The following is a 115,343-nucleotide window of genomic DNA, read 5'->3' on the forward strand; positions in this document are numbered from 1 at the left end:
CGACACCGGACGGACCGGGGACGACGAACGGCGCCGACAGCTCACGCAGCACACCCACCCCGCACCCTCCCGTTCCGCGAGCCCGGCGGCAACACGCCCATCACCCACCCAACGACCACACCCGCGAAAAGGTCACGCTTTCGATCCGGGAACCCCCGTTCCCTCCCCTGGAATCGCGCAGTCCACAGCCCGGATACTCACTCGCACACGCTAGAACGCACTCATACACACTCAACCAACAACTGCTTGCCACCCCATCACTGCGTCGATCTCATCGAAGCAGCTCTGGGACGCGGGCTCGGTCATGTAGACGGCCAGACCGAGGCCCTGCTGCACATCACCCGCGCCCGCGCCTACGCCGCCGTCGGCCGCCAAGGCGCTCCTGGACGCCGAGAACGCCCTCACTCGCGGTGACGGTACCCAGCCCAGCTTCTCCCTGGTCAGCGGCCCAGCGGCAGGAACTGTCGCCAGCCACACCGCCCGCACACTCACCGACCTCGGCGACCACCCGGGAACCGAGCAGCAGCATCGCGCAGCCCTCCTCCGCTGGGATCCGAAGAAGTACAAGCGTGTCCACGTGCTCACATACGCCGACCTCGGCGACAGCCTTGCCGCCCAGGCCCGCGCCGATGAAGCCGTAGCCGCCTGGGGCCAAGCCCTCGATCTCATGGACGGCATGGCGTCCGACCGTACCCACAAGGCCATCACCTCCATTCGCCCCACACTCGCCGTGTACCGGCGACGCAAGGTCCCCGGGGCCACAGAACTTGCCCGCCGTGCTCGGGAGGTCCTGCTCTAGCATGCGAATCCACCCCGCCGACGAAGGGACCGCCGTGGCCGAACAGAGAACCGGTGACAAGCCCCGAGCGCTCAAGCCCGCCACCGAATCGATGACGCTCCTGGTAGCCGGTGTGATCGTCCACGACGAGGAGAAGGGCCGAGTCGTCCTTCTCCAGCGCGGCCCCAACGCCAAGTTCGGGCAGGGCATGTGGGATCTCCCGGTCGGCAAGTGCGACCCCGGCGAGCCCATCACGGATACCGCCGTCCGGGAGCTGCGCGAGGAAACCGGGCTGGTTGTGGACCCGGCGTCTCTGCGCGTCGCGCACGTCATTCATGGCGCGTGGGGGGTCGAGGCGCCAGGGGGCTTCCTTACCGTCGTCTTCGCCACCCACGAATGGGCCGGTGAGCCGGTCAATGCGGAGCCCGGAAAGCACGCGCAGGTGCGTTGGGTGGACACCGACGCGCTTCCGGACGCGTTCGTATCGACAACCGGCAGCGCCCTCGGCCAGTACCTCAGCGGTGGCGCGCAGGTGTCCCTCGACGGCTGGGGCTGAACGCCTTCAGTTGGTGGGGGCCGTCTCGTGGAGGAAGCGGGTCAGCAGATCGGTGACCGCGTTGGGGCGTTCCAGGCTGGGCAGGTGGCCTGCCCAGGGGAGTTCCAGGTGGCGGGCGGCGGGGATGCGGGCCGCCAGGTGGGCGGCGATCTCGCGGAAGTCCGGGAGGTCGTGGGCGCCGGATACGGCCAGGCAGGGTGCCGCGATCCGCGAGAGGTCGAACTTCCCCTCGGTGGGGTCGAATTCGGCCGTCAGCTGCGCTTCGAAGGCGTGCCGCTGCATCCGGCGGACCTGTTCCCTGGTCTCCTCACCGGCCTCCGGCCCCAGCCACGTCGCCACGTTCAGCTCGACGGCTGCCGCGAGGTCCCCGGCGTCGAACAGCGTGTCCTCCCGTTCGGCGAAGGACCGCAGCGCGGGGCCGGGTACGTGTCCGGGCAGGGCGGAGCAGAGCAGCGCCAGGGCCGTGACGGCGTCCGGGCGGGTGGCCGCCACTTCCAGGGCGACCTTGCCGCCGTACGAGGAGCCGACCAGCGCGGCCCGCTCGATGCCCAAGTGGTCCAGGAGGTCCAGGACATCCGCGGCATCGCCGTACGGGCGGTCGGCCACCGGGGAATCGCCGAACCCCCGGAAGTCGCACCGGACCACCCGGTATCCGGCGGCGACCAGCACCGGCCACTGCGGGGCCCACATGCGCCGGTCGCACACCGAGGAGTGCAGCAGCACCAGGGCCGGGCCGGGCCCCGATTCGTCGTGTGAGCCCGACACGTCGTGAGAGAGAGTCATCCGGCGGACGGTAGCGGACATCACGCCCCAAGGGCACACCTCACCCGGCCGCCTGATGCGCCAGGATGCGCAGCGCGTCGGCGGAAGCCGGGTCGTCCGGGGTGTAGATCTCCAGCCGGTGGTCGGGGCTGTCGGGCTGCAGCCAGACCTGGTACGACACGTCCAGGGCACCGACCGTGGAGTGGCGCAGCCGCATGGGGCCCGTGGTGCAGTCGGCGACGTCGCCGGTGGCCCACATCGTCGCGAAGTCGTCGCTGTGCATCGTGATCTCCCCGATCAGCTCGGCCAGGCGCGCGTCCGTGGGGTAGCGGCCCGCGGTGAGGCGCAGGTAGGCGACGTGGATGCGGGCGAGGTCGGGCCAGTTGCGGTACAGGTCGCGGGTGAGCGGGTCGAGGAAGAACATCCGGGGGATCGACGGACGCCGGGCCGGGTCCCGGGGCGCGTCGAAGGCGAGGTGCTCGGCTACGAGGGCGTTCCCGGTGCGGTTCCAGGCGAGGACGTCGCCGCGCCTGCCGAGGACGATCGCCGGGGTGGCCTCGCCGAGGGATTCCAGGAGGGCAAGGACGCGCGGATGGGGCTGCTCCGGCGGCGGTTCGCGGAGGCCGGACTTCCCGGGCTGCCGGGCGAGGTTGTGCAGGTGGAGGGTCTCGACCCGGTCGAGCCGAAGCACCCGGGCGAGGGCGCCGAGCACCTGCTCGGAGGCGGTGTCGGCCTGGCCCTGTTCCAGGCGGGTGTAGTAGCCCGCGCTCATCCCGGCGAGCTGGGCCAGCTCCTCACGCCGCAGACCGGGTACGCGGCGGGAGCTGCCGTAGGTGCGCAGGCCGATCTCGGCCGGGGTGATCCGGTCACGGCGGCGCTTGAGGAACGTACCCAGGTCTTCCACCCGGCCGAGCCTAGGCCCTTCATCCCGGCCGGTGGGTGTACCTGCTGGGGATACCCACGGCACGGGGATGGTTGCCGGGCCACGTCCGAAGGACCGTCGGCACCATGACTCAACAGTGCGCGCACCGCTCCCCCGGCCTGCGATCGTGGCTCGGGCTCGGGGCGATCCTCGGACCGGTGCTGCTCGTCTCCATGGACGGATCGATCCTGTTCCTGGCGATGCCCCGGATCAGCCAGGCCCTCACCCCGACCGCCGATCAGGCGCTCTGGATCCTGGACGTGTACGGCTTCGCCGTCGGCTCCCTGCTGATCGCCTTCGGCAACCTCGGCGACCGCTACGGCAGGCTGCGGCTGCTGCTGATCGGCGCGGCCGTGTTCGGCGCGGGGTCCGCCGGGGCGGCGTTCGCGCCGAGCCCGGAGCTTCTCATCGCGTGCCGGGCGCTCATGGGCGTGGCCGGGGCGACGTTGCTGCCCTCGGCGCTGGCCGTGCTGAGCGAGCTGTTCCCCGACCCGCGGCTCCGGGCGCGGGCCATCGGCGTCTTCGCCGCCGCGTTCGCCGCGGGGTTCGCGGTGGGTCCGATCGTCGGCGGCGCACTGCTGGAGCGGTTCTGGTGGGGGTCGGTGTTCCTGGTCAACCTCCCGGTCATCGCCGTGTTCCTCGCGGTCGCGCCGGTCCTGCTGGGCGAGGTGCGCGAGCGGCACCAGGGCCGTATCGACGCGCTCAGCCTGGTGGCCTCTGCCGGAGGTCTGCTGCTCACGGTCTACGGCCTCAAGCGGGTGGCCGCACAAGGGGTGTCCGTCCCGCCGGTCGCGGCGATGGCCCTCGGGGCCGCGTCGCTGATGTGGTTCGCGCGTCGGCAGCGGCATCTCGACCACCCGCTGATCGACTTCTCACTCTTCCGCGACCGCGTCTTCACGATCGCGATCATCACCGGTCTGCTGCCACTGGCGGCGTGGTCGGTGACGGCGTATCTGACCGGTGTCTACCTCCAGTCGGTCCTGGGCCTGACCGTGGTGCACGCGGCGCTCCTGGCGCTTCCCGGCGCGGTCGTCCTCACCGTCTCCTGCGTCGTCACGCCGATGGCCGTCGGCCGCTTCGGCAAGCGGGCCGCGCTCATCGTCTGCCACTTCTCCATCGCGGCCGGTGTGGTGCTGTTGCTGCCGACCACGGTCACCGGCGGGGTCGGCTGGTACGTCGCCTCGACGGCGCTCGCGGGCGTCGGCTACGGCATCTCCTTCAGCGTCGTCGCCGACACCGCGGTCGCGGCGGTCCCCGCGGAACGGGCGGGGGCGGCGGGCGCGATCGCCGAGACCAGCAACGAGATCGGCAACGCCCTCGGGATCGCGCTCCTCGGCTCGCTCGCCACGCTGGTCTTCCGGCTCCAGGGGCCGGATCTCGCCCCCGCGCTGGACGAAACCCTCCAGCTGCCCGGTCTCGCACCCGCCGCCGCCCACGACGCGAAGGCGGCGTTCGTGGCCGGGCTGCACACCGTCGCCGTGGTGGCCGGTCTGCTGCATGCCGGGCTCGGGGCCGTCGCCCTGCGGTGGCTGCGCGCACAGGGCGGCCGGTGACACCCCGGGAGGCACGGCGTGGGGCGGCCCAGGATGCCGCGGTCCTGGTCGGTTACGCGCGGAACAGTAACGCTGGCAGGATTGCGCGAACCACAACAGAAAGAGAGTGATGGGCATGATCGTGCTCCTCCTGGCCGCCGTCCTAGCGCTCGTCGTCGGAGGGTGTGTCTGCGTCGTGTGGGCGGCGCGGGGCGGGCCGCGCTGGGTGCGTGGGGTGTCCAGGGTGACCCTGGCGCTGGGCGAGGTGACGCGCGCCGCGTCGAAGTCCAGCAACCGGAGTTCGGGGCAGAACTCGGGGGACAGCTCGGACGGCTGACCCCCGCGCGGCACCCTCGGTCACTCCGCTGACGCGGCCCGCAGCATGCGGAGTTGGCCGATCTCGCTGGCGTTCTTCATGAGTTCGGCGTTCACCCATCCGACCATATGGGCCACGGTGTACTGCGGATCGTTCTGCCACGGGAACGAGGCGGTGGCGTCCAGCTCGGCGTCCGAGAGCCCGTCCAGCACCGCCAGCCATTCGTCGCGCAGGCCGCGCAGCCACGCGACGGTCGCCGCCCCGGCCCCCGGCCATACGATCTCGCTCCGCTCCCGGGGCGCCCGCCCGCGCGCGTGGTCGATGGTCACGCTCCACCACCAGCCGATGTGCCAGCTCACCCAGCCGACCGTGGGCACCGGGACGGGGTCGGGTTCGGTGTCGGCCCAATCCGGGACCCAGGTGCCGTCGGCGGCCTGGTGCATCGTCCAGCAGAGCGGCGCGGGCTCCCAGAGGAAGTCCTCGGGCTCGATCCGCTCCAGGTGGTACTCGAAGAGCGACCAGGTCAGGTCGAACTGCCAGCGCAGCAGGTCACATCGGGAAGCACGGGAAGCCCGGGAAGCACTCATCCGCCGACCCTGACACGCCCTCGCACACCCCGGGAAATGGTTATTCACTCCTTGACAACCTCCGATGTTTGGGCCTAGCTTCCTGACGCTACGTCAGGTCTGGACCTTTACCGGAGACACGGAGGGGACATGCGCAGACGAACGCTGCTCGGCGGCGCGGCCGCGACCGGATGGGGGCTGACCGGCCTCGGCCTGTCGGCGACCCCCGCACACGCCTCGCCCATCGGATCGGGGTGGACGGAGATCAACCCCGGGTACACCGTCCACCAGCCGCCGGGCGCGACACGCCACACGTACGACAGCTCCACCGGGGAGCACCACTTCTGGGTCTACGACTCCGACCCGAGCACCTTCCCCGGCCAGGACTCGGGGCCCCGCAGTGAGCTGCGGATCAAGAACGACTACACCTCCGGGCAGGCGCAGTTCGAGTGCGACATGACGGTGAAGTCGTCCGCCCACCGGGTCTGCGTCATGCAGGTCTTCGGCGCGGCCACGCAGTCGACCGCGTTCATGGCGCTCGCCATGAACAACAACAGCCTCACCTACTACGACAAGACGGACCAGGTCATCTACCGGCCGATCTACGACACCACGCTGCGACTGAACGTCGTGCACGACACCGCCGCGCGCTCGGTGCACATCTTCGTCAACCGGGAGTTCCAGGCCACCTTCAAGGACCATGGCGCGGGGACGCACTACTTCAAGTGCGGTCTCTACGGCCGGGCGGGGATGTCCGCGCGCTCCGACTGCTATCTGCGGAACATCCACGTTTACCGCAAGTAACCCCAAGCAGCAGCTGGCGGGCATGCTGATCGCCACCGAGCCGGAGAAGATCCGCGCGTTCGCCGACGCGGGATTCCCCGGCCCAGCCGCTTATGTGTGCGTGTCCGGGATATGGAATCCGGCCGGGACTTCTTGACCGGCCGGACTTTCCCCTGCTTGTATCGATGCCATGAAGCAACAGGACCTCACGCGGCGACGCCACGTCGACCTTGCGCGTGTCTCCAGCGCGTCCTGTTGCTGTCGGGCCTGAGCGAACGCCACGGATCAACGGATCCCCTCGCGTCTTCCGCGTCGCCCCCCTTCTCTCTCCCCCCTCTCTCCTCCCCTCACATGACGGCCTGACGGTCTGATCCGACCGTCGCGCGTCGGCCGTATTCCGTGTGCGCCTGAATTCCCCGCCAGGCGCTGATTCGCCATGCCCGTATGCACATTCCGGGAGTTCCCCATGCCCGCAGATTCGCCTACCGAATTCCCCAACGACCCGCTGCAGTTCGCCTATTGGGTGCCCAACGTCAGCGGCGGCCTGGTCACCAGCACCATCGAGCAGCGCACCGACTGGGGCTACGAGTACAACCGCGAGCTGGCCGTCCTCGCCGAGAACAACGGCTTCGACTACGCCCTCAGCCAGGTGCGGTACATGGCCAGCTACGGCGCCGAGTACCAGCACGAGTCGACCAGCTTCAGCCTCGCGCTGCTGCTCGCCACCCAGCGGCTGAAGGTCATCGCCGCCGTCCACCCCGGGCTGTGGCACCCCGGCGTCCTGGCCAAGCTCGGCGCCACCGCCGATCAGCTGTCCGGCGGGCGGTTCGCGGTGAACGTGGTCAGCGGCTGGTTCAAGGGCGAGTTCACCGCGCTCGGCGAGCCGTGGCTGGAGCACGACGAGCGCTACCGCCGCGCCGAGGAGTTCATCAGCGCGCTGCGCACGATCTGGACCGAGGACCACGCCGAGCTGGCCGGGGACTTCTACCGGATCCGTGACTTCTCGCTCAAGCCCAAGCCCCTGAACAGCGCGGAGCGCCCGCATCCGGAGATCTTCCAGGGCGGCAACTCCAGCGCCGCCCGCGCCATGGCGGGCCGGGTCTCCGACTGGTACTTCAGCAACGGCAAGGACTTCGACGGCGTCACCGAACAGCTCCGGGACGTCCGCGCCTCCGCCGCCACCGTGGGCCGCCGAGCCCCCCGCTTCGGCCTCAACGCGTTCCTCATCGCCCGCGACACCGAGGCCGAGGCCCGCGACACACTGCGCGAGATCGTCGCCAAGGCCAACGAGGACGCCGTGCACGGCTTCCGCGACGCGGTCCAGCAGGCGGGGCAGTCCACCGCCGACGGCAAGGGCATGTGGCAGGACTCCTCGTTCGAGGATCTGGTGCAGTACAACGACGGCTTCCGTACGGGGCTGATCGGCACCCCCGAGCAGATCGCCGAGCGCATCGTCGCCTACAAGCGGCTCGGCGTCGATCTGTTCCTCCTCGGCTTCCTCCACTACCACGAGGAGGTCGAGTACTTCGGCAAGCGCGTGCTGCCGCTGGTGCGCGAGCTGGAGGCCCAGCTGCCGGACACCGCGCCCGCGCCCGCCCTGACCTGATCCCCGTACGCACGCACCTCGTACGCACGCCCGGAAGGGAACACCCATGAGCACCGCCACCCGCCCCGACTGGACGACCCGCACCCGCCCCACCGACCCGGAGGGCTGGATCGGCCGCGCCGCCGAGGTGGCCGGGGTCCTGGCCACCGACGCGGCCGCCCGCGACCAGGCGGGCGCCACCCCGTACGCCGAGGTCCAGCTGCTGAAGGACGCGGGCCTGGTCACCCTCCTGGGCCCCGCCGCGCACGGAGGCGGCGGCCAGGACTGGACGACCGCTTACCGCGTGGTCCGGGAGATCTCCAAGGCCGACGGCTCCATCGGCCAGCTGCTCGGCTACCACTATCTGTGGAACTGGGCCGCCCGGCTGGTCGGCACCCGCGAGCAGTGGGAGCAGATCGAGGCCGACGCGGCCCGCAACCAGTGGTTCTTCGGCGGCGCCGTCAACCCGCGCGACCACGACGTGGTTGTCCGGGACGAGGGCGACACCATCGCCTTCACCGGCCACAAGTCCTTCTCCACCGGCAGCAAGGTCTCCGACGTCACCGTGCTGGAAGGTGTCTTCGAGGGCACCGACCGCCATGTGTTCGCCATCGTCCCGTCCGACAGCGAGGGACTGACCTTCCACGACGACTGGGACAACATCGGCCAGCGGCTCACCGAGAGCGGCAGCGTCACGCTCGACGGCGTACGGGTCCCCTGGGCGGCGGCCGCCGGATACGTGGACAAGGAGTTTCGGCCCCGCGTCTACAACACCCTCAACGTGCCGACGATCCAGCTGGTCTTCGTCAGCTTCTACCTGGGCATCGCGGCCGGTGCGCTGGAGACCGCCGCCGTCTACACCCGCGAGAAGGCCCGGTCCTGGCTGCACGGCGGGTTCGACACGGCGGTCGACGAGCCGCATGTCATCGACACCTACGGCGATCTCACCGCCAAGCTGTGGGCGGCCGAGGCGCTCGCGGACGCCGTGGCCGCCGAAGGGCAGCGGCTGCACGAGGACCCGGACGCGGTCACCGAGCAGGACCGCGGCGAGTTCGAGGTCAGGGTCGCGGCGGTGAAGGCGCGGGCCACCGATGTCGCGCTGGAGGTCACCAGCCGCATCTTCGAGGTCACCGGGGCCCGCTCGACCGCCTCCGCCGAGGGCCTGGACCGCTTCTGGCGCAACGTCCGCACCCACACCCTGCACGACCCGGTGGCCTACAAGCGCCGCGAGGTGGGCCGCCATGTGCTGACCGCCGAACTCCCGGAGCCCACCTGGTACTCCTGACCGCCCGCCACCCCCTCGCCACACCGCCAGCGACACGGCCGCTCGCCACACCGCCGCTCGCCACTTCCTCGAAAGGGGCCTCCATGGCCACCATCCTGTCCATCTCCGGCTCCCCCTCCGCCACCTCCCGCACCGGTCGGCTGCTGCGCCACCTCGACGCCCGCCTCGCCGAGCAGGGCCATGAGGTGGTCCCGCTCGACGTGCGCACCATCCCCGCCACCGCGCTGCTCGGCGCCGACTTCGCGCATCCGGACATCGTCCGCGCCAAGACGCTGGTCGAGCAGGCGGACGGGATCGTCGTCGGCACCCCCGTCTACAAGGCCGCCTACTCCGGGCTGCTGAAGTCCCTGCTGGACCTGCTGCCGCAGTACGCGCTGGCGGGCAAGACCGTGCTGCCGCTGGCCACCGGCGGCACCACGGCACACGTCCTGGCCATCGACTACGCGCTGCGGCCGGTGCTGTCCTCGATGGGCGCCGCGCACATCGTGCAGGGCTGGTTCACGCTCGACAAGGACATCACCGCCACCGCGGACGGCGGGGTGATCGTGACCCCCGGCGCGGCCGAGGCGCTGGAGCAGGTCGTCGACCAGTTCTCGGTGGCGCTCGGGTACAAGCCCCTGCTCGCGGCGGCGAGCTGACCGCCGCCATGACGTCCCCGACCCATGAGGCGCACCGCATCGCCGACGACGCGGAGGCGCTGGAGGCGGCCGCGAAGCTGGCCGAGGAGTTCCGTACGGGCGCGGCCGGGCGCGACGCCGAGCGCACCCTGCCGCGCGCGGAGCTGGACCGGCTGTCCGCGTCCGGGCTGCTGGCCATCACCGTCCCGGCCGGGCACGGTGGCGCGGACGTCTCGGCGGTCACCCTCGCCGAGGTGTTCCGGCTGCTGGCCGCCGCCGACGCCAGCCTCGCCCAGATCCCGCAGAGCCACTTCGTGTACGTCAATGTGCTGCGCCGCCAGGGCACTTCGGAGCAGCAGGGGTTCTTCTTCGGCGAGGTGCTGGCGGGGCGGCGGTTCGGCAACGCCCAGTCGGAGGCGGGGACGAAGCACATCCAGGACATCCGCACCCGCCTGGAACCCCGCCCCGACGGCTCGTACCTGCTGACGGGCGTCAAGCACTACTCCACCGGCGCGCTGTTCGCCGACTGGATCCCGGTGCTGGCGCGCGGCGACAACGGGGAGCTGTACGTGGCGTACGTGCCACGGGAGGCGCCGGGCGTGAGCGTGGTGGACGACTGGGACGGCATGGGGCAGCGTACGACCGCCAGCGGCACCGTACGGCTGGAGGGCGTGGACGTGCCCGCCGACCGTGTGGTGCCGCACCACCTCACCTTCCGAGGTCCCCAACTGCACGGCTCCGTCGCGCAGTTGCTGCACGCCGCCATCGACGTGGGAATCGCCTCGGGCGCGCTCGCGGAGGCGGTGGCGTTCGTCCGTACCAAGAGCCGTCCGTGGTTCGAGAGCGGATTCGAGACGGCCGCCGAGGATCCGCTGCTCATCCAGCGCTTCGGTGAACTGGCCATCCAGGTGCGGGCGGCCGAGGCGCTGCTGTCGGCCGCCGCGCGGGCGGTGGACACCGCCCGCGCGGATCTCACCGACGACACCGCGGCCGAGGCGTCGATCGCCGTGGCCACCGCGAAGGTGTCGGCGGCCACGGCGGCGGTGGAGGCGGGCAGCGCGCTCTTCGAGGTGTCCGGCACCCGCGCGGCGCTGGACTCCCTCAACCTCCACCGCCACTGGCGGGACGCCCGGACCCACACCCTGCACGACCCGCCGCGCTGGAAGGTCCAGCACATCGGCCGCTATGTGCTCAACGGCACCAGGCCGCCCCGGCACGGCCTTCTGTAACACCCCCTCAAGAAAACCCCTGATCGGAGCCGCATCCCATGTCCCTCACCTTCCACTGGTTCCTGCCCACCAACGGCGACAGCCGCCATGTCGTCGGCGGCGGCCATGGAACGCCCGTGACCGCGGCCGGTGGCGACCGTCCGCCGTCCGTCGGCTACCTCACCCAGATCGCCCGCGCCGCCGAGGACCTCGGCTTCGTCGGGGCGCTGACGCCGACCGGGGCCTGGTGCGAGGACGCGTGGCTGACGACCGCCATGGTCAGCCAGCACACCGAGCGGCTGAAGTTCCTGGTGGCGTTCCGGCCCGGGTTCGTCTCCCCCACGCTCGCCGCGCAGATGGCCTCGACGTACCAGCGGCAGACGGGCGGTCGGCTGCTGCTGAACGTGGTCACCGGGGGCGAGAGCCATGAGCAGCGGGCGTACGGCGACTTCCTCGACAAGGAGGCGCGCTACCGGCGCACCGGTGAGTTCCTGGAGATCGTGCGCGGGCTGTGGGACGGCAAGACGGTGGATGTGGCGGGCGACCACCTCCAGGTGGCGGACGCCTCCCTGGCCCGGCTGCCCGACCCGGTGCCGGAGGTGTACTTCGGCGGCTCCTCCCCCCTCGCCGGTGAGGTGGCGGCGCGCCATTCGGATGTGTACCTCACCTGGGGCGAGCCGCCCGCCCAGGTCGCGGAGAAGATCGCCTGGATCCGGGGGCTCGCGGCCAAGGAGGGCCGGAAGGTCCGTTTCGGCATCCGGCTGCACGTCATCACCCGGGACACCAGCGAGCAGGCGTGGGCGGAGGCGCAGCGGCTGCTGGACGGCTTCGACCCGGAGACGGTGAAGTCCGTACAGCAGGGGCTCGGGCGCAGCGAGTCCGAGGGCCAGCGGCGCATGCTGGCGCTGCACGGCGGTGGCCGGGACGGCCTGGAGATCCACCCCAACCTGTGGGCGGGCATCGGCCTGGTGCGCGGCGGCGCCGGTACGGCGCTGGTCGGCAGCCACGCGGAGGTGGCGGAGCGGATCGCCGAGTACCACCGGATCGGGATCGACGAGTTCGTGCTGTCCGGCTACCCGCACCTGGAGGAGGCGTACTGGTTCGGCGAGGGCGTGCTGCCGCGCCTGCGGCAGCAGGGCCTGTGGTCCCACCCGGCCGGTCCCGCCGCCGCTCCGCAGCCCGCCGCGCAGGTGCCGTTCGCGGCGTCCGGGAGCCGCTGACCGCCCCACGGTCACCGGCCGGGGCCGGTCCGCGCTGGAAGTCACCAACCGCGTCCAAGCCGCCCTCCGGGCCCGCGACGCGGGAGTGACCGGCTGAGATCATGTGGGGATGGGCGATCAGCTGGCGATCAGTACGTTGACCTTGCGGCACATCATTCCGGTGGACTGGGCGGCGGACCCCTGGGCCGAGGTGCGGCCTCTGATCGACGGTGTGGACGTCCTCAGAGAGGTGCACCCGGAAGGGGTGGCGCACAGTTGCCGCCACTGGACGGGCCCGGCCGGGAGCTGGCCGCTGGCGGCCACGGAGGAGCCCCGCCGGGTCATGGTCACCGAGCCGGTCTGCACCGCCGGGTGCTGCGGCGCGCTGTATGTCACCCTGCGGCGCGAGAACGATCAGGTGATCTGGGACGACTGGGAGAACACCAGCAACAGCGCCGCCCTGCCCCCGGATTTCCGCTTCGACGCCGCCCAGTACGAGACCGAGCTGGCGCGGGCCGCCGCGGACCGCGGCTGGGAGGAGCCGGTGGACACCGCCGCCCGGCTGCTCGGACAGGCCCTGGTGGAGAGCGGCTGGTTCGAGCGGTGGGGCTGTGTCCTCACCGATGTCTCGCCGCGACGCGCGGAGCCCGGCATGCCCGGGGAGCTGTCCAGTCCCGAGGGGGTCGATGTGGAGTTTCAGCGGGTCCTGGGGCCGGGCGAGCGTACGGAGAGGTACGGGTACGAGTTGTTCGTCAGCCGCGGCCAGCCCGTGGAGGAGCAGGTACGACGGCTCGCCGCGCGCATTCTGGCGGACGATCCGCGGAAGACCGCCGAGAAGCGCTGATGAAGAGCGGCCCTACCATTCAGGGCCGCTCTTCGTCCGGGTTAGAGGGAACCGCCCAACGGCCTTGCGGAGGCGAGGAGTTGGTGGGTGCGCTGGCGCACCGTCTCGGGGTAGTTCTCGGCGAAGGAGGCGATGTTCAGGTTGTCGTCGCGGAGGCAGTCGAACAGGACGGTCGGGCCCCGGCCGGTCTCCCGTTCCTCGTCGGTGTAGCACACCATCAGGTGCATGATGGCGGTGTCCGGGAGGACATGGATGCCGGTGCTGGGGTGCGAGCGGGTGGCGAAGCCCCACAGCACATCGCGGAGGTCGGTCGGGTCGATGTCGTGGTCGAGGACCATGATCCGGGTGACCCACCACCCCCCGTGCGGAAACGTGTCGCACGCCTCGCCGATGGCCCGGCACAGCTGCTCGGAGGAGGTGAAGCCGGTGCGCTCGCGCCAGTCGGCGTCCACGGTGACGGCCAGCACGTGGACCGCCGTTTCCGGGATCATCCAGGCCGCGGCGACCGGCAGCCCCGCCTCGCGCAGATAGTGGGTCCAGCGGGCGGAGTGGGTCAGCCCGATGAGGGTGTGGTCCTCGTCGACCGGCTTGCCCGCGCACACCACCGGCATGATCGGGTCGTTACGGTGGGTGATGGCGGTGACGGTGTACGCGGGCAGCTCCACCGCCCAGTCGGGGATGTAGCCCGCGAACTCGCCCATCGGGCCTTCCGGTACGAGGTCGTCGTGGTTGATGTACCCCTCGATGACGATCTCGGCGGTGGCGGGCACCTCCAGGTCGACGGTCCGGCAGCGGACCAGCTCCACCGGGCGTCCGTAGTACGCGCCGAGGTAGGCGGCCTCGTCCACCTCCTCCGGCAGCGACATGGTGGACACGAACGGGATGGCGGGCTCGGCGCCGAGGACCAGCGCGAAGGGGGTCCGCTCGCCGCGCTCGCGCCACATGTCGTCGATGAGGCCGATGTGCTGCGGCGAACCGGTGAAGGTGGCCATGCGGTGCGCGTCGTGCAGCATGGCCCGCGCGATACCCCAGTTGGTCCAGCGGCGGTCCGGGCTGCGCAGCACGAAGGTGCCGATCGTGTTCACGTACCGTCCGCCGTCGCCGTCGTGCAGCAGCGGGAACGGGAACCGGGTCAGGTCGGCGTCCGCGCCGAGCAGGACGTTCTCCTGGCAGGGCCCCGACTCCACCGTGACCGGCGCGATGGGCGTGGCCGACTGGGCGGCCACCAGCCCGTCCAGCAGCTCCAGCGGCCGGGTGTCCGGGTCGAGCCCGAGGGAGAGCGCGACCCGGGCGTACGGGCTGTCGGGGACGCTGCTGTACGCGGCGGGCGCCGTGAGGACCCGGAAGCCGGGCGTGAAGCCCCGGATGCGGGACAGCAGATGCGCCGGGGCCCGGTGTTCGGTGGCGTAGCGGGCGATCGCACCGATCTCCAGCTCGGCGTCCACCTCGTCATCGATGACCCGCAGATCGTCGAGCTTGGCCAGGGCGTCCAGGTAGTCGCGCAGACTGGACAGGTGATTCATGCGGTTTCGTCCTCACCTCGGTGTCGGGGTCGGGCGTGTTGCCGGGCGTCGCGCATCCCGTTCCATCGGCAGGCCTTGGGCGTGTCGATGCCGAACTGGTCGAGCACGCGGGTGACGGTGTGGTCGACGATGTCGTCGGCCGTCTCCGGGTGCTGGTAGAAGGCGGGCATCGGCGGCAGGATCACCGAGCCCATGCGGGACAGCGCGAGCATGTTCTCCAAGTGGATGTCGCTCAGCGGGGTTTCCCTGGGCACCAGCACCAGCTTGCGGCGCTCCTTCAGGGTGACGTCGGCGGCGCGGGCCACCAGGCCGTCGGCGAAGCCCACGCGGATCGCCGCGAGGGTCTTCATGCTGCACGGGACGATCACCATGCCGTCCGTGCGGAAGGAGCCCGAGGAGATGGCCGCGCCCTGGTCCTCCGGGTTGTGGGTGACATCGGCGAGGGCCGCGACCTCGCGCACGCTCATCGACGTCTCGTACTCGATGGTGGAGCGCGCCCAGCGGCTGACCACCAGATGCGTTTCCACCCCGCCGTGCTCGCGCAGCCGCTCCAGCAGCCGCACCCCCAGCACGGCCCCGGTGGCGCCGGTGATGCCCACCACGATCCTGGCGGGTCCCGGGTTGTCCAGCGGCAGCGCCATCAGGCCTCCTGGCCGCGTCGGAGCACGAGGGCGTCCACGCGGTCGCGGTAGGTGTCGAGGAAGTGGGCGGACAGCTCGTCCACCGATTCGGCGTCGAAGAGGACGGTGGGCGAGACGTCCTCGAAGTCCTCGCGCAGCGCGTTGGCGAGTTGCAGGACGAGGATCGAGTCCATGCCGTACTGGATGAGCGACACCGACGGATCGATCTTCTCCGCCGGGATCTTCAGCGTGGCCGCGGCCTTCTCCCGGAGGTAGGCCACCACGGTCTCGGCGCGGGACTCGGCGGAGGGACGCTCATGGGGTGTGTTGTCGGGGGCGGCGGGCTGGTTGGGTACGGGGGCGGGACGGGCGTCGGCCACGGGCCCGGACACCGGCCTGCGGGCGATGCCGTCGCTCTCGGCCGCGATGATCTGCTGCCCGAGCGCCCGGGCCTGCGGCAGCACCAGGACGACGGACGGGAAGCCCTCGCCGTGGAGTACGTCGCGCCAGCTCTCGGGCGACAGCGCGGGTGAGCCGGGGATGCGCAGCGACGCGTCCTCGAACAGCCACCAGCCCTCCAGCAGCCCGAAGGTGAGGTGGCTGAACACATCGAACGAGCACAGCTCGTTGAGCAGCAGCCAACCCCCGTCGCGCAGCGCCGACTTGGCGTTGCGCAGGGTGGTGCGGGTGTCTCGCGTGGCGTGCAGGACGTTGGCGGCGACGACGAGGTCGTAGCCGCCGACCTCGATGCCCTGCGCGGCGAGCGGCTGTTCGGCGTCGAGGCGCGTGGTGTCCAGGTACGGGACGTCGGGCCCGTACTCGCTCTGCGCGTGGTTCAGGAACGCCTTCGAGAGGTCGGTGTACGTGTAGGTCTCGATGTGCTCCTGGTAGGGGCGCAGCGCCGCGAACAGGCCCACGCTGGTGCCGCCGGTACCGGCGCCGATCTCCAGGATGCGCAGCCGTGCGCCGGGGTCGCGGCGCAGCCGCTCGGACACGACACCGACGGCGGCGTCCGCCATGGCGCGGTTGAAGGTGTCCGCCACGCGGTTGTTCTTGTAGCAGCCCTCGACGAGTTCGAGGGAGCCGCGCGGGAACATGATGTCGGTCGGCCGGGTGCGGCCGGTCAGGATGTCGGGCAGGGCGGCGAGGGTGGCGTCGACAAGCCGCAGCTCGGCCCGCTTGTCGGGGTCGGCGGACCACTCGGCGCAGCGCTCCTTCCACTCCTGGTTCAACGTGTCGAGCGGCGGGGCGGTGGCGGGCATCGTCCGCAGCGCGTGCTCCAGCCAGGTGGTGTAGCGGTCGAGGATGCCGCCGCGTTCGCGCAGTTCCGTGAGGTCGGTGGTGTCGTCGTACGTCTCGCCGTTCCGTACGACGCCCATGGCCTCCAAGTGGCCACGGGTCATGCGGCCGAGGAGGGCGTCTCGCTCAGTGCGCCAGTCGGCCACCGTACGCAGGATCTCCTGGCTGTCGGCGAGGCCGGAGTGGGCCATCAGGGCGTCAGCGGGGATGCGGGTGGCCGCGTCGCGTTCGTAGACGGTGAGGCGGGTGGCCGGGTCGATGGGCTGGAGCGCGGCCGGTTCGGTGAGCTTGACGAAGCTGAGCTGCTGCTGCGGGCCGCCGAGCAGGGTGCCGAGCGCGGCCATCCCCTCCGGCGGTTCGATGGAGAGCAGCCCCCAGCGGGCCATGCGCTCGCGGTGGAAGTCGGAGGCGACGCTGCCGATGCTGCCCCACCAGCCCCAGTTCATCACCTTCACCGGACCCGGCCACTGCCCGGACAGGGCGTGGGCGTACGCGTCGGCGAAGGTGCAGCCGGAGGCGTAGTTGCTCTGCCCGGCCGCCGTGGTGAACGACTGGATCGAGGAGAAGAAGAGGGCGAAGTCGAGGTCGTCGTCGGCGAACACCGCCGCCATGGCCGCGCTCGCGTCGACCTTGGCCGCCAGGCTCGCGCGGAACGTGTCCTCGTCCATGTTGGCCAGGCTCTGGTCGCGGAGCACCAGGGCCGCCTGGATGACGCCGTTGACGTGCCCGTACCGGTCGATGATCTCGGCGTGGGCGCGGGCGAGGGCGGCGGGGTCCGTGGCGTCGGCGGCGAGGTAGGTCACCTCGCCCCGGCCGCCGATGGCGCGCAGCTTGGCGTCGATGTCCGCGTCGCGCTCACGGCGTCCGATCCATACGACGCGCGCGCCGTAGCGCTCGACCACGTGCTCGGTCCAGGCCGCGCCGAGGCCGCCCGCGCCGCCGATCACGACGTACACGCCGTCCTCGCGGTAGCGGTCGGTGGCGGTGGTTTCCGTGGCGCAGGGGGCGAGCCTGCGGCCGAGCCACTGGCCCGCGCGGCGCACCCAGGTGTCGCCGTGCGAATGCGCGGGCAGCGCCGCGAGGTCTGCGGGCCACTCGGTGTCGCCGTCCAGGTCGAGGCGGCGCACGGTCCAGTTCGGGTACTCCTGCCCGAGCGATCCGAAGAGGCCGTGCAGCCCGGCGTGGACGGGCCGGACCTCGTCGGTGGCGTGGGTGGGGACGGCGCGCCGGGTGACCAGGGTCAGGCCGAGCGGCCGGGCGTCGTGCCGCGTCCGCAGCAGCGCCTTGACCATACGGAACGCCGCGAGGACACCGTCCTGCTGGGCGGTGACGAGACCGGCCGCGTCGGTGAGCGCCACGTCGGTGTCGGGCGCGATCCACACGAGGTGGCCGAGCGGACCGGCGTCTCGCAGCGCGTCGGCGACCTCGTCGATGGACGCGTCCGGCGCGAGGCTCCACACGGCGGTCTGCGGGCACTGCGCGGTGAGCGCCGCCCGCTGTTCGGCGGTGCCACCGACGACCAGGACACGGTCCGCCGTGGACGGTACGGGCGCGCCGAACGCGGCGGGCGCGAGCGGTTCCCACACGGGTGCGTACAGCGACGGCACGGGCTCGGGCACCCGGCGCGAGGTGTAGCCGGTCATGGCCACGCACACCGCGCCGGTGTCGTCCACGAGATCGATGTCGAGCCTGCTGAGCGCGGTCACCGCCGCCGCGCTGTCCGCGACGCGGACGACGGCCCACATCGCCGGGGTGCAGGGGGCGAAGAGTTCGAGCCGGTCGAGCGCGAAGGGGATGGCGGTGTCCTGAGGCCCGTCGGCCCCGTCGGCCAGGTGCAGCGCCATCGAGGCCTGGATGGCCGAGTCCATGAGGGCGGGGTGCAGGACGTACGCCCCGTCGGCGTGCTCCGCCGCGTCGGGGAGGGCGAGCCGGGCGACGACGCGCCCGGGGCCGGTGTACGCCTCCTCGATGGCGCGCAGCGACGCGCCGTGCACGATGCCCATGGCCCGCAGCGCGCCCGCGACACGCGCCGGGGACACCTCGTTCGGGCAGTCCGCGCGCAGCGCCGCGAGGTCGAGGGGCGCCGGGCGCGGGGTGTCCGACCGCGCGATGCGGCCTTCGCTGTGGACGGCGGACTCGGCGGTCCCGGAGGAGGCGATGTCGAAGGCGACACCGCCACCGTCCCGGAGCGGCTTCACCCGCACCTCGACGTCCACGGGCGCGCCCTCGACGGCGAGCGCCTGCACCCAGGTGACGTTGCGCATCCGCAGTGGCGTGGTGGCGTCGGCGCCGAGCGCGTGGGCCGCGGCCGCCCGCGCCATCTCCAGGTGCGCCACCCCGGGCAGGATCCGGCGGCCGTGGACCGTGTGGTCGCGCAGATAGGACTCGTCACCGGTCAGCGTGGCGGTGGCGCGGTGGCCGCCGTCCGCGTGGGGCGCGGGTCGCGGGACCATCGGGTGGCGTACGGCGGGCACTTCGCGGGTGGCGGGTGTGGGGGCTTCGGGGGTGGCGGGGGCTTCGGGGGCGACCGGCGCGGGGGCCGGTGCCGCCGCCGTCGGCCAGTGGCGTTCGCGGGCGAACGGGTACGTCGGCAGCGGCACCCGGCGCCGCGCCGTCTCCGGGAACACCTCGGCGTAGTCGAGCGCCACGCCCCGGACGAACAGCTCGGCGAGCAGTTCGAGGTCGGTGCGGTAGGCGAGCGGCGCGTCGGTGTGCGCCGTACCGCCGGAGCAGCGGCGCAGGGCCTCCTCGCCGAGCCGTGTGCTGTCCCCCGTACCGCTCGCCGCCACCGCCTCTCCGGTGAACGCGCGCGGTCCGTCGAACCCTTCGTCCAGGATTCGGACCAGCTCCTCGCGGTCGCGGACGACGCAGGCGAAGCGGTGCGCGAAGTGTTCGCGTCCGGCGATGAGCGTGTGCGCCACGTCGCCGCAGTCGAGCCCGGGTTCGCCACGGAGGTGGGTGGCCAGGCGGGTCAGCTGCTGGGTGAGCTGGTCGCGCGAGTGTGCCGAGAGGGCGACGAGATACGCGGGGCGCGGCGCCGGGACGCGCACGGGGGCGGGCCCTTCGTCGATGACCAGATGCGCGTTGGTGCCGCTCGCGCCGAACGAGCTGACCACGGCGCGCCTCGGGACGCCCGGGGCCGTCTCCCAGCGGTGGGTACGGGTGCTCACGTAGAACGGACTGCCGTCCAGCGCGACCGCCTCGTTGGCGGTCTCGAAGTGCAGCGACGCGGGGATCTGCCGGTGCTTCAGCGCCAGCAGCACCTTGACGACACCCGCGACACCCGCCGCGTGCTGGGTGTGGCCGAGGTTCGTCTTCACCGAACCCAGGGCGCAGTACTCGGACTTGTCGGTGTGCTTGCGGAACGCCCGGGTGAGCGCCTGGAACTCGATCGGATCGCCCAGCTTGGTGCCCGTGCCGTGCGCCTCGACCAGCTGGATGTGCTCCACGTCGATGCCGTACGCGTCGTACACCTCGCGCAGCAGGCTCTCCTGGGACGCGGAGCTGGGCGCGGTGATGCCGTTGGTCGCGCCGTCGTGGTTGACCCCGGACGCGCGGATCACACCGTAGACGTGGTCCCCGTCGGCGAGGGCGTCGTCGAGCCGCTTGAGCACCAGCGCGCCGACCGCCTCGCCGGGGACGAAGCCGTTCGCGCGGTGGTCGAAGGTGTGGCAGCGGCCGGTGGGCGAGAGCATCCCGGCGCGCCCGGCCAGGTCGTACAGGCGCGGTGTCGACTGGACGTACACACCGCCCGCGAGCGCCATCGAGGTCTCGCCCGCCGCCAGGTCCTTGCAGGCCAGGTCGATGGCGACGAGGGAGCTGGAGCAGGAGGTGTCCACCGCGATGGCGGGGCCCTTGAGGTTGAGGAAGTACGAGATCCGGCTGGGGATGAACGACGCGGTGTTGCCCCAGAAGGCCTGGGCGGGCGCGTCCTCGCCCAGCAGCTCCTGGTAGTCGCCGTCCCAGCAGCCGACGTAGACGCCGCAGCGCACGTCGCTCATCCGGTGGCCCGCGTATCCGGCGTCCTCCAGGGCCTTCCAGGACTCTTCGAGCAGCAGCCGCTGCTGCGGGTCCATGATGGCGGCCTCGACGCCGGAGATGTTGAAGAACAGCGGGTCGAACTGGTCGATGTGGTCGAGGAATCCGCCACGTGTGCAGCGCTTCGCGGCGCCGTTGTCCGTGCTGCTGTCGGCCGCCTTGAGGTCCCAGCGGGTGGCCTCGCCGACCAGGTCATGGCCCGCCGCGAGGTGTTCCCACAGCTCGTCCGGCGAGTCGGATCCGGCGAACCGGCCGCTGATGCCGACGATGGCGATCGGCGGCCGTGGCGTCGCGGGCGGTGTGGTGGGCGGTGTCTGTGTCGTGGCCGGTGCCGGTCGGGGCTCGGTGCGGGCGACGACGGGACGGTGGGCGCCCAGGATGTGGGCGGTGAGGCGGTCGGCCGTGCTGTGGTCGTAGATGACGCTCGTCGGGAGGTCGAGCGCCAGGGTTTCGTTGAGTTCATGGACGAGCCGGACACCGAGGATGGAGTCGAGCCCGTAGTCGGCGAAGGCGTGGCCGCCCTCGACCTCGTTCTCCCGCATCGCGAGCGCCTTGGCGAGCTTGTCGCGCACCACGCGGGCCACCTGGGCGTCGAGCGGTTCCTCCTGCGGGGCAGGTGCGGCGGGTGGTGCGGCCATGGCGGCTGGCGTGGTCTGACGTACGGCCACCTGTGCCACGTGTGCCGTGTCCGCCACCGGATCGAGGTCGCCGATCCAGTACCGGTCCTTGGCGAACGGATACGTGGGCAGCGCGATCCGGCGGGGCGTCGCCGGGGCGTGCAGCGCGTGCCAGTCGGGCGCCACGCCCTCGACCCACAGGGCCGCGAGCTTGGCCGCCTTCCCGGCCCGGGCCCAGCGCTGGACCAGCAGATCCCGGAGGTCGTCGTCGGCGGCGATCTCGGCGAGGGCGCCCTGCGCGTGGCCCGCGGTGGCCCGGTACACGCCCGGTGTCCCATCTCCACCATCCACGAACTCCCGCAGAGCGCCGCGCAGTTCGGGCACCGACGACGCGACCACCGCGAGCCGTTCCTTCATCGCCTCGCGCCCGACCTGGAGGGTGAAGGCGAGGTCGGCGAGCCGGACGTCCTCGGTGTCGAGGAACGTGGCGAGGCGCGCGGCCGAGGTGTGCAGCTGCTCCGGCGTACGGGCCGAGAGGACAACGATGTGCTCGGCGCCCTCGGCCACCCCGCCCGTGGGAGGCGGCTGCTCGGTGGCGTACTCCTCCAGAATCACATGCGCGTTGGAGCCGCCCGCGCCGAACGACGAGACGGACGCGATGCGGGGACGGCCGTCCGACTCCCACGCGCTCAGCTCGCGCTGGACGAAGAACGGGGTCCGCTCGAAGGTGATGTTCGGGTTCGGATCCTCGGCGTGCAGGCTCGGTACGAGCTGTCGGTGGCGGAGCTGGAGGACGGCCTTCGTCAGCCCGGCGACGCCCGCCGCGGCCTCCAGGTGGCCGATCCCCGACTTCACCGAGCCGAGCGCGCAGTACTGCGTGTCCGGCGTGTCCTGCCTGTCCTGCCTGTCCTGCCTGTCCTGCCTGTCCTGCTCGAAGGCGAGCGACAGGCCCTTGACCTCGATGGGGTCGCCCAGCTCCGTCCCGGTGCCGTGCGCCTCGACGTAGCTCACGTCGCGGGCGGAGACCCCGGCGCGGCTCATCGCGTCCCGGATCAGCTCGGCCTGGGCGCCGGGGTTCGGCACCGTATAGCCGTTGGAGCGGCCACCGTGGTTGATGCTCGTCCCCCGGATCACCGCGAGCACGCGGTCGCCGTCGGCGAGGGCGCGCGACAGCGGCTTCAGCAGGACACAGCCGACGCCCTCACCGGGTACGAAGCCGTCGCCACCGCTGCCGAAGCTCCGGCACCGGGCGTCGGCCGACAGCATGGTGGAGCCGCACAGTTCGATGTAGTCCTGCGGGTGCAGATAGAGGTTGACGCCACCCGCGATGGCCAGCTCGCACGCGCCCTGGTGCAGATGTTCACACGCCTCGTGGATGGCGGTGAGCGACGCGGAGCACATCGTGTCGAGCGTCAGGCTCGGCCCGCGCAGATCGAGAACATACGAGGTACGGGCGCTGAGCGAGGCGAACGAGACCACCGGGGCCGCCGTCTCCCCCGACGGCAGCCGCCGCACACCGTGGCGGGCGTGGCCCGTCTTGGTGACGCCCGCGAACACCCCGACCCGGCGCTGATGGCGGCGCGCCAGCTCCTCGCGTGCGTATCCGGCGTCCTCCAGCACCTCCCACGACGCCTGCAGGAACAGCCGCTCCTGCGGGTCCATGGCGTACGCGTCGCGCGGCGCGATCTGGAAGTGGAGCGGGTCGAACGCCGCGAAGTCCTCCAGGAAGCCGCCCCACTTGCTGTAGCTGCGGCCGGTGGCGACCGCGGTCGCGCGGTCCGGCTCGTAGAAACCGTCCAGCGACCAGCGGTCGGCGGGAATCTCGCCGACGCAGTCGCGGCCCGCCTTGAGGTTCTCCCAGAAGGCGGTCAGGTTCTCGGCCTGCGGGTAGCGGCCGCTCATGCCGATGATGGCGATGGGCTCACGCGCCCCGGGCGAGGGGGCGGGAGAAGGTTGCTGAGTGGGGTCGGGTGTCACGGTGGTCTCCACGGGGGCTGTGTCCACGGGGGCGGTGTCCTCGGGGGCCGGTGACGCGTGCTCCGTCGCGAGGTGTGCGGCGACCGCGCGCAGCGTCGGGTGTTCGTAGAAGAGGGTCTTCGAGACATCGCCGTACCTGGCGGACAGCTCCTTGTTCAGCTGCACGACCATGATCGAGTCGAGTCCCATCGCGCCGATCGGCTCATCGGCGTCCACGGCCTGGCGCGCCACCTTGGTGACGCGTGCGAAGAGGTCGAGGAGGTGGTGCAGCGCCTCGCGCCCGGCCCGCTGCTCAGAGGCGGCGCGGCTGGGCTTGTGCCGCGCGGCGGGCGTGGTGCCCTGTGTGTCGCGTGTCCGGTCCGGGGTGCCGGTGGCGTGCTCCGGCGTGCCGAACTGCGCCGTTTCCAGCGCCTTGTCCGGGTCGCCGTGGTGCACCCACACCCGGTCCGCGCCGAGCCGCCAGGCGCGGAGGAGGGCGGCGAGCCCGTCGACCGAGTCCATGGGGACGAGGCCACGGCTGTGCCAGAGGTACGCGCGCGTCGCCTCGTCCACCGCCATCCCGCCGTCCTTCCACAGCGGCCACGCGATCGACAGAGTGCGCCCGGAGCGCTCCCCGGCGGCGACGCGGGCGGTGCGGAGCGTGGCGAAGGCGTCCAGGAAGGCGTTGGCGGTGGCGTAGTCCGCCTGGCCGGGGTTTCCGGTGAGGGCGGAGCCGGAGGAGAAGGTGAGGAGGAAGTCGAGCGGTGTACTCGCGGTGGCCCGGTCGAGATGGACGAGGCCGTCGACCTTGGGCGCGAGGACATCGTCCCACTCCTCCGCCATCTTCTTCGCGAGCGTGGCGTCGCGGAGGACTCCGGCGGAGTGCACGATGCCGTGCAACTCGCCAATCTCTTCGCGTACTTGGGAGACCAGGTGGCGGACCTCTTCCCACCGCGAGATGTCGGCGCGCTCGTAGCGGGCCACGGCACCGGCGGCGCGCAGCTCGTCGAGGAGCGCGTCGATGTGGCTGTCCTTGGTCCGCCTGCCGACCAGGACGAGGGTCGGGCGGTCCACACCGTGGGCGATGTGGCGGGCGACGACGGCACCGATGCCGCTCGCGCCACCCGTGATGAGGTACGTACCGCCCGCGCGCCACGGGATGCCCGCCGCCGCGTTCGGGGCCGGGACGTCCCAGGTCTGGACGGTGCGTACGCCGTCGTCGTAGCGGATGACATCGCCGTCCGTGGCGCGTGCGTTGTCGGCGACGGCGGTGGCCACCACGGTGTCCTGCGTGGCCGCGCCGTCCACGCCGATCATCTGGCCCGTGAACCGGGGGCTTTCGAGCGCCGCCGTACGCAGCAGGCCCGCGAGGGCCAGCAGGGTCGCGTCGTCGCCGTCCGTCGGGACCACCACCTGTACGAGGGTGGCGCCGCCGCCTGCGGCGGGCTCGGCGGTCAGCTCGCGGACGGTCTCGAAGACCTGCCGTGAGAGGTCCGCGAAGCGGCTGTCGAGGCGCTGTTTGGCCGTGGTGACGGTGTGGCAGCGGACGCCGGGGACACGTCGCTCGACCGTGTCCCGCGCGGTGGCCGTCGCCCCGCACAGGATCACCAGGCGGCGGGCGTAGGGGTACGCGGTGCTGCCGCCGCCCGGGGGCACGGGCTGCGGGGCCCACCGGGGGACGAACAGGGTGGTGCCGATGACGGGCAGGAGGCTCTGCGCCGATGTGTCGTCGGTGGTGTCGGTGGTCGGCTCCGGGGTTTCGGTGCCGGGGATCCAGTAGCGCTCGCGGGCGAAGGGGTAGGTGGGCAGGTGGGCGCGGAGCGGGGTGTCCGTCCCGTAGAGCGTGCGCCACTCGACGTCGCCGCCCTCGGTCCAGCGGGTGAGCAACGCCCCGAGGTCTCCGCCGGGCGCGCTGCCGTGTTCGCCACGTTCCACGAACGCCCGTAGCCTGTCGGTGAGTTCGGCCCGCGAGGCCACCACCCAACCGGTGCGCCGTTCCATCGCCTCGCGCCCGGTTTGCAGGGTCCAGGCGATCGAGGGCAGTGTGTCCGACCGGCCGGGGTCAGGGTCGCCGAGGTGCGCGAGGAGGCGGCGCGCGACGTGCTGGAGCTGTTCGTCCGTACGGGCCGAGATCGGGACGATGACGCTCGCGCCGTCCGACGGCCCGCCATCGCCGCGTTCGCTGGCCTTGGGCACGTACTCCTCGACCACCACATGGCAGTTGGAGCCGCCGAAGCCGAAGCTGCTGACGCCTGCCCGGCGACCGCTGCCGCGTGGGCGTGGCCACGGTTCGTTCTGGCGCACGATGTGGAAGGGGCCCTCGTCCAGCTGGATGAACGGGTTGATCTCCGCGCAGTGTTGGGTCGCCGGGAGCACCCCGTGGCGCATCGCGAGGATCACCTTCAGCAGCCCGGCGATGCCCGCGGCGGCCTCCAGGTGGCCGATGTTGGACTTCACCGATCCGAGGCCGCAGGTGGCCGTGGAGCCGCCGCCCAGCCGCCGGAACGCCGACTGCAGCGCCCGTACCTCGACGGGGTCGCCGAGCGCGGTCCCGGTGCCGTGCGTCTCGATGTATCCGATGGTGTCCGGGTCGAGGCCGCCCAGCGCGGCCGTCACCAGCTCGGTCTGGGCGTCGGCGTTGGGCGCGGTCAGCGAGTTGGCCCGGCCGCCGTGGTTCTCGGCGCTGCCGCGCAGCACCGCGAGGATGGCGTCACCGTCCCGTTCGGCGGCCGCCAGGGGCTTGAGGACGACGGCGCCGACGCCCTCTCCGCGTACGTAGCCGTCCGCGTCCCGGGCGAACGTCTTGCACCGGCCGTCCGGGCTGAGCATGCCCGCGCGCTGCGCGCTCACGAACGTGTCGACGCTGAGCAGCAGATTCACCCCGCCCGCGACCGCCACCTCACACGCGCCGGAGCGCACGGCGTCGAGGGCGCGGTGGACGGCGATGAGCGAACTGGAGCAGGCGGTGTCGACCGGCTGGCTGGGACCACGGATGTCGAGCACGTACGACACGCGGTTGACGAGCATCGAGTGCGCGTTGCCGGTCGAGGTGAACGCGTCCGGCTCCACGCCGTACGTGGTGAGCAGCGTGGCGTAGTCCGTGCCCGACACGCCCAGGAAGAGCCCGGTGTTCCGGGGCAGGGCGGCGCGGGTGTACGCGCTGTCCTCCAGCGCGCCCCACACGGTTTCGAGGGCCAGCCGGTGCTGCGGGTCCATCAGCTCGGCCTCGCGCGGATAGATCCGGAAGAAGCCCGCGTCGAACGCGTCGATGTCGTCGAGGACACCCGCGTGGCGCGGGAAGTCGGCCTCGTCCACGACGCGTTGGTAGGCGGCGTCGTAGCGGTGGCGCGGGAACTCCGTGACCGAGTCCTTGCCCTCGACGAGATTCGCCCAGTACGTGTCGAGGTCGGGCGCGCCGGGGAAGCGTCCCGCCGCGCCGATGACGGCGATGGGCATGGGCGCGTCGCCTTCGCTGCTTTCGTGGTCCGGGGCGGTACGCGCCTCGGGCGCGGCGGCGGGCCGTTCCACCTCGCGGCGCGGCGGCTCTGGTACGACACGCGGTGTACCTGCCTCGTGCGCCGCGCGGACCGGCTCCTCGTACTCCGTGGCGAGGTGGCGGCCCAGCGCGTCGAAGGTACGGACGTCGAAGAAGACCGCCGGGGACACGTCGATGCCGAACCGCTCGTGGATGCGCTTCGAGAAGGTGACCAGCGAGATCGAGTCGAAGCCGAAGGAGTCGAAGCCCGTGTGGACGTCCAGCTCGTCCGCGTCGAACTTGAGGATGTCGGAGGCCATGCCGCGCAGTTCGTCCACGACGAAGGAGACGATGCCGCCGCCGCGCGGTACGTCACGCGGTGTGTCGTGCCGGGGTGCCTCGCTCCGGGGCACGTCATGCCCGGGCGTGTCGTGGTCCCCGTAGCGCACGCCCGTCAGCTCCACCGCGACCTCGCCGCCGGGCCCCAGCAGTGTGACGCTCCCGGCCAGGGCTCCGGATTCGGCTTGGGCGGCCAGGTCGAGCACGGCGTACGCCACGTCCGGGGCGCCGGTGTGGAGGCGGACGTCGGCGGTGTGCCGCCAGGTCTGCCGCTCCCAGTGCGGCAGGCCCGCGCTCTTCGCCGCGAGGTACGCGCCCTGGTCGAGGGCCGCGAGGACATGCGGGGCCAGGATGACGCCCGGCTTGGTGTGATCCCGCTGGAGTTCGGGGGCGCCGACCGTGAGCACCAGCCGTCCGTCCCGCAGCCAGGACGCCCTGTCGATCCCGCACAGCATGGGCTCGTAGTCGAGCCCGCCCTCGGCGAGTTCGGCCAGGAGCTGCGGCTGGTCGAGGGTGCGTACGGCGTCGAAGCGGACGGATTCCCGGGGTCGCGCCGGGCCGGGCGTACCGGGCGGGCCGTCCGGTACGAGGTCGAACTCCACGACACGCGCACCCGCACCCGACGCGTCCTCGGCGAACACCACACCTTGGGCCGCCTCGGGGCGCGCCGTGTCCAGGGTGATGGTCAGACGCTCGGTGGCGGTCCACTCGATGGGGCCGAGGACACGGAGGTCACGTACCCGCACGGTGGCCGGATCGGCGGCGAGGCCGGAGATCCGGGCGACTGCGAGCGCCACGTCCAGGGCGAACGCCGGGACGATGTCCCGTTCCCGGCCCCGCTGGTATCCGTAGTCGAGCAGGTCGTCGAGACGGACGTCGAGGGTGTAGCGCAGCCCGTCGACATCGGATTCGTTGCGGCCCAGGAACGGGTGGAGCTTGTCGCGGAGGGCGAGCGGCGCGAGCACGCTCGGCGCGCCGGGCTCCGGCGTCACCCAGCACGACACGCGGTCGAAGGGGTAGGCGGGGAGCGGGACACGCCGCAGTCGGCGCGGGTCGCCGAGCCGCGCCGCCCAGTCGACGCTCTTGCCGCCCGCCCAGGTCGTACCGAGGTCGCGCGCGGCCGCCGCGCGCGGGTCGGCGCTGTGCAGCGCGGTGGTGAGGTCGCGGTCGCCCGCCAGATAGCGGTCGATCGCCGCGATGGCGCCGCGCGTGTCGGACGCGAAGAAGGCCCACCGCCTCGGGAGTTCGTTCTTGCCCACGCGCAGCGTGAACGCGATCGACGGCAGATCGGACTCGTCCGCCCCGGTCAGATACGCGCGGAAACGGGCGAGGGAGGTGTCCAGCGCGGCATCGGTCATCGCCGAGAAGACGAACAACTCGTCGCGGCCGTCGCGGACATCGTGGCGGCCGGGCGCGCCCGGGTATTGCTCCAGGATGATGTGCGAGTTCATCCCGCCCGCGCCGATCGAGGTGATACCGGCGCGCCGGGGATGGGTGACGACACGCCCGTCGGCCCCCTTGACCGTCACCGGCTCCCAGGGGGCGAGGGCGCGCTGCACGCGGAAGGGCGTCCCGCTGAAGTCGATGTCCGGGTTGAGTTCGTCGCTGTGGAGCGAGGGCGCCAGCGTGCCCTTTTCCATCTGCAGGATCACCTTCGCGAAGCCGATCATTCCGGCCGCGTGCAGCAGGTGTCCCAGGTTCGACTTGACCGAGCCGAGGGCGCAGAACTGGGTGTCCCCGGTGTGTTTGCGGAACGCGTCGGTGAGCGCCTTGACCTCGATCGGGTCGCCGAGCGACGTACCCGAGCCGTGCCCCTCGACGTAGCTGATGGTGCGTGGGTCCACGCCCGCGTCGTCGATCGCCTTCTCGACCGCCCGCGCCTGCGCGCGGGGGCTGGGCACGGTGAAGCCGTTGCGTACGCCCGCGTTCGTGAGCGCGGTGCCCTTGATGACCGCGTACACATGGTCGCCGTCGCGCTCGGCCTCGACGAGCGGTTTGAGGACGACGGCGCCTACGCCCTCGCCCAGGATCGTCCCGTCCGCGCCGAGCCCGAAGCTGCGGATCACATCGGAGGTGGCGGTGGTGAAGTGCTCCTGCGAGGAGGAGATGAGGTTGTAGGGGTGGAGGAGGAGGTTCACTCCCCCGGCCACGACCATCTTGCACTCGCGGGCGCGCAGCATCTGCACGGCCTGGTGGACGCAGGCCGAGGAGCCCGAGCACATGGTGTCCAGGAAGATCGACGGCCCGGTGAGCCCGTAGAAGTACGAGAGCATGTTGGGCAGCGTGCCGGTGTAGCTGCCGCTCGCCGCCGAGCCCCGGGTCAGGCTGTTCTGGAAGCCGTAGAGGCCGTAGTGGTTGCTCATCGCCCCGACGAGCACGCCGACGTCGCCGCCGTACTGCCGCTGGATGGTCTCGCGTGAGTACCCCGCGTCCTCCAGCGCCTCGACGCCGGTCTGCAGGAACAGCCGGACCTCCGGCGACATCTGCTCGGCGTCGCGCTTGGAGACGCGGAAGTAGCGGGGGTCGAAGGCGTCGATGCCGCGCAGGAAGGTGCCCGTGCGGATGGAACTCTTGCCGAGGACGGCGCGGTCGCGGCTGTAGATCGCGTCGTGGTCCCAGCGGTCGCGCGGGACCTCTTCGAAGGTGTGGCGGCCCTCTTCGAGCAGGGACCACAGCTCGTCCATCGTGTCGGCGCCGGGGTAGGTGCCGGAGATGCCGATGACGGCGATGTCGTGGTAGTCGTCGCGCGAGGGCGCGGTGGGGCGATCGGTGACGGTGAGGGGCGCGGCTGCCACGATTTCGCCCTCCGGCGCGGCTGCTGTTTCTGCTTCTGCTTCTGCTTCTGTTTCTGCCGGGGCCTCACCACCGAGGATCGTCTCCAGCGTCGCGCGGTGCGAGGCGAGGAAGTAGCCCGCGACGTCCTCGATGGTGACGTACTCGAAGAACACCGTCTTCGGCAGCGGGCCGAAGTGTTCTTCGAGGCGCGCGGTGGTCTCCAGGATGGCGAGCGAGTCGATGCCGTACTCGACCAGGTTGACCGTGGTGTCGATCGCGTCGGGCTCGTGGTGCAGCACCTCGCCGAGGATCCGCTTCAGCAACTCCTCGGTCGGCTCCGTCAGATCACCGCCGCCTGCGGCGGGTGCGATGGCCGTGGTGGGCGTGGCGGGCCGCTGTTCATCGCGGCGCGCCAGCGCCAGCGTGGGGTCCGCGCCGTACGCCACGACGACATGCCCGGGCGCGTCGCCCAGCGCGCGGCCGAACACGCGCAGTCCGTCCTCGGTCGGCAGGGGTTCCCAGCCGCGCTGTTTGCGCATCGAGTCGCGGGTGACGGCGTCGACCGTCATCCCTCCGTCCGCCCACAGCGGCCAGCTGACGGCGACGGTCCGCCCGGTGCGCTCCCCGATGTCCACCAGCGCCTGCCGGTGGTGGGCGAAGGCGTCCAGGAAGGCGTTCGCCGCCGCGTAGTCGGCCTGTCCTGAGTTGCCGTACACCCCGGCGACGGACGAGAAGACGGCGAAGAAGTCGAGCCCGAGGTCGCGCGTGGCGGCGTCGAGGTGCAGCGTGCCGCGCACCTTCGGCTCCAGCACGGCGGGCAGTTCGGCCGCGTCCTTGGTGAGGAGATAGCCGTCGCGCAACACGCCCGCCGCGTGCACGATCCCGTCGAGCGAGCCGTGTTCGCGGGTGATGGCGCGGACGGCCTGCTCCACGTCCTCCCTGCGGCCGACGTCGACGGCCCGGTAGTGCGCGTCCACGCCCGCTGCCCGCAGCTCGCGCAGGGCCGCGTCGCTCGCGGCCCCGGGCTCTGAGCGGCCGCTCAGGACGACGGTGACCCGGCCGGAGCGCGCGAAGTACCGCGCGAAGTGCCGCCCGAGGCCGCCGAGTCCGCCCGTCAGCCAGTAGACCCCGCCGTCCTTCAGCGGCGGGACCTGCGGCCCCGCGCCCAGGCCGACGTCCACGGGCCGCCACTCCTGGCGGGTGCCGTCGTGGCCGTACCGGACCTCGCCGGGCCCTGCGGGGGCGGCCGCCTCGGCGGCCAGGACGGCGGCTACACGCTCGGGTGCGGCGGTGTCGAGCCCGGCGATACGGACGACACGCCCGGAGACGAGGGGGTTCTCGGTGGCGGCGGTCTGGAGGAGAGCGGCGAGCGGGGCGTGGAAGTGGCGCGGCACGCGGTCGTCGACGAGGACGAGGACACGCTGCGCGTCCTGCGGCCGCGACCGCATCAGCTCCTGAACGCGCGCGAAGACGACACCGAGCGCGGCGTCGACGCCGTCGGCGAGGCGGTCGCGGGTGATGTCGGGCAGCCGCGTGAACGAGCCGCCCGCCAAGCCGTCCCCGGCAATGAAACCGTGCACGGTCGGGGCATGCGCGCTCGGGGCATGCGCGGCGGGGGCGCCTTCACTCGGCCCCGACGCCGACCCGAGCGGTGCGTCCACCCACTGGCAGGTGGCGGTGACGACACGGCCCACACCACCGCCGGACGTATCGGCGCGCTGCGCCGCGTCTGCCGGTGCGCGGCGCTGGACCAGGCCGCGCAGGCGTACCGCCACGGCGCCTTGCGCGTCGCACAGGTCGATGTCGAACGTGTCCAGCGAGCCGCCACCGGCGCGGCGGCGGACCCAGGCCCAGGTGTCGTCCGGGCAGGGGCCGTGGACCTCCAAGGCGTCCAGGGCGAACGGCAGCGCCGGGCCCTGGGGCGGCGCGCCGCCGCCCGCCTCGTTCAGCAGCAGCACCGAGCCCTGCAGCGCCGCGTCCAGGACGCTCGGCGGCAGGACAGGGCTCATACCCGGGCCGGGGCGGGCGATCCGGGCGACGAGTTCGTCCGTGCCGACGTAGATCTCGGCCAGGCCGCGCATCGCGGCGCCGTACTCCAGACCCTGGTCATGGAACGCGGCGTAGGCGTCCGCGGGGGCGCGCCGCGTGGGGCACGCGGCGCGCCGCGCCGTCAGGTCGACCCGCTCCGGCGTGTCGAGCCCGCCGATCTCGGCGGTGCCACGGCTGTGGATCACCGACGCGCCGCCCGTGGAGAGCTGGTACGCGAAAGCAGGCCCCTCCCCAGGGGCAAGGCCCACCTGCACGTCGAGCGGCGAGGCGTCGGCCACCACGGGGCGCAGGAACGTGACATCGCGCAGCCGCAGGCCGGTCGACGCCCCGGAGCCCGCCGCGTCGTGCACCGCCGCTCGGGCCATCTCCAGGTGGGCGGCGGCGGGCAGCACCCGGGCGCCCCGCACCTGGTGGGCGGCGAGGAAGGGCTCGTCCCCGGTGAGCGTCGTGCTGTAGGGCTGCTCGCCCGCGTCGGAGGTGTTGCGCTGGACGAGCGAAGTGGCACCGCCCTCCACCGGCGCGTCGGGAATCCGGAACCAGTGGCGCTCCCGCGCGAACGGGTACGTGGGAAGCCGTACCCGCCGCCGTTCCCCGTAGCCGCCCCCGTGGAGCGCGGCCACGTCGACCGTGTCGGTCTCGCCCTCGGCCCAGCGGGTCGCCTCGCGCAGCAGCCCGGGCGTGTCGTACGCGTCCCCGTGCACCGCCGCCTCGCCGAGCGCGCCGTCCACGAACGAGGCGAGCGACGCGCCGAGTTCGGACAGGCTCGCGGCGACGAACGCGACACGCGCGGCCATCGGCTCGCGGCCGATCTGGAGCGTGTACGCGATGTCGGCGAGCCGCCGCGCCGCGCCGTCACCGGAGTGCGGGGTACGCAGATGGTCCAGCAGCTCCCGGGCGACCTCGCGCAGCTGCTCGGACGTCCGGGCGGACAGGGGCACGAGTTCCGGGCCCGCCGCCTCCTCCGCGCCCTCGTCGTCGTCCCGTACGCGTACGTACTCCTCCAGGACCACATGGGCGTTCGTACCGCCGAAGCCGAACGAGCTGACGCCCGCCCGAAGCGGCCCGTCCTGCCCGTCCGGAGCGCCCCACGGCTGGGTGTCGCGCACGATGAAGAAGGGGCTGCCGTCCAGCTTGATGAGCTTGTTCTGGGCCTCGAAACCGACGGTCGCGGGCAGGGTCCGGCCCGCGAGGGAGGCGATCACCTTGGCCATTCCGGCCACACCCGCCGCGCCTTCCAGGTGGCCGATGTTGGTCTTGACCGAGCCGACCCCGCAGGTCGCCGGGCGCGCCTCGGTACCCTGCGCCGCGTGCAGGTTCTGGAACGCCCGCTTGAGGGCGATGATCTCGATCGGGTCGCCGACCGGGGTGCCCGGCCCGTGCGCCTCGATGTAGCTGACGGTCTCCGGGCGGATTCCGGCGCGGGTGTACAGCCCCTCGATGAGCTGCGACTGGGCGGCCGGGTTGGTGACCGTCAGGGAGTTGGTCCGGCCGCCGTGGTTGGTGCCGATGCCCTTGATGACGGCGTGCACGGGGTCGCCGTCCTCGACGGCCTGGGCGAGCGGCTTCAGCAGCAGGACGGCGCCGCCCTCGCCGCGCACATAGCCGTCGGCGTTCTGGTCGAAGGCGCGGCTGCGGCCGGTGCGCGAGAGCATCCCGGCCTGGCTGAAGGCGATGAAGTGCTTGGGCGACCAGCACAGGTTGACGCCCCCGGCGAGCGCGAGCCCGCATTCGCCGCGCTGGAGGGCGGACACGGCCTCGTACACCGACACCAGCGAGCTGGAGCAGGCGGTGTCGTTGGTGATGCTCGGGCCCTGGAAGTCGAAGTGGTAGGAGACCCGGTTGGCGATGATGGAATAGGCGGTGCCGGTGGGGAAATAGGCGTCGGTTTTCGCGCGGTCGCGTTCCATCAGCTCCGCGTAGTCCGCGTGGCACACGCCCATGAACACACCGGTCGGGGTCCCGGCGATTTCACTCGCCCGGTATCCGGCGTCCTCGATGGCCTTCCAGGCGAGTTCGAGCGCGAATCGCTGCTGCGGGTCCATGCTCTCCGCCTCGCGCGGGGAGATGCGGAAGAACGCGGCGTCGAAGCAGTCGGCGTGGTCGATGAAGCCGCCCCAGACGCTGCTGGTTTTTTCGGCGCCGCGCCTCGGGTCGCCGAAGTAGCGCTCCTTCGACCACCGTTCCGACGGCACCTCGGAGATGAGCGAGCGGCCCGCGCTCAGATGCCCGGACAGTTCGTCGAGAGTGTCGGCACCGGGCAGCCGCAACGCGAGGCCGATCACGGCGATATCTTCAGCGGACGCAGACGCAGACGCAGACGGCATGGCGGCGGGATTCATCGCGTTCCTCCGACGGACAGCCGGGACAGACGGTGGTCGACAGCGGTCCGTATCTCCATGCGCGCCCCGGGCTCCGGCTCCCCGCCCACGCGATCCTCCCGGTTCGTCACATACTGGTGATTGAGGACGGCGGTGGAGAGCAGATAGACGAACGCCTGATCCTCTTTGGTGCTGATCTCGGGATCGGGCGTCGACATGATCTTGTTGACGAGCTTGCGCGCGAAGACCGGGTCGACGCAGTCGAGACGCCCGAGTTCGGCGTCGGAGAGCAGCAGTTCCATGTAGTCGGGGCGCTGCTCCTTGAACGCGGCGGCGCCCGGTGCGCGATACGGCTGCTTGGGCCGGGTAAGGCTGGATTGGGGCAGTTCGCCGTGGAACGCCTTCTTGAGGATGGCCTTCTCCTGGAATCCATCGTCGTACTTGAGGTTCACCGACGCGGCCGCCCGCACCACGGCCGGGTCGAGGAACGGGCAGCGGTTCTCGACGCTGTGCGCGAGGCTCATCCGCTCGCCCTGGGTGGACAGCAGATAGCCCGCGAGGAGCGTTTTGTATTCGAGCCACTGCGCCTTCTGGGTCGGCGACAGCGCGGCGTAATCGGGCGCGGACCCGACGAGGTCGAGGAGATCTCCGAACGGCTCGTCGCGCTCCTTGAGCAGCCGCGCCGCGAACCGGCCGTTCTGGTAGCGGAGTTCATGCGAGAAGAGCCCCGGCAGCCGCTCGGTGGAGAACTGACTGAAGAGCCCGGTGAGATGCTTCCGGTGGCCGGGCCCGAAATGGCCGAGTTCGGGGTAGAGGCTGCCGAGTTTGGCGACCTTCTCCTCGTCCGTCAGATCGTTCCACGCCGTACGCAGCAGGGTCTCGCGGAACAGCGAATAGCCGAGGAACGCCTCGTCGGCCCCCTCACCGCTCAGGATCACCTTGATTCCGGCATCCCGGACATGGCGCGACAGCAGATACATCGGAACGAACGCCGTACGGAACGCCGGGACTTCGGCGTGGTAGACCGCCGAGGGGAAGTTCTCCGCGATATCGGCGCTCGAAATGGCGAGCGACGAGTGGACCGTGCCGAGGTGTTCGGCGACGGCGCGCTGGCTGCTCGACTCGTCGAAGGTCTTGTCCTCGAACTCCACCGAGAACGTGCGCACCTGGTTCCGGGAGAGGTCGGTGGCCAGCTTGGTGACGATGGACGAGTCGAGCCCGCCGCTCAGGTAGACGCCGACCTCGACATCGCTGCGCAGCCGCACCTCGACGCTCTTGCGCAGCTCCTCGCGGACGAACGCCGCCGCGTCCTCCTCGCTCCCGCTGAACGGCGGCGCGTCGACGCGAAGCTCTTCGTACGTGCGCAGCGTGCGCCGCTCCCCGCGAATGGCGAGGAGGCCGCCCACCGGGATCTGGCGGATGCCCTGGAACGGGGTGCGGTCAGGCAGCGGCGTCCAGACAGCGAAGATCGACGCCAGCTCCCGGGGGTCCAGCTCGAAGCGGAATCCGGGAAACGCGCGGAAGGCCTTCATCTCGGAGGCGAAGAGGAACGCGCCGGGGCGGTCGGAGTAGAAGAGCGGGCGCTTGCCGTAACGGTCGCGGGCGAGGAAGAGTTCGCCCGTCGCCGCGTCCCGGATCGCCAGGCCGAAGGCGCCGTTGAAGCGGGTGAGGCAGGCCGGTCCCCACTGGATCCACGCCTGCAGCACGACCTCGGTGTCCGAGTGGGTGCGGAACGTCCGGCCGAGCCCGCGTAATTCGTCGCGCAGCTCGATGTGGTTGTACAGCTCGCCGTTGAAGCAGATCCAGTAGCGCCCCGAGGGGTCCGACATGGGCTGTGAGCCCGCCTCGATGTCGATGATCGACAGGCGGACGGCCCCCATCGCGATGCCGTCGTCGAGGTAGTACCCCGCCTCGTCCGGACCGCGGTGGTGAATCAGTGACAGCATCGAGGTGATGACCTGGGGGGCGGCATCACCCTGGAGATCAGGGGAAAGAAAACCGGCAAGTCCGCACATGAAAGTCCTCTTACTGGGTGTCGGGCCCGGCCTGTTACCGGCGGTTGGGCTCGGCGAGCTTGCGGGACACGAAGTCATCGATGGAGGAGAGGGAGACGAAGACATCGGTGAGAATGTCGGCCTCGTCCATGTGGAACGCGAACTCGTCCTCGAGGAAGTTCATCATCTGGATATAGCCGAAGGAGTCGATGACCCCTTCCTTGAAGAGGTCGGTGTCGGCGGTGATGTCGCCGCCGAACTCGACAAGAAAGCGCTCCTCTATGAACTGCTGGATCTTCTCTGTCCTGCTCATTTCAGACCCTAACTTCTCAGCTGGAGACGGGAACGGGCACGGGGACTTCTGACGTGCGGATCTTTTCGACCATGCGCAGGAGTGACTTTCCGCCCACCTCTTCGCAGGCGAACTGGGGGTCGCGGGCCAGCAGATGACGGACGCTGTCCGTCCAGCGCACCGGTTCCACGAGCTGCTGGCTCAGCGTCGATACGATCGCGCCCGTTTCGTAGGGGCGTCCGGTGACGTTGGCGACCACGTCGGCGGCGGGCTCGGCGAAGGTGAATTCCTTCAGGTACCGCTCGAACTCCGCGCGGGCCGGTTCCATGTACCGGGAGTGGAACGGTGCGCTGACGCGCAGCGGCGCGAACCGGATGCCGCGCTCCTTCAGCGCGGCGTGGGCGGCGCGCAGCGCACTGGCAGGTCCGGCGATGACGAGCTGGGTGTCGGTGTTGAAGCCCGCGACGTCCAGGCCTTCGATGCCGTCCTGCCCGAGGATGTCGAAGAGTCGCGACGCCGGGGTGTTCATCACGGCGGTCATTCCGCCGCCGGATGCCGCCGCCATCAGTTCGCCGCGCTTCTTGACGAGCCGGAGGCCGGTCTCGAAGTCGAACACCCCGGCGGCCAGCAGGGCGTTGTATTCGCCGAGACTGTGCCCGAGATAGCAGTCGGCGGGCCGGTCCTCGCGCCGTACGCGCTCGAACATCTGCAACGCGTTGACGGTGTAGAGGGCGGGCTGGGTGTATTCCGTACGGGCCAGCATGTCGTCGGGGTTGTCACGGCACAGGGCGACGAGATCGTAACCCAGCAGGTCACAGGCGAACTGGGTGAGCCCCGGGTAGCCCTGGAAGGCATCCTTGCCCATTCCCCGGAATTGGGAACCTTGCCCGGGAAAAAGAATTGCGAAAACCATGGCGCCTTTCAGGTGGACACCAGAAGAAGAGCCGAAGAAGAGCCGGTTAACGTGCTCGGCCCTAATTCAGCATCACGGAAGTGCGCCGACACGTGCAAGGGGCACTCATGTGGCGAAGGTTACATTGTCGCAATCTGCCAAACTAGTGATGTCCCTAGTACTTCCTGGAGAGGTCAGAAATCAGACTGCCCTGACTTATTCGCGTGCTTGACAGCATCAACAAACCCCGGGATTACTGAATTTCCCGCCCCGAGACACCGTTCCCGGAAGGTCACTCATGAGCGCCCCGATCACCGCCCCCTGGCTGCAGCCGCTGCGGCCCGCCGACCAGCCCGCCGCGGCGGCGGCTCCGGAGCACCGGGACCGGGTGGTGTGCTGGCCGCCCGCGGGCGGCTCCGCCACCTTCTTCCACCCGTTCGCCGCCGCACTCCCGGAGGCCGATGTCTGGGCGGTCCAGCCGCCGGGCCGGGCCAACCGCCGCCGCACCCCGGCCGTCACCGACCCGGCAGAGGCCGTGGACAGCGTCCTCGCCGCGCTCGGCACGCTCCCGCCCACCGACGGCCGCCTCATCGTCATGGGCCACAGCATGGGCGCGGCCATGGCCCACCTCCTGGCCACCCGCGCCCCCACCACCCCGGATCTCGTCGCCCTCTCCGCGTGGCCGGTTCCCGGCCCGTTCGTGCGGCACCCCCTCGGCAAGCCGACCGCCGAACTCGACACCGACGATCTCTTCGCCTTCCTGCGCTCCCTGGACACCCCGGGGATGGCCAATCTGGACGACGCCCTCGTGGCCGAATATCTCCTCCCGCCCCTGCGGGCCGACCTCCTCCTCGGTGACGGCCTCGCCGCCCTGACCGACCGCGCCTGGACCAAGTCCCCGGTCCTTCTCATCTCCGCCGACGACGACCAGGTCTTCTCCCCCGCCGAGGTCGCGGCCTGGCGCGATGTCGTGGACGTCCGCGACCATGTCCGTCTCACCGGCGGCCACTTCGCGCTCTCCGCCCACGTCGAAACGGTGGCCGAGGCCATCCGCCGCGCGCTCTAGCCCAGGGCCTGCCGACGGCCGAGATAGTACGCACCGCCCCCGGAGCCGGGCTGCCAAGATGAGCGAATGATCTACCCAGCCGATACACAACGGTTGACTGCGGATCAGACACGGCTGTTACTGGTCGAGGACGACCGGGAGACCGCAGACATGCTGGCCGATTTATTCGTCTCAGAGGGCTATGCCGTCGATGTGGCATTCGACGGCCACCGGGGGCTCCATCTCGGTCTCGGCCGACGTCATCAGGTGATGGTCATCGATCGCATGCTGCCCGGCATCGACGGCCTGGACCTGGTGAAACGATTACGGAGGGTCGGTGTCACCACCCGGGTCCTGGTGCTGACCGCGCTGGGCGAACTGGGCGATCGGGTCACCGGCCTCGACTCCGGCGCTGACGACTACCTCGTCAAGCCCTTCGAAGTGGACGAACTGCTGGCCCGGGTGCGGGCGCTGCACCGGCGCGACCGCGCGGACGCCGAAGTCCTGCCGCTCGGCGACGGGGACGGCGGGCAGCTGGACCTGCGGCGCCACGAGGTCCAGCTCGCCGACGGCAGCCGGGTCGAGCTGTCCCTGCGCGAGTTCGGCCTGCTGCACGCGCTCGCGGACGACCCCAAGTGGGTGCACGACCGCTCGCTCCTGCGCGAGCGCGTGTTCCCCGACACCTCGGCGGAGTCCATCGTCGACACGTACGTGTACTACCTGCGGCGGAAGCTGGGCCGCGAAGTCGTCCGTACCGTGCGGGGGCGCGGCTATCAGTTGGGCACGCTGTGATCTCCCTTCCGCTCCGCCTTCCGACCCGCCGTAGGGCCCGCCGTACGGCTCGGAGCCCCGAGCAGCGGCGGCTCGCCGCCGCCCAGTGGTCCATCACGCTGCGCATCTCGCTCGTGATGTCGGTGATCATGCTGCTGGTCGTGGCCATCGTCTACTCCGTCGTGCTGTTCGCCCAGCGCGCCGACGCGGAGCGCGAGACGCGGTGGGGCGTCCAGCACAACACCGTCGACAGCCCGCCGGTCTGCATGTGGATCACCGTGGAGCGGGACGGCGTGCTCCGCAGCACCCGCGGCATCCCGGACGGCCTGCCCGTGAAGTCCACCCTGGCGGCGGTCCGCGCGGGCGCGCCCCCGGTGCTGGAACGGGTGGAGCGCGGCGGCGAGCAGTTCACGGTACGCACCGGGCGGCGCGGCGACGAGGTCGTCCAGGCCGCGTACGGCGAACGGTTCCAGCGCGTCGACCGCCAGCATCTGCTGCTCGCCTTCGCGACGGCCGAGTCGATCGGGCTGCTGCTCGTCGCCGCCGCGAGCGGCATGCTCGCGCGGCGCGCGATGACGCCGCTGTCCGAGGCGCTGGACCGGCAGCGGCGGTTCGTCGCGGACGCCAGCCACGAACTGCGCACCCCGCTCACCCAGTTGCACACCCGCGCCCAGCTGCTGGCCCGGCGCTCCGGCACGGAACGCCCACAGCAGCTGACCGCCGACCTCCAGCGCTTGGTGACCGGCACCCGCCAGCTCGGCGACATCATCGACGACCTGCTGCTGTCCGCGCGGCTGTCCCAGTCGCCGGGTTCCTGCGATCCGGTCGACGTCGCCGCGCTCGCCGAGGAGGCGGTGGCCGCCGAGGACGCCCGCGCCCAGTCGCTGGGACTGGACGTACGGCTGCGGCACGGGCCGGGACGGCACGTGGTCATGGGCACCGCCCCGGCCCTGCGCCGGGTGATCGCCGCGCTGGTCGACAACGCGATGGGACACACCCCGGCGGGCGGCGAGGTCGTGGTGTCCGTGGACGCCCCGCGTACGGGGGTGGTGTCGCTGTCCGTACGCGACACGGGGACGGGGTTCGCGCCCGAGGAGGCCGACCGCCTCTTCGAACGGTTCGCCCGGGGGACATCGGGGCGGGGCAGACGGTTCGGGCTCGGCCTGGCGCTGGCCCGGGAGGTGGTCGAAAGCCACCGGGGCCGGATCACCGCCGGGGGACGCCCGGGCCACGGCGCGCTGTTCACGGTCGAACTCCCAGCGGCACGACCGGCGGCCGAGGCGGCCGAGGCGGGCGAGGCGGGCGAGGCGATCCCGCGCCAACGGTCGATCGCGGCGTGCCTGTCCGCAGTGCCCCGCCAGCCGAACGGCCCCGGCCGCTGACCCACGGCCGAGCGGGCCGCCGGGCACCTGGCCCAGCTCACGGCCGGACGCACCGGCACGGTACGGGGCTGCACACGCCGCACCGCACACGAGCCCAGCGCGGGCGCGCCACCACCGGACCCGCAACCCGGTACGCCCGGTCCCCGCCGAACGCCCCGCCGGGCACACCAACGCGTACCCGCCGAGCGCACCAGCCCGGTACGGCTGCACGCGGCCGCACCGCACACGAGCGCAGTGCGGGCGCGCCGCACCCGGCGGCGAACCGAGGCCGGTGGCCCGGCAACCCGAACGGGCCGGGGAGCTGAACCACGACCGGGCGCACCGCCGAATCCCCCTACCGGATGGGCAGCCCAGTGCGCCGCACGCGTGCGCGGTTCGGCTGCGCCGCACGCGGGCGCAGCGCGGGCCAGGCCGCGCCCGACAGCGCCGCGCCCGCAGGCGCGAACCGCCCCCGCCGAGGCACGTGCCGCCCCGGCGCAGGCGCACGCCGGAGCGGCGCGTGCGGCGGGGTCTTGGGGCGGAGCCCCAAGTTCCGGGAAGGGGCGGGGCGGGGGAAAGCCCCTCGCCCACCGCAGGCGCGCCCGCCGCTCACGGCACTCGGGGGCGGCGGCCGTCCAGGGCGGTGCTGTCCATGTCCTCCGCCAGCGCGGCCAGGGGCGAGTCTGGGGGCCATACCAGTCGGGTTCGGCGCCATAGGCGGCCGTTGGTCAGGCGTTTCAGGGTGATGCCCGGACAGCGGTCGGCCGGGGTTGCGAAGACGCCGACCGCGTTTCCGGCGCTGACGATGGCCGCCGCGGTGGTCTGGTCGGCGCCGAAGTACCGGAATCGCGGGGTGAACCCGGCGCGCTCGCAGGCGATCCGCAGGCTCAGGCCAAGGCCGTCGGAGCGGTCGCCGGGGGCGACCCAGATCTCGTCGGCCAGCTCTTCGAGGGTGATCGTCTGCCGGTGGGCCAGCCGGTGGCCCGGGGCCAGTCCGATCAGCACCGGTTCGGTGCCGAGGTCGCGCACGGCGAACTCGCGGACCGCGGGCGGCCCGACGTCCGGAAACTCGCTGACGACCGCGAGCGCGATCTTCTCGGTGCGCAGCAGCTCCAGCACGGCCTGGGAGGAGGGTTCCAGATAGGTCAGCTGCTCATGGTGCGGCAGCCGTTCCCGGATGAGGGCGGCGATCAGCGGCACCCACGGGTTGTCCACGCCGCCCAGCGCGACGGCCTGCGGCGGTTCGGCGGGCTGGGCGAGCGTACGGGCCGTGGCGAGCAGATCGCCGAACGCGTCCAGCAACTCCCGTGCCCGGCCCACCACATGCACGCCCAGCTCGGTCGGTACGACACCTTGCGGGCGGCGGCGGAACAGCGGGCCGCCCAATTCCCCCTCGATGCGCCGGAGTTGCGTAGAGAGGCCGGATTGCGCGATGTTCAGCGTGGCGGCCGCGCGGCTGATACTGCCGGATTCAGCCACGGTGAGCACGATCCGCAGGTGGCGCAGACCCATATCCACTTCCTGCCTCCGTCGGTGATGGTCGTGGCCGGAAAGAGACGATGACGAGGACGGCACCGGCCACGGACAGCAGTGCCGTCCAGGTGGCGGTCACATACAGGGCGTGCAGATAGGCCCGGTCGGCGGCGGCGAGGAGATCGGACCGGCCCAGCGACGCGGCCACCGCCCGGGTGGCCTCCGCCGAGTCCAGCGCCCGGTCCCGGGCCCCGGGGCCCAGCCCGTCGAGCGCGGGCCGGACCTCCCCCCGGTAGGAAGTGGCGAGCACCGAGCCGAGGACCGCGACCCCGAGGGTGCTGCCCACGGGCCGGGTGGCGGCGCTGATGGCCGCGCCCGCGCCGGTGTACCGCGCGGGCAGGACGGCCATCATCTCCGCCGTCATCGGCGCCACCACCAGCCCGATACCCACGCCCTGCGCGCACAGCACCACGGCGATGGCGCCCACCGGGGTGTCCGCGTCGAAGAACACGTACGCGCCGAACGTGGCGCCCGCGAGGAGGACTCCGGCCACCGCACACCAGCGGACGGTCAGCCGCCGGGCCAGCGCCGGGGAGACCTGGTTGCCGAGGACGATGCCACCCGCGGCGGACGCCATGACCAGCCCGGCGGCCAGCGCCGACAGGCCGTGCACCCCCTGCAGATAGAAGGCGCAGTAGAAGAGCTGCCCGGCCAGTCCGAAGAAGAGCAGCAACAAGGTCACGCTGCCGCCCGCGAAACGCGGTTCGGTGAACAGGCGCACGTCGAACCCCGGAGTCTCCCGGCGGCTCTGCGTCGTCACGAACACCACCAGCAGGGCGAGCCCGGCCACCAGCGGCAGCAGCGCACCCGGGGCCGTCCAGCCGGACGGGCGGCCGCCCTGGATGACGCCGTACACCACCAGGCCAAGGCCCAGGACGGACAGCAGCAGCGCCACCGGGTCGAGCACCCGGCGCTCGGCGTAGCGCAGCTCGGGCACCAGGAGTGCCACCCCGGCCAGGCATACGGCCACCACCGGCAGGTTGACGAGGAACACCGACCCCCACCAGAACCGGGTCAGCAGCGCACCGCCCGCCACCGGCCCGAGCGCCACGGCCGCGCCGCCCGCGGAGGCCCACACCGCGATGGCCCGGGTGCGGTGGGCGGGCGCGGTGCCACGGGTGACGAGCGCCAGCGTGGCCGGGGTGATGAGCGCCCCGCCCGCGCCCATGAGCCCACGGGCGACGATGAGTTCGGTGGCGCCGGGCGAGAACGCGGCCAGCGTGGAGGCCACGGCCAGGAGCAGCAGCCCGGCGGTCAGGGTGCGGCGCGGCCCGTAGCGGTCGGCGAGGGCGCCACCGGCGAAGCAGCCCGCGGCGAAGACCAGCGAGTACGAGGCGTTGGCCCACGCCAGCTCGGCGGAGTCGGCGCCGAGGCCGCGTACCGGGTCGGCGAGGGTTTCCATCGCCACGTTGAGGACCGTGTTGTCCAGCAGGACCAGGGTCTGCGCCAGGACCGCCACGGCCACGGTCCACCACTGCTTCACCGCGCCAGCGCTCGTCTGCCCGCGACGACGGTCCGGGTGACCTCCGCGACCCGCGCGCCGAGGTGTTCGGCGGTGGCGAGGTCGGAGGGGTGCGCCGTGCCCGACCGGTCGTCCACCGGGGACTGCGCGCCCGCGCCCTGGTAGAACCCGAGCCGGTTGAGGTCGGACTCGCTGCCGGAGGAGCGGTTCCAGCCGGACGCCAGGCCGAGGCTGACCCAGAGCATGCCGTGCTGTGCGGCAAGGGTGGCGAAGTAGCCGAGGGTGCCCGCCTTGTCCCCGGCCATGGAGCCGGAGTTGGTGAATCCCGCCGCCACTTTGTCCTGCCAGCGGCGGGTGAGCCAGCGCCGGGCGCTCGCCTCGGCGAAGGTGTGGAAGGCGGCCGAGGCCGTGCCCATGTACGTGGGCGCGCCGAAGACGATGGCGTGGGCGTCGTCGAGCAGGCGCCAGTCCTCGTCGGTGACGCGGTCGACCCGGACGAGGGTGACCTTGGCGTCCGGGGCCCGGCTCGCTCCGGCTCGTACGGCGTCCCCCAGCGCGGCGGTGTGTCCGCGTCCGCCGTGGCAGGCGATGGCGATGTGTACGGGGCCGGTGATGTGTACCGGGTCGGTCAGGGCGGTCAATCCGGCCTCCTCGAAAACGCTGAAAACGCTGTTCCGGGTCCGGTTCTGGCGCAGAGCCGTCGGCCAGCCTGCCACAGGAGTCTCAGAGGTTTCTCAGAGCCGCATAACCGTGGAGTGATGGCGATTCGATATCGGCTCGCCTTCGCACAGCCGTGCCATTCTGACCCGGCAGTCCCCCAGGACTCCCGAACCACCCCCGAAGCACCGTCCACCCGTTGGAAGAGGTGTGCCCGGCACATGACCGATGTGGGTAAACAATTCCGGATGCGGAGACTCTCCGCCGTGGGCGACGGGCGATATCTCTTCGTCCCGCTCGACCACAGCGTGTCCGACGGGCCGGTGGTGCCCCAGGCCCGCTGGAACGGGCTGCTCGGCGCGCTGGTGGACGGCGGCGCGGACGCGGTCGTCGTCCACAAGGGCCGGGCGCGCGCGATCGCCCCGGACATCCTGCGCCACTGCGCCCTCGTGGTGCACTTGAGCGCCGGAACCGTGTACGCGGCCGACGCCGACGCCAAGGTACTCGTCGGCGACGTGGAAGAGGCCGTACGCCTCGGCGCCGACGCGGTGAGCGTGCATGTGAACCTCGGCTCGGACACCGAACACCGCCAGCTCGCCGACCTCGGAACCGTCGCGGCCTCGTGCGACACCTGGAACATGCCACTGCTCGCGATGATCTATCCGAGGGGCCCGCGGATCGCCGATCCGCACGATCCTGCGCTGCTCGCCCACGCCGTGAACATCGCCGCGGATCTCGGCGCCGACCTGGTGAAGACGACGGTCGCGCTGCCGCTGGACCGGATGGCCGAGGTGGTGGACAGCAGCCCGCTGCCGGTCCTCGCCGCGGGCGGGCCGCCCGACGGTACGGATCTGGTCCGCCACGGAACCTCGTTGATGCACGCCGGTTGCCGGGGCCTCGCGGTCGGCCGCCGGATCTTCTCGTCACCCTCCCCCGCCGCCCTGGTGAGACGGCTCGCCGCCGTCGTCCACTCCGGGGACACCGGAACGGCCCACCACCCCTCGACGATTGCGACAGGTGCAGTATGAAGTTCGCCTGGATCGACCTCAGAAGCGTGCCCCAGAACCAGCTGGAGTCCGTCGTGGACGCCGCCATCCACACCCGGATGCGGGGCGTGGTCTGCGACGACGAAGCCGTCCTCAAGGCGCTGCCCCCGACCATCACGGCCGTCCCCACCACCCCGGTGTCCGACGAGAAGGAGCTGTACGCCCTCGACGCCGACACCGCGGGCTGGGTCGACGTCCACGACGAGCCGTCGCTGCGGCTGGCGTGCACCGCCGCCGTCACCCTGCCCCTCACCGTGGTCCGATTCGCCGACCCGACCAAGATCCCACTGGAGATCGTGCTCGCCGCCGCGGACCGCTCCGAGGGCAAGCTGATCACCGTCTGCGCGGACCTGGAGGAGGCCGCCACCGTCCTCGACGTGCTCGAACGCGGCTCGGACGGCATCCTGTTGGCCCCCGAGACCGCGGGCGACGTGTTCGCGCTGGCCCGGCTGCTGGAGGCCGGTACGGCACCGCTCAACCTCACCACGCTCACCGTCGACGGCATCGAACACCACGGTCTCGGCGACCGCGTGTGCGTGGACACCTGCAGCCACTTCGCCGAGGACGAGGGCATCCTCGTCGGCTCGTACTCGACCGGCTTCATCCTGTGCTGCAGCGAGACCCATCCGCTGCCGTACATGCCGACCCGCCCCTTCCGGGTCAACGCGGGCGCCCTGCACTCCTACGTCCTCGGCCCGGACAACCGCACCAACTACCTGAGCGAGCTGCGCTCCGGCGGCACCACGCTCGCCGTCAACGCCGAGGGCCGGACCCGCCCGGTCACGATCGGCCGCGCCAAGCTGGAGTCGCGGCCACTGCTGACCATCACCGCGCGCTCCGCCGACGGCACCGTGGTGAGCCTGACCGTGCAGGACGACTGGCACGTACGGGTGCTCGGGCCCGGCGCGAAGGTCCACAACGTCACCGAGCTGCGGCCCGGCGACGAACTGCTCGGCTATCTGGCCACGGACCAGCGCCATGTGGGCTTCCCCATCGGCGAGTTCTGCCAGGAACAATGATGAGCGGCGAACCCGGCGGCATGCGGGCGCTGGTGGACACCCTCTTCGACGCCCACCCCGGCGAGCTGCCCTGCCTCGTCCACGGCGACCACCCGGTGAGCCGCGCCGAGGTACGCACCACCGCGGCCAGGGAGGCGGACGTCTTCGCCGAGTACGGCATCGGCGAGGGCACCACGGTGATGCTCCGGATACCGCCGAGCTTCACCCAGATCGAAGTGCTGCTCGCGCTGTGGCGGCTGGGCGCCCAGGTGATGCTGATCGACCACCGGCTCAAGCAGTCCGAAGTGGACGCGCTGCGGGCGCTGTGCCATCCGCAGTTCCTGGTCGGCGCGGGTGCGGTCGGGCGCTCGCCACTGCGCTTCGAGCCCCGCTACGAGGTGGTCACCTCCCGCTTCCCGGACGGCCGCACCGCGGCGACCGGCCACCGGCTGGTGCAGTTCAGCTCGGGCTCCACCGGGCTGCCCAAGGTGATCGGCCGGACCCCCGCCTCCATGGCGGCCGAGATCGAACGCTTCACCCGGATCGAGGGCATGCCGACCTTCGGCGAGCGGGTGCTGCTGCTCAGCTCGACCGCGCACAGCTTCGGGCTGATCGCCGGGGTGCTGCACTCGCTCACGGCGGGCGTGGCGGCCGTGTTCGCGCGCCGGGTGTCGGCGAAGGACATCCTGGCCGCCGCCGGGCGCCACGATGTGCACGTCATCTTCGGCACCCCCTTCCACTACGAACTCCTCGGCACCGCAAGGGAGTTGCCCCCGCTCCCCGCCCTCCGCGCGGCGACGTCCGGCGGCGAGATCATGCCCCCGGAAACGGCCGCGCGGTTCGCCGAACGGTTCGGCATCGGGGTCGGCGAATCGTACGGAACGACGGAGACGGGCGTCATCGCGATGGACATCAGCGGCGCCGCGCGGCCCTCCGTCGGCCGGGCGGCCCCCGGTGTGCGGTTACGGATCCACGAGGGCGAGCTGGACGTCTGGCTGCCGGACGGCTCACCGTATCTGCACGACTCCGGCGGCGGCCGGTACACCGACGGCTGGCTGCACACCCGCGACCGCGCCGAGCTGGACCCCGGCGGTGGCCTGCGGCTGCTGGGCCGTGGCGACTCGCTCGTGGTCATCGGCGGCCTCAAGGTCGATCTGACCGAGGTGGAGGACGTGTTGCGCCGCCACCCCGGGGTCAGCGGGGCCGTGGTCGTCCACGCCGGTGCCACCGAGGCGTACGTGTCCACCGAGCCGGACGGCCCCTCGGCCGGGGAGCTGCTGCGCTGGTGCCGGGACCGGCTGGCCGACTACAAGGTGCCGCGCGTCGTCCAGCTCCTCCCGGACCTGCCCCGCACTTCCAACGGCAAGCTCGTCCGCCACCGCGAGGCGCTGCTGGCCCGCTCCCCCGGCCACTGACCTCTCCTCCCATCGAAGGGTTTCGCACACCATGCAGACGGCATTGGAGAAGGAAATCCGCCAGTTCGTGCTCAGCACGATCAGCGAGGACATGAACCACCCGCTCGACACGGACGAGGTCACCGACACCAGCCCCCTGGGCACCGGTGGCATCGACATCGACTCGCTGAGCCTGATCGAGCTGGTCCTGCGCATCGAGCGCCGCTTCGGCGTGAAGTTCCCGGACACCGATATCGAACCGGTCGGCGCGATGAACCTGGGCGACCTGATCGACGACGTCATCAAGCGGGGCGCCACGGCATGATGATCACCACCGACGTGGTGCGGGAGCTGCTGTCCGACCCCAAGATCTTCGCCGAGCTACCGGCGGAACTGGACGACGACGCCGATCTCGCGCTGGACTCGCTGGGCCTGGTGTGGTTCCTGCACCAACTGGAGCTGCGCTGCGGCCTGGAGATCGAACCCGCCGAAGCGTTCCTCGCCGAGTTCACCTCGGTCCGCCGGATCACGGACTACCTGGTGGACGTCCATGGGTCATGAGGTCCTGCTGACCGGCTACGGAGTACGGACGGCCTTCGGCGCCGGGCCGGACGCGCTGCGGGCGGGCGTGTTCGACGGAAGCCCCCCGTTCGCCCCGATCACCCGCTTCGACCCCGCCCCCTACCGCACGGACGTGGCCGCCACGAGCGCCGGATCCGCCTCCCTCCACGAGGCCCTGGCCGAGGTGGCCGACGCGGCAGCCGCGATGGCCGCCCTGCGCCCCGGAACGGAGGCCACCGTCCTGGTGGGCACAGCAGGCGACTTCACCGCCCTGACCCACTTCTGGCGCGCGGCGGCCTCGGGCGATGGCGCGGGATCGCTTGGCGCGCGCGGCGGCGCGGCGTCTGCCGCCACCCGGCGCGGCACGCCGCCACCTGACGCGCGCGGCGACGGGGCGTCTCCCGGCAGCACGGCGTCCCCCGGCAGGCCTGGCGGCACGGCGCCTCCCGGCAGCGCAGGGTCCCCCGGCAGGCCTGGTGGAACGCGGTTCCCCGGCTCACCTGGTGGCGCAGCATCACCCGACTCGCCGGGCATCCCGGCGCCTCCCGGCGGCGCGGGGCTCCCCGGCCTCGCCGGTGGCCCGGCGTCCCGTGGCGCGTGTGGCGGCGCACCGTCTCCCGACACCCGGGGCGGTGCGGCATCCCCGGGCACACCCGGCGGCGCGATGCCACCCGGTGGCGCCGCGCCCCCCGGCTCCCCCGGGGGCTCGGGATCCGCTGGTTTGCCCGGCTTCGCCGCGTCACCAGGCTCGCCCGGCGGCGCGACGTCTGCTGCCACTTTCCCCGACGGCACGGCGCCCCCGGGCCTCCGCCGCGGCACGGCGTCCGCCAACTCCCCCGGTGAAACGGGGTCCCCCGGCTCCCCCGGCCACGCGGGGGCCGCTGACTTCCCCGGCGGCGCGTCACCCGGCTTGCCCGGCGGCACCACATCCCCCGGCTCGCCCGGCGGCGCGACGCCTGCTACCACTTTCCCCGACGGCACGGTGCCTCCAGGCGTCCCACCCAGCGAGGGTGCCGCCGACCTCCCCAGCCGATCGGAGTCCCACGGCTCCCCCGGCGACGCCGCATCACCCGGCTCACCCGGCGGTACGGGGCCTCACCACTCCCCCGGAGGCGCAGCGTCTCCTGGGTTCCCCGGGGGCTCGGGGCCCGCTGGCTTGCCCGGGGGCGCGGGGCCCTCCAACATCCCCGGCCGCATGGCGCGCCATGGCGTCCCACCCGGCGCGGGGCCCGCCGACCCCGGCGGAACGGGGTTCCCCGGCTCGTCCGGCGGTGGCGCGTCGCCCGGTGCGCCCGGTGGTGGCGCGTACCCCGGCGGCGCGGAGGCCCCCGGCCTCATCCACAGCGCGCCGTCCCTCGACCTCCTCGGCAGGGGTGCCACGCAGAGGCGTCCCATCGGCGGCGCCGGGGCCGAGGCAGGCGCCGTCGAGACCGTGCCCGCGTGGCAGGCCGGGGCGCTTGCCGATGTGCTCGGGGTGCGCGGGCCCCGGCTCGCGTTCACCAACGCGTGCGTCGCCTCCGCTACCGCCGTCGCGTACGGATGCCAGCTCATCGCCTCCGGGCGGGCCGACATCGTCATCTGCGCGGGGGCCTATCTGGTGGAGGAGGAGAACCTGGCCAAGTTCGGGTCGGGGTTCGCGCTCTCGCGGGACGGGATGGTGCGGCCGTTCTGTGCCGACCGCAGTGGGCTGCTGCTCGGCGACGGGGCCGCCGCCGTCGTGCTCGAATCGGCCGCGTCCGCCCGGCGCCGAGGGGCGCGTGTGCTCGGCGCGGTGACCGGTTGGGGCGCCGCCTCCGACGCTCACCACATCGCACGCCCGCACCCCGAAGGCATCGGGCTGGTCACCGCCGCCCGCCGCGCCCTCAAACGGGCGGGCGGACCCCGCGTCGACTACGTCAACGCACACGGCACCGCGACCAAGACCAACGACCCCGCCGAGACGCGCGGACTGCACACGCTCTTCGGCGCGAACGCGCCCCACATACCCGTGAGTTCGACGAAGAGCACGACCGGACACCTCCTGGAGGCCGCCGGAGTGGTGGAACTCGTCATCACCCTGCTCGCGCTGCGAGACGGCGTTCTGCCGCCCACCGCCGGGTTCACCGAACCCGACCCGGCCTGCGATCTCGACTACGTACCGAACCGTCCCCGCAAGGCCGACATCCGGCGGGCGCTCTCCCTCAACGCGGCGTTCGGTGGCGCCAACACCGCGCTGCTCCTGGAGCGGGCATGATCGCCGCAGTATCCGGACCGGCGGCCGCACCGCCCGTGGCCGGGTTCGTGGAGTCGGCCTTCAGCCCGCTCGTGTACCAGGCCGTCGAGCGCGCACTCACCGCCCACCCCGGCGACGGCTCGCGGACCGCGATGGTCCTGGCCAGCACGATGGGCGACGCCACCACCCTCGACCTCGGCAGCCGTCTGCTCGTCGCCGGGCAGGTGCACAACCCGCTGCTGTTCATGCAGAGCACCGCCAACGCGATCCTCGGCCAGCTCAGCCGCGAGTTCGCCATCACCGGCCCACTGCTGTGCCTGTCCGCCGCCACCGACCTGGCCGGGGAACTGCTGAACACCTCCGAACTCCTCCTGGAAGACGAGGAGTTGAACCGCGTCGTCCTCGTCGGCGTCGAGCTGGCCACTACGGAGCGCACCACGGCCGCGTACCACGAGCTGAACACCGACCCGCCCGCCACCGATCTGGCCGTGGCGATCGTGCTCGACCGAGGCGACACCCCGCTCTCCCACGAACCCGCCGAGTACGGCACCCTCCGCGGCCTGGCCGAGCTGGCCGCCCAAATCCAAGGGACCCACCCATGATCACCAAGGAAGAACGCGCGCTGATCAGCCAGGACGCCGCCTTGGGTGCCGGAAACGTGATCCACCGGCTGAAGGCGTACGGCAGATCCCCCGACGATCAGGTGCTGTGGACCGACGCCACCTGGCAGGCCCCGGACGGCGGCCACCCCGAGGTGCTGACCCTGGGCGAACTGCACGAGACCGTCGAAACCTACGCCAGCTGGTACCACGCACACGGCGTGCGCCCTCGCGACCCGGTGGCGATCCAGACGTACTCCAGCACCGAGTTCGCCATCAACTTCCTCGCGCTCACCTCCCTCGGCGCGATCCCGTCCTTCGTCAACGGCAACCTCCGCCCCGAGATCGCCCGCGAGTACGTACGCCGCCAGGGCGCGGTGGGCGCGATCACCGACCGGGCCCACCGCCCCGTCCTGGCCCCCCACCAGGACGAACTGGGCCTCGCCTTCTGCGCCACCGCCGCCGACATCGACACGAAGACCCGCCACCCCCTCCCCGCCTCGTACCCGTACGCCCACCACCCCACCGATCCGATCGTCATCTCCCACTCCTCGGGCACCACCGGCATGCCCAAGGCCGTCCCGCACACCCACCAGACCCTGCTGTACGCGCAACTGCACCGGCTGAAGCTGTCCGTCGGCTCCGCGATGGGCAGACTGCTCGTCGCGATGCCCGGCTCGCACAACGCCTCCATCTCGGTCATGATGTTCGGCTTCCTGCTGCGCTCACCCGTCCTCCTGCTCTCCAGCCAGCGCGGCACCGACGTCCTGGACGCGATGGAATCGTTCCGCCCGACCACCGTGTTCGCGTTCGCCGGGACGTACGGCGAGATGGCGGCCCAGGACCTCGCCGCCCGCGAGCTGTCCAGCGTCGAGGCCTGGTACAACACCGGCGACGCGGCACACGAGGCACACATCAGGGCGCTCATCGCGCAGGGCAGCCACGACACGGTCGGCCCGGACCTGGGGCGCTGCCGGGTCCCCGGATCCGTCTTCACCGACGGCCTCGGCTCCTCCGAGACCGGCTACTCGCTCTTCCACAACGGCCACAAGCCAGGCAGGTCGTCGTTCTCCCGCTGCGTCGGCAAACCGATGAGCTTCGCCGAGGCCGCCGTCCTCTCCGAGGACGGCACGCCCCTGCCACCCGGCGAAGTGGGCCGTCTCGGCGTGCGCTCCCCCACCCTCACCCCCGGCTACTGGAACGACTCGCTGACCTTCCACCGGCTGCGGCTCGGCGGCTACTGGCTCACCGGCGATCTCTCCTACCGCGACGAGGAGGGAAACTTCTACCACCTCGACCGCGCCCCCGACGCCATCCGCACCGCCGCGGGCCTCGTGTTCAGCACCCGCACCGAGGAGTTGCTGCTGCGCGAGCTGCCCGAACTCGACGACTGCACGGTGGTGGCCGTCGCCCCCGAGGGCGTACGCGCCGACTGGGACGGCGACGGAACGGCCGACGCGTACGTCCTCCTCCAAGTACGCCCGGACGCGGCGGACACGGACGACGACTGGACGGACCGGGTCAACCAGGTCCTCACCACCGAGGGCTTCCCGCCCCTCACCGGCGCGCTCCGCATGGACGCGAACGACGTGGTGAAGGGAGCCACCGGCAAGGTGCTCAAACGCGAGATGCGCGAACGCTTCCGGGCCCGCATGGCAGGCGGCGAGCTGGACGGGACGGCCCGATGACCACCCCGAGCCCCAGGCCCATGGACGTCTACCGCCAGTGGTGGCTGCACGACGCCCGCTGGTATCAGGGCGTGGCGAAGCGGTTCGGCCACGCGGTGGCCAACGAGATCAACGCGGAGGCGCTGCGCTACGTGGCCGTCCAGGTGGGCAAGCGCATCACCCGCCAGCACGGCGGAAAACCCGCCGCCGACCTCGAAGAACTCCGTTGCCGGTACGACGCGTGCGCCGAGTGGATGTTCCCGAGCGAACTGCGCGACGGCGGTACGGCCGTACTCCCGGACGGCGACATCGAGCTGACCATGCGGCAGAACTTCGCCGTGGCGATGGTGCGGATGGCCGGTTCGCTGGAGGGCTACGACTGCCCGTGTACGGACATCCACGCGGGCTGGTCGGAGGGGCTCGGCGTCGAACTCACCCGCAACTGCGCCACCGCGTGTCTGCGCGACGGCGACGAGGCGTGCCGGTTGCTGATGCGCGTCGGCTGACACCACGTCAGGTGGCTGGGCCCAAGGCTCAGCCACCCCGGCCTCCTACGGGCTGCCGACCATCATCCGGGCGATGCCCTGCGGGCTGAACACCTCCCGGATGGCGAGGACGATCCCGCCATGGATCCCGGCGCTCTCGCCGAGCCGGGGCGTGGCGATGGTGATCTTGCTGGTGGCCAGGGCCAGCGCGCGCCGGTAGACCACGGCGCGGACCCCGGACAGGAGGTCGTCGCGGAGTTCGCTCAGCGGGCCGCCGACGACCAGCGTGCGCGGGTTGTACATGGCGACCAGCATGGCCGCGATCTCGCCGACATCGGTACCGGCCTGGCGCAGGGCCCGCACGGTGTTCGGTTCGTTGTCGGCGACGCGTCCCGCCAGCACGCGCACGCCGTGCAGCGGATCCTCGTCCGTCGACTCGGGGATGCCGAGGCTGCGCAGGACGGCCGGGCGGGAGGCCAGTGCGCTGAGGCAGCCGACGTTGCCGCAGGAGCACAGGGCGTCGCCGCCACCGGTGGCCCGGATGTGGCCGATGTCCCCGGCGGCGCCGTCCGCCCCCCGGTAGAGCTGGCCTCCCGCGGTGACGATCCCGGCCCCCACCCCCGCCGAGATCTTGATGCACAGCAGCGGAGTCTCGGCCTGCTCCTGGGACGCCTCGCCGAGGGCCATGAGATTGGCGTCGTTGTCCACCAGGGCGGGGCAGTGGAAGCGCTTCCTCAGCTCGTCGGCCACCGGATATCCGGCCCACCCGGGCATCCCGGTCGGCCGCGCCGTATAGCCGCGCTGGAAGTCCACGGGCGCGGGCAGGCCCATCACCACCTGGCGCACCCGGCCGACGTCGTGCCCGCACTGCGCCAACAGGCCGCGAAGCCGCTCGGTCACCGTGTCCAGCACGATTTCCGGTCCGGCCGCGATCCGGACGTCCACGGTCTCCCGGGCGAGCACCCGCCCCCTGAGATCGGCGATCGCGACCTGTGAGGCCAGCGTGTCGACGTCCGCCACGGCGACGGTCCCCGCCTGCGGGCTGAGCGTCAGCACCCTGGGCGGCCGTCCCCGCACCGATTCGTTCGACTCGGTCTCTTGGAGAATGCCGCGTCCGACGAGGTGGTCGACCTGCTTGCCCACGGTCGTCCGGACCAGACCGCTGCGCCGCGCGATCTCCGCACGGCTGGTCGCCTCGCCCGACACCACGAGATCCAGCACCCTGCGCAGCCCGACCGGAACGGAGGGCAGAAGGACCGGATCGGACTCGTAGCCATCGCCTTTATGCACGCCGTGACAGTAAATGCCGCGCGATCAACCCGACAAGCAGCCCATCTTTAGTCCACACAAAAAATTAAAAGTGGCGTCTTGTTCCCGCGACGCGCACTAAACGATGGTGATGCCCACACAAAAACTTCCGGCCACGCATGGCCGGTTCGTTCTCCCCGAGAGGACCCCACCGCATGGGCATATCGCATCGCATCGGCATTCTCGGCAGCGGCAACATCTTCGGCCGGTACGTCACCGGACTGGCCCGCTACCCGGAGCTGGAAATCGTGCGGGTGGGCGACATCGACCCGGACCGGGCCAAGCAGGCCGCCGCCGAGCACTCCATTCCGGCCTGGGGCGACGACGCGGAGCTGTACGCCGACGAGTCGGTGGACATCATCGTGAACCTCACCCCGCCCGTGCACCACGCGCGCACGATCATCACCGCGCTGGAGGCCGGAAAACACGTCTACGTCGAAAAGCCCCTGGCCACGACGGTCGAGGAGGGCCGGGCCGTACTCGAAGCGGCCGCTCGCACAAAGCGGATCCTCGGCTCGGCGCCGGACACGTTCCTCGGCAGCGCGAGCCAGACGGCACGCAAGGCCATCGACGACGGGCTCATCGGCACACCGATCGGCGCCTCGGCCTTCATCGGCCACAGCAAGGCGGAGACGTGGCATCCGGACCCCCGCTTCCTCTTCCAGCAGGGCGGCGGCCCGGTGATGGACATGGGGCCGTACTACATCGCCATCCTGGTCAACTGCCTGGGCCCGATCCAGTCCATCGCCGCGGCGAGCCGGATCGGCGCACCGCACCGGGCGGTGACCTCGCCCGGCCGGGCCGTCGACTCCATCGAGGTCACGGTCCCCACGCACACCGCGGCGGTGCTGACGTTCGCCTCGGGAGTCCTCGGGACGGCGCAGATGAGCTTCGACGTGTGGGACTCGGAGCTACCCTTCATGGAGATCTACGGCACCGAGGGCACGCTGTCCCTGGGCAACCCGAACCACTTCGACGGCGAGGTGCGGCTGCGGCGGCACGGCGACGCCGAGTGGACGGCGCTGGAGCCGGTGGTCGGGCTGTTCGGCGCCGTCGGCACCAAGGAGCAGGCCCGGCGCGGCCTCGGCGTCCGTGACCTCGCGGACGCGATCGAGGGCGGCCCGCACCGCGCGACCGCCTCGTTCGCCTTCCATGTCCTCGAAGCGCTGTGCGCCGTCGAGGAAGCCTCCCAGCAGACCCGCGCCGTCCGCCTGAGCAGCACGTGCGAACGGCCGCAGCCCCGCTACCCCGCTTGAGCTTCGCTCGCGCGGAGCGGCGAACCTCTCTCCCTCCCCGGACACCTCAAGGAGCACAACCGATGTCGCTGAGAACGTCGGCCTGGCAAAGCCGACTCATCGCAGGCGCCGCCGTGGGCGCGGCGCTCCTCACCTCCGCATGCAGCGCCGCGACCCACCCCACCGGCGGGAAGTCCGCGACCACAGGACCGGTACGCGACGGCGGCACCCTCACCGTCGCGCAGGTGAACGACGCCGACCCCGGTTCGTTCCTCAAGACCTCGGTCGGCAACATCCTGTCCGAGTACACGGTGCTGGAGACGCTGACCCTGATGGACGCCAAGACGGGCAAGCCCAAGGGCGTCCTCGCGAAGTCGTGGAAGCTCGCGCCCGACGCGAAGAGCATCGACATCACGCTCCGGGACGATGTGACGTTCCACAGCGGCCGCAAGCTGACGGCGCGCGATGTCATCTTCACCCTGAAGAAGGTGCGGGACCCGGCGACGGGCGCGGCGGGCCAGGCCATCGCCGAGCAGATCACGTCGATGAAGGCCGAGGGCGACCACGAGCTGAAGCTCACCTTCAGCAAGCCGACGCCGAATGTCTTCGACCTGTTCGAGACGGCGCCGATCCTCAACCCCGCCACCTACGACGACTACGCGGCGGGCAAGGTCGTCGACGGCACCGGCCGTTTCGTCTGGAAGTCGTGGACGCCCGGCGGCCGCATCGCGCTCACCAAGTACGCGAAGTACCGCGACGCCGAGAACACCCACCTCGACAAGATCAACATCGAGGTCATCAACGACCCGACCGCCATCGTCTCGGCGATCCGCAGCGGTCGCGCCCAGTACGGCGTCGGAGTGGCCGCCCTCGACGCCCGCAGCCTGAGCAAGCAGCCGGGCTACGCCCTGCTGTCGTCGGGCGGTTCGGCGATCCCGTTCGCCATGGACGTGACGAAGCCGCCGTTCGACAAGAAGGAGGTGCGGCAGGCGGTCCAGTACGCGATCGACCGCGGCCGCATCGTCCAGCAGGTCGAGGGCGGTCACGCGGACGCGACGAGCCTGCCGTGGAAGAAGACCGCCGTGGGCTACGACGCCGCTCAGGCGAAGCACTACAGCTACCAGCCCGCGAAGGCCAAGAAGCTGCTCGCCAAGGCGGGGGTGAAGGGCGCCACGTTCAAGGTCGTCACCCTCAACACCCCAGAGGCCACCGGCATCTTCCAGATCGTCAAGAACAACCTTGCCGCCGTCGGGCTGAACGCCAAGCCCGAGGTGCTGAGCGCCACCGAGTACGACGGGCGGATCGCCAAGCGGGACATGGGTGCGCCCGCGGTCCAGATGATGAACAGCAACGCCCTGCTGCCCGCGAGCGCGGTCGCCAGCAGGCCCGAGTTCGTACCCGGAGACAACCTCCTGCACGTCAAGAGCCCCGTGTACACGAAGCTCGTCCAGGACGTCACCGGCGCGACCACACCCGCCGCGCAGAAGAAGGCGCTGCACGCGTACAACGCCTACTTCCTCGATCAGGCGTTCTCCGTTCCGCTGATCACCCGCCCGACCCTCACGGTCCGGTCGACGTCGGTCGGCGGCATAGCGCCCACCCAGACAGGCTTCCTGAACCTCGGCCAGGCGTGGCTGTCCGAGCCGAAGGGGTAGCGGCGGCAATGATCCGGTTCCTGGCGCGCAAGGCGCCATCCGTCCTCTTCGTCCTCCTCGCCAGCTCGGTCGTCGCCTTCGCCCTGCCGCGGCTCGCCCCCGGAGACGTCGCGGTCAGCCTCGCCGGTACGGATCCGAGCGCCGCCAACGTCGCCGCCATCCGCAAGGAGCTGGGTCTGGACCGGTCCCCCGTCGTGCAGTACTGGGACTGGATCTCCGGGCTGTTCCACGGCGACCTGGGCCAGTCGTACCGCCTCCACCGCAGCGTCGCGAGCCTCATCGGCGACCGCCTGGAGAGCACCGTGGAGCTGGCCGTGTTCGCCACGCTGCTCGTCGTCGTCCTCGGCACCGCGCTCGGGGTGCTCGCCGGTTCCACCAGGCGCCGGTGGACCCGGGCCACCCTCGACCTGGGCAACAGCCTCCTGGTCGCCGTACCGGCGTTCCTCATCGCCCTGGCGCTGATCCTGGTCTTCGGTGTGTACCACCGCTGGCTGCCGGTCAGCGGCGAGGTGAGCATGATGGAGAATCCCGCGATCGGGATCCAGTATCTGACCCTTCCCGCCGTCGCGCTGGCGCTCTCGCCCTCGGGCATCGTGGCCCGCCTGCTCCAGACGGAGATGGCCAAGGTCCGCAACGAGGACTACGTCGACCTGGCCCTCGCCAAGGGGGCCTCGTCCCGGCGGATCACACTGCGCCACGTACTGCGCAACAGCTTCGGCACCGCGGTCGTCGCGATCGGGCTGGAGATCGGCACCCTGCTCGCCGGTGCCGTGATCATGGAGTCCATCTTCAACCGCAACGGTCTCGGCCAGCTCGCCGTCACCAGCGTGCAGTCACGCGACTTCACCGTCCTTCAAGTGCTCATCCTCGGTGTGGTGTTCGTGGCGGTGATCTGCCAGCTCATCACCGAGATGGTCCTCGCGACACTCGACCCGCGGATCAGGTTGGGAGCCCCGTCATGACAGACGTTCCCCTGTCGGCGCCCGGCGCGGCGGCGCCCACGGCGACACGCCGCAGGCTCAACCCGACGCTCGCGCGCTACCTGTCCGCGTTCCGCACCCCGAGGGGCATCATCGGGCTGTCGATCCTCGCCATCATGGTGCTCGCCGCCCTGCTCGCCCCCGTCCTCTTCCCCGGCGGCTACGACCAGCAGGGGGCGAACGCCCTGGCCGGGCCCTCGGGCGCGCACATCTTCGGGGTGGACGAGTTCGGCCGCGACATCTTCATCCGCAGCGTCTACGGACTCCGCGTCGACCTCACCCTCATCCTCACCGCCGTACCGCTCAGCATGGCGCTCGGCACCCTGATCGGCCTCTCCGGCGCGATCTCCGAATGGCTCGGCGCCGGGCTGCAGCGAGTGCTCGACGTCATCATCGGCTTCCCCGGCCTGATCCTCGGCGTCTGCCTGGTGGCCATCCTCGGCCCCGGGTGGTTCCCGCTGTTCCTCACCATCCTCATCGGCGGCTTGCCGACGGCCGGGCGCCAGGCCCGCAGCGCCTGGCTCACCCAGCAGAGCAGGGAGTACGTCCTGGCCGCCCGGGTGCTCGGCGTCCCGCGCCGGAAGCTGCTCGTCCGGCACGTCCTGCCGAACGCGATGGACTCCATCGTCGTCAACGGCGCCGTCTGGATGGTCGTCGGCGTCTACATCGAGGCGGGCCTGTCCATCGTCGGCCTCGGTGTGCAGCCGCCGACGCCGTCGATCGGCGTACTGCTCAACAACGGACTCCGGTTCGTCACCCAGGCCCCCACGTACATCATCGGCCCCGGAGTGGTGCTTCTGCTGCTCTCGGTGGGCTTCAGCCTGATCTCGGACGCGCTCAACGAGGCGGTGAACCGTCGGTGACCACGACGACCAGTTCTACGATGGCCGAACCTCCAGCGCCGGTGGCGGGCAAGGGCGCGCCGCTGCTGCGCGTCGAGGGCCTGCGTACGGAATTCAAGTTGAGGACCGGCGACGTCAGGGCCGTCAACGACGTCAGCTTCGACATCTACCCGGGCGATGTCCTCGGCATCGTCGGCGAATCCGGCTCCGGCAAGTCCGTCACCGCGCGCTCCATCATGCGGATGGTGCGGCCACCGGGCGACATCGTCGCCGGATCGGTGCGGTTCGAGGACGAAGACCTGCTCGCCCTGCCGGAACGCGAGATGCGGCGGCGGCGCGGAGCCAAGGTGGCGATGGTCTTCCAGGACCCGCAGGCCGCGCTCAACCCCGTCCTCAAGGTCGGCGATCAGATCGTCGAGGCCATGACGGTCCACGGTGTCGACAAGAAGACCGCGCGCAAGCGGGCGGTCGAGCTGCTGGAACAGGTCGGCATCCCCGACGTCCCGACGAAGATCGACCACTATCCGCATCAGTTCTCCGGCGGGATGCGCCAGCGCGTCGTCATCGCGATCGCCCTTGCGAACGATCCCGCGCTGCTCATCGCCGACGAGCCGACGACGGCCCTCGACGTCACCATCCAGGCCCAGATCCTGCGGCTGCTGGCCAGGCTGCGCACCGAACTCGGCATCGCCATCGCCATCATCACCCACGACATGGGCGTGGTCGCCGAGCTGTGCACGGACGTGGTGGTGATGTACGGCGGGCGGACGGTCGAGAAGGGAACCGTCGAGCAGGTCTTCCGGCACCCACGCCACCCCTACACGGCGGCGCTGCTCGAAGCCATGCCCCGCCTGGACGACGACCGCGTCGGCCAGCCGCTGCCCGCGATCCCCGGCAGCCCGCCCGACCCCGCGTCGCCCCCGGACGGCTGCGCGTTCGCGCCACGCTGCCGGTACGCGGAGGACGTGTGCGAGCACGAAACGCCCGCGCTGCTGCGGATCGGGGGCCCGGCGGGGCAGACGGCGGCGTGCTTCGTCGCCCAGCGCGGTGTGAGCCTCTCCGTTGGTGATGTTCCCGCGCCGCCGCGCGCCGAGGCCGTGCCCGCTCCTCCCGCTCTCGCCCCCGTGCTGGAGATACGCGACCTCAGGGTCGACGTCGGATCGCGCGGGCGCGGGCTGTTCCGCCGGGAACCTCCGGTGTACGCCGTCGACTCGGTGAGCCTGGCCGTCCACCCCGGCCGCACCCTCGGGCTCGTGGGCGAGAGCGGCTGCGGCAAGTCGACACTGTCGCGCGGCATCGTCGGCATCAACCCGATCGCGGGCGGCTCGGTTCATGTCGACGGGACCGACGTGAGCGCGATGCGCGAGGAAGACCTCAAACGGGTCCGTGGGTCCGTGCAATATCTGTTCCAGGACCCCTACGCGTCGCTGAACCCACGGCGCACGATCGGACAGTCCCTCGCCGAAGCGCTCGCGTTCCGGGGCATCGGCGGACGCGCGCTGGAAGCGGCGGCGCAGTCGCTGATGACGCAGGTCGGGCTGCGCCCGGAACACCTCGACCGCTACCCGCACGCGTTCTCGGGCGGCCAGCGCCAGCGCATCGGCATCGCCCGCGCCCTGGCCCGCCAGCCGCAGACGCTGATCCTGGACGAGCCGGTGTCCGCGCTGGACATGTCCATCCAGGCGCAGATCATCAACCTGCTGGAGAAACTGCAGAACGAACTCGGCCTGGCCTACCTGTTCATCGCCCACGACCTGTCGGTGGTGCGCCACCTCAGCGACACGGTCGCCGTGATGTACCTCGGCAGAATCGTCGAGCACGGCGACGTCGCCGAGGTGTACGGCAACCCGCAGCATCCGTACACCGCCTCGCTGCTCTCGTCGTCGCCGGTCCCCAGCGTCTCGGCGCGTACGCGGGAACGCATCGTCCTGCGCGGCGACCTCCCGAGCCCGGCCAACCCGCCCTCGGGCTGCCGGTTCCGCACCCGGTGCCCCATCGGCCCGCTGACCCACCCGGAGCGGACGATCTGCGCGGAGACCGCCCCGGAACTCACCCTCACCCCGGCGGGCCAGCGTGCCGCCTGCCACTTCGCGGGCGAACTCGCCCCTCTACGTTGAAAGGAGCCCCCGTGGCCCCTCGTATCGCACTCAACCCCATCCAGTGGATGGCCAGCGACGACGGCTGGCTCGACCCGTCCAAGGCGCCCGAGCGGAAGCAGCTGCTGTCGCTGATCAAGCAGTCCGGTTTCGACGCGGTGATGGCCGAAGTCCCCGCCGACTGGACCGTCGACCAGTACCGGGCCGTCCTGGACGAGGTCGGCCTGACCCTGGCCCCCGGCTACTTCGTATGCCGATCGGACGGCCGGGACGGGAACGAAACCACCGTTGTCGAGAACGCCACCGCCGTCGCCCGCCAGCACGCCGAACTCGGTCTGACGGACATCGGCCTCGGCCTGGGGATGGGCAAGGACATGCCGCGCGTGGCGCACCCGGCGCAGGCGTACGAGGCGGATCCGTCGCGCGTCGAGGCCGTGACTGAATTGATCGGGAAGATCGCCGACACCATGACCGCCGAGGGCGTCCGGCCCAACCTCCACCCCCACACCGGCACCTGGATCGAGACCGAGGAAGAGGGCCGTTCCGTCCTCGACGCCATACCGGACACCCGGCTCGGCTTCCTGCCCGACACGGGGCACTTGGCGTGGGCGGGCTCGGATGTGGGCGCGTTCATCAAGGACTACGCGGAGCGGATCCCGTTCGTGCACGTGAAGGACTGTCGGCTCAGCGTCGCGGCGCAGGGCCGAGAGGGCGACTGGGGCTACCAGCAGACCGTCCTGGCAGGCCTTTGGGCCGAACCCGGACGTGGCGAGCTGGACCTCACCGGGATCATCGGCAACCTGCCGAGCACCTTCGACGGCTGGCTGATGGTCGAGGTCGACCGCCCGGACATCACCGACCCGTACGAGAGCGCGGTCGCATCGGCGCGCTGGATGCGCGCCGAGTACGGCACCTGACGGTCTCAGCCGCGCGCCGCGCACCGCGCACCGTCAGTCGCTTGCCGCCGCTGGGTAGAACTGGGCGTACCAGCGGCGCAGCGCCCTGATCCCCTTCTCGTGCGGGAGCAGGACGGGGCGCGGCTGGTGGATCTTGTGGTCCCAGATCCGTACCTCCTCGCGCACCTCCCTCAGGGCTTCCGTACGGAAGACCAGCTTGAGGACGGGCGCCAGGAACGGCAGCCGCGCGGGCTTGCGGACGTAGTACAGCATCCGCATCTCGCTCGTACGGTCGTCAACGGGCGTGGTCAGCGCGACGGCGGTGAGCGACAGGACGGGACCGAGGACACGCACCACCATCACCCCCGGCCCGTACATGAACACATCGAAGGTGTTGTTGATGTCCCGGCCGAGCACACGCCGGTGGATGCGGCCCCGGACCTCGGCGAACGGACCGTCCGGCCGCAACTCCTGCACCGGCGGCTCGCTCTGGCCGTGGATGAAGTGGAAGTGGGACTCGTCCACGATGTTCTCGCGCATCTCCTGGATGTGGATGCGCGCGCGGCACACGTCGTCGATCGGGGTCGCGAAGCCCCTGGAGGCCGTCTCCGGGATGTCCGGCACCTCCCATGATGGTTCGTCCGGGCCGTGGTACACGAAGATGAGCCCGCTGTGCTCGCGTACCGGGAAGCCGCCGAGGGACACCTTGGGGGTGCGGGCCGCGAAGGGGGCGTGCGTACACCACCCGTCCGCCCCGAAGCGCCACCCGTGGAACGGACACTCCACAGCCCCGTCGACAACCTTCCCCCCGGCCCCCAGATGCGCGCCGTAGTGCGGACAGTGCGCGTCCCGCACGCCCGCCTGCCCGTCCGCGCCACGGAACGCGATCAGCGCCCGCCCGAAGTAGTGCAGGCTGACGACCTTGCCCGGCCGCAACTCGCCGCTGCGGAGCACGGCGTACCAGCCGTACGGAACGGGCGGCATCGGGTACGCGTCGGCGCGCGGATCGCGCGGCAGGTCGGCGAGCTTGTCATGGCTACGGCGTAAGGGCATGCGCCGATGCTAGCCAGCCGCCCCGTCGAGCCCGGCACCCCCGGGACGCTGGGCCATGACGACCAGACCCGGCCCGCTGTACTCCTCCGGCGGGAGCCGGAGTTCGGCGACGGGGCGTAGTCCGGCCTGCTCGATCAGCTCCACGAGCGGTTCCGGCCGCCACTTGTGTGTCGTCCAGCGAACGGGGACACCTCCGTAGGCCTCCGTACGCAGCGCGTCTTCGTCGCCGACGTGTGTCGCGGTGATGAAGTGTCCGCCCGGCTTCAGGGCGCGCGCGAAGTGGGCCAGGACCTGAGGAAGGACGTCACGGGGGAGGTTGAACAGCGACCACCACCCGAGCACACCGCCGAGGGAGGCTTCGGCGAGGTCGAGGTCGGTGGCGGAGCCGACGCTGAAGCGGCACTGCGGATGCAGGCGGCGCGCGTTCTCGATCATGCGAGGGGAGAGGTCCACCCCGGACACGTCGAGCCCGCGCTCGGCGAGGTACGCGGTCACCGTGCCGGGCCCGCAGCCGACGTCGAGGACGGGCCCGAGCCCGCTCACGGTGTCGGCGAAGGCGTCGATGGATGCCTTGAGCCATGGGTGGCGACGGATGTCGCCGATTCCCGTCGTCTCCACCATGTGGGCGTAGTTGTCGGCCACTCGGTCATAGGAATCACGGACCACGTCGAGATCGGCCGGGCGGTCAACACGGTGGTGTGCGCACATCCCCCAACCATACTGCTGTGCTCGGGAGTTGGTGCTGCCACAGCGCGTTTCACCGGTCGCGCGCCAGCGCCCGGCGCCACTGCTCGGTGACCGTGTGCCGCAGCCCCTCGGTGTCGACGGCCTCGTGGTCGAGCAGCCGTTGCAGCCCGATGCCACGAAGCTGCCCGACGATGGCGATCGACGCCTCGCCGGGTACGACGTCGGGCCGGATGGTGCCGTCGGCGAGCCCGGCGGCCACGTCCTCGCGCAGATCGGCGCGGAACGCCTCGTCCCGCTCGCGGAAGATCGGGGCCAGTTCGGGCGCCGTGGCCGCCTCGGCCCAGAGCAGCAGAAACGCCCGGCTCCACACGCCCACCCGGCCGAGCGCTCCGAGGTATCCGTCGATCAGCCGCAGAAGGCGGTCAAGACCGGGTGGCAGGCCGTCGAGCCCGGGGACGAACCCGGCCTGGGACGCGTGCGCCAGGCGTTCGAGGAGCGCCTGCTTGGACCCGAAGTGGTGGGTGACGAGTCCACGGCTGTACCCGGCTCGCTCGCTGACGCGTACCAGCGTCAGCGCCCGCACCCCCTGCTCGACCACCAGCTCGGCGGCGGCGTGGAGCAATGCGGATTCGGCCTGGTCACGGCGCTGCTGCTGGGTGCGGCGGGTGGTCGTCATGGTCAGGAACCTACAACAAACTTGTCAGCCGACCAACAAGTAGGCGAGGATCACGGCAATCACGGCATCCATGCGCCGACCAGGAGGCTCCCGTTGAGCGACCGCACACCCGTTGTCCTCGCACCCGTTGTTTTCGTGCATGGCAACCCCGAGACGGCGGCGGTCTGGGACCGGCTGCTCCCCGAACTGGAGCGCGCCGGTGTGCCACGCCCACGTCTGGTGTGCCTGTCCCCGCCCGGGTTCGGCGCACCGCTACCGGCCGGGTTCGGCGCGACCGTCACCGACTACCGCGACTGGCTGATCGGCGAGCTGACCCGCTTCGCCGAACCCGTCCACCTGGTGGGGCACGACTGGGGCGGCGGCCACGTCCTGAACGCGGTGATGAGCCGCCCGGACCTCGTGCACAGCTGGGTCAGCGACTCCATCGGCATCTACGAACCCGACTACACCTGGCACGAGTTGGCCCAGCGGTGGCAGACGCCAGGAGCTGGCGAAGCCGATGTGACCTCCCGCTTCGGCGCGCCCCTCGGCGAACGCGTCGCAACACTCACCAACCGGGGGATGCACGAGGCGGTGGCCGAGCGGGTGGCCCCAGGCCAGAACGAGGCCATGGGCCGGGCCGTACTCGCCCTCTACCGCTCCGCCGCGCAACCGGTGATGGCCGAGCTGGGCCGTGACCTGGAACGCGCGTCGCTACGGCCGGGACTCACGCTGCTCCCCACCGAGGACCACGCGGTCGGCACCGCCGAGCAGCGCCGCCGCGCCGCCCGCCGGGCCGGGGCCGGTGCCGTAACCCTCGACGGGCTGGGCCACTGGTGGATGACCCACGACCCCGCCCGTGGCGCCCGCGCCCTCACCCGCTTCTGGTCCTCCCTGGCTGGGCAGTGAGCGGCCCCCGGGGCCTCACCCCATGACACCCCGGACAGCGTCCCGCGCACCCTCCCCCAGCACCTGGCGCACATCCATGCCCGGCAGCGCGGGCAACTCCGCCCAGTGGGTGACGTGTTCGGCGCAGGGATGGCCGTAGGGCAGGCGGACGACGCCGTCGGAATCGACAAAACAATCGCGGTACTCGGTCCCGTCCTCGCCGAAGTGGCGGGTGGTGAAGTACATCGGCAACACCAGCCAGAACTCCTCCCCCTCCTCCTCCCCGGGGGCGGGCGGATAACGACCACACGTAGCCCCCGCGACGGGCACCCCATCCCTCGGCAGCCGCTCACGCGCGTCCACCCACTCCACCATCGCGTCCATGCGCACCCTCCCCGGCTCCCGCGCTCCGTCAGACGACCATTCTCGCCCTACGGCGCAAGGAGCCGCAGGACTCCCGAATGAAGGACAGCCATGGCGTCGGCGGCGGACATGCGACCGGCACGGCTCTCCTCCCCCGCGGCATGGCTCAGCGCGATCACGGCCGCCACCTGCCAGGAGAGCGCGGGCCCCGGGCCGAAGTCCCCTTCATCACGGCCGCGTTGAAGTACGCACGCGATACGGTCCGCGATCGGCTCATGGCGGACCCGGTCCTCCTCCGGCGGCACCGGACGGCCCCCGAGCCGGGTCAGCGCCGGATACGCCTCGGAGACGCGCCAGGCCGCATCGAGCAGCCGCAACAGCGCCTCCGCCGCCGGACCCTCATCGGCCCCCGCGGCATCCATCTCCTCCGCCACCTTCTCCGTCATGCGGTCGGCGACTGCCGCGAGCAAGTCGTCCCGCGAGGAGAAGTGGGCGTAGACGGTCTGGCGGGTAACTCCGGCCGCGCTCGCGATGGCGGCCATGCCCGCGTCGGACTGCTCGCCGAGGACCTGGATGGCCGCGTCGAGAACGGCGGTACGGCTGCGTTGGGCGTCGGCGCGGCGCTGTGGCACCCCCGCGCAGTTCATCGCCGACTTCCTCACCACGTTCCACGAACACGTGGTGCGAGGCGACCACGACCCGGCCCCCGCGATGGCCCGCTTCTACACACCCGACATCGTGATGATCAACGACGGCATACGGCTCGACTGGGACAAGCTCCTCGCCCACATCCGCCCCGTCCGCAAGAACCTGGCGGAACATGATGACTCCCGCTTCGCAGTACACGAGGCCATCGCGGACGGCAACCGGATCGCAGCCCGACTCACGATCCACGCGGCCACGCGCAAGAAGCACATCGCCACGGAGGTCGTGGCGTTCTACACCTTCGCCCCGGACGGCCGGATGACCCACTCCCACGGCATCACCTCACCGAGGAAGTCCAACTCAGCGACGGCGTCACCTCGGTGACCATCGACATCCCAACCGGCTCAATGACGGTAACCAGCAACCGGAACCTCTCCCCAGCGACAGTCCGCGCCACAGCAGAGAAAGCGGGCTACGACCTAGCCCACCCCGACAATTCCCCCTCCCCCTCACCAGGTGCCGCCGGATAGCGACCACACGCCGCCCCCGCCACAGGCACCCCATCCCTCGGCAGCCGCTCCCGCGCGTCCACCCACTCCACCACCGCGTCCATTGCCCACTCCTCCCCAGCTCCGACGCTCCATCATGCCGCCGCCCTCGGCCATCTGTTCACCGCTGGAACGGATCTCTAACGTGGCCTCCCAGGCGGGGCACCGGCATCCCGCCCTTCACGAAGGGGACGCGCTCATGGCCAGCTTCGGGAACGGATTACACCTCGACCGGCGGTTCCTGCTGACCGGTGTCGCGGGCTCCCTGGGTGCGGCGGCGCTGCCCGCCACCGCCGCGCGGGCGGCGCCCTCGCGCGGCGGGCGGTATCCGTCGAACTGGCCCGACCCCGAGCCGTACGGCCACGCGGACACCCGGCTGGATCTGTGGCCGCGGGAGGACAACTCCTTCATCCTCCCGCTGGAGCTGCGCCACCGTGACCGGGAGCTGGGCCGGGTGTGGATGCGGGACACGTACGTCAACTGCTTCGTCGTCGGCGGCCGTCCGCTGTACGTCGCCACGGGCACCACGCGCGCGCCCGGGCTCGATGTGGCCGGGCCGTGGAACGACGGCATCTTCGTGTGGGTGTCCCGGTCGCTGCGGGGGCCGTGGCGGCTGGCCGACACGACCGGCATCCGGCCCGGCGCCGAGCGGGGCAAGGTGTGGTCGCCGGAGTTCACCGGCGAGAACCGGCCCGGCCGTACGGTCGTCGCCCCGTGGCAGGAGTACTGGCACGACGACCGGTTCGGCAAGCGCGGCCAGGCCTGGGCGCCGGAGGTGCACTACATCCGGGGCAGGTGGTACATCGTCGCGTGCATGGGCGACCACTCCCGGAAGGTCGGCTCGTTCCTGCTGGTGAGCGAGGGCGGAGTCGAGGGCCCGTACCGGCTGGTCAAGGGCAACCTCGACAAGCCCTTCGGCGACCTGGCCCCCGGCGGGCCGGACTTCATCGAGCCCGGCGCCTACCACCACATCGACGGCAGCCTCTACGCCGAGGGCGACGAGGCGTGGCTGGTGCTGCACAACGACCTGTACGCGAAGTTCCGGGATGACATGGAGGACATCGTCCCGACGACGAACCTCCCGAGGTTCCGGCAGACGCCCTACTCCCCCGAGCCGTACCTCGAAGGGGCGTACGTCTTCAAGCACGGGGGCCGGTACCACCTCCTCCACGCCGCCTGGAACCGCACCTCGGTCAACGCCGACGGCACCACCCGCCACGCCTACGACCCGCCCGGGGCGGGCCGTGTGCAGTACCAGTACGACGCGATCGTCGCCGTCGCGGACCGCTTCGAGGGCCCGTACTCCCCGCGCTGGACGGCGGGCGTCGGCGCGGGCCACAACAACTTCTTCGCCGACCACCACGGCGACCTATGGGCCACCTTCTTCCGTAACCCGGCCGCCGGCTACTGGTCCGCCCCATCACGCACCGCCGACGCCGCCGTGCCGGGCGTCGTACGGGTGGAGTGGACGGGCCCGGCGGGCCATCGCCTGTACGTCCAGCGCCGGTAAGGACCTGGGACGGCTACGTGTTGTTCCCGGTATGGAAGCGGTCCATGAACTGCCCGAAGGTTTCGGAGTAGTCGATCCGTGAAGCAGCCAGCACGTCCACCATGGCCTGCCAGCGGACCGGATCACCCCCGCACGTGCGGAGCAGCGTTTCAGCCGCTGTGGGGTCTTCGTAATGGCTGAGGACGATGGGGGCCGGTAGCTGGCGCACCAGGGCGTCGGTCTGGTGGCGGGAGGCGAGGATGGCGTACTCGACCTGGTAGTGGAAGCAGCCCCTGTGGTCCTTGATGGTGTCCAGCCAGCTCTGCATCAGGGCCTGAGGGTCCGCGCACTTGTCGAGTTCGGTGTCGGACAGAACGCGGGGTACTTCCCATTTGGGGCGATCAGCCATGTGCTCGGCGGCTGCCTGCCGCAGCCACGGTGGAACTTCCTGCTCGTAGGTGAGAAGCCATTGCACCTCGACGGGGTGGAGGCGGCCCAGAAGTCCGGTCACCTCACTGCGATCGAGATGAGGGTTACCAGCGAGCGCGGCGAGTGCACCGACACGGGAATCGCTGGTCAGGAGGAGTTTCGGCGAGGACAATTCATCATCGTGGTCGGGGGCGTGCCGCTCAACGGCAAGGGGATCGGGCAGGCGACCGACCCATGCGCACAGCTGTGCCAGATGCTCAGCGTTGCCGCTCGTCAGGGCAAGGTCGTTGGCGAGCGACGTCAGCTCGTACGACTCATAGAGCTCCAACCGCGCGGCGTGGAGCAGTCGGCCCTCGCGGACGCACTGGTCTACGGCCTCCGCGAGCTGGGCTGCGGCCATCTCACGCAGCCGCGGATGAGCGGCCACGCGTCTGGCGATGTGCCGCAGCCGCTCTCGGTGGCTGTCAGTCCGCTCCGGCAGTGCGGACCACTCCGGCAGGCACAGCGCGGGCACACAGGACGCCAGCACACGGTCGTTCAGCTTCGCAGTCGCCACGCGGTCAAGGAGGATGTGCCGCATCGCCTGGCCGTGCGCACGGTCATCGACCAGCGCCGGCCACTGGTCGGGGCACCGCTCCAGTACCATGTCGAACGCCTCGTAGCTCGGCCACCCCGCTCCCCTGGCGTACTTGCCGCCACGCTGGTCGCCGCCGCCGAGGGCTTTCAGCGCATCGGTTGCCAAGTGCAGGCCTCGCCGCACCAGGGCATCGAGCAGCCAGTCCGGTACCTGCGGAATCTGATCCAGCTTCTCCAGATCGAGGAGTTCGCAGGCCAGAGCTACCGTTACCAGGTCACGCAGCTCCAGGTTCCGGACGCGGCCGAGCACCAGTTCCCGGGCAGCCTCCTGCCGCGCCAGAGCCGCGATCAGTTGGCTGGTGACCTGGTGGTGCCGCAGCACACCAGGGAAGTCGTCCGGGCGGAGCACACCCTTGCCCACCAGCCCGGTCACGTGCTCGCCGGGCATGGCCGCGATCAACCGATCGCGGAGCCCCTGGTCCGAGACCCGGGTGAACAAGGACGGCAGCGTCCTTGTGAACACGTCGCACTGCCACGACGAAGGCTCGAAGGGATCCTTCCCGGGCAACAGCCCGTCGACGACCGCGGCATGGGCGGCTTCCGGCAGGTCATGCCGCCGCGCCAAAGCCGCCCACATCCGGTACTCGCCGTCCTGCACCGCCACGTGCGCCTCCCCATACGCGACCCCGACCCCATCCACGCGTCACGGTATGGCATACGGGTTCCTCCTGGGGCCTGGACGGCAAAGCCGCACCAAATCGACCAAACGACCCGACAGAGCGAGTCGCGGCCGTCGACTTCGCGTTCATGCCAGTTGCTCCCTCAGCCAGGACTGTTCCGCCTGGCTGGTGGCGCGGGCGATGAGGAGCATGCCGCGGCGGTAGGGGTCGTCGGTGTCCTCGGCGCGCAGTGGGCGGTCGCCATCGCGGAAGAAGCTCGCGGGCTGTTCCAGGAACTCCAGCCGCCGACGCAGCACCGCGTGCTGGTCGCCGGTGTCGGGGAGTTGGGAGAGGAACGCCAGGATCGTGAAGTAGCGGGCGCTGTCGCTGATCTCCAGCTCGTCGGGCTCCCGGAGTCGGCGCAGCAGCTCAGTGCGGCCCTCGGCGGTCAGGCTCAGGGTGTGCCGCTGGGCGGCCGAGGCGCCCGGCTCGGTCCGCCGGTCCAGCAGCCCGGCCTTGACCAGCCGGTTGATCGCCGGGTAGAGGCTGCCATCGCTGACCGGACGGGCGTGGCCGGACAAGTGCGCGATGAGGCGGCGCAGTTGGTATCCGTGCAGCGGGCCGTCGGCCAGGAATCCCAGGATCGCGAGTTCCAGCATGCTGCTACTCTCGCACATCGAAACGAGGTATCTCGAATCGAGGTAGGGAGCCAGGGGTGAGCTACACCGAGGAGTGGGTGACCGCGCGAGCACGCGAGGCCTACCGGCACGGCCGCGCGACGTTCGACGTACGGCCCGAGCGGACGGCGCTGCTGGTCATCGATATGCAGGACGAATTCGTGCGCCCGGAATGGAGTCCCTACTGGGTGCCCGCGGCGACGCGGATGGCGCCACGGCTTCGCCGACTGGTCGAGACCTGCCGGGCCGCCTCCATCCCCGTCATCTGGACCATCTTCGACGATACGCACCTCGGACTGGACCGGCCGCACGCCCTGCGCCACCTCCCCCACGCCGACGCCGACGCCGACTGGCGACGACCGGGACCCGCTGCGGTGTGGGAGCAGATGGGCTACCGCGCCGACGAGGCCCTGATCCGCAAGCCCTCCTACGGCGCCTTCTACGACACGCCACTCGACACGATGCTGCGCAACCTCGGCCGCGACACGGTCATCGTCACGGGAACGCTCACCAACTACTGCTGCGGCACCACGGCCCGGCAGGCCTACGAACGCGGCTACAAGGTCGTGTTCGGAGCGGACGTCACGGCCACCGACGACGAGTCCCGACAGGAACCCGAACTCGCCGTCCTCCGCAAAGGCTTCGCTCTCGTACTGACCGCCGAGGAGATCACGAACCAGCTCACCAGGAAAGCAAAAGACCCCTGATGGACAGGAGTCTTAGCTGGTGTCCGAGCGGGGATCTGGACCAATGCCCCACGGCTCACGCCCCTCACGACGGTGTTGGCGCTGGCGTAGCCACGTGACGGGAGAAAAGCAGGTCAGGGGCGGTTCCTTTTCCGTTCTCGCGTCCACACCACCCCCATACGGTGCCGGTTATGGCATTAATGCGACTCCGCCACAGCTGACGCTGCGCCGCCGAGGCAAGGGGGCCTCTGTCACTCCTGCCGGGAGGTGGGTCTACGACCATGCCCAAGCGCTGCTCGATCAGTCGGCGGACATCAGCGCGGTGGCCCGGATCGTGCGAGGCGAGCTGACGGGGCCCTGAGGATCGGGGCTTCCCGACGCTGTCCCCGTGGTTGTTCCCGTGGTTGTCCCCGCGCATCGCGGCTCGCTTCGCCGAGAATCACCCCGGCATCGAGGTGCACCTCGTCGAGGACGCGTCCGCCGTGCTGCACGACCGCATGCTCAGGGTGACTCCGCCTCTTCCGGCCGGCTGTCAAGGACGGCCGGGGACTCACTGGGGGGCGGGGTTCTGGTATCGCGGGGCGAGTGTGCTGGTGGACGAGGAGCGGAGCCCGAATTCCGCCGAGGCGATGCGATCCACCGCCTCGCCGTCGACCAGTCCGGGCACGCACACGACCTCGCCGGTTTCCAAGGCCCTCAGCGAAGCGGTCACCACGTCCTCGACGGGCATGCCTCCGTCGTCGTGTACGCGTGCTACATCACCGGCTACCGGATCCTGGCCCTGGGTGAGATGGAACTCGGTTGCCGTCAGCCCGGGGCACAGCACCTGGACACGAACCGGCGCACCGTCCAACTCCGCGGCGAGGGTTCGGCTGAAGGTGACGACGTACCCCTTGGTCCCCCCGTAGACCGCCCGCACCGGCAGAGGGTCCGGCGGAAGCGAACCGGCGAAGGCGAGCGTGGAAGCCACATTCACCACGGCGCCGCGGCCGCGTGCCAGCATGCCCGGCACGGCTGCATGAGCGAGCCGGGTGAGCGCCACCACGTTCACGGCCATCACCTTCTCCAGCAGTGCTGTGTCGGTCTCGGGGAAGGGGCCGTAGCCGTTGATGCCCGCGTTGTTCACCAGCAGCTCGACGTCGTCCTCGGCGGTTCGCCGGGCAACCCGGTCCAGGTCACTCGCATCGCCCAGATCCGCGACGACGGTTTCCACTCGTACGTCGTGCTGCCCGGCCACTTCTGCGGCAAGTGCGCGCAGACGCTCTGCGCGACGCGCCACCAGCACCAGATCGTGCCCGTCAGCGGCGAGCCGACGTGCGTAGGCCGCACCGATGCCCGAGGAGGCACCGGTCACGATGGCTGTTCCCTTGATGGGAAGGGATGCGGGATGGATCGTCATGAAGTCCTCCTTGTATTGGGGTGATTCGACGGAGGCGTCCCTCAGGTGGACACCACCCGGGTCCAGGGCCGTCGCTGGCTACGCGGCGGGGATGTTCCTGGCTTCGGCAGTGATGATCTTCAGGGCCTCGGCGATGCGGTCGAGGTGGGTGCGGTGGGAGACCACGCACACGCGCAGGGTGTAGCGGCCGTCGACCACCGTGCTGGAGAGCACGATGCGCCTGTGGCCGTTGATCCGCTCCAGCAGACGGCGGCTTGCTTCGTCCGCCCGCTCGGCGGCGGCCCGGCTGCCGTCGGCGGGGCGGAAGCGGAAGATCACGGTGGACAGGTCCGGGGGTTGCGGGACCTCCAGCTCCGCGACACCGGCCAGCGCATCGTGGACGTGTTCGGCCAGGTCGAGCTTCTCGTCCAGGACCTCGCGGAAGGCGTCCACCCCGTGCAGGTGCAGGGGAAGCCAGACCCGCAGACCACGGATCTCGTGGGTCAGCTCGGGCCCGAGCCGACCGGAGTCCGGCACGCTTCCGGCGTCGCCCATGTCTTGCAGGTAGCTGCCGGTGCCGTCGTGCGCGGCGTGCAGGGCGGTGACATCGCGGACGACCAAGGCGCCGGTGCCGAACGGCATGAACAGGGTCTTGTGCGGGTCCAGGGTGATCGAGTCGGCCTTGTCGAAACCGGCGAGGCGTTCTTTGCCCCGTTCGGTGAGACGGAAGAAGCCGCCGTAGGCCGCGTCGATGTGGAACCACACATCCTCTCGGCGAGCCACGTCGGCCAGCTGCGGCAGCGGGTCGATGGTGCCGGTGTCCGTGGTGCCCGCGGTGGCCACCAGCAGGAACGGCCGCAGCCCGGCTTCCCGGTCCGCGCGGATCATCGCGGCTGCGGCATCGGGGTCCATCCGCAGGTCAGGGGTATGCGGCACGGTACGTACGTGAGCGGCGCGGATGCCGGCGAGGCGGGCGGCCTTGGCGACGGAGTGGTGGGCGAAGGCGGTGGTGTAGACGGTGCCGTCCGCGAGTTCCTCGCCGAGCCTGTCGTGGCGGGCGGCGATCGTCGCGGAGAACGTGGCCATCGAGCCACCGCTCGTCAGCAGGCCGCCGCTGCCCTCCGGGAGGCCGCACACGTCGCGGGCCATCCAGCGGATCACGCTCTCCTCCAGCGCGGCGAGGGCCGGAGCCACCGACGCCAGGCCGCCGTAGCGGTTGGTGGCGCGGTTGTAGAACTCGGCGAGCGCCGCCGAATACAGGCCGCTGCCCGGGATGTAGGCCAGGTGCCCCGGCCCGGCGGTCTCCAGGGCGCAGTCGGCGGCCTCGTCCAGGCGAGCGAGCAGCGTCCGCAGGTCGCCGCCTTGGTCCGGCGGCGATGCCGCGAAGGATTCCACCAGGTCGGCCGTCGCGTCCGGGGGAAGCGGGCTGGTCGCTGGGCGGGACGGGAGCTGATCGGTGCGGTCGACGATCTGGTCCAGGACGAGACGGCCCATCTCGGTCATCGCGGGGCGGTCGGGTTCCAGAGGGAAGTGGTGCATGGGGCAATCCGAAAGACTGAGAGGGGCGGCACTGTGTGGCTCCGGCATCCGGCCGGAGCACGTGACCAGGATGCGCCACCAAGCGCGGCATACGATGGCGTATACAGCACCCAGTCGGACCTGGAGCGCACGATCGTTCGCCGATCCGACCGATACGCTGCATTTCATGCCACACCCTTTGTACGACCGCATCGACCGGTCGATCCTGGACCACCTCCAGCGCCACGGACGCACCCCCAACGTCGACCTCGCCGACGCCGTACGACTGTCGCCCTCGTCCTGCCTGCGGCGCACCAAGGCTCTGGAGGAGGACGGAGTCCTGGCCGGCTACCGGGCCGATCTGGACCGCGAGCGCCTCGGCCTCGGGCTGACGGTGTTCCTCTCCCTCAAGGTCGAGCACTCTCGCACCACCTCCCAGGTGGTCGAAGAGGCGCTCAAGGCGATCGAGCACGTGGTCGCCTGCCACGTGGTCTCCGGCGACGCCGACTTCTTCGTCGAACTCGCCGTGCCGGACCTGCGCACCTTCGAAAAGGTGCTCACCGACCAGATCCTGGCCATCGGCCCCGTTCGCGACGCCCGCAGCACCTTCTGCATCCGCACCGTCATCGACCGCGGTCCGCTGCCCCTCACCTCCTGGCCCGCCCCACGCCCATGACGGCCCAGCAAGCGTCACCGCCTGACGAAGTCGTCCACGCCCAGCACCCGTGGGGTGGGTCTGTCGCCTGATACGGCCTACCTGCTCGTGGCTGCAGCCGCCTCCGGCGCCGTCAACTGGGCCCTGCGCGCCCTGCCGTTCGCCGCCCTCACATCGCTGCGCGCAAGCAAGACCGTCCTGTGCCTCGGCGCCCGCATGCCCGCCAGGGTCATGGCCATCCTCTTCGTCTGCTGCCTGCGCGACCTGCCGCTGACCGAAGCGCACGCGGCCGTCCTGTTGGCAGCCGTGGCGGTCACCGTCGGGCTGCACCTGTGGCGCCGCCGACCGGCAGTTGGGCCTCCAACTCACTTACGTCCCGGCCCAAGCGACGGTACGTGCCGAGGTGACGCTCGACCCGAACAACGACAAATCCCCACGATCGACAAGCAACCGTGGGGATTTGGTATGTGTCCGAGGGGGGACTTGAACCCCCACGCCCGATAAAGGGCACTAGCACCTCAAGCTAGCGCGTCTGCCATTCCGCCACCCGGACAGGGTGTGCCCCGCGGTTGCCCGCGGCGACATGGACAACGATACCAAGGTTTTGGGGTGCGTTTCACCGGCGTATGCATGGCGCCCAACCCCGCGCCGACCTGCGGTGACGTGGCAACCGGCGGGGGTGTGGATACGGGGGGTCACGGAGGGTGAGGGGCCGTGGGTGGCGCGGGCTTGGTCGAACGATTGATGTACGACCCCTGGACATCGTTCGGCCGATGCGGGATAACGGGTTTCATACAGGATAACGTCGACTGTATGCAATCCACGCGAGACCCGACCCCTACGAAGGGACGCGATTCGCCATGCCCGACGACAGCCAGGACCTCATCTCCGGCGGGCACTTAGTCGCCAAGGCGCTCAAGGCGGAGGGCGTTGATGTCATCTACACCCTCTGCGGCGGCCACATCATCGACATCTACGACGGGTGCGTCGACGAGGGCATCGATGTCGTCGACGTGCGCCATGAGCAGGTGGCCGCGCATGCCGCCGATGGGCATGCGCGGATCACCGGGAAGCCCGGGTGCGCGGTGGTCACCGCCGGGCCGGGGACCACCGATGCGGTGACCGGGGTGGCCAATGCCTTCCGGGCCGAGTCGCCCATGCTGCTGATCGGCGGGCAAGGGGCGCATACGCAGCACAAGATGGGTTCCCTCCAGGACCTTCCGCACGTGGAGATGATGGCGCCGATCACCAAGTTCGCGGCCACCGTGCCGGACACGGCGCGGGCCGCGGACATGGTCTCGATGGCGTTCCGGGAGTGCTTCCACGGGGCGCCGGGGCCGTCGTTCCTGGAGATTCCGCGCGATGTGCTGGACGCCAAGGTGCCGGTCGGGAAGGCGCGGGTGCCGAAGGCGGGGGCGTATCGGGCGTCGACGCGGAGCGCGGGCGATCCGGAGGCGGTCGAGAAGCTGGCCGACCTGCTGGTGCGCGCGGAGAAACCGGCGATCCTGCTGGGGAGCCAGGTGTGGACGTGCCGGGCGACCGACGCCGCGACCGAGCTGGTGCGGACGCTCAACGTGCCCGCGTACATGAACGGCGCGGGGCGCGGCACGCTGCCGCCCGGGGATCCGCACCACTTCCAGCTGTCGCGACGGTACGCGTTCTCCAACGCCGACCTCATCGTGATCGTCGGCACGCCCTTCGACTTCCGGATGGGGTACGGGAAGCGGCTGTCGCCCGATGCGACGGTGGTTCAGATCGACCTGGATTACCGGACGGTCGGCAAGAATCGGGATATTGATCTCGGGATAGTGGGTGACAGTCATCAGATTCTGTCAGCCGTCACCCAGGCAGCCTCCGGCCGGATCAACGGCGGGGCGCGCAAGCGCAAGGAGTGGCTGGACGAGCTGCGCGCCGCCGAGCAGACGGCGCTCGAGAAGCGGCTGCCGCAGCTGCGGTCGGACGCCTCCCCCATCCATCCGTACCGCCTGGTCAGCGAGATCAACGACTTCCTGACCGAGGACTCGGTGTACATCGGCGATGGGGGCGACATCGTCACGTTCTCCGGGCAGGTCGTGCAGCCCCGTACGCCCGGCCACTGGATGGACCCGGGGCCGCTGGGGACGCTCGGCGTCGGGGTGCCGTTCGTGATGGCCGCCAAGAAGGCTCGCCCCGACAAGGAGGTGGTGGCGCTCTTCGGTGACGGCGCGTTCTCGCTGACCGGCTGGGACTTCGAGACGCTGGTCCGCTTCGATCTGCCGTTCGTCGGCATCGTCGGCAACAACTCGTCGATGAACCAGATCCGTTACGGCCAGAAGGCCAAGTACGGCGACGCCCGCGAGCGGATCGGCAACACCCTCGGCGACGTTCCGTACGACCAGTTCGCGCGCATGCTCGGCGGCTACGGCGAGGAGGTCCGCGACCCGGCCGACATCGCGCCCGCGCTGCGGCGCGCCCGCGAGTCCGGCAAGCCGTCGCTCATCAACGTCTGGGTCGACCCGGACGCGTACGCCCCCGGAACGATGAACCAGACCATGTACAAGTAGAGGGGCCCCGCCAACCATGACCAAGGCTCTGGAGGGCGTCCGCGTCCTCGACATGACGCACGTACAGTCCGGTCCGTCCGCCACTCAGCTGCTCGCCTGGCTCGGCGCGGACGTCATCAAGCTGGAGTCCCCGACCGGCGACATCACGCGGGGGCAACTGCGCGACATCCCGGACGTGGACTCGCTCTACTTCACGATGCTCAACTGCAACAAGCGGAGCATCACCCTCAACACCAAGTCCGAGCGCGGCAAGGAGATCCTGACCGAGCTGATCCGCCGCAGCGACGTCATGGTGGAGAACTTCGGGCCGGGCGCGGTGGACCGGATGGGCTTCACCTGGGAGCGGATCCAGGAGATCAATCCGCGGATCGTGTACGCGTCGATCAAGGGGTTCGGCGAGGGCCCGTACACGCAGTTCAAGGCGTACGAGGTGGTCGCGCAGGCCATGGGCGGGTCGATGTCCACGACCGGCTTCGAGGACGGGCCGCCGCTGGCGACCGGTGCGCAGATCGGCGACTCGGGCACCGGGGTGCACTGCGTGGCGGGCATCCTGGCCGCGCTCTACCAGCGCACCCGCACCGGGCGCGGCCAGCGGGTGAACGTGGCCATGCAGCACGCGGTGCTCAATCTGTGCCGGGTCAAACTGCGCGACCAGCAGCGGCTGACGCACGGGCCGCTCGCCGAGTACCCGAACGACAGCTTCGGCGACGAGGTGCCGCGCAGCGGCAACGCGAGCGGCGGCGGGCAGCCCGGCTGGGCGGTCAAGTGCGCGCCGGGCGGCCCCAACGACTACGTGTACGTGATCGTGCAGCCGGTCGGCTGGGGGCCGATCACCCGGCTCATCGGGCGGCCGGAGCTGGCCGAGGACCCGGAGTGGGCGACGCCGGACGTGCGGCTGCCGAAGCTCGGGAAGATGTTCCAGCTGATCGAGGAGTGGTCCAGCACGCTGCCCAAATGGGAGGTGCTGGAGCAGCTGAACGCCCACAACATCCCGTGCGGGCCGATCCTGTCCACCAAGGAGATCGTCGAGGACGCCTCGCTGGCGGCCAACGAGATGGTCGTCCGGGTCGACCACCCCGAGCGCGGCGCGTTCACCACGGTCGGCTCCCCGCTCAAGCTCTCCGACTCCCCCGTCCAGGTCGACCGCTCCCCGCTGCTGGGCGAGCACAACGCGGAGATCTACGGCGAGTTGGGGCTCGGCGACGAGGAAGTGCGGCTGCTCAAGACGAACGGGGTGATCTGACCGTGAGTACGTATGACACGGACGCCGTACGGGCGGTGCTGGACGCCGTACGCGCTGAAGGGCGCACCACGCTGACCGCGCCCGAGGGCAAGCGGATCACCGACGCGTACGGCATACCGACCCCCGCCGAGGGGCTGGCCGAGTCCGCCGATGACGCGGTGAAGCTCGCCGACCGGATCGGCTTCCCGGTCGTGCTGAAGATCGTCTCGCCGGAGATCTCGCACAAGACGGACGCGGGCGGCGTACGGGTCGGTCTTGGCTCGGCGGCCGAGGTGCGCGGCGCGTACACGGCGATCGTCACGAACGCCCGCGCGTACGACCCGTCGGCGCGCATCCAGGGCGTGCAGGTGCAGCGGATGGTTCCGGACGGCGGGCAGGAGGTGATCGTCGGCGCGGTCACCGATCCGACGTTCGGGAAGGTGGTCGCCTTCGGGCTCGGCGGGGTGCTGGTGGAGGTGCTGAAGGACATCACCTTCCGGCTGGCACCCGCGAGCCGGGACGACGCGCTGTCGATGCTGGACGGCATCCGGGCCGCCGAGGTGCTGCGCGGGGTACGCGGCGGGGAGCCGGTGGACCGGGACGCGCTCGCCGATCTGATCGTGCGGGTCTCCGACCTGGTCACGGACTTTCCCGACGTGACCGAGGTCGATCTCAACCCGGTCTTCGCGACCGGAAGCGGAGTGCTCGCCGCCGACGTCCGGCTACTGCTCGGCGACGGCGCGCCACCCGCTCGCCGCCGCTACTCCCGCGAGGAGATCCTGAGCGCGATGGGGCGGCTGATGCGGCCGCGCTCGGTGACGGTGATCGGCGCCTCCAACGAGCCGGGCAAGATCGGCAATTCGGTGATGCGCAACCTCATCGACGGCGGCTTCCCCGGCGAGATCCACCCCGTCAATCCGAAGGCCGACGACATCCTGGGCCGCAAGGCCTACCGGTCGGTGACGGATGTGCCGGGCGAGGTGGACGTGGCGGTCTTCGCGATCCCCGCGAAGTTCGTACCGGCCGCGCTGGAGGAGGTCGGCCGCAAGGGCATCCCGAACGCCGTGCTGATCCCGTCCGGCTTCGCCGAGACCGGCGAACACGCGCTGCAGGACCGGATCGTGGCCATCGCCGAGGAGCACGGCGTGCGGCTGCTGGGGCCGAACATCTACGGCTACTACTCCACCTGGCAGGACCTGTGCGCCACGTTCTGCACCCCGTACGACGTCAAGGGGCCGGTGGCGCTCACCTCGCAGTCCGGTGGCATCGGGATGGCGATCCTCGGTTTCGCGCGGACGACGAAGACCGGTGTCTCGGCGATCGTCGGGCTCGGCAACAAGTCGGACGTGGACGAGGACGACCTGCTCACCTGGTTCGGCGAGGACCCCCACACCCAGTGCATCGCCATGCATCTGGAGGACTTGAAGGACGGTCGCGCCTTCGTGGAGGCGGCGCGCGCGACCGTGCCGAGGAAGCCGGTCGTGGTGCTGAAGGCGGGCCGTACGGCGGCGGGCGCGCGGGCCGCCGGGTCGCACACCGGGGCGCTGGCCGGGGACGACGCGGTGTACGACGACATCCTGCGGCAGGCCGGGGTGATCCGGGCGCCGGGGCTGAACGAGATGCTGGAGTACGCGCGGGGCCTGCCGGTGCTGCCGACGCCGCAGGGTGACAACGTCGTCGTCATCACCGGCGCCGGGGGCTCGGGGGTGCTGCTGTCGGACGCCATCGTGGACAACGGGCTGTCGCTGATGGAGATCCCGCCGGATCTGGACGCCGCCTTCCGCCGCTTCATCCCGCCGTTCGGCGCGGCCGGGAACCCGGTGGACATCACGGGCGGCGAGCCGCCCGCCACGTACGAGGCGACGATCCGGCTGGGCCTGGAGGATCCGCGCATCCACGCGCTCGTCCTCGGCTACTGGCACACCATCGTCACCCCGCCCATGGTCTTCGCCGAACTGACCGCGCGGGTCGTGGCGGAATTCCGGGAGCGCGGCATCGCGAAACCGGTGGTGGCCTCGCTCGCGGGTGACACCGAAGTCGAGGAGGCGAGCCAGTACCTCTACGAGCGCGGCGTCGTCGCCTATCCCTACACCACGGAAAAGCCGGTGGCCGTGCTGGGCGCGAAATACCGCTGGGCCCGGTCGGCGGGGCTGCTCACGTAAACCGCACCCGAAGCCAAGGGGACGCACATGAGCACAGCGGAACGACCGGAGGGATTAGTAGCTTTCCGGGAGATACGGGACAGCAAGGGGCGCGTGTATCGCGTCGGCGAGACGGACCGCGACATTCTCGGCTTCAACCGGAAGCTGATGGTGTATCTGCCGTGGATCGCGATGATGGCCATCAGCGTGTCCGAGTACGCGTACGGCTCCGCGGAGGACACGCTGTCGGAGGCCCACGGCTGGAGCCAGAGCAACACCTTCTGGATTCTGAGTGTCTGGGTCTTCTTCCAGGCCGGAATCGCCTTTCCGGCGGGCTGGCTGCGGGAGAAGGGCATTCTGACCGCGCGCCGGGCGATGCTGATCGGGGCGGGGCTCTGTCTGATCGGATTCCTCGCGTTATCGCATCTGGACGATGTCTTCGCCGCGATCTGCGGATTCGGCGTCATCGGCGGGCTCGGCTCCGGGCTCGTCTACGCCACCTGCATCAACATGGTGGGCAAGTGGTTCCCGGAGCGGCGCGGGGCGAAGACGGGATTCGTGAACGGCGGCTTCGCGTACGGCTCGCTGCCCTTCATCTTCATCTTCAACTACTGGTTCGACACGGGCAATTACAACGAGGTGCTGGACCTCATCGGCATCTATGTGCTGGCCGCCGTCGCGATCTGCGGCTGGTTCTTCAAGGACCCGCCCAAGAACTGGTGGCCCGCGCACATCGATCCGCTCACCTTCGGCGGCAACGCCAAGAGCGCGAAGAGCCTGGCGAAGAATCCGCCCGCGGTGCGTCAGTACACCCCCAAGGAGGCCATCAGGACGGGCGTGCTGCCCCTGATGTGGCTTTCGCTCGTCCTGACGGCGGGGGTATCCATCTTCGGCATCTCCTTCCAGGTCGACTACGCGAAGGAAGTGGGCTTCGGCCCGCTGGTCGCGGCCTCCTCGATGGGCATCATGTCGGTCATCAACGGCGTGGGCCGGGGACTGGTGGGGTGGCTCTCGGACTTCTGGGGGCGCAAGACGACCCTGGTGTTCGTCATCGTGGTGCTGGGTCTTGCGCAATTCGGGGTGATCTGGGCGGGAAACATCCGCAGTGAGTGGCTGTTCCTGTTCTTCGCGTTCCTCTCGGGATTCGGCGGCGGCGCCTTCTACCCGATGTTCGCGGCCCTCACCCCGGACTATTTCGGCGAGAACTACAACGCCACCAACTACGGCCTGGTCTACAGCGGAAAGCTGATCAGCGGGCTGTTCGGCGGCGGGCTCGGCTCGATGGTGGTCGACGGCTGGGGCTACGACGGGGCGTACGCGCTCGCCGGGGGCATCTCCATGCTGGCCGCCGCGGTCGCCCTGCTGCTGCGGCAGCCGGGGCGGCCACGGGCCCGGGACATCGCCCCGAACCCGCGGCCGATCAGCCGCGAGGCGGTGTGAGCGTGTCGGTGTGAGCGTGTCGGTGTGAGCCCTCCTCCGCGTGCTCAGTCGCCGCAGCGTCCGGTGCGCAGATAGCGGGCGGAGCGGCGGGCGGTGGTGAGCGAGTCGGCCGGGGCGTCGTGCTCGACCATCCAGTGGTGGTCGCGGCGCCCGCCGTGGGTCCTGCCGACCTTGCCGAGGAACCGTACGTAGTCGATGTCACCGTCTCCGACGTCCACCATGCGGTAGCCGTCGGGGACGGTTTCGTCGTGCTCGCCGTCCTTGACGTGGAACAGCGGATAGCGGTCCGGGTCGGCCAGGACGTAGTCGAGCGGTTCGAAGGGCGCCGGGGTGCCGTCGGCGCGCTTGCCGAAACGGTGCTGGGCGACGTACGCCCAGTAGATGTCCATCTCCAGATGGACCAGCTCCGGGTCGGTCTCGGCGAGCAGCACATCGTAGAGGCGGACGTCCGGCCGATCGGTGGCGAAGGAGAACTCCTCGGCGTGGTTGTGCTGGTAGAACTTCATCCCGCGCGCCTTCGCGGCCGCGCCGTAGGTGTTGAAGTCCTCGACGCAGCGCTTCCAGCCGTCGACGGTCGTGCCGTAGCGCCAGGGGCCGGAGGCGGTGCCGACGTGTGGCAGGCCGAGGGCCTGGGCGTCGTCCAGCACCTTGGTGAGGTTGGTGGCGAAGGTGTACGCGTTCGGGTCGTCGGAGTAGTAGCCGACGTGGCTGCCGATGCCGCGCAGGCCGTTCGCGCGCAGCAGCCGCTTGAGTTGCTTGAGGGTGATCGCGCCCGCCGACCCCTGGGTGTATCCGGCGAACTCCACTTGGTCGTAGCCGTAGCGGGCCAGCTGCTCGAAGACGCGGGCGAAGCCGATGGACTGCACTTGGTCGCGGAGGGTGTAGAGCTGGATGCCGAGGTGGCCGCGCGGCACGATCGGACCGCCGCCTCTGCCGTGCCTGCTGGCCGCGGTGGCGGGCGTGGCGGCGTGCGCGGTGGTGGTGCCGAGCAGGGTGGCCGCGGTGGCTCCGGCGGCGACGCCGAGGAGTCCGCGGCGGCGGAGTCTGGCGGCGAGTTCCGGGTGCTGGGCGCTTGTCACGTGCGTGTCTCCTGTCGGTTGTGGTCTCGGGTGCGGTCTCGGGTGTCGTCTCAGGTGCTTTCGAGACCGGCGAGGCGGAGGAGCAGGGACTTGACGTCGGTGGCGGCCACCCGGCCGGACACCGCGTCCGGCTGGGAGCAGAGGAACACCGGCCCGTCCTCGTCCCGCTCCGGCAGCCGTCCGTGGCTGCCGCGCACCGGGGACGGATCGAGCGGGACGACGGCCATCCGGTAGCGCATCCCGAGCTTCTTGCGGGCCAGCGCGGTGGCCGCCTTGACGCGTACGTACGGATCGACCGGGTCGAGGAAGAGTTCGGCCGGGTCGTAGCCGGGCTTGCGGTGGATGTCCACCAGCTGGGCGAAGTCGGGCGCGCGGGCGTCGTCCAGCCAGTAGTAGTACGTGAACCAGGCGTCCGGCTCGGCCACCGCCACCAGCTCCCCGGCGCGGGGGTGGTCCAGGCCGTGTGCCTTCTTCGCCTCGTCGTCGAGGAGTTCGGCGAGGCCGGGCAGGCCGTCGAGGGCGGCCCGGGTGGCCGCCAGGTCCTCGGCGCGGCGTACGTAGACGTGGGCGAGCTGGTGGTCGGCGACGGCGAACGCGCGGGAGGCGCCCGGGTCCAGGTACTCCATACCGTCCTGGGTGTGCACCTCCAGCAGCCCGGCGCGGCGCAGCGCCCGGTTGATGTCCACCGGACGGGACACACGGGTGATGCCGTACTCGGACAGCGCCACGACCGTGCGGCCCCGGGCCCGCGCGTCGGCGAGCAGCGGCCCGAGAGCGGTGTCGAGGGCGGCCGCGGCGGCGTGGGAGCGGGGGTCGTCGGGGCCGTAGCGCTGGAGGTCGTAGTCGAGGTGGGGGAGGTAGGTGAGGGTGAGGTCGGTGAGGTGGCGGCGCAGGATGTGGCGGGTCGCGTCGATGATCCACTGGGAGGAGACCAGATCGGCGCCGGGGCCCCAGAAGTGGAACAGGGGGAACGTGCCGTGGGCGGCGGTGAGTTCGTCGTGCAGGGCGGGCGGCCGGGTGTAGCAGTCGGGCTCCTTGCGGCCGTCGGCGTAGTAGACGGGGCGCGGGGTGACGGTGATGTCGGTGTCCGCGCCCATCGCGTACCACCAGCAGATGTTGGCGACCGTATAGCCGGGGTGGGCGCGGCGGGCCGCGTCCCACAGCTTGTCGCCGCCGACCAGGCCGTTGTGCTGCCGCCACAGCAGGACGTCGCCCTGTTCGCGGAAGTACCAGCCGTTGCCGACGATGCCGTGCTCGGCGGGGGTCGTGCCGGTGAGGAACGTCGACTGGGCGGCGCAGGTGACGGCGGGCAGCACGGTGCCGAGCGGGGCGTACGAACCGGAGTCGGCCAGGGCGCGCAGCCGGGGCATATGGGCGAGCAGGCGGGGGGTGAGGCCGACGACGTCGAGGACGAGGAGGGGGGTTGGCTTACCCGAGGCGCTCACGGCAGCTCCTTGAGGCCGAGGTCGGTCAACAGGTCGCGGGCCAGGGCGAGTTCGGCGGCTATGCCGTCGGCCAGCCGGTCGCGGTTGCGGGGCCGCAGCTCGGGCGGCAGCGCCTGCCAGGTGTACGTCTCGACCTCCAGGTGGCGGGTGAGCGGCGCCGGGCCGCCGACCAGCTGGGCGAGGGTGTCGGTGAGGACGGGGAGGGTGGAGGTGAGCGGCGGCTCGGGCGGGGCGTGCAGCGGCACGTGGAAGTGGGAGCGCCAGGGGGCGGTGGTGTCGAGGCCGCCCGGTGCGAGGGCCTGGTCGAGGTCGTCGGTGCCGCGTACGCCGTCCGCCGGGGTGCGGGTGCGGGTCTGGTGGAGGAAGCGCGGCTCGGCGAACGCGGCCAGCGCGGTCCGTACGGCGGGGCGGTGCGGCTCCTCGGCGTGCAGGGCGGCCGAGAGCTGTGCCTTGACGATGGGGACGTCGGCCTCGGTGAGGGCTTCCGTGGCGGTGCGCGGATCCTCGAACTGCGTGGCGAGGTGGCAGGTGTCCAGGCACAAGCCGATACGGCGGCGGGGCGGGCCGTCGGGGAGCGCGGTGAGCGCGTCGATGGCCTGGGCGGTGGTCTCGACGGTGCAGCCCGGCTCGGGTTCCAGGCCGACGCGGATCGAACGGCCGGTGAGGTCCTGGAGCGCGTCGAGGCGCGTGGCGAGGGTGGTGAGGTGGCCGAGCGCGGCCCGCCGCCGGTCGGGGTCGAACGGGGTGCGCCAGGCGAGCGGGAGCGTCGAGACGCTGCCCTCGGTGACGTCGTCCGGGAGCAGGGCGGCCAGCAGCCGGGCCAGGTGGCCGGTGTGCGTCAGCCGCTCGGCCTCCGTCCAGTCCGGGCGGTACACGCGGTACTTGACCTCCTGGGCGCCGAACCCCTCGTACGGGAAGCCGTTGAGGGTGACGACCTCCAGGCCGCGCCGGTCGAGTTCGGTGCGCAGGCGGCGGAGGGCGGCCGGGTCGGCGGTCAGGGTGCGGGCGGCGTCGCGGGCCAGCCACAGGCCGATGCCGAGCCGGTCGCGGCCGAGGCGGCGGCGTACCGGCTCGCAGTGGTGGCGGAGCTGGTCCACGACGCCGTCGAGGTCTTCGGCGGGGTGGACGTTGGTGCAGTAGGCCAGGTGGACGGTGGAGCCGTCGGGGTGGCGGAAGCGCATGGGGTCACCGGCCTTCTGTCTTCTGGACCGCTGTGGTCACGGGGGCGCCGCGGAGGATGGAGTTCCCCTCGTGGGTGGCTTGGGGTGTGGTCGTCCCGGCGTCGAGGTCGAGATCGAGTCGCCCGCTGAGCCCGTAGAACGCCACCGGGTTGCGCCACAGCACCTGGTCGACGTCGTCCTCGGTGAAGCCCGCCGCGAGCATCGCCTCCCCCACGTGACGCGTCTTCAGCGGGTCGCTGCGGCCCCAGTCGGCGGCGGAGTTCACCAGGATGCGGTGCTTTTCGGTGGCGTATTCGCGCAGGACGCGCACCATGCGGTCCGGGTCCATCTTGGTGTCCGGGTAGATCGAGAACCCGAGCCAGCAGCCGCTGTCAGTGGCCGCCTTTACGGTGGTCTCGTTGAGGTGGTCGAGCAGGACGCGGTCGGTGGGGAGGGCGGATTCGTGGACGACGTCGAGCGTGCGGGCGAGGCCCGCGGCCTTGTCGCGGTGCGGGGTGTGCACGAGGGCGGGCAGGCCGTGGTCGGCGGCGAGCTGGAGCTGCGCGGCGAGTGCGGTGTCCTCGGCGGGGGTCATCGCGTCATAGCCGATCTCGCCGACGGCGACCACGCCGTCCTTGACGAGATAGCGCGGCAGTTCGTCCAGGACGGGGAGGCAGCGGGGGTCGTTGGCCTCCTTGGGGTTGAGGGCGAGCGTGCAGTGGTGGGCGATGCCGTGCTGTGCGGCGCGGAAGGGTTCCCAGCCGAGGAGGGCGTCGAAGTAGTCGTAGAAGCTGGCGGGTGAGGTGCGGGGCTGACCGAGCCAGAAGGACGGCTCGACGAGGGCGCGCACGCCCGCGGCGTACATGGCCTCGTAGTCGTCCGTGGTGCGGGAGGTCATGTGGATGTGCGGGTCGAAGATGCGCATCAGGGCTCCTCGGGGGTGGTGTGCGCCAGCGCTAGGACACGTTGGAGATCGGCGGGCACGTCCCGCCCGGCGGCGGTGCGCTCGTGGGCGTAGTCGGTCAGCATGCGGGCCAGCTCGGCGTCGTCCTTGGCGCGGGCGGGCCAGTCGGCGATGGCGTCCAGCGGTACCCCGGTGAACAGGCACTTCAGTACGGCCTGCCGCCAGCCGTGCGCGCCGAGGTGGCGGGCCGCGTACGGGCCGACGGCGGCGGCCACCAGGCGGGTGTCGTTGGTGCGCAGGGCGTCCTCGATGAGGGGGAGGGCGGCCGGTCCTTCGTCAAGGTGCGCCAGGGCGAGCAGTACCGCCCGGCGCTCGGCGGCCGTCCCGCGCGTGTAGAGGCGGGTGAGCGTGGGCACGTCGGGGCGGGCCGCGTGGAGGAGCAGGACGCGGGTGGCGTCGGCGAGTTCGCCGTGACCGCCGCGGCGGCAGTGGCGGGCCGCGGCGGCGAAGTCCGCCTCCCAGTGGTTGGTGGTCGCCGTCGCCGTCGCCGCCTCGGCGAGGGCGCGGTCCAGCCAGGTGGCGGCGTCGCCGTGCAGTTGGTCGCGTACGGTCGCGCGCAGGTCGGCGATCAGCACGCGACGCCTCCCCTCGCGGCTGTGTGCTCCGCCGCCTTGAGGTACGCCAGGGAGGAGCGGGCCAGTGCGGGCCCGGCGTGCGAGTGGCGGGGCAGCTCGACGCCGACCAGGCCCTGGTAGTCGACGGCGTGCAGCGCCTCCAGTACGGGCGGGACGTCCATCTCGCCCTCGCCGAACGGCAGATGCTCGTGCACACCGCGCCGCATGTCCTCGATCTGCACATGCCGGATCCACGGCGCGGCGGCCCGGACGCAGTCGGCGGGCGACTGCGGCTCCAGGCACTGGCAGTGGCCGATGTCGAGGGTCAGCCCGAGGGCGGGCGGGTCGCCGAGCGTCTCGCGGAGCCGGTGGAACCCGGCCAGATCGCCCAGCAGATGCCCCGGCTCGGGCTCGACGGCCAGCGGAACGCCCGCGGACGCGGCGGCTTCCAGCACTGGTTGCAGGGCGTCGGCCAGCCGCTGCCACGCGGCGTCCTCGTCCGTCCCCGGCGGCCGCACCCCGCTGAAACAGTGCACCGCGTGCGCCCCCAGCTCCGCGCCCACCCGCACGGCCCGCAGGAGCAGCCCCACGCGCGCGGCGCGGGCCTCGGAGTCGGGGTCGAGCAGCGTCGGGTGATGCTTGCGGCCCGGGTCGAGCACATACCGCGCCCCGGTCTCGACGGCGACGGTCAGCCCCAGCCGAGCCAACCGCCGCCCGACCCGTTGGGTCCGCGCCGCGAGATCCGGGGCGAGGGGGTCGAGGTGCATATGGTCGAGCGTGAGCGACACCCCGTCGTAGCCGAGGTCGGCGAGCAGGGTGAGGGCATCATCGAGCCGGAGGTCGGTGAGCCCGTTGGTCCCGTAGGCGAAGCGGAGGGCTGCGGCGGCGGCCGGTGTCGGGGTGGTCATGTCGGGCTGACCTTTCTGGACAGTCGCCGCGCGACGGGCATCAACAGCAGGAGCCCCACCGCGACCTGCCCCGCCCCTGCGCGCGAGACCAGCGCCGCCTGAAGCGGAATCATCGCCCGAATGCCGCCGCCGACGGCACGTTGGAGGAGGTAGGGGGACGGGTTGAGCGCGGCGTGCGCGAGCGGGCGGGCGGCGGTGGCGAGGTAGGCGGCGGCGAGCGCGACGGCGAGGCGGTGGGTTGGTTGCGGGGTGAGTGGCACGCCCCGCCGTGGCCTGGCGGCCGGGCCGCGCCCTGAGGAAGCGGCGCGGCCCGCCGCCACGGCCAACCCCCGCGGGACCGGACGGCTGGCGGCCAGCCCACCGGGGGCCGCCGGGGGGCGGCTGGCTATGGGGGCGACGGCTCGCCGGGCAAACCCCCCGGCCGGGCCGGGCCTCGGGCGGACTGCCGTGGCATCGACGCCCGGCCGTGGGCTCATGGCCGCCACGGCGCGGGCCATGGGCGACGCCCACCGGGGCGAGCGGCTGGCGGGCAGTCCACCGCCGGACGCCGGGAGGCGGCTGGCTGCGAGGGCGGCGCCGCGACGGGCAAACGCCCGGGTCCAGCCCGGCCTCGCACGCGTTGCCGCAGTCGCGGGGCGCAGGACCGGGCGGGCGGCTACGGCGCCGCCTGGCGCTGAGGGGCTGCTGGTTACGGGCGCGGTCGCCCGCCGCACAAACGCCCCGGCCCGGCCTGGCTTCGGGCGGGCCGTCGCAGCCGAGCCGCCGCCACCGGCCGTGGCATCGACGCCCGGCCGTGGGCTCCTCGCCGCCACGGCGCGGGCCATGGACGACGCCCACCGGGGCGGACGGCTGGCGGGCAGTCCACCGCCGGACGCCGGGAGGCGGCTGGCTGCCGGGACGGTGCCGCGACGGGCAAACGCCCTGGCCGGGCCTCGCCTCGCGCGGGTCGCCGTGGGCGCCTCGGCGCGGGCGCGGGGTGTGGGGGCGGCGCCCGGGGTGGTGTGGTTCGGCGAGACGGAAGCTGGCGGTGCCGTGACCGGGTTGGTGGCCCCTGGGCCGTGGGTGGCTGGCAGGCGCGTGGGGGCTTTTGTGGCTGCCCAGGCGATCGTCGCGGCCGTGGCCAGGGCCGCCAGGGGGGCCTTCGACGAGCCGCCGGTCGTCTCGTGGCGGGACACCCCCGTCACGGCCAGCGTGTGCGCGCCCAGGAGGGCCGCCGGGGCTACCGCCTGGCGGGTGGACGGGGCGTGGGTGGCCGTCGCGCCGAGCAGGAGGTCCAGGGAACGTGCCGTTGCCATCGCGTACGGGCCCGCCGGGGTGTTCTTCAGCCCCAGGTCGTACGCCCACACCGTGCCCGCCAGGGCCGTAGCCGTGGCGAGCGTCCGGCGGCCCGCCAGTGCCGCGCACACCAGCCCCGCCCCGGTCAGAGCGCTCGCGGCGGTGAGGGCCGCCGACGGGGTGATCCGGCCCGACGGCAGCGGGCGGCCGGGGCGTTCGACGGCGTCGATGTCGCGGTCCGCCCAGTCGTTGAGGGCCATGCCCGCCTCGTACAGGCACACCGACGCGCCCACGGCGAGCGCGGTGCCACGGTTCGGGGCGGTCCGTGTGGCCGCCGCGCCCGCGAGGGCGTCCCCGGGGACGGTGAACACGGCGGAGATCCGCAGCAGTTCGGCCCAGGCGCGTGCCCGTCCCCGCGCCGATGTCATGAGTGCTCCCGCAGGCGGGCCGCGAAGCCGGTCAGGGCCGCGTACTGGTCGGCGAGGGCGGACGGGCCGCCGTCCGGGTCCTTGAAGTAGAAGCCGAGTTCGGTGAGCGGCCCGGTGAGACCGGCCTCGTGGGCGCGGGCCGTGAGGCGGGCCAGGTCGAGGACGAGCGGCGCGGCGAGGGCCGAGTCGCAGCCCTGCCAGATCGTCTGCAGGACCATACGGGAGCCGAGGAAGCCCTCGAACGCCACGTGATCCCACGCCGTCTTCCAGTCGCCGAGCGCGGGCACGTTGTCGATGTGCATTTCGCCGTCCGGGAGTTCGCCGAGGGCGTCGGCGAGGACCCGCGCCTTGCCCGCGTTCTTCGCCGCCGCGGCGGCGGGGTCGGCGAGCGCGGCGCCGTCGCCGCCGCCCAGCAGGTTGGTGCCGGACCACGCCCGTACGGGCAGGGCGCGCTGCGCGAACATCGGCGCGAGGACGGACCGCAGCAACGTCTGCCCCGTCTTGCCGTCGCGGCCCGCGTACGGCAGTCCGGCGCGGGCCGCTTCGGCGCGCAGCCGGGGGTGGTGCAGGCCGGTGGAGGGGGTGAAGTTGACGTACGGACACCCGGCGCGGAGGGCGGCGGAGGCGTAGAGGGAGCTGGGCGGCAGCCGGTCCCCGGGGGTGAGTCCGGTGGGGGCGGGTTCGGTGGAGGCGACGTTGACGACGACGGCGCGGGCGAGGCGGTGCGTACGGAGGAAGTCGTCGAGGTCGTGCGCGAAGGCGGCGATCAGCTCGTCGTCGCCGCGCGTGTCCCCGGGTTGCGGGCCGCCGGGGCGGATCGCGTCGTCGGCGGCGGTCAGCTCGGCGCGTACGGCGTCGGGCAGGCCGTACGGCAACACCCCGTCGGCGGCCAGCGCCTCGGCGCGCTTGGGGAGCGGGGTGGTGGCGGTGTCGTGGCCACCGAAGACGAGGTCGCCGAGCGCGGGCAGGCCACAGCCGGTGCCGCTGCCGCTGTCCGTGAACGCCGCAGTCTCGGTCACCATCCCGGTCGCGGGCTGCAACCCCGCCGCAACGGCGGCACACCCGGCGATGGCGGTGGTGGCGACCGAACCACGCGCGCCGATGAGCCAAACACCGGTGCGAAGCCCCCCGCCCGGGGTGCCGGTGGGGTGGGTGTGGAGGTGGCGGTGGCGGTGGCGGTGGGTGGTGTCGGGGCCGGTGGTCACTGGCTGCCTCCCGGGTGACGGCTGTGCGGGTACGCGGTGGCGGTGGTCGCGGGGTGGTGGTTGAGGGTGCTGGTCGCGGGGTGGGGTGCGGTGTCGCCCGTGCGGGTGCGGTGGCGGTTGGTGCGGTGCGGTGATGTCGGTACGGCGGTACGGCGGTACGACGTGCGTTGCGTTGGTGCCGGTGCGGTGGCTGCGGAGGTGGCGCGGGTGCGTGGCGATGTGCGGTGGTCCCCGTGCGGGTGCGGGGTGCGGTGCGGTGGCGTCCGTGCGGGTGGGGTACGGCGGTTGGTGCGGTGGTCCCCGCGCGGATGCGCGGTGCGGTACGGCGGTACGCGGTGCGGTAGTGACCCGTGCGGGTGCGAGGTGCGGGCGGCATGCCGTGCGGTGGCGCCCGTGCGGGTGGGGTCCAGCGGTTGGTGCGGTGGTCCCCGCGCGGATGCGCGGTGCGGTACGGCGGTACGCGGTGCGGTAGTGACCCGTGCGGGTGCGGGGTGCGGTGCGGCGTGCCGTGCGGTGGCGCCGTGCGGGTGGGGTGCGGTGGTTGGTGCGGTGGTCCCCGTGCGGGTGCGCGGTGCGGTGGTGGCCCGTGCGGGTACCGGGTGCGGTGCGGGGGTTGCGGAGGGCGGGCAGAGGGCGCGTGTGTGGCGGTGCGGTGGTTGGGGCGGACAGGGGTCGGCGGTCGGGCAGGGGCTGGCTGGCGTGGGTTGTGGGGGGTTGCGGGACACCGTCCCGTTGTCGGGGGCGTGGGGCGGCGGGGAGGAGGCGGCGTACTCCTCCCCGCCGCCTGAAGCCGCCCGGCGGCTCCCCTCGGGCCATCGGGCGGCCGTCCGTCAGGGCAGTTCCTTGACGCGGATGTTGCGGAACGCGACCTCGTCGCCGTCCCCGTGGTTCTGGATGCCGACGTGGCCTCGGCGCAGGCTGCGGGCCGGGTCCTGGTTGGTGAAGTCGTTGATGCGTACGCCGTTCAGCCAGACCTGGAGGCGTTCGCCGCGTACCCGGATCTCGTACGTGTTCCACTCGCCGGGTGGGTTCAGGGCCGCGTCCCGTTTCTCCAGGTCGGCGGAGTGGAAGCCGTATATCGCGCCGGTCGTGCGGTCGGGGGTGTCCGTTGCGTCGATCTGGATCTCGTAGCCCCGGTCGACCGCCGACCAGGGGTCGTCGGAGGCGGGGAAGCCTACGAACACGCCGGAGTTGTCGTCCCCAGCGGGTCCGGCCATCCGCCAGTCCAGCTTCAGTGAGTACGCGCGCAGCTCCCGCGCCTCGTACCAGAACAGGCCCATGCCGCCCGCCGAGGTGAGGGTGCCGGTGGCCTGGTCGAGGGTGAAGGCGCCTGGGCCCGCCTGTTTCCAGCCCGTCACCGACGTACCGTCGAACAGGGGCCGGTAGCCGCGCTCCGGGCGGCAGTCGGCCCGCAGCGCGCCCGTGGCGTAGTGGATGCCGCCGAGGAGGTGCTGCCGGAACGCGGGGTCGGCGTAGGACTCCTTGGTGTGGCCGAGGCCGGTGTAGAAGGCGCGGCCGCCACGGTATCCTGGCACCAGGCGATGGGGTGGTCCTCGCCCATCGCGCCGCCCTCGTACGACGTTTCGTCGAGAGTGGCGAGGATGTGGGCGCGCTCGCGCGGGTTGCTGCGGTAGTCGTACCACTCGTCGGTGCGCTGCCACTCCGCGCCCAGGTGCGCGGTGGCCGGGTGGGCGCGGTTCTCGACGGCGACCGTGGCCTGCTGGATGGCGGGGTGGGTCTGGAAGTACGCGCCGACGAGGCCGCCGTAGAACGCCCAGTCGTACTCGGTGTCGGCGGCCGCGTGCACCCCGGCGTATCCGCCGCCCGCGCGGATGTAGCGCTCGAAGGCGGATTGCTGCGCGGCGTCGAGGACGTCGCCGGTGGTGGAGAGGAAGACGACGGCGTCGTAGCGGGCCAGGTTGGCGCGGGTGAAGGCGGTGGCGTCCTCGGTGGCGTCGACGGCGAAGCCGTGCTGCGCGCCGAGTTCCCGGATGGCGGTGATGCCGTCGGGGATCGCGTCGTGGCGGTAGGCGGCGGTCTTGGAGAAGACGAGGACGCGGTCGCCCGGCGGCGAGGGCGTGGCGGAGGCCGCCGGGGGCAGGGCCGTGGCGGCCAGCAGCAGTGCGGCCACGGCGGATGTACGGAACAGAGCGGGCATGGCCGGGTACTCCTTCCTCCGGGTGCGGAACCGTGGCCCAAGGGCGGACGACCGACCCTTGGGCCACGGGCGGTCAGCCGGTGCCGATGGTGAAGTCGTCCACGTCGTACAGCGCTCCCGCACCGCCCTTGAAGACGAGGTAGAGCGTGGTGGTCGTGGCGGGCGGCTTCCGCAACGCCGTCTTGACGTCCTGGAACGTCTCCCAGTCGCCGGTCACCGGCACGGTGGCCCGGCCCAGCAGCCGCCCGGTCGCGGACCCGGCGCGCACTTCGAGCGTGCCGCCCGCGCCCGCGGAGGAGACGCGTGCGGTGAAGTCCTTGGCGTTGCCGAGGAGATACGGGGTGAAGGCGATCCAGTCGCCGTTGTCGATGTCGCCGACCGTCTTGCCGCCGTTGGCCGGGATGTGGTTGACGACCGTGACGCCCTTGGAGTCGTCGTAGTGCTCGGCCTGGCGGTGCCGGGGCTGGACGACGTTCTGGTCGTGGGTGGTCAGCGACGGCTGGCCGCCCCCGCCGTTGTCCGTGTACTCGGCGTCGAAGACCCCGAAGATGTTGGCGTTGGGGTCGTGCTCGCTGTCGGCGCTGGTCTTGAGCGTCCCGGAGCAGCCGGTGGCCGAGGTGATGGGGTGGCCGTGGCTGTCGTGGCCGAGGACATGGGTGACCTTGACCTTGGCGCAGTCGATCTTCCGGTCCTCGGGGTCGGTCACCTTCACCTTGAACGGCACCTCGTCGCCGAAGGTGAACAGCTGGCCGTCGCCGGGGAGTTGCAGCGTCACCTTGGGGGCGGTGTTGCCGACCGTGAGGTGCACGCTGGCGCTGCCGCTGCGGCCGGAGGGGTCGGTGGCGGTGACGGTGGCGGTGTAGGTCCCGTTCTTGGAGTACCGGTGGGAGGGATTGGGGGTGGTGGCGGTGTGGCCGTCGCCGAAGTCCCAGCGGTACGTGAGCGTGTCGCCGTCGGCGTCGGCGGTGCCTGCCGAGGTGAACGCGACCTTCATGGGCGCCTTGCCGGACGTACGGTCGGCGGCGGCGTCGGCGACCGGGGAGTATCCGTCGGTGGCGTTCTCGATGCGGTAGAGCGCGGAGTGTTCGTCGCCGCCGAACCAGCTCAGGCCGTAGTCGAGGACGTACAGCGCGCCGTCCGGGCCGAAGGCGGAGTCCATGACCTGGGTGCCGGTCCACGGGAAGTCGTTGATCTTCTCGACGGTGCCGTCTGCGCCCTGCTCGATGCGTTTGATCCACTGGCGTCCGAACTCGGTCGCGAAGAAGTCCCCGTCGTAGCTTTCCGGGAACTTGACCGGCGAGTCGAGCGCGGCGTCGTAGCGGTAGACCTGGCCGCTCATCGGCGACTCGGAGCCGGTGCCGAACTCGGGCACCGAGCCGTCGTCGTACGGGATCCAGGCGGGCTGGGCGGGCGGCAGCTCGCTCAGGCCGGTGTTGTACGGCGAGGTGTTGGTCGGCGCGGCGCAGTCGAAGGCCGGGCCGGAGGTGCCGGTGGCGAAGTCATAGTCACGGTACGGCTTGTTGTCGCCGACGCAGTACGGCCAGCCGAAGTTGCCCGGCTTGGTGACGCGCGCGAACTCCACCATGCCCGCCGGTCCTCGGTTGGGGTCGGCGGCGCCCGCATCCGGTCCGTAGTCGCCTACGTACAGCGTGCCGGTCGGCTTGTCGACGCTCATCCGGAACGGGTTCCGGAAGCCCATCGCGTAGATCTCGGGACGAGTCTTGTCGGTGCCGGGCGCGAAGAGGTTGCCGTCCGGGACGGTGTACGTGCCGTCCGCGGCCACCTTGATACGGAGGATCTTGCCGCGCAGGTCGTTGGTGTTGCCCGCGGAACGGCGGGCGTCGTAGGCGGGGTTGCGGTTCGGGCGCTCGTCGATGGGGGTGAAGCCGTCGGAGGCGAACGGGTTGGTGTCGTCGCCGGTCGAGAGGTAGAGGTTGCCCGCCGCGTCGAAGTCGATGTCGCCGCCGACGTGGCAACAGGTGCCACGGGAGGCGGGGACGTCGAGGATCTTCTTCTCGCTGGTGGTGTTCAGGGTGCCGTCGGTGTTGAGGGTGAAGCGGGAGAGGCGGTTGACGCCGTCGAACTTGGCGAAGTCGGCCGCCGTGCCCTCTTCGGGGGCGTCGCCCGCAGGGGTGTTCAGCGGGGGTGCGTAGTAGAGGTAGATGGCGCGGTTCTCCTGGAACCCGGGGTCGATGCCGACGCCCTGGAGCCCTTCCTCGTCGTGCGAGTAGACCGGGAGCTTGCCGGACACCTTGGTGTCGCCGCCCGCGTCGGTCAGGCGGAGGGTGCCGTCGCGGGAGGTGTGCAGCACCGAGCGGTCGGGGAGCACGGCGAGCGACATGGGCTCACCGGTCTCGGCCGCGCCCTTGGCGAGCGTGACCTGTTGGAACTTCTCCGCCGCCGGATCCGCCGCCTGTTCCGCTCCCGCTGGTGGGGATGCGTTTGCGGTGAACGCGAGCCCCGTGCCCACGAGCAGCGCGCTCGTGAGGAGCGCGAGGGAGCCGCGCAGTCTATGCCGTTTCCTGTGCACGCTGATCCTCCGGGAAAAGAGGGGGTGTACGGACGGGGGCCGTTGACCACCCGACCTGGCACAGGCGCGCGCCGTCGCGCCGTTCGATGACCGGTTCGGGGTGAGGGGCCCCATGTGACCGGTACATCTCAAGGACGGTAGCGGGGTTTGTCCGGTTCGGAAACCCCTTTGACACGGGGTGGGTTGGCTTGGTCCGCGGGGAGGACAAAGCGGATGGGGCAGACGGCGGCTCATTCCCCACCCCGCCCCTCCCCGAACTGGAGGCAGGCCCCCAGCCCCCGGCCAGGCGGGGCGGTGCCCCGACGCGGCGCCATTCCCCCACCCCGCCCCGGCGGGGGCAGGCGCAGCGGGCGCGCGGCACCGTTCCCACCGGCCCGTCGCCTCCCGAAACCGGGAGCCTGCCCCTCGCCCCGGCCCGGTCGGCACGACGGGCGCGACGTGGCGGCGAGGGGTCGGCAGGGCTTGTTCCCCACCCCGCCCCTTCCCGAACTGGAGGCAAGCCCCCAGGCCCCCGGCCCGGCGGGGCAACGGGCGCGGTGGCTCGACGCGGAACACTCCCCCCACCCCGCTCCTCCCCGAAACCGGAGGCAAGCCCCAAGCCCCCAAGCCCGGCAGGGCATCAGGCGCGGTGGCTCGGCGCGGATCAGTCCCCCACCCCGCCCCTCCCCGAAACTGGGGGCGGCCCCCAGGCCCCGGCCCGGCGGGGGCGGGCGGCACCATTCCCACCGCCCTGACCTCCCCGAGACCGGGAGCACGCCCCAGGCCCCCGGGCTGGCGGGGCGGGCGGGCGGCGGTGCCCGCTGCATCCCACCGCCCCGGGGTAGGCGGGCGGGACCCCGGGCTGGCGCAGTGGGCGCGCGGCGCCGCCCGCTGCATCCCACCGCCCCGGCGGCACCCTCGGGCCCGGGGCCCGGGCTTGGGGTGTGGCCCCATCCGGGCCGGGGGGCTGGGGGCTTGCCCCCAGTTTCGGGAAGGGGCGGGGTGGGGAATGACGCCACGCCGAGCCATCGCGCCCCTTGCACCGCCCCGCCAGGGCGAGCCCCGGACGGTCCGGGGTCCGGGGTCTGGGGGCTTGCCCCCAGGTTCGGGGAGGGGCGGGGTGGGGGATGACGCCGCGCCCCGCCGGAGGCTCAGTCGGTGGTGAAGGCGGCGTCGAAGGAGGTGGTTGGGGGGTTGAAGTCGTAGGACTTCAGGTGGCGCAGGGCCTCGGGGGCGCCCATCAGGCGGTCCATGCCCGCGTCTTCCCACTCCACCGAGATCGGGCCCTCGTACGCGATGGAGCGCAGCATGCGGAAGACGTCCTCCCAGGGCACATCGCCATGGCCCGCCGAGACGAAGTCCCAGCCGCGGCGGGGGTCGCCCCAGGGGAGGTGGGAGCCGAGGCGGCCGTTGCGGCCGTCGAGGCGGCGGCGGGCCTCCTTGCAGTCGACGTGGTAGATCCGGTCGCGGAAGTCCCACAGGAAGCCGACGGGGTCGAGGTCCTGCCAGACGAAGTGGCTGGGGTCGAAGTTGAGGCCGAAGGCGGGGCGGTGGCCGATGGCTTCGAGGGCGCGGTGGGTCGTCCAGTAGTCGTACGCGATCTCGCTCGGATGGACCTCGTGGGCGAACCGCACGCCCTCGGCGTCGAAGACGTCCAGGATCGGGTTCCAGCGGGTGGCGAAGTCCTCGTAGCCGCGTTCGATCATGCCGGGCACGACCGGCGGGAACATGGCGACCAGGTGCCAGATGGACGAGCCGGTGAAGCCGATGACCGTACGGACCCCGAAGGCGGCCGCGGCGCGGGCCGTGTCGGCCATTTCGGCGGCGGCCCGCTGCCGTACGCCCTCCGCGTCGCCGTCGCCCCAGATGCGGGCGGGGAGGATGGCCTGGTGGCGCTCGTCGATGGGGTGGTCGCAGACGGCTTGGCCCACCAGGTGGTTGGAGATCGCCCAGCACTGGAGGCCGTACTTGTCGAGGAGCTGGCGGCGCCCGTCGAGGTAGCCGGGTTCGGCGAGGGCGCGGGGGACCTCGAAGTGGTCGCCCCAGCAGGCCAGTTCGAGGCCGTCGTAGCCGAAGTCGCGGGCGTAGCGGCAGACCTCCTCCAGCGGCAGGTCCGCCCACTGGCCGGTGAAGAGGGTGAAGGGTCTGGGCATGGGGGCCTCCTATCGCGAGAGGTCGGGTACGGGGGTGTAGACGGAGTTCTTCTCGGCGCTCTCCTCCACCGCGGCCAGCACCCGCTGTACCTGCAGCCCGTCCTCGAACGACGGCTCGGGGTCCGTACCGGCGGCGATGGCCGCCACCATGTCCCGCGCCTGGTGGACGAAGGTGTGGTCGTAGCCGAGGCCGTGGCCCGGGGGCCACCAGGCCTCCAGGTAGGGGTGGTCGGGCTCGGTGACCAGGATGCGGCGGAAGCCGGAGTCGGCGGCGGGGACGGTGTGGTCGTGGAAGGACAGCTCGTTGAGCCGTTCGAGGTCGAAGGCGAGCGAGCCGTGGTCGCCGTTCAGCTCGATGCGCAGCGAGTTCTTGCGCCCGGCGGCGAAGCGGCTGGCCTCGAAGGACGCCAGGGCGCCGGAGGCGAGCCGTCCGGTGAACAGGGCCGCGTCATCGACGGTGACCGGGCCGCGCGCCGCCGCGCCCGCCCCGGCGGGCAGCGGACGTTCCCGTACGAAGGTCTCGGTGAGCGCCGAGACGCCGACCAGCCGCTCCCCCGCCAGGTACTGCGCGAGGTCCACGATGTGCGCCCCGAGGTCGCCGAGCGCGCCGGAGCCCGCCAGCTCCCGGCGCAGCCGCCACACCAGGGGGAATTCCGGATCCACGATCCAGTCCTGTAGGTAGGTGACCCGTACGTGGCGCAGAACGCCGATCCGGCCGTCGGCCACCATGCGGCGGGCCTGCGCGATCGCGGGCGTACGGCGGTAGTTGAAACCCACCATCGCCCGCTGCCCACGGGCGCGGGCCCGGCGGGCGGCGTCCGCCATGGCTTCCGCTTCGGCGACCGAGTTGGCGAGGGGTTTCTCGCACAGCACGTGCTTACCGGCCTCCAGCGCGGCGATCGCGATCTCGGCGTGGCTGTCGCCGGGGGTGCAGACGTCGACCAACTGCACATCGTCCCGGGCGATCAGCGCGCGCCAGTCGGTCTCGGCGGCCGCCCAGCCGTGCTTGTCCGCGGCAGCGCGGACGGCGTCCGGGTCACGGCCGCAGATGGCGGCCATGGCGGGGCGCAGGGGGAGGTCGAAGACGCGGCCCGCGGTGCGCCAGCCCTGGGAGTGGGCGGCGCCCATGAAGGCGTAGCCGACCATGCCGATGCCGAGGCCGTGTGCGTCAGGGTGTTGTGCTGCGGGGCTTTCCATGTGGCTCCTCTCAGATCGCGGCGGATGCGATTGGTGGAGACGGGGCCTAGCTGAATCCCGTGGGCAGGTACTCGTCCACGTTGTCCTTCGTCACGACGGCCGAGTAGAGCGTGAGGGAGGCCGGGATCTCCAGCTCGGCCAGGCCCCCGACACCCTTGCCCTGGCCGAGCGCGCGCGCCAGGTCGATGGCGGAGGCGGCCATCGTCGGCGGGTACAGGACGGTTGCCTTGAGGACGGTGTTGTCGGCCTTGATGGCGTCCATGGCACGCTTGGCGCCCGCGCCGCCGACCATCAGGAAGTCGTCGCGCCCGGCCTGCTGGATGGCGCGTTCGGCGCCGACACCCTGGTCGTCGTCGTGGTTCCACAGGGCGTCGAAGCCGGAGTGGGCCTGGAGCAGCTGGGCCATCTTCGACTGGCCGGACTCGACCGTGAATTCGGCGGCCTGGCGCCCGACCTTCTTGATGTTCGGGTAGTTCTTGAGGGCGGCGTCGAACCCGGCCGTGCGCTGGCGCGTCAGCTCCAGGTTGTCGAGCCCGGCCAGCTCCACCACCTTGGCGTTCTTCTTGTCCTTGAGCTGTTCGCCGATGTAGCGGCCCGCGTTGAGGCCCATGCCGTAGTTGTCGCCGCCGATCCAGCAGCGGTACGCCTGCGGGGAGGCGAAGACGCGGTCGAGGTTGACGACGGGGATGCCCGCCTCCATGGCCTTCAGCCCGACCTGGGTGAGCGCCTTGCCGTCGGCGGGCAGGATGACCAGGACGTCGACCTTCTTGTTGATGAGGGTTTCGATCTGGCCGATCTGCTGGGCGGTGTCGTTGGAGCCCTCCGTGTTCACGAGGGTGACGTCCTCGTACTCCTTGGCGCGCCGTTTGGCCTGCTCGTTGATGGCGTTGAGCCAGCCGTGGTCGGCCTGCGGCCCGGCGAAGCCGACGGTGACCTTCTTGCCGGGCTTCTTGTCGTCGGCCGCGGCGGGCTGCTTGCCCTCGTCGTTGTTGTCGTTGTTCTCGTTGCTGGTGCAGCCGGCCGCGAACAGCGCGCCCGCGGCGGCGGTGCCGAGGAGGAGGTTTCTGCGGCTGGTGGGAATTCTCGGGGTGGTGCCCGGGGTGGTGTTCATGGCGTCGAACGACCCTTCTGTACCAGGACGGCGGCGACGATGATCGCGCCCTTCGCGATCTGCTGGACATCGCTCTGGAGGTTGTTCAGGGCGAAGAGATTGGTGATCGTGGTGAAGACGAGGACGCCGAGGACGGAGCCGGTGATGGTGCCGCGCCCGCCGCTGAGCAGGGTGCCGCCGATGATGGCGGCGGCGATGGCGTCGAGTTCGTACAGGTTGCCGTTGGTGTTCTGGCCGGAGCCGGTGAGGATGACCAGCATGAATGCGGCGATCCCGCAGCACAGCCCGGACAGCAGGTACAGCATCAGCCGCTGCCGCCGTACGTCGATGCCCGCGAGCCGGGCCGCCTCCGGGTTGCCGCCGATGGCGACGGTGCGCCGCCCGAAGGTCGTACGGCCCAGCAGCAGCCAGCCGAGGACGGTGACCGCGGCGAAGATCATCACCAGCGGCGGGATGCCCAGTACGTAGGAGTCGCGGAGCCCGAGGTCCAGCACCGGTTTGACGGTGACGACCTGCGTCTTGCCGTCGCTGATCTGGAGCGCCAGGCCGCGCGCCGAGGCCAGCATGGCGAGGGTGGCGATGAACGGCACCATGCCGCCGTACGCGATGAGCACACCGTTGACCAGCCCGCAGCCGAGCCCCACCAGCACGGCGCACAGGAGGATGCCGCCGAACCCGTAGTCCTGGGTGGCGAGCGTGGTGGCCCACACCGAGGCGAGCGCGACCATCGCGCCGACGGACAGATCGATGCCGCCGCTGGTGATGACGAAGGTGACGCCGACGGTGACCACGCCGATGACGGACGCCTGGGTGAGGACGAGTTGGAGGTTGTCGGTGCTCAGGAACTCGTCGGGCTTGGTGATGCCGCCCACGATGGCCAGGACGGCGAGCACGCCGAGGAGGGAGAGGTTGCGGAGGTCGGCGAGGCGTCTGCCTTTCGATGGCGCGCCGGGTTCGGGCCCGGGCCCGGGGCCTCCGGTCTTGGTGAGCGTGGCCCCGGCGCCGGGGACGGCGCTGGCGCCGGGGACGGCGCTGGCCCCGGTATCGGCGCCTCCGGGTGAGTTCAGCACGACGGACTCCCTTCCATCACGAGATCGAGGACGCGGTGCTCGTCCAGTTCGGCGGCGGGCGCCGTGTGGACGACCCGCCCCTCGCGGAGCACCAGCACCCGGTCGGCGAGGCCGAGGACTTCGGGCAGTTCGCTGGAGACCAGCAGCACCGCCATGCCGTCGTCGGCGAGGCGGCGGATCACCGCGTACAGCTCGGCGCGGGCGCCGACGTCCACCCCTCGGGTGGGCTCGTCCAGCAGCAGCACCCGGCAGCCGCGCAGCAGCCAGCGCGCGAGCACCGCTTTCTGCTGGTTGCCGCCGGAGAGCGTGCGTACGGGGCGCTCCGGGTCGTCCGGGTGCAGCGACAGATCGCGGACGCTGCGGCGGGCCGCGTCCCGTTCGGCGCCCCGGTCGAGCCATCCGGCGCGGGAGAAGCGGGCGAGGGAGGAGACGGAGACGTTGCGGGTGACGGACTCCAGCATCAGCAGCGCCTGCGCCTTGCGCTCCTCGGGCGCGAGCCCGAGCCCGGCGCGCACGGCGGCGGTCACGCTGCCGGGGCGCAGCGGGCGGCCGTCGACGAGGACGCGGCCCGAGGTGGGGCGGCGGGCGCCGTAGACGGTCTCCAGGATCTCGGACCGGCCGGAGCCGACGAGTCCGGCGAGCCCGACGATCTCGCCGGGCGCCAGGTCGAGGTCGACCGGCTCGAACTCCCCTTCTCTGGCCAGCCCTTGGAGGCGCAGGACGGGTTCGTGTGCGGCTTGGGTTTCGGTGGCTTCGGTGGTGCGGCGGGGGAACGCGTACTCGACGTCCCGGCCCGTCATCAGCGCGACGATGTCGCGGGTGGGCGTCGTACGGGCGGGCAGCCCTCGGGCGGCGGCGCGGCCGTCCTTCAGCACGGTGACGCGGTCGCCGATGCGGCGGATCTCCTCCAGCCGGTGCGAGATGTAGACGACCGCCACGCCGCCGGTCGTGAGGTCGCCGACGATACGGAAGAGGTTGTCCACCTCGTCGGGGTCGAGCGCGGCGGACGGCTCGTCCATGACGATCAGCCGTACGTCGTGCGAGAGGGCGCGGGCCATGGACACGATCTGCTGTGCGGCGGCGGAGAGTTCGCCGACCAGTCGGCGCGGGTCGATCTCGGGGTGCCCGAGGCGGGCCAGCAGTTCGGCGGCGGTGGCCCGGGCGGCCCGGGACCGTACGAAGCCCGCGGTGGCGGGTTCGTGGCCGAGGAAGATGTTCTCAGCCACGGACAGGCCCTCCACCAGGTCGAGTTCCTGGTAGATGGTGGCGATGCCGAGGCGCATGGCGGCGACCGGCGACTTCAGGGCCACGGGCGCGCCCTGCCAGACGATCTCCCCGCCGTCCGGCTGGTGGGCCCCGGCCAGCACCTTGATCAGCGTGGACTTGCCCGCGCCGTTCTGCCCCAGCAGGCAATGCACCTCGCCCGGCTGGACGTCGAGGTCGACGCCGTCGAGGGCCCGTACGCCGGGGAACGACTTGGTGATGCCGGACATGGTGAGAAGGGGTGGGGTGGCGGCGGCGGCTGGCTGATGCGGATCGGGTGGTGCCATGGCGAGCCTCCTCGGGCGGGTCGCTGTGGCGGATCGCGGTCGCGGTGTTGCGGTGTTGCTTGTGCCGTGCTGGTGGTGCGCCTGCTGCGTCTCCCCCACCCCGCCCCTTCCCGACCCCGGGGCTCAGCCCCGGCCCCCGCTCCTCAAACGCCGGAGGGGCTGGATGTGTCGAGGCGCCCGTGAGCCCCACGACAAGCGCCCCCGGCGACCCGGCCCGACTCGGCCGGACGGCCGGTCCCGGCCCGCCGGATGGTGCCCGGTCCGGGGCTCGGCCTCAGAGACCGAACCAGGCCCAGGCCCGGGGTCCAGGTCCAGGCCCGGTCCGGCGTCCAGGGCCCAGGCCCAGGGGCCAAGGGCCAAGGGCCAGGTCCGGGTCCGGGCCCAGGTCCGGTCGGGCCCAGGTCCGGTCGGGCCCAGGTCCAGTTCCGGGACCAGGCCCAGGTCCGGGCCCACGTCCGGGCCCAGGGCCCAGGTCCGGGCCCAGGTCCGGGACCAGGCCCAGGTCCGGGCCCAGGCCCAGGTCCAGGGCCCAGGTCCGGGCCCAGGTCCGGGCCCAGGTCCGGGCCGGGTCCAGGCCCAGGTCCGGGCCGGGTCCAGGCCCAGGTCCGGGTCCGGGGCCGGTCGGGCCCAGGTCCGGGTCCGAGCCCGGGCCGACGTCCGGAGTCCCGGTCCGGGCCCACGTCCGGGGGCGGGTCGGGGGTTTCGGGGCCGGGGCTCCACTTCTGGTGCCCCGGATCCAGTCGGGGGCCGGGGCGGAGCCCCGGTTCGGGAAGGGGCGGGGTGGGGAAAGCCACACCCGCGGCTGTCACACGTGCTGCGCGCTGTGCCTCGGTACGGTCCGATCCGCGGGGCGGGCCGTAGGGACGGGGCCGGGCGGGGGCGCCCGGCGGAAGGGTCAGGCCGGGGAGAAGAGGTGGTCGCTGATCAGACGGGCCGCGCCGGTGACCCCCGCAGCCGGGCCCAGTTCGCCCAGCACGATGGGGAGGTTGCCGGTGGCGAGCGGAAGGGACTGACGGTAGACCTGGGTGCGGATCGCGGCGAGCAGCGTGTGGCCGAGGCCGGTGACGCCGCCGCCGATCACCACCAGACCCGGGTTGAAGAAGCTGACGAGACCGGCGATGACCTGCCCGGTGCGCATGCCGCCCTCGCGGATGAGTTCGAGGGCGGCGGCGTCACCGGCCGAGGCCGCCGCCGCGACGTCCGTGGCGGCGAGCTGCCCCACGGCGTCCAGCCGCGCGGCGAGTTCGGCGGAACGGCCGTCGCGGGCGGCCGCCTCGGCGTCGCGGGCGAGGGCCGCGCCGCCGAAGTAGGCCTCCAGGCAGCCGTGGTTGCCGCAGGCGCAGGGGCGGCCGTCGGGCTCGGCCTGGATGTGCCCGATGTCGCCCGCGCTGCCGGTCGTACCCCGGTAGACGTCACCGGCGACCACGATCCCGCAGCCGATACCGGTGCCGATCTTGACGCAGAGGAAGTCCTTGACGGAGCGGGCGACTCCGGCGTGCTGCTCCCCCATGGCCATGAGGTTCACGTCGTTGTCGACCATGACGGGGCAGCCCAGTTCCTGGCTGAGTGCCTCCCGTACGGGGAAGCCGTCCCAGCCCGGCATGATCGGCGGTGCGACCGGCACGCCCTCGGGGTACCGGACGGGGCCCGGCACTCCGATGCCCGCGCCGTCGAAGCCCTCCGCGACGCCGGAGGCGCGGAGCTTGGCGGCCATGGCCAGCACCTGTTCGAACACCGCGACCGGGCCCTCGCGGACATCCATGGGCTGGGTGAGGTGGCCGAGAATCTCCAGTTCCGCGTTGGTCACGGCCACATCGACGGACGTGGCGCCGATGTCGACGCCGAGCAGCCGCAGGGCGGGCGCGAGCCGGATGTTGTGCGAACGGCGCCCGCCCCGTGAGGCGGCGAGTCCGTCGGCGACCACCAGTCCGGTCTCCAGCAACCGGTCGATCTCGACGGCGAGTTTGGACCGTGAGAGGTCGATCTGATCGCCCAGCTGAGCCCGGGAGTTGGGGCCGCCGTCGCGCAACAGGCGGAGCAGCCGGGCCTGATGCGCGTTCGCGGGTCGTGCCGTCATGCGCCTCACGCCGCCCCTCCCGCCGTCATCGGCATGCACATGGTCGGGCTTTCGAGGGGAACGTAGCAGCGGTTGTCGGGGGTGGGAAGAACTTGCGCCGCAATCCACGCCGACTTTCTCCTGCGGAAGGACAAACTTTGGCCGGAGCAGGGGCGATTTCCCGTCAATGCCGTGCGACTACCATGCCGATCATGGAAATAGCGATCCTCATCCTCGTCGTGGCCGTCGTCCTGCTGTACAGCGGCCTGGATTCCCGTATCAAGCGGATGGAGCGCCGGAACGCCCGGCTGGAGCGCAAGGCGGACCTGATCCTCGATCACCTGGGCATCCGCCAGGAGGAACCGGGGCTGGAGCGGGTGACCGCGCTGCTGCGCGAGAACAAGAAGATCCAGGCCATCAAGGTGTACCGCGAGGTGACGGGCGCCGACCTCAAGGACGCCAAGGAAGCGGTCGACCGCATGGACGGCACCCGCGGCTGAGAAGTCAGTCCCGAGGGCGCTCGTGGTAGCTGTGGCGCGTGTGCTCCGTATGCGCGCGCATGATCTCCGTGGCGCGCCCTTCGTCCCGCGCGGCGATGGCGGCGATCAGCTCGCGGTGCTCGGTCCAGGACTGCTTGCCGCGCTGCCGGGCCACCGGGGTGTAGTACCAGCGGACCCGCCGGTGCACCTGGGCGGCCAGGTCCGCCAGCACCGTGTTCCCGGCGAGCGCCATCACCGTGGCGTGGAATTCCGCGTTCGCGGCCACCGCGCCGTCCACGTCGTCGTCCAGGACGGCCCGTTCACCGGTCGCGCACACGGCCTCCAGCGCCGCGATCCCCCCCGGCTCCGCGCCTGCGGCGGCCAGCCGCGCGGCCTCGGCCTCCAGCAGGGTGCGGACGGTGAGGAGCTGATCGGCCTCCTCCTCCGTGGGCTCGTGGACGAACGCGCCCTGCGCCGGGCGCAGATCGACCCATCCCTCGGTGTTGAGCCGCTGCAGCGCCTCGCGCACCGGCTGCCGGGAAACGCCGAGCTGGCCCGCGAGTTCGCTCTCGACGAGGTGCTGGCCGGGGCGGAGGGCGCGGGTGGTGATGAGTTCGAGCAGGGCCTCGTAGACGCGCTCGCGCAGCGGCCCGGGCCGCTCCAGCCTCGGCACCGCGCCCTGCGGCAGTCCCTTGGACAGCATCGGTCCCCCTGTGCGTCGGCGTCGGCATCGGCCGGGTTCCGGGAATCCCCAGAATCCCCGGATTGGTTATTGTCTACAGTTTACCCACACCGGGCTGCGGTCTCACGGTCCCTGTGCAGGACAATGAGGCCTCCCAGCACATACGGAACCACGCACAGAACCGGGACTGATCGACATGGGACGGGTCACTGAGCGACGTCGCGTCATCCGCATCCGGGACGGGGTGGTCAGCACCCGCCCGGACACCCTGGTGGCCGAGGAGCCGCTGGAGATCCGGCTGAACGGCCGGCCGCTGGCGATCACCATGCGCACACCGGGTGACGACTTCGCGCTGGCCGCCGGATTCCTGGTGAGCGAAGGGGTGCTCGGCAGCGCGGACGAACTGGCGAACATCGTCTACTGCGCGGGCGCGACCGAGGACGGCTCCAACACCTACAACGTGGTGGACGTGCGGCTCTCCCCGGGCGTGCCCGTCCCCGACATCACCCTCGAACGCAACGTCTACACGACCTCGTCGTGTGGTCTGTGCGGCAAGGCCAGCCTGGACGCCGTCCGCACCACGGCGCGCTGGCGGCTGGATGAGCCGGACGACCGGCAGGCCGCACCGGTCCGCATCACCCCGGAGACCCTGACCGCCCTGCCCGACCGGCTGCGCGCCGCCCAGCGCGTCTTCGACCGCACCGGCGGGCTGCACGCGGCGGCGCTGTTCACGCCGGAGGGCGAGCTGCTGGACGTACGGGAGGACGTGGGCCGCCACAACGCGGTGGACAAGCTGGTCGGGCGGGCGGTCCAGCAGGGCCAACTGCCGCTGTCCGGGGCGGTGCTGCTGGTGTCCGGCCGGGCCTCGTTCGAGCTGGCGCAGAAGGCGGTCATGGCGGGGATCCCGGTGCTGGCGGCGGTCTCGGCGCCGTCCTCGCTGGCCGTGGATCTGGCGGACGAGGCGGGGCTCACGCTGGTCGGGTTCCTGCGCGGCACGTCGATGAACGTGTACGCGGGCGAGCACCGGCTCGCGCTGCCGACGGCGGTCGGCGGGGCCTGACGGCGACCGCTCACTACTTCCGGGCTGGGGTCGTCACCCGAACGTGTACTTGACCGATCGTTCTGGATAGCTGCTATGGTTTTCCCATGGCCAGGACGAAGGAGTTCGATCCGGAGGCCGCGCTGCAGTCGGCTCTTGAGCTGTTCTGGCGGCGCGGCTATGAAGCGACGTCGATGGCGGACCTCGTCGATCATCTCGGCGTCGGCCGCGCCAGCATCTACGCGACCTTTGGGAACAAGCGCGAGCTGTACCTGAAGGCGATGGACCGCTACGCGGAGAACCAGGACCCGTCCCTCGTCATGGAGCTGTCTCAGCCGGGCCCCGCGCTGCCCCCGGTGCGGGCGCTGGTGCGCCGCTTCGCCGAGGAGGCCACCACTCCGGAGCGGCGGCTGACGGGCTGCCTGGTGACCAACACCGCAGCGGAACTGGCCCCGCACGACCCGGTGATGGCCCGCCGGGTGGAGGTGAGCTGGGACCACCTGGAGACCCCGCTCTACTCCGCGCTGATACGGGCCCAGGCCCAGGGAGAGCTTCCCGAGGACCGGGACCCCCGGGCGCTGTCACGGATGCTGCTCGTGCTGCTCCAGGGGCTGCGGGTGGTCGGCAAGGCGTCGGACGACCCCGCGCGCGTACGGGACGCGGCGGAGCAGGCCCTGACACTGCTGGACTGAGCCCCGCCCCCCAACCCCCTCAGCCCACAAACAAGAGCGATGAGCGTCGCTCACTTCCCATGCCCACATATTAGACCGATCGTTCCACATCCTCTATCGCTCAGGGAGCCACGCAATGAACCGCTTCACCGGCAGGACCGCCCTCGTCACGGGCGCGGGCTCCGGCCTCGGCCGCGCCATCGCGCTCGCCTTCGCCGCCGAAGGCGCGTCGGTCGTGGCCGCGGGGCGCACCGAAGCCACCCTCGCCGAGACGGTCCGCCTCATCGAGACCGCCGGGGGCCGGGCCGCCGCCGTCACGGCCGATGTCGGCGACTCGGGGCAGCTGCGGGACCTGGTCCGCGAGACCGTCACCCGCTTCGGCGGACTGGACATCGCCGTCAACAACGCCGGGATATTGCGCGGCCAGGGGCCGGTCGGTGAGGTCAGCGAGGAGGACTGGGACGCGGTGCTGCGCACCAATGTGACCGGTGTCTGGCTGGCGATGAAGCATCAGATCGCGCACATGAAGGACAACGGCGGCGGCGCCATCGTCAACGTCTCGTCCAACCTCGGCGCCCACCTGCGGGTTCCGGGCCTCGGCGCGTACAGCACGTCGAAGGCGGCGGTGGCCACGCTGACCCGGGCGGCCGCGCTCGACCACATCCATCAGGGAGTCCGGATCAACGCGGTCAGCCCAGGCGTCTCCGACGGCCCCATGTCGCTGCAGCCCGGGGAGTCCGAGGCCGACCGTGTCGAGCGGATGAAGACGGCGAACCCGCTGGGCCGTCTCGCGGAGGCGGAGGAGATCGCGGCGGCGGTGCTCTACCTGGCCTCACCGGCGGCGGGTTCGGTGGTCGGCACCGACCTCGTCGTGGACAGCGGCTCCGCGGCCTGACGGTCCGGCCGGGGCCCGGTCCGCTCCTGCGGAGGGCCGGGCTCCGCCGTGACCTGGGGTTCTCCCCCACCCGGCCCATCGGGCTTTCCCCCACCCGGGCCGGGGTGTTGGCGCCATGGTCCGGGTCCCGGCACCCCGGCAGGCTGATGAGCCATGAACAGACACCGCGGAACGTCCCGTTTACGCTTCGCCGCGACCGCCACGGCGGCCGCCGCCCTCCTCCTGGGCGTCGCCGTCGTCCCGGCGGCCCCGGCGGCCCCGGCGGCCCCGGCGGCAACCGCCGGTGGCAGCACGGCGCTCACCGAGAAGGAGCTGCAACGCCGGGTGACCCGGATCCTGGCGGACGCCGGGTACACCGGCATCACCGTGGAGGTACGGCAGGACGGCCACCGCCGGATGCACGCCCGGGCGGGCGAGGCGAGACGGAACACCGGCCGCCCCATGCCGTACGGGGCCAACTACCGGGCCGCGAGCACCACCAAGACCCTCGTGGCCACCGTGGTGCTGCAACTGGTCGCCGAGGGAGAGCTGTCGCTGAGCGATCCGGTGGACAAGTGGCTGCCGGGCGTGGTGAGCGGCAACGGCAACGACGGCAGCCTCATCACCATCCGGCACCTGCTCCAGCACACCAGCGGCATCTACCGCTACGACCCCACGGAGGAGACCGGGGACACGGCCGAGGCCTTCGAGCAGAACCGGTACCGGCACATCGACCCCGCGGAGATCGTCGCCGGAGCGATGAAGCACGAGCCCGAGTTCCCGCCCGCCAAGGAGGGCGACGCGGAACCTCGGTGGAGCTACTCCAACCCCGGCTACCTCCTCGCCGGGATGATCATCAAGAAGGTCACCGGGCGGTCGTGGGACAAGGAGGTCCACGACCGGATCGTCCGCCCGCTGGGCCTGACCGGCACGTACGCCCCCGGCGACGACCCGTATCTGAGGGGCAGGCACGCCCATACGTACCAGCGCTTCCCGGGCTCGGCCAAGTGGACCGACACCACCGTCCGGAACGTGAACTGGGCAGGCTCCGCGGGCTCCCTGGTCAGCACCGACCGCGATCTGGCCCGCTTCTACACCGCCCTGCTGGGCGGGGAGCTGCTGGAACCGGAGGAACTCGCCGAGATGCGCCGGACCGTCCCCGTCAACGCGGACTACGAGGAGGCCTTCCCCGGCATGCGCTACGGCCTCGGGCTCGCCAATCAGCCGCTGACCTGCGGCGGAGACCGCTGGGGCCACGGCGGCGACCTCGCGGGCGGCACGGTCAGGACCACCACCGACTCGGCCGGACGCCGCTCGGTGGTCATCATGACCACGGGCGCGACCGCCGACGAAAAGGAACAACTCGCGGCGGAGAAGGCCGTCCAGACACTCCTCGACGACGTCATGTGCGCCCCCAAGCTCCGCCCCGGCGGGCGCTGAGCCGAACAGGCCCTGTATCCAAGCGACATGACGCACGGTCCTTGTCCCGGACGGGAGCAAAGCGGGACACTTCTGCGACAGTCTCCATCAGACATGGGATGTCGTGATGTCTTGATGTCCAGATGGCTCTGAAGGGCAGGTCGTGACCCATGGCGTCAGATCCCCGTACACGCCCCCGGATCCCCCGGACTCCCCGGACCAGACGCTGGCGGCGCCGCGCCTCGGTGCTTCTCGCCGCCGCGGCGCTGGCGCTGACCCCGCTTCCGGTACGGGCCGCGGACACGGACGACACCGTGTCCGCGGCCCGTACCGATTCCGGCTCCTCCCCGGACACGGACGCGGACGCGGGCTTCGAACAGCAGATCCTCTTCAAGTCCACCCAGGACACCGGGTACTTCTGCTTCCGGATCCCCGCGATCGTCAAGTCCAAGGACGGCACCCTGCTCGCCTTCGCCGAGGGCCGCAAGGACAACTGCGGCGACGCCGGGGACATCGACCTGGTGCTCAAGCGCTCCACCGACGGGGGCCGCACCTGGGGCCCGTTACAGGTGGTCAACGAGGGCGGCGGCGACACCCACGGCAACCCCGCGCCGGTCGTGGACATGCGCACCGGCCGCGTCCTGCTGGCCAGCACGTACAACACCGGCCGGGACGACTCCCAGGGCTGTGACGTGCCGTGTGACCGCACCCCGCATCTCCAGTACAGCGACGACGACGGCGCCACCTGGTCCACACCGCGCGATCTGAGCCCCGCCCTGCTGCCGCCGAGCTGGAACTCCTGGTACGCGACCGGCCCGGTGCACGGCATCCAGCTGGGGCACGGGCGGCACAAGGGGCGGCTGCTCTTCACCGTCAACACCGAGAGCCACGACGGCACCCGCATCACCGCCAACCACGCGGCGCTCGCCTACAGCGACGACGGCGGCAGGCGCTGGAAGGTCGGCGCGGTGAACTCGTACCCGATAGCGCAGGACGGCACGTTCCGTCAGAAGCCGTCGGAGATGACGCTGGTGGAGCGGGCCGACGGCTCGGTCTACGTCAACGGGCGCGAACAGGACGGCACCGACATCGGCCACCGCGACTACGCCATCAGCCGCGACGGCGGCGAGAGCTTCGCCGCGCCGTTCCGCGCCATCCCCGACCTGTCCACGCCGATGGTGCAGGGCTCGGTCCTGCGGCTGCGCGACGCGGGCCGCGACGGTCCCGGGCGGCTGCTGTTCGCGGCGCCCGCCGACCCCGACCGGCGCCGCACCATGATGATCCGCTCCTCCTGGGACGAGGCCCGCAGCTGGGAGGGGACCGACCGCGGCAAGGTGGTCACCACCGACTGGTCCGGCTACTCCGACATGGCCCTCGTCTCGCCCGGCACGGTCGGGCTGATGTACGAGGGCGGCGCGGTGGACGCCCGCGACGAGATCCGCTTCGCCCGCTTCACGGAGGACTGGCTGGGCCCGCGCGCCGCGCCCTCCCCCGTCACGGACGACCGCGCGCCCCGCGCCCGCCCCGCGACCGTCCTCGGCGGTGCCACCGGGACCGAGGGCCGCTTCGGCGGGGCGCTCGCCTTCGACGGTACGGACGACGCCGTACGCCTCCCCTACCGCAGCGCGCTTCCCCTCGGCACCCGCGACTTCACCATCAGCCTGTGGTTCCGCTACAACGCCGCCTCCGGTCAGCACCCGTTCCTCTGGATGGGCGGCATCGGCGGCAAGCAGGCCCAGGTCTGGCTGCGCGGGGAGCCCTCGTCGAACCGCGTCCGCGCGCTGATGACCACCGTCAGCGGCCCGGCCACCTACACCTCGGCCTCGGTCGCCACCACCACCGCCCACAACGACGGTGCGTGGCACCACCTGGCCCTCACCCGCACCGGCGGCCGCCTCACCCTCACCGTGGACGGCACCGCTCCGGTCTCCGCGCCCGACGCCCCCGGCACCATCAGCCGCTCCTCCCCCTTCGCGCTCCACCTCGGCGAGGCGGTCGACGGCCGCTCCCGGATGACGGGCGCGCTGGACGAGGTCCGCGTCTACGCCCGGGCGCTGAGCGACACCGAACTCCGCCGGGTCCGCGAGTTCAACGCCCCGCCCGACGCGCAGTCCACCACCGCCCATCTCCCCCTGGACCGCGTACGGTCATCCCGCTGACGCCTCGCTCGCGGCGTGAGCGGCGCGGGCGGCACGGGCGGCGTGCGCCTCGCGCCGTCCGCGCCGCCAGGCGAGAGCCAGTGCGGCCGCGGAGATCGCCGCCGGGACGGCCAGCATCACCGTCAGGGTCTCGGCCCAGCCCGCGTTCATCCGCGAGACGCTCCCGCTGCGGGTCATGCACGTCGCCTGCGGCGGGAACAGGCGGTAGTCCAGCGTCTTCGGCGGATAGCTCCCCCAGTCCGCGCCTGCCGAACACGCCGAGGACGGGCCGCCGAGCAGCGGCCATGCGAGCAGCACGTACACCATGGCGAAGAAGGAACCGGTGACGAAGAAGGCCGTCCCCGCGCGGCGCAGCCGCTCCTTCCGGGTGAGCTGCAGTCCCCCGATTCCGGCGGGCAGTTCGACGCATTCGGCCAGCAGGGCCAGCAGCACGCAGAGCGCGAGCCCCGCCAGGGCGCACCAGATCACCGCGCCCAGCAGCCCGGTGCCGCCCGCGGTGACGTCGCCTCCCGCGTACTCGCAGATGGTGGCCGGGGGGAACGCCTGGCGCCGGATCTTGCCCAGGTCCCCGACGCCGTTCACCATGCCGTGGCTGCACCTCTCGTCGAACTCGAGGGTGTCCACCCAGGCCACCACGGAGGTGAGGAACAGGACGAGGGACAGCACACCGGTCGCGGCCCATAAGCGCTCGGTGCGAAAGGCCCCATGGGTAAGAGTGTTCGACATTTACGGAAAACTACGGGACGGGAGGGGAAAGAGGACAGCTCGGGGTCGCTCAGCGGGCTACGGCCCGGGGCTGAGCGGTGTCCACCGCCGGGGCCTCGGGGGCAGGCTCCGGGGCACGGTCGGCGAAGCGGCGGGCCAGGACGGCGCAGACCATCAGCTGCATCTGGTGGAAGAGCATCAGCGGGAGGACGGCCAGGCTCGCCTGGGCGCCGAACAGGACGCTGGCCATGGGGAGCCCTGCGGCCAGGCTCTTCTTGGAGCCCGCGAAGGTGATCGTGACGCGGTCCTCCCGTGGGAAGCCCAGCTTCCGGGAGCCGTACGTGGTGAGGGTGAGCATCAGCGCGAGCAGCACCGCCTCCACGACCAGCAGGATCCCCAGCCGGGCGGGGGTGATCTGGTGCCAGATGCCCTGGGTCATGCCCGCACTGAAGGCCGCGTAGACGACGAGCAGCACCGAGCCCCGGTCGACCAGGCGCAGGACCGCGCGGTGGCGGGAGATGAAGCCGCCGATCCAGCGGCGGAGGAGCTGCCCGGCCAGGAAGGGGGCCAGCAGCTGGAGGGCGATCTCGATGACCGAGTCGGCCGAGAACCCGCCGCCGCCGCTGCCGAGGAGCAGCGCGGCCAGGACCGGGGTGACGACGATGCCGATCAGGCTGGAGAAGGAGCCCGCGCAGATCGCGGCGGCGACGTTGCCCCGGGCGAGCGAGGTGAAGGCGATCGAGGACTGGACCGTGGAGGGCACCAGGCACAGGAAGAGGAGGCCGGTGTACAGGGGCTGGGTGAGGACGTACGGGACCAGGCCGCGGGCGGCCAGACCCAGCGCGGGGAAGAGGACGAAGGTGCAGGCCAGCACGGTCAGGTGGAGGCGCCAGTGGCGTACGCCGTCCAGCGCCTCGCGGGTGGAGAGCCGGGCGCCGTAGAGGAAGAAGAGGAAGGCGACCGCGACCGTCGTCGCCCCGTCCGTCACGGTGGCGGCCCGGCCGCTGACCGGGAACAGCGCGGCGAGGGCGACGGTGCCCACCAGGCCCAGGATGAAGCCGTCCAGCGGCAGCCAGGAGGGGAGGGTGATCTTGCGGAGCAGATGGTGCGGGCGGTGCATGAACTCTCTTTCTCGATCTTTCTCGATCTTCCTCGGACTGCCTGGGTGCCGTACGGAGCCCTCTCCAGCCTGCCCGCGAGCGGGCCCATCGGGAATCCCGCATACCGCTCTGACTGCTATCGCGTTCCGTGATGGGCGCTGCCTACAGTGGAAGATGTGTTCGATCCCGCCCAGCTCCGTACGTTCCTCGCGGTCGCCCAGACCCTGAGCTTCACGCAGGCCGCGCACCGCCTCGGGGTGCGCCAGTCCACCGTGAGCCAGCACGTCCGCAAGCTGGAGGAGGCGGCCGGACGGCAGCTGTTCAGCCGCGACACCCACGGGGTGGAGCTGACCGAGGACGGCGAGGCGATGCTCGGGTTCGCGCGGTCGATCCTGGAGGCGAACGAGCGCGCGGCGGGCTGGTTCCGGGGCACCCGGCTGCGCGGGCGGCTGCGGTTCGGGGCGTCGGAGGACTTCGTGGTGACCCGGCTGCCGGAGATCCTGAAGGGGTTCCGCCGCGATCACCCGGAGGTGGATCTTGAGCTGACGGTCGAGCTGTCGGGCACCCTCCACCAGCAGCTGGCGGCGGGAAAGCTGGATCTGGTGCTGGCCAAGCGGTCCGAGGAGCGGCCGCAGGGGCAGCTGGTGTGGCGGGACCGGCTGGTGTGGATCGGCGCGGAGGGGCTGCGGCTGGACCCCGGGCGCCCGCTCCCCCTGATCGTCTTCCCGCCGCCGGGGCTGACCCGGGCCCGGGCGCTGGAGGCGCTGGAGCGGGACGGCAGGGCGTGGCGGATCGTGTGCACGAGCGGCAGCCTCAACGGGCTGGTCGCGGCGGCGCGCGCGGGGCTCGGGGTGATGGCGCACACCGATGGCCTGATTCCGCCGGGCCTGGTGCCGGTCCCGGAGCGGGCGGGACTGCCGGAGCTGGGGCCGGTGGACTTCGTCCTGCTGTACGGGGAGCGGCAGCGGGACACCGCGACCCGCGCCGCGGCGGAGCGGCTCGCGGAGGCGATCCTGGCCGGGCCGGTGCCGTAGGGAGCGAGCACCCGCCACGCACCGCCCGGGCTGTGCTGTGATCGGAGAGATTCCGTGCAGAAAGTCGTCACATATCGGCCACACATGCGGCGCATAGAGGCAGACTGAGTACAAACCGGCGCCCACAGTGACTGTTTGACGCTCTTTCACCACACTGACCAGAA

Annotated in this window: 85 protein-coding genes, 1 tRNA gene and 2 pseudogenes; 46 read left to right on the forward strand and 42 right to left on the reverse strand. The window is 71.7% G+C overall.

The features are described 5' to 3' along the window. Positions 1-249: 249 nt before the first annotated feature. Positions 250-799, forward strand: a pseudogene (locus ACWC5C_RS32340) (tetratricopeptide repeat protein); the annotation flags it as partial. A 1-nt stretch (position 800) separates the two neighbouring features. After that, the gene (locus ACWC5C_RS32345) at positions 801-1,334 is read left to right on the forward strand and encodes an NUDIX domain-containing protein (RefSeq protein ID WP_450881263.1); all 534 of its coding nucleotides are present in this window, start codon (positions 801-803) and stop codon (positions 1,332-1,334) included. Between the two features lie 6 nt (positions 1,335-1,340). Here the strand turns inward: ACWC5C_RS32345 and ACWC5C_RS32350 are convergent, their stop codons facing one another. Then, positions 1,341-2,117 (reverse strand): alpha/beta fold hydrolase, encoded by a 777-nt coding sequence (locus ACWC5C_RS32350; RefSeq protein WP_450881265.1) that lies wholly within the window; start codon positions 2,115-2,117, stop codon positions 1,341-1,343. Between the two features lie 40 nt (positions 2,118-2,157). Continuing rightward, positions 2,158-3,000: a helix-turn-helix transcriptional regulator gene (locus ACWC5C_RS32355; RefSeq protein ID WP_450881267.1), complete on the reverse strand. Its 843-nt coding sequence runs from the start codon at positions 2,998-3,000 to the stop codon at positions 2,158-2,160. Between the two features lie 104 nt (positions 3,001-3,104). Between ACWC5C_RS32355 and ACWC5C_RS32360 the strand changes: the two genes are divergently transcribed. Then, a complete protein-coding gene (locus ACWC5C_RS32360; RefSeq protein WP_450881269.1) occupies positions 3,105-4,571 on the forward strand; it encodes an MFS transporter in 1,467 nt (488 codons plus the stop codon). A gap of 115 nt (positions 4,572-4,686) precedes the next feature. Then, on the forward strand, positions 4,687-4,887 hold the full coding sequence (locus ACWC5C_RS32365) for a hypothetical protein (protein ID WP_450881271.1): 201 nt from the start codon (positions 4,687-4,689) through the stop codon (positions 4,885-4,887). Positions 4,888-4,907: 20 nt separating this feature from the next. On the opposite strand, the gene ACWC5C_RS32370 is transcribed toward ACWC5C_RS32365, so the two are convergent. Next, entirely contained in the window at positions 4,908-5,453 is a 546-nt protein-coding gene (locus tag ACWC5C_RS32370; RefSeq protein ID WP_450881273.1) for a DinB family protein, read from the reverse strand. A gap of 129 nt (positions 5,454-5,582) precedes the next feature. On the opposite strand from ACWC5C_RS32370, the gene ACWC5C_RS32375 reads away from it, so the two are divergent. From ACWC5C_RS32375 to ACWC5C_RS32405, 7 genes are all read left to right on the forward strand, one after another. Further along, positions 5,583-6,236 carry a polysaccharide lyase family 7 protein gene (locus ACWC5C_RS32375; protein ID WP_450881275.1) on the forward strand — a complete coding sequence of 218 codons (654 nt, stop codon included), beginning with the start codon at positions 5,583-5,585 and terminating at the stop codon, positions 6,234-6,236. Between the two features lie 445 nt (positions 6,237-6,681). Further along, on the forward strand, positions 6,682-7,821 hold the full coding sequence (gene sfnG / locus ACWC5C_RS32380) for a dimethylsulfone monooxygenase SfnG (RefSeq protein ID WP_450881277.1): 1,140 nt from the start codon (positions 6,682-6,684) through the stop codon (positions 7,819-7,821). Between the two features lie 46 nt (positions 7,822-7,867). Next, positions 7,868-9,085: an acyl-CoA dehydrogenase family protein gene (locus ACWC5C_RS32385; RefSeq protein WP_450881279.1), complete on the forward strand. Its 1,218-nt coding sequence runs from the start codon at positions 7,868-7,870 to the stop codon at positions 9,083-9,085. 83 nt (positions 9,086-9,168) lie between these two features. Next, the gene (ssuE, locus tag ACWC5C_RS32390) at positions 9,169-9,723 is read left to right on the forward strand and encodes an NADPH-dependent FMN reductase (protein ID WP_450881281.1); all 555 of its coding nucleotides are present in this window, start codon (positions 9,169-9,171) and stop codon (positions 9,721-9,723) included. Between the two features lie 8 nt (positions 9,724-9,731). After that, on the forward strand, positions 9,732-10,931 hold the full coding sequence (locus tag ACWC5C_RS32395; RefSeq protein WP_450881283.1) for an SfnB family sulfur acquisition oxidoreductase: 1,200 nt from the start codon (positions 9,732-9,734) through the stop codon (positions 10,929-10,931). Between the two features lie 38 nt (positions 10,932-10,969). Next, a complete protein-coding gene (locus ACWC5C_RS32400) occupies positions 10,970-12,130 on the forward strand; it encodes an LLM class flavin-dependent oxidoreductase (RefSeq protein ID WP_450881285.1) in 1,161 nt (386 codons plus the stop codon). Positions 12,131-12,239: 109 nt separating this feature from the next. Then, positions 12,240-12,953, forward strand: a complete 714-nt coding sequence (locus ACWC5C_RS32405; protein WP_450881287.1) for a hypothetical protein — start codon at positions 12,240-12,242, stop codon at positions 12,951-12,953. 41 nt (positions 12,954-12,994) lie between these two features. Here ACWC5C_RS32405 and ACWC5C_RS32410 read toward each other — a convergent pair whose 3' ends face one another. The 6 genes from ACWC5C_RS32410 to fabD are packed head-to-tail and all read right to left on the reverse strand — an operon-like array spanning position 12,995 to position 37,161. Then, entirely contained in the window at positions 12,995-14,476 is a 1,482-nt protein-coding gene (locus tag ACWC5C_RS32410) for a UbiD family decarboxylase (RefSeq protein ID WP_450881289.1), read from the reverse strand. After that, positions 14,473-15,117, reverse strand: a complete 645-nt coding sequence (locus ACWC5C_RS32415) for a non-oxidative hydroxyarylic acid decarboxylases subunit B (protein ID WP_450881291.1) — start codon at positions 15,115-15,117, stop codon at positions 14,473-14,475. Before ACWC5C_RS32415 ends, ACWC5C_RS32410 begins: the two co-directional genes overlap by 4 nt. Further along, entirely contained in the window at positions 15,117-33,926 is an 18,810-nt protein-coding gene (locus tag ACWC5C_RS32420; protein ID WP_450881293.1) for an SDR family NAD(P)-dependent oxidoreductase, read from the reverse strand. The genes ACWC5C_RS32415 and ACWC5C_RS32420 overlap by 1 nt, the downstream gene beginning before the upstream one ends. A 53-nt stretch (positions 33,927-33,979) precedes the next feature. After that, a complete protein-coding gene (gene asnB, locus ACWC5C_RS32425) occupies positions 33,980-35,977 on the reverse strand; it encodes an asparagine synthase (glutamine-hydrolyzing) (RefSeq protein ID WP_450881295.1) in 1,998 nt (665 codons plus the stop codon). A gap of 34 nt (positions 35,978-36,011) precedes the next feature. Continuing rightward, a complete protein-coding gene (locus ACWC5C_RS32430) occupies positions 36,012-36,269 on the reverse strand; it encodes an acyl carrier protein (RefSeq protein WP_385440138.1) in 258 nt (85 codons plus the stop codon). Positions 36,270-36,285: 16 nt separating this feature from the next. Next, positions 36,286-37,161 (reverse strand): ACP S-malonyltransferase, encoded by an 876-nt coding sequence (gene fabD, locus ACWC5C_RS32435; protein WP_450881297.1) that lies wholly within the window; start codon positions 37,159-37,161, stop codon positions 36,286-36,288. A 277-nt stretch (positions 37,162-37,438) separates the two neighbouring features. Here fabD and ACWC5C_RS32440 point away from each other — a divergent pair, with 277 nt between their 5' ends. The 3 genes from ACWC5C_RS32440 (at position 37,439) to ACWC5C_RS32450 (ending at position 40,338) form a co-directional block, all read left to right on the forward strand. Next, entirely contained in the window at positions 37,439-38,206 is a 768-nt protein-coding gene (locus ACWC5C_RS32440; protein ID WP_450881299.1) for a thioesterase II family protein, read from the forward strand. Positions 38,207-38,299: 93 nt separating this feature from the next. Then, positions 38,300-38,977, forward strand: coding sequence for a response regulator transcription factor (locus tag ACWC5C_RS32445; protein ID WP_385440132.1), 678 nt, complete (start codon positions 38,300-38,302; stop codon positions 38,975-38,977). Then, entirely contained in the window at positions 38,974-40,338 is a 1,365-nt protein-coding gene (locus tag ACWC5C_RS32450) for a sensor histidine kinase (protein ID WP_450881301.1), read from the forward strand. Before ACWC5C_RS32445 ends, ACWC5C_RS32450 begins: the two co-directional genes overlap by 4 nt. Positions 40,339-40,926: 588 nt before the next feature. Here ACWC5C_RS32450 and ACWC5C_RS32455 read toward each other — a convergent pair. From ACWC5C_RS32455 to ACWC5C_RS32465, 3 genes are read right to left on the reverse strand one after another with little or no spacing between them, the layout of a single operon-like run. Continuing rightward, the gene (locus ACWC5C_RS32455; protein WP_450881303.1) at positions 40,927-41,829 is read right to left on the reverse strand and encodes a LysR family transcriptional regulator; all 903 of its coding nucleotides are present in this window, start codon (positions 41,827-41,829) and stop codon (positions 40,927-40,929) included. After that, positions 41,789-43,333 (reverse strand): MFS transporter, encoded by a 1,545-nt coding sequence (locus tag ACWC5C_RS32460; RefSeq protein WP_450881305.1) that lies wholly within the window; start codon positions 43,331-43,333, stop codon positions 41,789-41,791. The genes ACWC5C_RS32455 and ACWC5C_RS32460 overlap by 41 nt, the downstream gene beginning before the upstream one ends. After that, positions 43,330-43,953 carry a flavodoxin family protein gene (locus ACWC5C_RS32465; RefSeq protein ID WP_450881307.1) on the reverse strand — a complete coding sequence of 208 codons (624 nt, stop codon included), beginning with the start codon at positions 43,951-43,953 and terminating at the stop codon, positions 43,330-43,332. The genes ACWC5C_RS32460 and ACWC5C_RS32465 overlap by 4 nt, the downstream gene beginning before the upstream one ends. Before the next feature lie 237 nt (positions 43,954-44,190). Here ACWC5C_RS32465 and ACWC5C_RS32470 point away from each other — a divergent pair, with 237 nt between their 5' ends. The 9 genes from ACWC5C_RS32470 (at position 44,191) to ACWC5C_RS32510 (ending at position 52,952) form a co-directional block, all read left to right on the forward strand. Next, a complete protein-coding gene (locus ACWC5C_RS32470) occupies positions 44,191-44,997 on the forward strand; it encodes a 2-amino-3,7-dideoxy-D-threo-hept-6-ulosonate synthase (RefSeq protein WP_450881309.1) in 807 nt (268 codons plus the stop codon). Continuing rightward, positions 44,994-46,034 (forward strand): 3-dehydroquinate synthase II, encoded by a 1,041-nt coding sequence (locus ACWC5C_RS32475; protein ID WP_450881311.1) that lies wholly within the window; start codon positions 44,994-44,996, stop codon positions 46,032-46,034. The genes ACWC5C_RS32470 and ACWC5C_RS32475 overlap by 4 nt, the downstream gene beginning before the upstream one ends. Further along, the gene (locus ACWC5C_RS32480; protein ID WP_450881313.1) at positions 46,034-47,428 is read left to right on the forward strand and encodes a class I adenylate-forming enzyme family protein; all 1,395 of its coding nucleotides are present in this window, start codon (positions 46,034-46,036) and stop codon (positions 47,426-47,428) included. The genes ACWC5C_RS32475 and ACWC5C_RS32480 overlap by 1 nt, the downstream gene beginning before the upstream one ends. A 31-nt stretch (positions 47,429-47,459) precedes the next feature. Next, a complete protein-coding gene (locus ACWC5C_RS32485; RefSeq protein ID WP_450881315.1) occupies positions 47,460-47,732 on the forward strand; it encodes an acyl carrier protein in 273 nt (90 codons plus the stop codon). Beyond that, positions 47,729-47,968 (forward strand): phosphopantetheine-binding protein, encoded by a 240-nt coding sequence (locus ACWC5C_RS32490; RefSeq protein ID WP_385440116.1) that lies wholly within the window; start codon positions 47,729-47,731, stop codon positions 47,966-47,968. Before ACWC5C_RS32485 ends, ACWC5C_RS32490 begins: the two co-directional genes overlap by 4 nt. 1,195 nt (positions 47,969-49,163) lie before the next feature. Next, positions 49,164-50,201, forward strand: coding sequence for a beta-ketoacyl-[acyl-carrier-protein] synthase family protein (locus ACWC5C_RS32495; RefSeq protein ID WP_450881317.1), 1,038 nt, complete (start codon positions 49,164-49,166; stop codon positions 50,199-50,201). Continuing rightward, entirely contained in the window at positions 50,198-50,782 is a 585-nt protein-coding gene (locus ACWC5C_RS32500; RefSeq protein WP_450881319.1) for a beta-ketoacyl synthase chain length factor, read from the forward strand. Before ACWC5C_RS32495 ends, ACWC5C_RS32500 begins: the two co-directional genes overlap by 4 nt. Further along, positions 50,779-52,467, forward strand: coding sequence for a class I adenylate-forming enzyme family protein (locus ACWC5C_RS32505; RefSeq protein ID WP_450881321.1), 1,689 nt, complete (start codon positions 50,779-50,781; stop codon positions 52,465-52,467). The genes ACWC5C_RS32500 and ACWC5C_RS32505 overlap by 4 nt, the downstream gene beginning before the upstream one ends. Then, positions 52,464-52,952, forward strand: a complete 489-nt coding sequence (locus ACWC5C_RS32510) for a hypothetical protein (RefSeq protein WP_385440107.1) — start codon at positions 52,464-52,466, stop codon at positions 52,950-52,952. Before ACWC5C_RS32505 ends, ACWC5C_RS32510 begins: the two co-directional genes overlap by 4 nt. Before the next feature lie 45 nt (positions 52,953-52,997). Here ACWC5C_RS32510 and ACWC5C_RS32515 read toward each other — a convergent pair whose 3' ends face one another. After that, positions 52,998-54,221 (reverse strand): ROK family protein, encoded by a 1,224-nt coding sequence (locus ACWC5C_RS32515; RefSeq protein WP_450881323.1) that lies wholly within the window; start codon positions 54,219-54,221, stop codon positions 52,998-53,000. Positions 54,222-54,394: 173 nt separating this feature from the next. Between ACWC5C_RS32515 and ACWC5C_RS32520 the strand changes: the two genes are divergently transcribed. The 6 genes from ACWC5C_RS32520 to ACWC5C_RS32545 all read left to right on the forward strand — a co-directional run bounded on the left by ACWC5C_RS32520 (position 54,395) and on the right by ACWC5C_RS32545 (position 61,964). Further along, the gene (locus ACWC5C_RS32520) at positions 54,395-55,495 is read left to right on the forward strand and encodes a Gfo/Idh/MocA family protein (protein ID WP_450881325.1); all 1,101 of its coding nucleotides are present in this window, start codon (positions 54,395-54,397) and stop codon (positions 55,493-55,495) included. Positions 55,496-55,557: 62 nt separating this feature from the next. Beyond that, positions 55,558-57,129 (forward strand): ABC transporter substrate-binding protein, encoded by a 1,572-nt coding sequence (locus tag ACWC5C_RS32525; protein ID WP_450881327.1) that lies wholly within the window; start codon positions 55,558-55,560, stop codon positions 57,127-57,129. A gap of 8 nt (positions 57,130-57,137) precedes the next feature. Then, a complete protein-coding gene (locus ACWC5C_RS32530) occupies positions 57,138-58,091 on the forward strand; it encodes an ABC transporter permease (RefSeq protein WP_450881329.1) in 954 nt (317 codons plus the stop codon). Continuing rightward, entirely contained in the window at positions 58,088-58,972 is an 885-nt protein-coding gene (locus tag ACWC5C_RS32535) for an ABC transporter permease (protein WP_450881331.1), read from the forward strand. Before ACWC5C_RS32530 ends, ACWC5C_RS32535 begins: the two co-directional genes overlap by 4 nt. 20 nt (positions 58,973-58,992) lie before the next feature. Continuing rightward, positions 58,993-61,068: a dipeptide ABC transporter ATP-binding protein gene (locus ACWC5C_RS32540; protein WP_450881333.1), complete on the forward strand. Its 2,076-nt coding sequence runs from the start codon at positions 58,993-58,995 to the stop codon at positions 61,066-61,068. A gap of 11 nt (positions 61,069-61,079) precedes the next feature. Then, positions 61,080-61,964 (forward strand): sugar phosphate isomerase/epimerase family protein, encoded by an 885-nt coding sequence (locus tag ACWC5C_RS32545; RefSeq protein WP_450881335.1) that lies wholly within the window; start codon positions 61,080-61,082, stop codon positions 61,962-61,964. Between the two features lie 33 nt (positions 61,965-61,997). Here ACWC5C_RS32545 and ACWC5C_RS32550 read toward each other — a convergent pair whose 3' ends face one another. From ACWC5C_RS32550 to ACWC5C_RS32560, 3 genes are read right to left on the reverse strand one after another with little or no spacing between them, the layout of a single operon-like run. After that, positions 61,998-62,996, reverse strand: a complete 999-nt coding sequence (locus ACWC5C_RS32550; protein ID WP_450881337.1) for a Rieske 2Fe-2S domain-containing protein — start codon at positions 62,994-62,996, stop codon at positions 61,998-62,000. A 9-nt stretch (positions 62,997-63,005) separates the two neighbouring features. Further along, positions 63,006-63,704 (reverse strand): methyltransferase domain-containing protein, encoded by a 699-nt coding sequence (locus ACWC5C_RS32555; RefSeq protein ID WP_450881339.1) that lies wholly within the window; start codon positions 63,702-63,704, stop codon positions 63,006-63,008. 49 nt (positions 63,705-63,753) lie between these two features. Next, the gene (locus tag ACWC5C_RS32560; protein WP_450881341.1) at positions 63,754-64,359 is read right to left on the reverse strand and encodes a TetR/AcrR family transcriptional regulator; all 606 of its coding nucleotides are present in this window, start codon (positions 64,357-64,359) and stop codon (positions 63,754-63,756) included. Positions 64,360-64,452: 93 nt separating this feature from the next. Between ACWC5C_RS32560 and ACWC5C_RS32565 the strand changes: the two genes are divergently transcribed. Then, positions 64,453-65,247, forward strand: coding sequence for an alpha/beta fold hydrolase (locus ACWC5C_RS32565; protein WP_450881343.1), 795 nt, complete (start codon positions 64,453-64,455; stop codon positions 65,245-65,247). A 15-nt stretch (positions 65,248-65,262) separates the two neighbouring features. Here ACWC5C_RS32565 and ACWC5C_RS32570 read toward each other — a convergent pair whose 3' ends face one another. Beyond that, positions 65,263-65,610 (reverse strand): AQJ64_40280 family protein, encoded by a 348-nt coding sequence (locus ACWC5C_RS32570; protein WP_450881345.1) that lies wholly within the window; start codon positions 65,608-65,610, stop codon positions 65,263-65,265. 47 nt (positions 65,611-65,657) lie between these two features. Next, positions 65,658-66,236: a TetR/AcrR family transcriptional regulator gene (locus ACWC5C_RS32575; RefSeq protein WP_450881347.1), complete on the reverse strand. Its 579-nt coding sequence runs from the start codon at positions 66,234-66,236 to the stop codon at positions 65,658-65,660. A gap of 34 nt (positions 66,237-66,270) precedes the next feature. Between ACWC5C_RS32575 and ACWC5C_RS32580 the strand changes: the two genes are divergently transcribed. Beyond that, a complete protein-coding gene (locus ACWC5C_RS32580; RefSeq protein WP_450881349.1) occupies positions 66,271-66,618 on the forward strand; it encodes a nuclear transport factor 2 family protein in 348 nt (115 codons plus the stop codon). A 363-nt stretch (positions 66,619-66,981) separates the two neighbouring features. After that, on the forward strand, positions 66,982-68,292 hold the full coding sequence (locus ACWC5C_RS32585; RefSeq protein ID WP_450881351.1) for a family 43 glycosylhydrolase: 1,311 nt from the start codon (positions 66,982-66,984) through the stop codon (positions 68,290-68,292). Positions 68,293-68,305: 13 nt separating this feature from the next. Here the strand turns inward: ACWC5C_RS32585 and ACWC5C_RS32590 are convergent, their stop codons facing one another. Together ACWC5C_RS32590 and ACWC5C_RS32595 are read right to left on the reverse strand one after the other, a co-directional pair. Further along, a complete protein-coding gene (locus tag ACWC5C_RS32590) occupies positions 68,306-69,940 on the reverse strand; it encodes a hypothetical protein (protein WP_450881353.1) in 1,635 nt (544 codons plus the stop codon). A 141-nt stretch (positions 69,941-70,081) separates the two neighbouring features. Next, complete coding sequence (locus ACWC5C_RS32595) at positions 70,082-70,594, reverse strand: PadR family transcriptional regulator (protein WP_450881355.1); 513 nt, start codon at positions 70,592-70,594, stop codon at positions 70,082-70,084. Between the two features lie 56 nt (positions 70,595-70,650). On the opposite strand from ACWC5C_RS32595, the gene ACWC5C_RS32600 reads away from it, so the two are divergent. Next, entirely contained in the window at positions 70,651-71,319 is a 669-nt protein-coding gene (locus tag ACWC5C_RS32600; RefSeq protein WP_450881357.1) for a cysteine hydrolase family protein, read from the forward strand. A gap of 529 nt (positions 71,320-71,848) precedes the next feature. Here the strand turns inward: ACWC5C_RS32600 and ACWC5C_RS32605 are convergent. Both ACWC5C_RS32605 and ACWC5C_RS32610 read right to left on the reverse strand, forming a co-directional pair. Then, on the reverse strand, positions 71,849-72,697 hold the full coding sequence (locus tag ACWC5C_RS32605) for an SDR family NAD(P)-dependent oxidoreductase (RefSeq protein WP_450881359.1): 849 nt from the start codon (positions 72,695-72,697) through the stop codon (positions 71,849-71,851). 78 nt (positions 72,698-72,775) lie between these two features. Further along, on the reverse strand, positions 72,776-74,215 hold the full coding sequence (locus ACWC5C_RS32610; protein WP_450881361.1) for a pyridoxal phosphate-dependent decarboxylase family protein: 1,440 nt from the start codon (positions 74,213-74,215) through the stop codon (positions 72,776-72,778). 166 nt (positions 74,216-74,381) lie between these two features. On the opposite strand from ACWC5C_RS32610, the gene ACWC5C_RS32615 reads away from it, so the two are divergent. Then, on the forward strand, positions 74,382-74,870 hold the full coding sequence (locus ACWC5C_RS32615) for an Lrp/AsnC family transcriptional regulator (RefSeq protein WP_450881363.1): 489 nt from the start codon (positions 74,382-74,384) through the stop codon (positions 74,868-74,870). A gap of 87 nt (positions 74,871-74,957) precedes the next feature. Further along, complete coding sequence (locus ACWC5C_RS32620) at positions 74,958-75,353, forward strand: AzlD domain-containing protein (protein WP_450881447.1); 396 nt, start codon at positions 74,958-74,960, stop codon at positions 75,351-75,353. On the opposite strand, the gene ACWC5C_RS32625 is transcribed toward ACWC5C_RS32620, so the two are convergent. Further along, positions 75,318-75,402 (reverse strand) — tRNA-Leu (locus ACWC5C_RS32625). The genes ACWC5C_RS32620 and ACWC5C_RS32625 overlap by 36 nt on opposite strands. 307 nt (positions 75,403-75,709) lie before the next feature. On the opposite strand from ACWC5C_RS32625, the gene ACWC5C_RS32630 reads away from it, so the two are divergent. From ACWC5C_RS32630 to ACWC5C_RS32645, 4 genes are read left to right on the forward strand one after another with little or no spacing between them, the layout of a single operon-like run. Then, a complete protein-coding gene (locus tag ACWC5C_RS32630; protein ID WP_450881365.1) occupies positions 75,710-77,392 on the forward strand; it encodes a thiamine pyrophosphate-binding protein in 1,683 nt (560 codons plus the stop codon). Positions 77,393-77,408: 16 nt separating this feature from the next. Continuing rightward, positions 77,409-78,635 (forward strand): formyl-CoA transferase, encoded by a 1,227-nt coding sequence (gene frc, locus ACWC5C_RS32635; protein ID WP_450881367.1) that lies wholly within the window; start codon positions 77,409-77,411, stop codon positions 78,633-78,635. A 2-nt stretch (positions 78,636-78,637) separates the two neighbouring features. Then, on the forward strand, positions 78,638-80,776 hold the full coding sequence (locus tag ACWC5C_RS32640; protein WP_450881368.1) for an acetate--CoA ligase family protein: 2,139 nt from the start codon (positions 78,638-78,640) through the stop codon (positions 80,774-80,776). A gap of 27 nt (positions 80,777-80,803) precedes the next feature. Beyond that, positions 80,804-82,195 carry an OFA family MFS transporter gene (locus ACWC5C_RS32645; protein WP_450881370.1) on the forward strand — a complete coding sequence of 464 codons (1,392 nt, stop codon included), beginning with the start codon at positions 80,804-80,806 and terminating at the stop codon, positions 82,193-82,195. Between the two features lie 44 nt (positions 82,196-82,239). On the opposite strand, the gene ACWC5C_RS32650 is transcribed toward ACWC5C_RS32645, so the two are convergent. The 16 genes and pseudogenes from ACWC5C_RS32650 to ACWC5C_RS32725 all read right to left on the reverse strand — a co-directional run bounded on the left by ACWC5C_RS32650 (position 82,240) and on the right by ACWC5C_RS32725 (position 105,038). After that, on the reverse strand, positions 82,240-83,274 hold the full coding sequence (locus tag ACWC5C_RS32650; protein ID WP_450881371.1) for a sugar phosphate isomerase/epimerase family protein: 1,035 nt from the start codon (positions 83,272-83,274) through the stop codon (positions 82,240-82,242). 50 nt (positions 83,275-83,324) lie between these two features. Further along, the gene (locus ACWC5C_RS32655; protein WP_450881373.1) at positions 83,325-84,719 is read right to left on the reverse strand and encodes an alkaline phosphatase family protein; all 1,395 of its coding nucleotides are present in this window, start codon (positions 84,717-84,719) and stop codon (positions 83,325-83,327) included. Next, positions 84,716-85,900, reverse strand: coding sequence for a metabolite traffic protein EboE (gene eboE / locus ACWC5C_RS32660; protein WP_450881375.1), 1,185 nt, complete (start codon positions 85,898-85,900; stop codon positions 84,716-84,718). Before eboE ends, ACWC5C_RS32655 begins: the two co-directional genes overlap by 4 nt. A gap of 4 nt (positions 85,901-85,904) precedes the next feature. Beyond that, complete coding sequence (locus ACWC5C_RS32665; protein WP_450881377.1) at positions 85,905-86,804, reverse strand: TatD family hydrolase; 900 nt, start codon at positions 86,802-86,804, stop codon at positions 85,905-85,907. Further along, on the reverse strand, positions 86,804-87,418 hold the full coding sequence (locus ACWC5C_RS32670; protein ID WP_450881379.1) for an EboA domain-containing protein: 615 nt from the start codon (positions 87,416-87,418) through the stop codon (positions 86,804-86,806). Before ACWC5C_RS32670 ends, ACWC5C_RS32665 begins: the two co-directional genes overlap by 1 nt. Further along, positions 87,412-88,305, reverse strand: coding sequence for a sugar phosphate isomerase/epimerase family protein (locus tag ACWC5C_RS32675; RefSeq protein ID WP_450881381.1), 894 nt, complete (start codon positions 88,303-88,305; stop codon positions 87,412-87,414). Before ACWC5C_RS32675 ends, ACWC5C_RS32670 begins: the two co-directional genes overlap by 7 nt. Continuing rightward, a complete protein-coding gene (locus tag ACWC5C_RS32680) occupies positions 88,302-90,008 on the reverse strand; it encodes an SCO3242 family prenyltransferase (RefSeq protein WP_450881383.1) in 1,707 nt (568 codons plus the stop codon). Before ACWC5C_RS32680 ends, ACWC5C_RS32675 begins: the two co-directional genes overlap by 4 nt. Next, a complete protein-coding gene (locus tag ACWC5C_RS32685; protein ID WP_450881449.1) occupies positions 90,005-91,111 on the reverse strand; it encodes an inositol-3-phosphate synthase in 1,107 nt (368 codons plus the stop codon). Before ACWC5C_RS32685 ends, ACWC5C_RS32680 begins: the two co-directional genes overlap by 4 nt. Before the next feature lie 932 nt (positions 91,112-92,043). Continuing rightward, positions 92,044-93,371: pseudogene (locus ACWC5C_RS32690) on the reverse strand (ThuA domain-containing protein). A 73-nt stretch (positions 93,372-93,444) separates the two neighbouring features. Beyond that, positions 93,445-95,901 (reverse strand): PQQ-dependent sugar dehydrogenase, encoded by a 2,457-nt coding sequence (locus ACWC5C_RS32695; protein WP_450881385.1) that lies wholly within the window; start codon positions 95,899-95,901, stop codon positions 93,445-93,447. Between the two features lie 1,130 nt (positions 95,902-97,031). Beyond that, positions 97,032-98,033 carry a sugar phosphate isomerase/epimerase family protein gene (locus tag ACWC5C_RS32700; RefSeq protein WP_450881387.1) on the reverse strand — a complete coding sequence of 334 codons (1,002 nt, stop codon included), beginning with the start codon at positions 98,031-98,033 and terminating at the stop codon, positions 97,032-97,034. Between the two features lie 9 nt (positions 98,034-98,042). Beyond that, a complete protein-coding gene (locus ACWC5C_RS32705; RefSeq protein ID WP_450881389.1) occupies positions 98,043-99,230 on the reverse strand; it encodes a Gfo/Idh/MocA family protein in 1,188 nt (395 codons plus the stop codon). 46 nt (positions 99,231-99,276) lie between these two features. After that, entirely contained in the window at positions 99,277-100,341 is a 1,065-nt protein-coding gene (locus ACWC5C_RS32710) for a substrate-binding domain-containing protein (RefSeq protein WP_450881391.1), read from the reverse strand. Further along, positions 100,338-101,411: an ABC transporter permease gene (locus tag ACWC5C_RS32715; RefSeq protein WP_450881393.1), complete on the reverse strand. Its 1,074-nt coding sequence runs from the start codon at positions 101,409-101,411 to the stop codon at positions 100,338-100,340. Before ACWC5C_RS32715 ends, ACWC5C_RS32710 begins: the two co-directional genes overlap by 4 nt. Continuing rightward, on the reverse strand, positions 101,405-102,961 hold the full coding sequence (locus tag ACWC5C_RS32720) for a sugar ABC transporter ATP-binding protein (protein ID WP_450881395.1): 1,557 nt from the start codon (positions 102,959-102,961) through the stop codon (positions 101,405-101,407). The genes ACWC5C_RS32715 and ACWC5C_RS32720 overlap by 7 nt, the downstream gene beginning before the upstream one ends. A gap of 895 nt (positions 102,962-103,856) precedes the next feature. Continuing rightward, the gene (locus ACWC5C_RS32725; RefSeq protein WP_450881397.1) at positions 103,857-105,038 is read right to left on the reverse strand and encodes an ROK family protein; all 1,182 of its coding nucleotides are present in this window, start codon (positions 105,036-105,038) and stop codon (positions 103,857-103,859) included. Between the two features lie 191 nt (positions 105,039-105,229). On the opposite strand from ACWC5C_RS32725, the gene ACWC5C_RS32730 reads away from it, so the two are divergent. Further along, complete coding sequence (locus tag ACWC5C_RS32730; protein WP_450881399.1) at positions 105,230-105,517, forward strand: ribosomal protein L7/L12; 288 nt, start codon at positions 105,230-105,232, stop codon at positions 105,515-105,517. A gap of 4 nt (positions 105,518-105,521) precedes the next feature. On the opposite strand, the gene ACWC5C_RS32735 is transcribed toward ACWC5C_RS32730, so the two are convergent. Next, on the reverse strand, positions 105,522-106,199 hold the full coding sequence (locus ACWC5C_RS32735; protein WP_450881401.1) for a GntR family transcriptional regulator: 678 nt from the start codon (positions 106,197-106,199) through the stop codon (positions 105,522-105,524). Between the two features lie 175 nt (positions 106,200-106,374). On the opposite strand from ACWC5C_RS32735, the gene fdhD reads away from it, so the two are divergent. The 5 genes from fdhD (at position 106,375) to ACWC5C_RS32760 (ending at position 112,340) form a co-directional block, all read left to right on the forward strand. Beyond that, positions 106,375-107,238 carry a formate dehydrogenase accessory sulfurtransferase FdhD gene (fdhD, locus tag ACWC5C_RS32740; RefSeq protein WP_450881403.1) on the forward strand — a complete coding sequence of 288 codons (864 nt, stop codon included), beginning with the start codon at positions 106,375-106,377 and terminating at the stop codon, positions 107,236-107,238. 86 nt (positions 107,239-107,324) lie between these two features. After that, positions 107,325-107,909, forward strand: coding sequence for a TetR/AcrR family transcriptional regulator (locus tag ACWC5C_RS32745; RefSeq protein ID WP_450881405.1), 585 nt, complete (start codon positions 107,325-107,327; stop codon positions 107,907-107,909). Between the two features lie 115 nt (positions 107,910-108,024). Next, positions 108,025-108,783, forward strand: a complete 759-nt coding sequence (locus tag ACWC5C_RS32750) for an SDR family NAD(P)-dependent oxidoreductase (protein WP_450881407.1) — start codon at positions 108,025-108,027, stop codon at positions 108,781-108,783. A gap of 153 nt (positions 108,784-108,936) precedes the next feature. Beyond that, entirely contained in the window at positions 108,937-110,202 is a 1,266-nt protein-coding gene (locus ACWC5C_RS32755) for a serine hydrolase domain-containing protein (RefSeq protein WP_450881409.1), read from the forward strand. Between the two features lie 149 nt (positions 110,203-110,351). After that, on the forward strand, positions 110,352-112,340 hold the full coding sequence (locus ACWC5C_RS32760; protein WP_450881411.1) for an exo-alpha-sialidase: 1,989 nt from the start codon (positions 110,352-110,354) through the stop codon (positions 112,338-112,340). Here ACWC5C_RS32760 and ACWC5C_RS32765 read toward each other — a convergent pair. Both ACWC5C_RS32765 and ACWC5C_RS32770 read right to left on the reverse strand, forming a co-directional pair. Beyond that, entirely contained in the window at positions 112,329-113,066 is a 738-nt protein-coding gene (locus ACWC5C_RS32765; protein ID WP_450881413.1) for a hypothetical protein, read from the reverse strand. The genes ACWC5C_RS32760 and ACWC5C_RS32765 overlap by 12 nt on opposite strands. Before the next feature lie 49 nt (positions 113,067-113,115). Beyond that, complete coding sequence (locus ACWC5C_RS32770; RefSeq protein ID WP_450881414.1) at positions 113,116-114,165, reverse strand: bile acid:sodium symporter family protein; 1,050 nt, start codon at positions 114,163-114,165, stop codon at positions 113,116-113,118. 156 nt (positions 114,166-114,321) lie between these two features. On the opposite strand from ACWC5C_RS32770, the gene ACWC5C_RS32775 reads away from it, so the two are divergent. Then, on the forward strand, positions 114,322-115,179 hold the full coding sequence (locus tag ACWC5C_RS32775; RefSeq protein ID WP_450881416.1) for a LysR substrate-binding domain-containing protein: 858 nt from the start codon (positions 114,322-114,324) through the stop codon (positions 115,177-115,179). The last annotated feature ends 164 nt before the right edge of the window (positions 115,180-115,343 follow it).

The sequence above is a fragment of the Streptomyces sp. NPDC001700 genome (genome assembly GCF_053596435.1).

Excerpts from the sequence above, each read along its gene's own strand:
- ACWC5C_RS32750 (WP_450881407.1), top strand. The coding sequence starts at position 108,025 with ATGAACCGCTTCACCGGCAGGACCGCCCTCGTCACGGGCGCGGGCTCC.
- ACWC5C_RS32415 (WP_450881291.1), bottom strand. The coding sequence starts at position 15,117 with ATGGCGCTGCCGCTGGACAACCCGGGACCCGCCAGGATCGTGGTGGGC.
- ACWC5C_RS32540 (WP_450881333.1), top strand. The coding sequence starts at position 58,993 with ATGGCCGAACCTCCAGCGCCGGTGGCGGGCAAGGGCGCGCCGCTGCTG.
- ACWC5C_RS32495 (WP_450881317.1), top strand. The coding sequence starts at position 49,164 with ATGGCGCGCCATGGCGTCCCACCCGGCGCGGGGCCCGCCGACCCCGGC.
- ACWC5C_RS32400 (WP_450881285.1), top strand. The coding sequence starts at position 10,970 with ATGTCCCTCACCTTCCACTGGTTCCTGCCCACCAACGGCGACAGCCGC.
- ACWC5C_RS32585 (WP_450881351.1), top strand. The coding sequence starts at position 66,982 with ATGGCCAGCTTCGGGAACGGATTACACCTCGACCGGCGGTTCCTGCTG.
- ACWC5C_RS32630 (WP_450881365.1), top strand. The coding sequence starts at position 75,710 with ATGCCCGACGACAGCCAGGACCTCATCTCCGGCGGGCACTTAGTCGCC.
- ACWC5C_RS32410 (WP_450881289.1), bottom strand. The coding sequence starts at position 14,476 with ATGAATCACCTGTCCAGTCTGCGCGACTACCTGGACGCCCTGGCCAAG.
- ACWC5C_RS32490 (WP_385440116.1), top strand. The coding sequence starts at position 47,729 with ATGATGATCACCACCGACGTGGTGCGGGAGCTGCTGTCCGACCCCAAG.
- ACWC5C_RS32370 (WP_450881273.1), bottom strand. The coding sequence starts at position 5,453 with ATGAGTGCTTCCCGGGCTTCCCGTGCTTCCCGATGTGACCTGCTGCGC.
- ACWC5C_RS32345 (WP_450881263.1), top strand. The coding sequence starts at position 801 with ATGCGAATCCACCCCGCCGACGAAGGGACCGCCGTGGCCGAACAGAGA.
- ACWC5C_RS32550 (WP_450881337.1), bottom strand. The coding sequence starts at position 62,996 with ATGCCCTTACGCCGTAGCCATGACAAGCTCGCCGACCTGCCGCGCGAT.
- ACWC5C_RS32745 (WP_450881405.1), top strand. The coding sequence starts at position 107,325 with ATGGCCAGGACGAAGGAGTTCGATCCGGAGGCCGCGCTGCAGTCGGCT.
- asnB (WP_450881295.1), bottom strand. The coding sequence starts at position 35,977 with ATGTGCGGACTTGCCGGTTTTCTTTCCCCTGATCTCCAGGGTGATGCC.
- ACWC5C_RS32520 (WP_450881325.1), top strand. The coding sequence starts at position 54,395 with ATGGGCATATCGCATCGCATCGGCATTCTCGGCAGCGGCAACATCTTC.
- ACWC5C_RS32725 (WP_450881397.1), bottom strand. The coding sequence starts at position 105,038 with ATGACGGCACGACCCGCGAACGCGCATCAGGCCCGGCTGCTCCGCCTG.
- ACWC5C_RS32720 (WP_450881395.1), bottom strand. The coding sequence starts at position 102,961 with ATGGCACCACCCGATCCGCATCAGCCAGCCGCCGCCGCCACCCCACCC.
- ACWC5C_RS32505 (WP_450881321.1), top strand. The coding sequence starts at position 50,779 with ATGATCACCAAGGAAGAACGCGCGCTGATCAGCCAGGACGCCGCCTTG.
- ACWC5C_RS32595 (WP_450881355.1), bottom strand. The coding sequence starts at position 70,594 with ATGCTGGAACTCGCGATCCTGGGATTCCTGGCCGACGGCCCGCTGCAC.
- eboE (WP_450881375.1), bottom strand. The coding sequence starts at position 85,900 with ATGCGCTTCCGCCACCCCGACGGCTCCACCGTCCACCTGGCCTACTGC.
- ACWC5C_RS32405 (WP_450881287.1), top strand. The coding sequence starts at position 12,240 with ATGGGCGATCAGCTGGCGATCAGTACGTTGACCTTGCGGCACATCATT.
- ACWC5C_RS32535 (WP_450881331.1), top strand. The coding sequence starts at position 58,088 with ATGACAGACGTTCCCCTGTCGGCGCCCGGCGCGGCGGCGCCCACGGCG.
- ACWC5C_RS32485 (WP_450881315.1), top strand. The coding sequence starts at position 47,460 with ATGCAGACGGCATTGGAGAAGGAAATCCGCCAGTTCGTGCTCAGCACG.
- fdhD (WP_450881403.1), top strand. The coding sequence starts at position 106,375 with ATGGGACGGGTCACTGAGCGACGTCGCGTCATCCGCATCCGGGACGGG.
- fabD (WP_450881297.1), bottom strand. The coding sequence starts at position 37,161 with ATGGTTTTCGCAATTCTTTTTCCCGGGCAAGGTTCCCAATTCCGGGGA.
- ACWC5C_RS32710 (WP_450881391.1), bottom strand. The coding sequence starts at position 100,341 with ATGAACACCACCCCGGGCACCACCCCGAGAATTCCCACCAGCCGCAGA.
- frc (WP_450881367.1), top strand. The coding sequence starts at position 77,409 with ATGACCAAGGCTCTGGAGGGCGTCCGCGTCCTCGACATGACGCACGTA.
- ACWC5C_RS32385 (WP_450881279.1), top strand. The coding sequence starts at position 7,868 with ATGAGCACCGCCACCCGCCCCGACTGGACGACCCGCACCCGCCCCACC.
- ACWC5C_RS32610 (WP_450881361.1), bottom strand. The coding sequence starts at position 74,215 with ATGCACCACTTCCCTCTGGAACCCGACCGCCCCGCGATGACCGAGATG.
- ACWC5C_RS32735 (WP_450881401.1), bottom strand. The coding sequence starts at position 106,199 with ATGCTGTCCAAGGGACTGCCGCAGGGCGCGGTGCCGAGGCTGGAGCGG.
- ACWC5C_RS32700 (WP_450881387.1), bottom strand. The coding sequence starts at position 98,033 with ATGCCCAGACCCTTCACCCTCTTCACCGGCCAGTGGGCGGACCTGCCG.
- ACWC5C_RS32475 (WP_450881311.1), top strand. The coding sequence starts at position 44,994 with ATGAAGTTCGCCTGGATCGACCTCAGAAGCGTGCCCCAGAACCAGCTG.
- ACWC5C_RS32765 (WP_450881413.1), bottom strand. The coding sequence starts at position 113,066 with ATGTCGAACACTCTTACCCATGGGGCCTTTCGCACCGAGCGCTTATGG.
- ACWC5C_RS32455 (WP_450881303.1), bottom strand. The coding sequence starts at position 41,829 with ATGGGTCTGCGCCACCTGCGGATCGTGCTCACCGTGGCTGAATCCGGC.
- ACWC5C_RS32510 (WP_385440107.1), top strand. The coding sequence starts at position 52,464 with ATGACCACCCCGAGCCCCAGGCCCATGGACGTCTACCGCCAGTGGTGG.
- ACWC5C_RS32575 (WP_450881347.1), bottom strand. The coding sequence starts at position 66,236 with ATGAACTGCGCGGGGGTGCCACAGCGCCGCGCCGACGCCCAACGCAGC.
- sfnG (WP_450881277.1), top strand. The coding sequence starts at position 6,682 with ATGCCCGCAGATTCGCCTACCGAATTCCCCAACGACCCGCTGCAGTTC.
- ACWC5C_RS32375 (WP_450881275.1), top strand. The coding sequence starts at position 5,583 with ATGCGCAGACGAACGCTGCTCGGCGGCGCGGCCGCGACCGGATGGGGG.
- ACWC5C_RS32525 (WP_450881327.1), top strand. The coding sequence starts at position 55,558 with ATGTCGCTGAGAACGTCGGCCTGGCAAAGCCGACTCATCGCAGGCGCC.
- ACWC5C_RS32615 (WP_450881363.1), top strand. The coding sequence starts at position 74,382 with ATGCCACACCCTTTGTACGACCGCATCGACCGGTCGATCCTGGACCAC.
- ACWC5C_RS32730 (WP_450881399.1), top strand. The coding sequence starts at position 105,230 with ATGGAAATAGCGATCCTCATCCTCGTCGTGGCCGTCGTCCTGCTGTAC.
- ACWC5C_RS32705 (WP_450881389.1), bottom strand. The coding sequence starts at position 99,230 with ATGGAAAGCCCCGCAGCACAACACCCTGACGCACACGGCCTCGGCATC.
- ACWC5C_RS32365 (WP_450881271.1), top strand. The coding sequence starts at position 4,687 with ATGATCGTGCTCCTCCTGGCCGCCGTCCTAGCGCTCGTCGTCGGAGGG.
- ACWC5C_RS32480 (WP_450881313.1), top strand. The coding sequence starts at position 46,034 with ATGAGCGGCGAACCCGGCGGCATGCGGGCGCTGGTGGACACCCTCTTC.
- ACWC5C_RS32760 (WP_450881411.1), top strand. The coding sequence starts at position 110,352 with ATGGCGTCAGATCCCCGTACACGCCCCCGGATCCCCCGGACTCCCCGG.
- ACWC5C_RS32665 (WP_450881377.1), bottom strand. The coding sequence starts at position 86,804 with ATGCGCATCTTCGACCCGCACATCCACATGACCTCCCGCACCACGGAC.
- ACWC5C_RS32395 (WP_450881283.1), top strand. The coding sequence starts at position 9,732 with ATGACGTCCCCGACCCATGAGGCGCACCGCATCGCCGACGACGCGGAG.
- ACWC5C_RS32470 (WP_450881309.1), top strand. The coding sequence starts at position 44,191 with ATGACCGATGTGGGTAAACAATTCCGGATGCGGAGACTCTCCGCCGTG.
- ACWC5C_RS32570 (WP_450881345.1), bottom strand. The coding sequence starts at position 65,610 with ATGGACGCGATGGTGGAGTGGGTGGACGCGCGTGAGCGGCTGCCGAGG.
- ACWC5C_RS32530 (WP_450881329.1), top strand. The coding sequence starts at position 57,138 with ATGATCCGGTTCCTGGCGCGCAAGGCGCCATCCGTCCTCTTCGTCCTC.
- ACWC5C_RS32605 (WP_450881359.1), bottom strand. The coding sequence starts at position 72,697 with ATGACGATCCATCCCGCATCCCTTCCCATCAAGGGAACAGCCATCGTG.
- ACWC5C_RS32645 (WP_450881370.1), top strand. The coding sequence starts at position 80,804 with ATGAGCACAGCGGAACGACCGGAGGGATTAGTAGCTTTCCGGGAGATA.
- ACWC5C_RS32360 (WP_450881269.1), top strand. The coding sequence starts at position 3,105 with ATGACTCAACAGTGCGCGCACCGCTCCCCCGGCCTGCGATCGTGGCTC.
- ACWC5C_RS32350 (WP_450881265.1), bottom strand. The coding sequence starts at position 2,117 with ATGACTCTCTCTCACGACGTGTCGGGCTCACACGACGAATCGGGGCCC.
- ACWC5C_RS32500 (WP_450881319.1), top strand. The coding sequence starts at position 50,198 with ATGATCGCCGCAGTATCCGGACCGGCGGCCGCACCGCCCGTGGCCGGG.
- ACWC5C_RS32560 (WP_450881341.1), bottom strand. The coding sequence starts at position 64,359 with ATGACGACCACCCGCCGCACCCAGCAGCAGCGCCGTGACCAGGCCGAA.
- ACWC5C_RS32755 (WP_450881409.1), top strand. The coding sequence starts at position 108,937 with ATGAACAGACACCGCGGAACGTCCCGTTTACGCTTCGCCGCGACCGCC.
- ssuE (WP_450881281.1), top strand. The coding sequence starts at position 9,169 with ATGGCCACCATCCTGTCCATCTCCGGCTCCCCCTCCGCCACCTCCCGC.
- ACWC5C_RS32555 (WP_450881339.1), bottom strand. The coding sequence starts at position 63,704 with ATGTGCGCACACCACCGTGTTGACCGCCCGGCCGATCTCGACGTGGTC.
- ACWC5C_RS32440 (WP_450881299.1), top strand. The coding sequence starts at position 37,439 with ATGAGCGCCCCGATCACCGCCCCCTGGCTGCAGCCGCTGCGGCCCGCC.
- ACWC5C_RS32430 (WP_385440138.1), bottom strand. The coding sequence starts at position 36,269 with ATGAGCAGGACAGAGAAGATCCAGCAGTTCATAGAGGAGCGCTTTCTT.
- ACWC5C_RS32770 (WP_450881414.1), bottom strand. The coding sequence starts at position 114,165 with ATGCACCGCCCGCACCATCTGCTCCGCAAGATCACCCTCCCCTCCTGG.
- ACWC5C_RS32675 (WP_450881381.1), bottom strand. The coding sequence starts at position 88,305 with ATGACCACCCCGACACCGGCCGCCGCCGCAGCCCTCCGCTTCGCCTAC.
- ACWC5C_RS32680 (WP_450881383.1), bottom strand. The coding sequence starts at position 90,008 with ATGACATCGGCGCGGGGACGGGCACGCGCCTGGGCCGAACTGCTGCGG.